The organism is Sediminibacterium sp. C3 (assembly GCF_000508085.1).
In the GTDB taxonomy this organism is placed as follows: domain Bacteria; phylum Bacteroidota; class Bacteroidia; order Chitinophagales; family Chitinophagaceae; genus Sediminibacterium.
On the sequence record NZ_KI669560.1, the window covers coordinates 1,607,168 to 1,707,227 of the forward strand.

The 100,060-nt window shown below is 39.4% G+C and carries 89 protein-coding genes and 2 other RNA genes; 60 read left to right on the forward strand and 31 right to left on the reverse strand.

The window, feature by feature from the left end:
- Positions 1-86 precede the first annotated feature (86 nt).
- Together topA and F777_RS0107440 are read right to left on the reverse strand one after the other, a co-directional pair.
- The gene (gene topA / locus F777_RS0107435) at positions 87-2,723 is read right to left on the reverse strand and encodes a type I DNA topoisomerase (protein ID WP_026751491.1); all 2,637 of its coding nucleotides are present in this window, start codon (positions 2,721-2,723) and stop codon (positions 87-89) included.
- Positions 2,724-2,799: 76 nt separating this feature from the next.
- A complete protein-coding gene (locus F777_RS0107440; protein ID WP_026751492.1) occupies positions 2,800-3,684 on the reverse strand; it encodes an alpha/beta hydrolase in 885 nt (294 codons plus the stop codon).
- 93 nt (positions 3,685-3,777) lie between these two features.
- Here F777_RS0107440 and F777_RS0107445 point away from each other — a divergent pair, with 93 nt between their 5' ends.
- From F777_RS0107445 to F777_RS0107465, 5 genes are read left to right on the forward strand one after another with little or no spacing between them, the layout of a single operon-like run.
- Entirely contained in the window at positions 3,778-4,113 is a 336-nt protein-coding gene (locus F777_RS0107445; protein WP_201767581.1) for a 2Fe-2S iron-sulfur cluster-binding protein, read from the forward strand.
- A gap of 30 nt (positions 4,114-4,143) precedes the next feature.
- Complete coding sequence (iscX, locus tag F777_RS0107450; RefSeq protein WP_026751494.1) at positions 4,144-4,383, forward strand: Fe-S cluster assembly protein IscX; 240 nt, start codon at positions 4,144-4,146, stop codon at positions 4,381-4,383.
- Positions 4,384-4,387: 4 nt separating this feature from the next.
- Entirely contained in the window at positions 4,388-4,900 is a 513-nt protein-coding gene (locus tag F777_RS0107455; RefSeq protein WP_235785904.1) for a KdsC family phosphatase, read from the forward strand.
- A gap of 24 nt (positions 4,901-4,924) precedes the next feature.
- Complete coding sequence (locus F777_RS0107460; RefSeq protein ID WP_026751496.1) at positions 4,925-5,860, forward strand: geranylgeranylglycerol-phosphate geranylgeranyltransferase; 936 nt, start codon at positions 4,925-4,927, stop codon at positions 5,858-5,860.
- 5 nt (positions 5,861-5,865) lie between these two features.
- A complete protein-coding gene (locus tag F777_RS0107465; RefSeq protein ID WP_037369205.1) occupies positions 5,866-6,447 on the forward strand; it encodes a Maf family protein in 582 nt (193 codons plus the stop codon).
- Between the two features lie 28 nt (positions 6,448-6,475).
- Here F777_RS0107465 and F777_RS0107470 read toward each other — a convergent pair whose 3' ends face one another.
- The gene (locus tag F777_RS0107470; protein WP_026751498.1) at positions 6,476-6,886 is read right to left on the reverse strand and encodes an OsmC family protein; all 411 of its coding nucleotides are present in this window, start codon (positions 6,884-6,886) and stop codon (positions 6,476-6,478) included.
- Between the two features lie 45 nt (positions 6,887-6,931).
- Between F777_RS0107470 and F777_RS0107475 the strand changes: the two genes are divergently transcribed.
- From F777_RS0107475 to F777_RS0107485, 3 genes are read left to right on the forward strand one after another with little or no spacing between them, the layout of a single operon-like run.
- Positions 6,932-7,756 carry a hypothetical protein gene (locus F777_RS0107475; RefSeq protein ID WP_152530887.1) on the forward strand — a complete coding sequence of 275 codons (825 nt, stop codon included), beginning with the start codon at positions 6,932-6,934 and terminating at the stop codon, positions 7,754-7,756.
- A 28-nt stretch (positions 7,757-7,784) separates the two neighbouring features.
- Positions 7,785-8,732, forward strand: coding sequence for a lipoyl synthase (gene lipA, locus F777_RS0107480; RefSeq protein ID WP_026751500.1), 948 nt, complete (start codon positions 7,785-7,787; stop codon positions 8,730-8,732).
- A complete protein-coding gene (locus F777_RS0107485; RefSeq protein WP_081720482.1) occupies positions 8,725-9,693 on the forward strand; it encodes a phosphodiester glycosidase family protein in 969 nt (322 codons plus the stop codon). Before lipA ends, F777_RS0107485 begins: the two co-directional genes overlap by 8 nt.
- Here the strand turns inward: F777_RS0107485 and F777_RS0107490 are convergent.
- Together F777_RS0107490 and F777_RS0107495 are read right to left on the reverse strand one after the other, a co-directional pair.
- Positions 9,653-10,648 (reverse strand): ROK family protein, encoded by a 996-nt coding sequence (locus F777_RS0107490; protein WP_051408496.1) that lies wholly within the window; start codon positions 10,646-10,648, stop codon positions 9,653-9,655. The genes F777_RS0107485 and F777_RS0107490 overlap by 41 nt on opposite strands.
- 37 nt (positions 10,649-10,685) lie before the next feature.
- Complete coding sequence (locus F777_RS0107495) at positions 10,686-12,293, reverse strand: MFS transporter (protein WP_026751503.1); 1,608 nt, start codon at positions 12,291-12,293, stop codon at positions 10,686-10,688.
- A 123-nt stretch (positions 12,294-12,416) separates the two neighbouring features.
- Here F777_RS0107495 and F777_RS0107500 point away from each other — a divergent pair, with 123 nt between their 5' ends.
- The 14 genes from F777_RS0107500 (at position 12,417) to F777_RS0107565 (ending at position 28,587) form a co-directional block, all read left to right on the forward strand.
- Entirely contained in the window at positions 12,417-13,832 is a 1,416-nt protein-coding gene (locus F777_RS0107500) for a glycogen synthase (RefSeq protein ID WP_026751504.1), read from the forward strand.
- A gap of 39 nt (positions 13,833-13,871) precedes the next feature.
- Positions 13,872-15,155 (forward strand): glucose-1-phosphate adenylyltransferase, encoded by a 1,284-nt coding sequence (locus F777_RS0107505; RefSeq protein ID WP_037369209.1) that lies wholly within the window; start codon positions 13,872-13,874, stop codon positions 15,153-15,155.
- A 112-nt stretch (positions 15,156-15,267) separates the two neighbouring features.
- Positions 15,268-16,599: an MFS transporter gene (locus F777_RS0107510; protein ID WP_026751506.1), complete on the forward strand. Its 1,332-nt coding sequence runs from the start codon at positions 15,268-15,270 to the stop codon at positions 16,597-16,599.
- Between the two features lie 7 nt (positions 16,600-16,606).
- On the forward strand, positions 16,607-18,478 hold the full coding sequence (locus tag F777_RS0107515) for an alpha-amylase family glycosyl hydrolase (RefSeq protein ID WP_026751507.1): 1,872 nt from the start codon (positions 16,607-16,609) through the stop codon (positions 18,476-18,478).
- 43 nt (positions 18,479-18,521) lie between these two features.
- Positions 18,522-19,235, forward strand: coding sequence for a Crp/Fnr family transcriptional regulator (locus F777_RS0107520; RefSeq protein ID WP_037369211.1), 714 nt, complete (start codon positions 18,522-18,524; stop codon positions 19,233-19,235).
- 93 nt (positions 19,236-19,328) lie between these two features.
- On the forward strand, positions 19,329-19,865 hold the full coding sequence (locus tag F777_RS0107525) for a hypothetical protein (RefSeq protein WP_026751509.1): 537 nt from the start codon (positions 19,329-19,331) through the stop codon (positions 19,863-19,865).
- A 55-nt stretch (positions 19,866-19,920) separates the two neighbouring features.
- Positions 19,921-22,347: a heavy metal translocating P-type ATPase gene (locus tag F777_RS16070; RefSeq protein WP_051408497.1), complete on the forward strand. Its 2,427-nt coding sequence runs from the start codon at positions 19,921-19,923 to the stop codon at positions 22,345-22,347.
- A complete protein-coding gene (gene ccoS / locus F777_RS0107535) occupies positions 22,344-22,505 on the forward strand; it encodes a cbb3-type cytochrome oxidase assembly protein CcoS (protein WP_026751510.1) in 162 nt (53 codons plus the stop codon). Before F777_RS16070 ends, ccoS begins: the two co-directional genes overlap by 4 nt.
- 6 nt (positions 22,506-22,511) lie before the next feature.
- A complete protein-coding gene (ccoN, locus tag F777_RS0107540; RefSeq protein WP_026751511.1) occupies positions 22,512-24,647 on the forward strand; it encodes a cytochrome-c oxidase, cbb3-type subunit I in 2,136 nt (711 codons plus the stop codon).
- Between the two features lie 10 nt (positions 24,648-24,657).
- The gene (locus F777_RS17600) at positions 24,658-24,819 is read left to right on the forward strand and encodes a cbb3-type cytochrome c oxidase subunit 3 (RefSeq protein WP_071790314.1); all 162 of its coding nucleotides are present in this window, start codon (positions 24,658-24,660) and stop codon (positions 24,817-24,819) included.
- Positions 24,812-26,029, forward strand: a complete 1,218-nt coding sequence (locus tag F777_RS17245; RefSeq protein ID WP_051408498.1) for a cbb3-type cytochrome c oxidase N-terminal domain-containing protein — start codon at positions 24,812-24,814, stop codon at positions 26,027-26,029. Before F777_RS17600 ends, F777_RS17245 begins: the two co-directional genes overlap by 8 nt.
- Before the next feature lie 93 nt (positions 26,030-26,122).
- Positions 26,123-27,427 carry a cytochrome c oxidase accessory protein CcoG gene (ccoG, locus tag F777_RS16080; RefSeq protein WP_235785905.1) on the forward strand — a complete coding sequence of 435 codons (1,305 nt, stop codon included), beginning with the start codon at positions 26,123-26,125 and terminating at the stop codon, positions 27,425-27,427.
- A 9-nt stretch (positions 27,428-27,436) separates the two neighbouring features.
- Positions 27,437-27,874, forward strand: a complete 438-nt coding sequence (locus tag F777_RS17250) for a FixH family protein (RefSeq protein ID WP_051408499.1) — start codon at positions 27,437-27,439, stop codon at positions 27,872-27,874.
- A gap of 2 nt (positions 27,875-27,876) precedes the next feature.
- Positions 27,877-28,587 carry a sulfite exporter TauE/SafE family protein gene (locus F777_RS0107565; RefSeq protein WP_037369214.1) on the forward strand — a complete coding sequence of 237 codons (711 nt, stop codon included), beginning with the start codon at positions 27,877-27,879 and terminating at the stop codon, positions 28,585-28,587.
- A gap of 16 nt (positions 28,588-28,603) precedes the next feature.
- Here F777_RS0107565 and F777_RS0107570 read toward each other — a convergent pair whose 3' ends face one another.
- Together F777_RS0107570 and F777_RS0107575 are read right to left on the reverse strand one after the other, a co-directional pair.
- Entirely contained in the window at positions 28,604-29,371 is a 768-nt protein-coding gene (locus F777_RS0107570; RefSeq protein WP_026751513.1) for a GLPGLI family protein, read from the reverse strand.
- A 1-nt stretch (position 29,372) separates the two neighbouring features.
- Entirely contained in the window at positions 29,373-32,147 is a 2,775-nt protein-coding gene (locus F777_RS0107575; RefSeq protein ID WP_037369216.1) for a TonB-dependent receptor, read from the reverse strand.
- Between the two features lie 102 nt (positions 32,148-32,249).
- On the opposite strand from F777_RS0107575, the gene glgB reads away from it, so the two are divergent.
- The 3 genes from glgB to F777_RS16095 all read left to right on the forward strand — a co-directional run bounded on the left by glgB (position 32,250) and on the right by F777_RS16095 (position 35,486).
- Entirely contained in the window at positions 32,250-34,253 is a 2,004-nt protein-coding gene (glgB, locus tag F777_RS0107580; protein WP_037369218.1) for a 1,4-alpha-glucan branching protein GlgB, read from the forward strand.
- A gap of 58 nt (positions 34,254-34,311) precedes the next feature.
- Positions 34,312-34,965 (forward strand): head GIN domain-containing protein, encoded by a 654-nt coding sequence (locus F777_RS17255; RefSeq protein WP_026751516.1) that lies wholly within the window; start codon positions 34,312-34,314, stop codon positions 34,963-34,965.
- 128 nt (positions 34,966-35,093) lie between these two features.
- Positions 35,094-35,486 (forward strand): hypothetical protein, encoded by a 393-nt coding sequence (locus F777_RS16095; RefSeq protein ID WP_037369220.1) that lies wholly within the window; start codon positions 35,094-35,096, stop codon positions 35,484-35,486.
- Between the two features lie 27 nt (positions 35,487-35,513).
- Here the strand turns inward: F777_RS16095 and F777_RS0107595 are convergent, their stop codons facing one another.
- Both F777_RS0107595 and F777_RS16100 read right to left on the reverse strand, forming a co-directional pair.
- A complete protein-coding gene (locus F777_RS0107595; RefSeq protein WP_026751517.1) occupies positions 35,514-36,671 on the reverse strand; it encodes a sensor histidine kinase in 1,158 nt (385 codons plus the stop codon).
- A gap of 126 nt (positions 36,672-36,797) precedes the next feature.
- Positions 36,798-37,763, reverse strand: coding sequence for a hypothetical protein (locus tag F777_RS16100; protein ID WP_037369223.1), 966 nt, complete (start codon positions 37,761-37,763; stop codon positions 36,798-36,800).
- A gap of 140 nt (positions 37,764-37,903) precedes the next feature.
- Here F777_RS16100 and holA point away from each other — a divergent pair, with 140 nt between their 5' ends.
- Positions 37,904-38,905: a DNA polymerase III subunit delta gene (holA, locus tag F777_RS0107610; protein WP_026751518.1), complete on the forward strand. Its 1,002-nt coding sequence runs from the start codon at positions 37,904-37,906 to the stop codon at positions 38,903-38,905.
- 31 nt (positions 38,906-38,936) lie between these two features.
- Here the strand turns inward: holA and F777_RS0107615 are convergent, their stop codons facing one another.
- Positions 38,937-39,869, reverse strand: a complete 933-nt coding sequence (locus F777_RS0107615) for a bifunctional riboflavin kinase/FAD synthetase (RefSeq protein ID WP_026751519.1) — start codon at positions 39,867-39,869, stop codon at positions 38,937-38,939.
- 100 nt (positions 39,870-39,969) lie between these two features.
- Between F777_RS0107615 and F777_RS0107620 the strand changes: the two genes are divergently transcribed.
- Complete coding sequence (locus F777_RS0107620; protein WP_026751520.1) at positions 39,970-41,151, forward strand: AIR synthase related protein; 1,182 nt, start codon at positions 39,970-39,972, stop codon at positions 41,149-41,151.
- Between the two features lie 53 nt (positions 41,152-41,204).
- Positions 41,205-41,891, forward strand: coding sequence for a cell division ATP-binding protein FtsE (locus F777_RS0107625; RefSeq protein WP_026751521.1), 687 nt, complete (start codon positions 41,205-41,207; stop codon positions 41,889-41,891).
- Positions 41,892-41,911: 20 nt separating this feature from the next.
- On the opposite strand, the gene F777_RS0107630 is transcribed toward F777_RS0107625, so the two are convergent.
- Both F777_RS0107630 and F777_RS0107635 read right to left on the reverse strand, forming a co-directional pair.
- Complete coding sequence (locus F777_RS0107630) at positions 41,912-43,039, reverse strand: glycosyltransferase family 4 protein (protein ID WP_026751522.1); 1,128 nt, start codon at positions 43,037-43,039, stop codon at positions 41,912-41,914.
- A gap of 1 nt (position 43,040) precedes the next feature.
- Positions 43,041-44,249, reverse strand: a complete 1,209-nt coding sequence (locus tag F777_RS0107635) for a glycosyltransferase (protein WP_051408500.1) — start codon at positions 44,247-44,249, stop codon at positions 43,041-43,043.
- Positions 44,250-44,548: 299 nt separating this feature from the next.
- Between F777_RS0107635 and smc the strand changes: the two genes are divergently transcribed.
- The 6 genes from smc to rimO all read left to right on the forward strand — a co-directional run bounded on the left by smc (position 44,549) and on the right by rimO (position 53,677).
- Positions 44,549-48,067, forward strand: coding sequence for a chromosome segregation protein SMC (smc, locus tag F777_RS0107640; protein ID WP_026751524.1), 3,519 nt, complete (start codon positions 44,549-44,551; stop codon positions 48,065-48,067).
- A 58-nt stretch (positions 48,068-48,125) separates the two neighbouring features.
- Positions 48,126-49,712 carry a peptide chain release factor 3 gene (locus F777_RS0107645; RefSeq protein ID WP_026751525.1) on the forward strand — a complete coding sequence of 529 codons (1,587 nt, stop codon included), beginning with the start codon at positions 48,126-48,128 and terminating at the stop codon, positions 49,710-49,712.
- A gap of 102 nt (positions 49,713-49,814) precedes the next feature.
- A complete protein-coding gene (locus F777_RS16105; RefSeq protein ID WP_051408501.1) occupies positions 49,815-51,380 on the forward strand; it encodes a M61 family metallopeptidase in 1,566 nt (521 codons plus the stop codon).
- Between the two features lie 67 nt (positions 51,381-51,447).
- Positions 51,448-52,065, forward strand: a complete 618-nt coding sequence (locus tag F777_RS0107655; protein ID WP_026751526.1) for a hypothetical protein — start codon at positions 51,448-51,450, stop codon at positions 52,063-52,065.
- A 1-nt stretch (position 52,066) separates the two neighbouring features.
- Positions 52,067-52,333 (forward strand): hypothetical protein, encoded by a 267-nt coding sequence (locus F777_RS0107660; protein WP_026751527.1) that lies wholly within the window; start codon positions 52,067-52,069, stop codon positions 52,331-52,333.
- 33 nt (positions 52,334-52,366) lie between these two features.
- Positions 52,367-53,677 (forward strand): 30S ribosomal protein S12 methylthiotransferase RimO, encoded by a 1,311-nt coding sequence (gene rimO, locus F777_RS0107665; RefSeq protein ID WP_026751528.1) that lies wholly within the window; start codon positions 52,367-52,369, stop codon positions 53,675-53,677.
- Here the strand turns inward: rimO and F777_RS0107670 are convergent.
- Together F777_RS0107670 and F777_RS0107675 are read right to left on the reverse strand one after the other, a co-directional pair.
- A complete protein-coding gene (locus F777_RS0107670) occupies positions 53,674-55,221 on the reverse strand; it encodes an OmpP1/FadL family transporter (protein WP_026751529.1) in 1,548 nt (515 codons plus the stop codon). The genes rimO and F777_RS0107670 overlap by 4 nt on opposite strands.
- Before the next feature lie 26 nt (positions 55,222-55,247).
- Positions 55,248-56,081 carry a hypothetical protein gene (locus F777_RS0107675; protein WP_026751530.1) on the reverse strand — a complete coding sequence of 278 codons (834 nt, stop codon included), beginning with the start codon at positions 56,079-56,081 and terminating at the stop codon, positions 55,248-55,250.
- A gap of 140 nt (positions 56,082-56,221) precedes the next feature.
- Here F777_RS0107675 and proS point away from each other — a divergent pair, with 140 nt between their 5' ends.
- Genes proS through truB form a run of 5 tightly spaced genes read left to right on the forward strand, consistent with a single transcriptional unit; the run spans position 56,222 to position 60,432 of the window.
- Positions 56,222-57,421: a proline--tRNA ligase gene (gene proS, locus F777_RS16110; protein WP_235785906.1), complete on the forward strand. Its 1,200-nt coding sequence runs from the start codon at positions 56,222-56,224 to the stop codon at positions 57,419-57,421.
- Positions 57,415-57,699: a hypothetical protein gene (locus F777_RS18350; RefSeq protein WP_235785907.1), complete on the forward strand. Its 285-nt coding sequence runs from the start codon at positions 57,415-57,417 to the stop codon at positions 57,697-57,699. Before proS ends, F777_RS18350 begins: the two co-directional genes overlap by 7 nt.
- Before the next feature lie 12 nt (positions 57,700-57,711).
- Complete coding sequence (locus F777_RS0107685; RefSeq protein ID WP_026751531.1) at positions 57,712-58,656, forward strand: YjgN family protein; 945 nt, start codon at positions 57,712-57,714, stop codon at positions 58,654-58,656.
- Positions 58,656-59,729: a M48 family metallopeptidase gene (locus F777_RS0107690; protein WP_026751532.1), complete on the forward strand. Its 1,074-nt coding sequence runs from the start codon at positions 58,656-58,658 to the stop codon at positions 59,727-59,729. Before F777_RS0107685 ends, F777_RS0107690 begins: the two co-directional genes overlap by 1 nt.
- Position 59,730: 1 nt before the next feature.
- Positions 59,731-60,432: a tRNA pseudouridine(55) synthase TruB gene (gene truB / locus F777_RS0107695; RefSeq protein ID WP_026751533.1), complete on the forward strand. Its 702-nt coding sequence runs from the start codon at positions 59,731-59,733 to the stop codon at positions 60,430-60,432.
- Here truB and F777_RS0107700 read toward each other — a convergent pair.
- Positions 60,429-62,816: a BamA/TamA family outer membrane protein gene (locus F777_RS0107700; RefSeq protein WP_026751534.1), complete on the reverse strand. Its 2,388-nt coding sequence runs from the start codon at positions 62,814-62,816 to the stop codon at positions 60,429-60,431. The genes truB and F777_RS0107700 overlap by 4 nt on opposite strands.
- Before the next feature lie 5 nt (positions 62,817-62,821).
- Here F777_RS0107700 and F777_RS0107705 point away from each other — a divergent pair, with 5 nt between their 5' ends.
- Positions 62,822-63,550, forward strand: coding sequence for an RNA methyltransferase (locus F777_RS0107705; protein WP_026751535.1), 729 nt, complete (start codon positions 62,822-62,824; stop codon positions 63,548-63,550).
- A 50-nt stretch (positions 63,551-63,600) separates the two neighbouring features.
- On the opposite strand, the gene F777_RS0107710 is transcribed toward F777_RS0107705, so the two are convergent.
- A complete protein-coding gene (locus tag F777_RS0107710; protein WP_026751536.1) occupies positions 63,601-64,833 on the reverse strand; it encodes an ABC transporter permease in 1,233 nt (410 codons plus the stop codon).
- A 63-nt stretch (positions 64,834-64,896) separates the two neighbouring features.
- Here F777_RS0107710 and F777_RS0107715 point away from each other — a divergent pair, with 63 nt between their 5' ends.
- The 4 genes from F777_RS0107715 to F777_RS16115 all read left to right on the forward strand — a co-directional run bounded on the left by F777_RS0107715 (position 64,897) and on the right by F777_RS16115 (position 69,382).
- Entirely contained in the window at positions 64,897-66,174 is a 1,278-nt protein-coding gene (locus F777_RS0107715; RefSeq protein ID WP_152530889.1) for a type IX secretion system plug protein, read from the forward strand.
- Positions 66,175-66,242: 68 nt separating this feature from the next.
- Positions 66,243-66,446 (forward strand): cold-shock protein, encoded by a 204-nt coding sequence (locus F777_RS0107720; RefSeq protein ID WP_026751538.1) that lies wholly within the window; start codon positions 66,243-66,245, stop codon positions 66,444-66,446.
- Between the two features lie 90 nt (positions 66,447-66,536).
- Complete coding sequence (locus tag F777_RS0107725; RefSeq protein ID WP_026751539.1) at positions 66,537-67,358, forward strand: purine-nucleoside phosphorylase; 822 nt, start codon at positions 66,537-66,539, stop codon at positions 67,356-67,358.
- A gap of 17 nt (positions 67,359-67,375) precedes the next feature.
- Positions 67,376-69,382: a putative porin gene (locus F777_RS16115; RefSeq protein WP_081720486.1), complete on the forward strand. Its 2,007-nt coding sequence runs from the start codon at positions 67,376-67,378 to the stop codon at positions 69,380-69,382.
- Here the strand turns inward: F777_RS16115 and F777_RS0107735 are convergent.
- The 3 genes from F777_RS0107735 to F777_RS0107745 form a co-directional block, all read right to left on the reverse strand.
- Entirely contained in the window at positions 69,379-70,590 is a 1,212-nt protein-coding gene (locus tag F777_RS0107735) for a 4-hydroxy-3-methylbut-2-enyl diphosphate reductase (RefSeq protein ID WP_026751540.1), read from the reverse strand. The two genes, F777_RS16115 and F777_RS0107735, sit on opposite strands and share 4 nt — an antisense overlap.
- 70 nt (positions 70,591-70,660) lie before the next feature.
- On the reverse strand, positions 70,661-71,257 hold the full coding sequence (locus F777_RS16120) for a pseudouridine synthase (RefSeq protein WP_037369231.1): 597 nt from the start codon (positions 71,255-71,257) through the stop codon (positions 70,661-70,663).
- Positions 71,257-73,086 (reverse strand): HAMP domain-containing sensor histidine kinase, encoded by a 1,830-nt coding sequence (locus F777_RS0107745; protein WP_081720487.1) that lies wholly within the window; start codon positions 73,084-73,086, stop codon positions 71,257-71,259. Before F777_RS0107745 ends, F777_RS16120 begins: the two co-directional genes overlap by 1 nt.
- 62 nt (positions 73,087-73,148) lie before the next feature.
- Between F777_RS0107745 and F777_RS0107750 the strand changes: the two genes are divergently transcribed.
- Positions 73,149-75,062 (forward strand): ABC-F family ATP-binding cassette domain-containing protein, encoded by a 1,914-nt coding sequence (locus tag F777_RS0107750; RefSeq protein WP_026751542.1) that lies wholly within the window; start codon positions 73,149-73,151, stop codon positions 75,060-75,062.
- A gap of 4 nt (positions 75,063-75,066) precedes the next feature.
- Here F777_RS0107750 and F777_RS16125 read toward each other — a convergent pair whose 3' ends face one another.
- Positions 75,067-75,501, reverse strand: coding sequence for an FKBP-type peptidyl-prolyl cis-trans isomerase (locus F777_RS16125; RefSeq protein WP_051408504.1), 435 nt, complete (start codon positions 75,499-75,501; stop codon positions 75,067-75,069).
- A 48-nt stretch (positions 75,502-75,549) separates the two neighbouring features.
- Between F777_RS16125 and ffs the strand changes: the two genes are divergently transcribed.
- Both ffs and fsa read left to right on the forward strand, forming a co-directional pair.
- Positions 75,550-75,649: signal recognition particle sRNA small type (ffs, locus tag F777_RS17605), an RNA gene on the forward strand.
- A gap of 17 nt (positions 75,650-75,666) precedes the next feature.
- Positions 75,667-76,317: a fructose-6-phosphate aldolase gene (fsa, locus tag F777_RS0107760; protein WP_026751543.1), complete on the forward strand. Its 651-nt coding sequence runs from the start codon at positions 75,667-75,669 to the stop codon at positions 76,315-76,317.
- Here the strand turns inward: fsa and F777_RS0107765 are convergent, their stop codons facing one another.
- Positions 76,318-76,995 carry a DNA alkylation repair protein gene (locus tag F777_RS0107765; RefSeq protein WP_026751544.1) on the reverse strand — a complete coding sequence of 226 codons (678 nt, stop codon included), beginning with the start codon at positions 76,993-76,995 and terminating at the stop codon, positions 76,318-76,320.
- 39 nt (positions 76,996-77,034) lie between these two features.
- Here F777_RS0107765 and F777_RS0107770 point away from each other — a divergent pair, with 39 nt between their 5' ends.
- From F777_RS0107770 to F777_RS18165, 4 genes are read left to right on the forward strand one after another with little or no spacing between them, the layout of a single operon-like run.
- A complete protein-coding gene (locus F777_RS0107770) occupies positions 77,035-78,198 on the forward strand; it encodes an MFS transporter (protein ID WP_026751545.1) in 1,164 nt (387 codons plus the stop codon).
- Positions 78,199-78,216: 18 nt separating this feature from the next.
- A complete protein-coding gene (locus F777_RS16130) occupies positions 78,217-78,843 on the forward strand; it encodes an NAD(P)H-dependent oxidoreductase (RefSeq protein ID WP_037369234.1) in 627 nt (208 codons plus the stop codon).
- Positions 78,813-80,366, forward strand: coding sequence for a monovalent cation:proton antiporter-2 (CPA2) family protein (locus tag F777_RS16135; RefSeq protein WP_201767582.1), 1,554 nt, complete (start codon positions 78,813-78,815; stop codon positions 80,364-80,366). Before F777_RS16130 ends, F777_RS16135 begins: the two co-directional genes overlap by 31 nt.
- A 57-nt stretch (positions 80,367-80,423) precedes the next feature.
- Entirely contained in the window at positions 80,424-80,675 is a 252-nt protein-coding gene (locus tag F777_RS18165) for a hypothetical protein (protein WP_201767583.1), read from the forward strand.
- On the opposite strand, the gene F777_RS0107785 is transcribed toward F777_RS18165, so the two are convergent.
- Entirely contained in the window at positions 80,665-81,732 is a 1,068-nt protein-coding gene (locus tag F777_RS0107785) for a Gfo/Idh/MocA family oxidoreductase (protein ID WP_235785909.1), read from the reverse strand. The genes F777_RS18165 and F777_RS0107785 overlap by 11 nt on opposite strands.
- A complete protein-coding gene (locus F777_RS0107790; protein ID WP_152530890.1) occupies positions 81,719-82,546 on the reverse strand; it encodes a hypothetical protein in 828 nt (275 codons plus the stop codon). The genes F777_RS0107785 and F777_RS0107790 overlap by 14 nt, the downstream gene beginning before the upstream one ends.
- A gap of 67 nt (positions 82,547-82,613) precedes the next feature.
- Here F777_RS0107790 and F777_RS17905 point away from each other — a divergent pair, with 67 nt between their 5' ends.
- The 4 genes from F777_RS17905 to F777_RS0107810 are packed head-to-tail and all read left to right on the forward strand — an operon-like array spanning position 82,614 to position 88,145.
- A complete protein-coding gene (locus tag F777_RS17905) occupies positions 82,614-82,934 on the forward strand; it encodes a DUF3667 domain-containing protein (protein WP_026751548.1) in 321 nt (106 codons plus the stop codon).
- Complete coding sequence (locus F777_RS0107800) at positions 82,918-83,625, forward strand: hypothetical protein (RefSeq protein ID WP_026751549.1); 708 nt, start codon at positions 82,918-82,920, stop codon at positions 83,623-83,625. Before F777_RS17905 ends, F777_RS0107800 begins: the two co-directional genes overlap by 17 nt.
- A gap of 4 nt (positions 83,626-83,629) precedes the next feature.
- Positions 83,630-84,415 carry a nucleoside triphosphate pyrophosphohydrolase gene (gene mazG, locus F777_RS0107805; protein WP_026751550.1) on the forward strand — a complete coding sequence of 262 codons (786 nt, stop codon included), beginning with the start codon at positions 83,630-83,632 and terminating at the stop codon, positions 84,413-84,415.
- Complete coding sequence (locus tag F777_RS0107810; RefSeq protein ID WP_026751551.1) at positions 84,399-88,145, forward strand: sensor histidine kinase; 3,747 nt, start codon at positions 84,399-84,401, stop codon at positions 88,143-88,145. Before mazG ends, F777_RS0107810 begins: the two co-directional genes overlap by 17 nt.
- Before the next feature lie 17 nt (positions 88,146-88,162).
- Here F777_RS0107810 and F777_RS0107815 read toward each other — a convergent pair whose 3' ends face one another.
- From F777_RS0107815 to rplU, 4 genes are all read right to left on the reverse strand, one after another.
- Positions 88,163-89,836, reverse strand: a complete 1,674-nt coding sequence (locus F777_RS0107815) for a DNA polymerase/3'-5' exonuclease PolX (protein ID WP_051408505.1) — start codon at positions 89,834-89,836, stop codon at positions 88,163-88,165.
- Between the two features lie 99 nt (positions 89,837-89,935).
- Entirely contained in the window at positions 89,936-90,163 is a 228-nt protein-coding gene (locus F777_RS16145; RefSeq protein ID WP_037352355.1) for a hypothetical protein, read from the reverse strand.
- A gap of 74 nt (positions 90,164-90,237) precedes the next feature.
- Entirely contained in the window at positions 90,238-90,504 is a 267-nt protein-coding gene (gene rpmA / locus F777_RS0107825; RefSeq protein ID WP_026751553.1) for a 50S ribosomal protein L27, read from the reverse strand.
- A gap of 47 nt (positions 90,505-90,551) precedes the next feature.
- Positions 90,552-90,857, reverse strand: a complete 306-nt coding sequence (gene rplU / locus F777_RS0107830; protein WP_026751554.1) for a 50S ribosomal protein L21 — start codon at positions 90,855-90,857, stop codon at positions 90,552-90,554.
- A gap of 149 nt (positions 90,858-91,006) precedes the next feature.
- Here rplU and F777_RS0107835 point away from each other — a divergent pair, with 149 nt between their 5' ends.
- The 4 genes from F777_RS0107835 (at position 91,007) to ssrA (ending at position 95,519) form a co-directional block, all read left to right on the forward strand.
- A complete protein-coding gene (locus F777_RS0107835) occupies positions 91,007-92,503 on the forward strand; it encodes a GH3 auxin-responsive promoter family protein (protein WP_026751555.1) in 1,497 nt (498 codons plus the stop codon).
- A gap of 63 nt (positions 92,504-92,566) precedes the next feature.
- Positions 92,567-93,724, forward strand: a complete 1,158-nt coding sequence (locus F777_RS0107840; RefSeq protein WP_037369239.1) for a 1-deoxy-D-xylulose-5-phosphate reductoisomerase — start codon at positions 92,567-92,569, stop codon at positions 93,722-93,724.
- A gap of 33 nt (positions 93,725-93,757) precedes the next feature.
- Positions 93,758-95,107 (forward strand): RIP metalloprotease RseP, encoded by a 1,350-nt coding sequence (gene rseP / locus F777_RS0107845; protein WP_026751557.1) that lies wholly within the window; start codon positions 93,758-93,760, stop codon positions 95,105-95,107.
- Between the two features lie 40 nt (positions 95,108-95,147).
- Positions 95,148-95,519: a transfer-messenger RNA gene (gene ssrA / locus F777_RS17610) on the forward strand.
- Positions 95,520-95,593: 74 nt separating this feature from the next.
- Here ssrA and F777_RS0107850 read toward each other — a convergent pair.
- On the reverse strand, positions 95,594-96,607 hold the full coding sequence (locus F777_RS0107850; protein ID WP_152530891.1) for a hypothetical protein: 1,014 nt from the start codon (positions 96,605-96,607) through the stop codon (positions 95,594-95,596).
- 298 nt (positions 96,608-96,905) lie between these two features.
- Between F777_RS0107850 and F777_RS0107855 the strand changes: the two genes are divergently transcribed.
- Positions 96,906-97,364, forward strand: coding sequence for a DUF2147 domain-containing protein (locus F777_RS0107855; RefSeq protein WP_026751559.1), 459 nt, complete (start codon positions 96,906-96,908; stop codon positions 97,362-97,364).
- 23 nt (positions 97,365-97,387) lie between these two features.
- Here the strand turns inward: F777_RS0107855 and F777_RS0107860 are convergent, their stop codons facing one another.
- The 3 genes from F777_RS0107860 to F777_RS18580 form a co-directional block, all read right to left on the reverse strand.
- Positions 97,388-98,407 carry a DUF6268 family outer membrane beta-barrel protein gene (locus F777_RS0107860; RefSeq protein WP_051408506.1) on the reverse strand — a complete coding sequence of 340 codons (1,020 nt, stop codon included), beginning with the start codon at positions 98,405-98,407 and terminating at the stop codon, positions 97,388-97,390.
- Between the two features lie 93 nt (positions 98,408-98,500).
- Positions 98,501-99,697 (reverse strand): ammonium transporter, encoded by a 1,197-nt coding sequence (locus tag F777_RS16150; protein WP_369791987.1) that lies wholly within the window; start codon positions 99,695-99,697, stop codon positions 98,501-98,503.
- On the reverse strand, positions 99,697-99,834 hold the full coding sequence (locus F777_RS18580; RefSeq protein WP_369791988.1) for a hypothetical protein: 138 nt from the start codon (positions 99,832-99,834) through the stop codon (positions 99,697-99,699). Before F777_RS18580 ends, F777_RS16150 begins: the two co-directional genes overlap by 1 nt.
- Between the last annotated feature and the right edge of the window lie 226 nt (positions 99,835-100,060).

Below are 100,060 nucleotides of genomic sequence, written 5' to 3' on the forward strand. Positions count from 1 at the left end.
GAGTTTTTTTTGCAATAGTATTTGCTATAACTAAAATATGTATTTACTAGAAGCTATTCCAATAGCTGTCGAAAAATTCCGCTGACCTACTTTGTCGTTTTTTTAGGAGCGGCTTTTTTGGTAGCTGCTTTCTTTGATGCCGTTTTCTTAGCAGCTGCCTTTTTGGGTGCAGCCTTCTTCACAGCTGATTTACTTGCCGCTTTTTTGGCAGCAGTCTTTTTGGTGAATGCCCCGGGTAATTGATCTTCAATCATTTTCTTCACTTCTTCCAGACTGATCTGAGAAAGGCTGTCTGCAGTAGGCTTACTTCCGTCTGCCAGTTTTCCCAGTTTCAGCATTTTTTTCTGGAAGCGGATAAATGGACCCCATCGTCCGTTTTCAATAGCAATTTTTTCAGATGGCCATTGTTGTATGAAACGATTGGCTTCTTTTTCCAGCTTCTTTTCAATTAATTCCGCGATGTCTTGCTGACTCAATGAATCAAAATTATAAGCCCTTGGAATATTAATAAACAAGTCGTTCCATTTGATGAATGGCCCGAATCTTCCCTTTCCCTTTGTTACAGGTAGTTCATCATAAAAAGCGATAGGAGCGTCGGCTTCCTGTTTTTCTTTAATTAACTGAACAGCTCTGTTTAAATCCATTTCATGTAAGTCCTCGCCTTTTGGTATAGAAATGAATTGCTCACCCAGTTTAATATATGGACCAAATCGGCCAAGGTTTACTGATAATTCTGCGCCCTCATATTCTCCCAGTGTTTTTGGCAATGAAAATAGTTCCATTGCTTCTTCAAGGGTAATGGTTTCAATGCTTTGGGAAGGTTTTAATTTGGCAAAACGGGCTTTCTCGTTTTCGTCACTGGTATCCCCAATTTGCACCATGGGGCCATATCTTCCCATACGGGCGATTACTCTTTTGCCGGTTGCAGCATCAATACCCAGTTCTCTTTCGCCCTTAGCTCTTTCAGCATTTTCCAGGGTATGTTCAATGGTTTCATGAAAGGGTTTATAAAAACCATCAATCATATTATTCCATTTTAAATTACCCTCTGCAATCTCATCAAATTCGGCTTCTATTTTGGCAGTAAAGCCAAAGTCCATCACTTTGTTAAAGTGTTGTTTTAGAAAATCTGTAACCACCATTCCCAGATCGGTTGGGAATAATTTTCCTTTTTCGGCTCCCGTATTTTCCTGAATAATCTCTTTTTCAATTTCGTTGCTGGCAGTCAGCTTCAATATGGTGGCTGCTCTTCTGATTCCTTCCTTGTCCCTTTTTTCTACGTAGTTCCTTTTCATGATGGTAGAAATAGTAGGGGCGTAGGTAGAGGGGCGTCCAATGCCCAATTCTTCCAGCTTTTTTACCAGAGAAGCTTCCGTGTATCTGGCTGCAGGCTTTGTGAATTTTTCACTTGCATTCATGTACTGAAAATCAAGTACTTCATTCACTTTAATCGGAGGCAACATTCCCTCTGTGCTTTCCTCATCTTCTTCATCCTTGCCTTCCATATATACCTTCAAAAATCCATCGAATTGCATCACTTCACCTGTTGCTGTCAGCATTTCGTGGTTAGTGCTTACTTCAATTTTAGCGGTTGTTTTTTCAAAAGCAGCATCGCTCATTTGAGAAGCAATGGTTCTTTTCCAAATCAGTTCATACAGGCGCTTACATTCTTCGTCTTCTACGGTATGATTGCTCATATAAGTAGGACGGATGGCTTCGTGGGCTTCCTGAGCGCTTTCGTTTTTATTCTTGAACTTACGGGGCTGGTGGTATCTGGCTCCGTAGCTTTTATTGATTTCATTCTGAATATCACCCAGTGCGGTTTCACTTAATGCGATACTATCGGTACGCATATAAGTAATTTTACCACTTTCGTAGAGCTTCTGTGCAATCAGCATGGTTTTACTTACGCTGTATCCCATTTTTCTGGATGCTTCCTGCTGAAGGGTAGAAGTGGTAAAAGGGGCTGCCGGAGTTCTTTTGGCAGGTTTTACCTGAATGTCTTTAACCGTGTATTTTGCATTTTTGCAGCTTTCCAGAAAAGCGCTGGCTTCTTCAGTTGTATGCAACCTGCCGGGGCCTTCTGCTTTAAATTGAACGGGTTTGCCATTGATATCAGTGGCTTTGAATATCGCTTCAATTTTATAGGAACTTTCTGCAATGAACTGATTGATTTCACGCTCTCTCTCAACAATTAATCGTACCGCTACACTTTGAACCCTTCCCGCACTTAGGCTTCTTTGCATGCCAATTTTGCGCCATAAAACCGGACTCAGTTCAAATCCGACCAAACGATCCAACACCCTTCTTGCTTGCTGTGCATTCACCAGGTTCATATTAATCAGGCGTGGATTGTCCACTGCTTTTCTGATAGCCGGTGCGGTAATTTCATGGAATACGATTCTTTTTGTTGAACGAGGGTCCAGACCTAATACCTCAGCCAGGTGCCAGCTGATACTTTCTCCTTCGCGGTCCTCATCCGATGCCAGCCATACTTCATCGGCTTTTTTAGCCATCTGTTTCAGTTCTTTTACTACTTTTTCCTTTTCGTCTGGAACCTTGTAGCGGGGCTGATAATGATTGTTTACATCTATGCCCATATCGTCCTTTTCCAGGTCTCTGATATGACCATAACAGCTTCTCACTTCAAAATCCTTACCCAGAATTTTTTCAATGGTTTTTGCTTTAGCGGGCGACTCAACGATCAGTAAATTTTTTGCCATGTAGAAATTCCGATTCTAAGATTTTACTTCAATGATTAGGGTTAAATGCAATGCAATATTAGGTGAAAGGATTAAATCACAAAAAATTGGACTCAGAAGATGGCTCCAGAAATGCTATTATTTTATTGCGTGTACTCGATTCTTTATAGATTTTATTATGCCCTAATCCGTTTGTTATGTAAAATTCAGTACCAGGAATATGCTGTGACAATAAAGGTTTTACATCTTTAAACGTGCATATAGTATCGGTTTCATCGTGAACCCATAATACACTGGCACTAATTTTTTTTACCACCCTGGGCACTGAAAAATATTCTATAGGTTCACCTGCCAACTGTTGTATATGAGCTTCAAAGGCTTCCTGCACCTGTTTTTTGGCGGGTATCAGGTTAAAAAAGTTCTCAATAGCTCTTTTCGTTTCTGTAGCAGGGGCAATTAATACCAGTTTCCGGTTGCTGTTATTTTCCATTTTTTCTATGGCTAAGCTGGCGGCCAGTCCACCTAAAGAATGTGCTATCATTCCATAAAGGGGGCCAAACTGGTTCTCAATGGCCAATATGCAGTCTCTGTATATAAGCGCATTAATTCTTTTGCCATCACTGATACCATGCCCGGGTGCATCAAATGCCAATACCTCATATCCACTCTTAACTAAAGACAAAACATAAGCTTCGAATTTGTAGGCATAACTGCTGAAACCATGTATAATCAACACTTTTCTTGCCTGTGCCAGTTCTGATTTCCATTGGAATCCGCGAACGGTAATCCCATTCAGTTCTACAGACACGGGTGTGGATTGGTGAAAGATGGCAGGGGCCTTAACTTCCTTTTTAACCCTGAAAGGGGTACAGAACAGGTCAAATGCTGCTGCTGCTGCTTTTTCAGGTGAAACCATTCCCAAAGTTTTTATTTTGGTACGGTAATACTTTAGTAATATCCGCTGACTCCATTTCATCTTCATACTCCAAAGATATTTAATTAATCCCGACTAAACTTTTTAGCATAATAGGGGTTAATAAGAGTTTTAAATACTTTTGCCAACCAAATCGTGATTATGTATACCATTGAAATTGAATTTGAACAAAAAGGACTTGATAAAGTAGTATTGAATAATATTGCCCCTGACCAGAGTTTACTGGAGGTTTGTTTAGACAATGGCATCGAACTGCACCACAACTGCGGGGCGGTTTGTGCTTGCAGCACCTGCCATTTGTATGTGAATAGTGGGTCAGAGCACCTGGAAGAATTAGGTGACAGAGAAGAGGACTTCATAGACAGAGCGGTAAACCCAAGGATTAATTCGAGGCTTGGCTGTCAGTGTATTTTGCAACCTGGTTCAGGAAAAGTTAGTGTTACCTTACCCGACCAGACTCAGTTTTTAGGAGAATAATTATTCATTGAAGCAATTTAAAGAAACCATATGAGCCATTTTGAGCCACCCATTCACTGGAATGACCATGAAGATATTGCCATGAAATTGTACGAGCGTTTCGGAGACGATTTCACAGAAGCAAAAATTTACAGAATCCGTTTTACCGATTTATTGGAATGGATTTTAGAAGTACCCGGTTTTGAAGGAACCCGTGAGCAAAGTACAGAAGGTCATCTGGAGATGATTCAGAGTGCATGGGTTTATGAATGGAGAGACAACCAAAAATAATATTTTGGAAAAATTCAGTTTAATCAACACGTTTGTATTCGACGTTGACGGAGTGTTAACCGATGGTACTTTATTGGTCATGCCAAACGGACTAATGGCCCGTAGGATGAATATAAAGGACGGATATGCGCTTCAGCTGGCTGTAAAAAAGGGGTACCGGGTTATTATTATTTCGGGGGGTAATTCACCGGAAGTAATAGATAGATTAAATAAACTAGGGGTAAAGGAAGTCTATATGCAGGTAACGGACAAATTATCCCTTTTGCAGAAGTTGATTGGAACCGCTGAGCAGCAGCAACAGCATTGTCTGTACATGGGAGACGATATTCCCGACCTGGCTTGTATGAAATGGGCTGGAGTTGCAGTTTGTCCCACCGATGCAGTAACCGAGGTAAAAATGGTCTCTTATTATATTTCGGATAAAAACGGAGGGATGGGCTGCGTTAGGGATGTAATTGAAAAAGTTATGAAACTACGGAATGACTGGAACGAAGATTTTACACTCAGGGCTCAATAAGCGCTGAAAAAATAAGCTAAGCTTTTGAAACTGATTGCTGCATTTTTAAGATTAATCCGATGGCCCAATCTGGTTTTCATTGTTATAACACAATGTTTGTTTGAATGGGCTATTTATGGTCGCGTATATCCAACAGCAGGTTCAGCTTTATTCTCTAATTCCTTTATACAATTGGTACTCGCCTCTGTTTTGATAGCTGCTGCCGGGTACATCATTAACGATTATTTCGATCAGAATATTGACCAGATTAACAAGCCGGAAAAAATGGTGGTGAATGTAATCATCAACCGACGCTGGGTTATTTTCTGGCATATGACATTGAGCCTTGCTGGTTTGTTTTTTACGGCCCTGGCTTTGCCCATTCAACAATACTGGCATCTGGTACTGGGTAACCTGGCAGCGATACTATTGTTGTGGTTATATTCTACCAATTTTAAAAAGCAGTTATTGATAGGAAATGTTCTTATTTCCTTATTAACAGCCTGGGTAATTTTAATTTTATTTTTTGCCAAATACCCTCTGGTGATGCAGGAAATGCTTGGGCTGGATCATGCCAAAGTGAGGTTCTTTCGATTAACTGTATTATATGCTGCATTTGCCTTTATCATATCACTGGTTAGGGAAGTGGTAAAAGATATGGAAGATATAGAAGGCGACCAAAAATATGGTTGTAAAACCATGCCCATCGTCTGGGGGATTCGTGCAACCAAGGTATTTATTGCAGTATGGCTGGTTGTATTAATTGCAGCTTTGCTGATTTTACAATTTTATGTATTAGGCCTGGGTTGGTGGCACAGTGCCTTATATTGTTTGTTGTTTATTATAGTACCCCTTATAGTAATTGCACAAAAGTTATACAAAGCGCATACAACAGTAGATTATCATCGTTTAAGTACCCTGATTAAATGGGTAATGTTTACAGGTATTCTTTCGATGGTATTCTTTCAATTTTATGAATAGTTAATATGCAAAGACCATTGATACTGGCTTCCCAAAGCCCAAGAAGAAAACAATTGCTGGAATGGGCAGAAATTAATTTTACTGTGGAAGTGGTGGAAACAGACGAAAGTTTTTCAACTGAAATGGATCCTGTTGAAATCCCCATTCATATTGCCAGGGCTAAAGCCATTGCTGTAAAAGAAAAGCGGAGAATGGAAGGTCGTGACTTTGATATACCTGTTTACCTGGCTGCTGATACGGTGGTGGTATTAAACAATGAGATCATTAATAAGCCCAAAGAAAGGGCAGATGCCATTGCCATGCTCTCCAGATTATCTGGTCAGCAACACAGGGTTATTACAGGGGTAGTCATTTTAAATAAACAGGAAGAGATTGCTTTTTCTGAAACCACACAGGTTCAGTTCCATTCACTTAGTCAGGCTCAGATAGAACATTATGTAGACCAGTATAAGCCTTACGACAAGGCGGGTGCTTATGCCATACAGGAATGGATTGGGGTGATTGGAATTGCCGCCATTAACGGAGACTTTTACAATGTGATGGGCCTGCCTGTAAGCAGGGTGGTAAAGGCGCTGCCTGTTTTGTAAGCAGCAGCCTTTCCTTTTTCCGTATCTTCTACCAGCTGAATGTAAGATCCAGTTCCAGATCGGGATGTAGTGACCTTTCTACCGGGCAGGTTCTGGCAGTGTTTTCCAATATGGTTTTTTCCTTATCACTCAGGTTTTTTAAGGATTCAGGAAATTGAATATGCACAATGATTTTGCCAATCCGGCGAGGGTCAGGGTACATAACTTTGGTAACATCTGCCTTGGTTCCGTCCAACACAATATTGTCCATGGTCTGGGCTTTGATACCCATGGTGGTTATCATGCAGGAAGCCAATGCTGTAGCCACTAAATCGGTGGGGGAAAACCTTTCCCCTTTTCCCTTGTTATCGGTTGGAGCATCGGTTTCAATTGCTGATCCGCTTTGTAAGTGGGTTGCAGTGGTTCTTAAGTCGCTGGTATAAATAATTTGTGAAGTCATTGCATCAATTTTGCTTTAAATTTACATCTATCAAATTAAATGGAAGTGAAGAAACTATTTTTCGTGATTTGTCTCTTGTCGGGAACAGGATTAATGGCGCAGAAAAAACAACTTTCTGAAGCAGCTATGCAGCGTGCGCAAAAGAAAGAAGAAAGAAGAGAGAAAATAAATCAGTTAATTAAACAGGAAGAAGAAGGTGCATTGATTTTCAATAAACAAAGTGCCTTTAGTTTCAACTTAAACACGGATGGCTGGGGACTTAAATACGAGAAAGGAAAATATAAATCCATTACTTCCACTAATCTCTGGTGGCTTGAATTCGGTGAGAGGAAACATCCAAAGGAAGAACGGATTCCAACGCTTTCGTCTTCCGGTGGTTTTATACTTATCTCCAACTATATCTACGGAAAGAGGAATAATTTCTACTACCTCAATCTGGGTTTTGGACAGCAAAAACTAATAGGAGGTAAGGGGAATAAAAATGGTATTGCCGTTTCTGCCATTTATGGTGCCGGACTAAGTGCCGGTTTATTAAAGCCATATTATTTGGATGTTCAGAACTTGCAGACAGGAGAAAGGACTCAGATTAAATACGACGGAACCAATCAATCAACTTTTCTGGACCCTAATGCCATTTTGGGAAGAGGGGGGCTATTTAAAGGATTTAATGAAATAAAATTCGTTCCCGGGGCCCATGCTAAGTTTGCCCTTCGCTTTGATTACGGTCGCTATAATGAATTGCTTTCAGCGATTGATGTGGGCATCAATGCTTCTTATTATTCCCAGAAAATGCCAATTCTTTTGTTAAACCCCGAAAAGAACTTCTTCTTTAATGCTTACGCAGCATTTACGTTCGGTAGAAGAAAGTAGTTAATTTTGTGCCTTAGAACTGATGCAGATGCAAGAATTACCTGTTGTACCTAAGTTACCCCAAGATACCATAGTATCCAGCGATACCCCTATAAAGAAGCCCAATTGGCTTAGAGTTAAGTTGCCAATTGGAGAGAGTTATAAGCACGTAAGAGGATTGGTGGATACCCATAAATTACACACGATTTGCGAAAGTGGAAATTGCCCGAATATGGGGGAATGCTGGGGAGAAGGAACAGCTACTTTCATGATATTGGGTAATATCTGTACCCGTAGCTGCGGGTTTTGTGCAGTGGCTACCGGAAGACCGCTGGCGGTTGATTTTGACGAGCCTCAGCGAGTTGCTGAAGCCATTCACCTGATGAAAGTGAAACATGCTGTTATTACCAGTGTTGACAGAGATGAATTGAAAGACGGAGGATCTATTATATGGTACAATACCATCAAAGCAGTTAAAGCCTTGAATCCGGATACTACTTTAGAAACCCTGATTCCTGATTTCAGGGGCTTTAAAGACCAGATACAGAGAATCATTGACGCCGCCCCTGAAGTAGTAAGCCACAATATGGAAACCGTGGAAAGAATAACCCGTCAGGTTAGAATTCAAGCTAAATACAGAAGAAGTCTGGAAGTACTGGAGACCTTAAAGAAAGGTGGTATGAGAACCAAGACAGGTATCATGCTTGGATTGGGTGAAACCAAAGAGGAAGTAGTTCAGACCATGAAAGATCTGGTGGAAGTGGGTACTGATGTCATCACACTTGGACAATATCTTCAGCCAACCAAAAAGCATCTACCTGTTCAACGTTTTGTTCACCCCGATGAATTTGCTGAATTACGTGAAATTGGATACAATATTGGCTTTGATTATGTAGAGAGTGGCCCATTGGTTCGATCCTCTTACCACAGTGAAAAGCACGTGATTCCTGGATACGGAAAGAATAAATGGCTAATGGAAAAAGCCGTTCATGCTTAGGGCTTTCCTGCTATTCTTTTTGTTTCCTTTAACGGGATTTGCTCAATATACATGGGTTCAAGCGGATACCGCATTCGGAACTTTGCCGAAGGGAGTTGAATTGTTTTATAGCAATGATTCGCTCAATGGCAAATCCAATAAAGCCTTTTATTGCAAAATACCCTTGAAGAAAAGGAACCTTTTTTTTACCACTCAAGTGGGAAAAGGAAAAAGATTTACCCCTTCTGAATTTTATCAGCAAAATGATCAGCCATTTCTGGTGGTGAATACTACTTTCTTTGAGTTTGTAAATAACAGGAACTTAAATGCAGTTGTACAGGATGGGAAGCTGGTCGCTTACAATGTACATAGTTTACCTGGCAGGGGAAAAGATACCCTTACCTATCGACATGCTTTTGCCAGTGCCATTGGTATTTCCAAGAAGCGGAGAGCAGATATTGCCTGGTTGTATACAGATAGCAGTCAGCAATACCCACTGGCTTCTCAAACTGTGATTCCTTTTTTTAAGGACAGCAATGTATTAGTGAATCCAACAATTTTTCGGTCTGCACATAAACTGAAAAAATGGAAAATGCAAACAGCTGTTGCAGGTGGCCCGGTATTGATTCAGGATGGGCAAATCCGTATCAGCAATAATGAAGAAATTCGTTTTCCAGGTAATCAGATTAACGACAAACATCCCCGAACAGCCATGGGATATACAACGGATGGCTATTTGATAGTTATGGTAGTGGAAGGAAGAAATCCTGGCATAGCAGAAGGTGCTAGTTTAATTCAATTGGCCAGACTTTTACAATCTGTTGGTTGTATAGAAGCCTTGAATTTAGATGGTGGCGGAAGCAGCACCATGCTGATTAACGGAAAAGAAACCATTAAACCCAGCGATAAAACCGGGCAACGCCCGGTTCCCGCCGTATGGATTATTTCATCTCCCAAACAAGGGCGGATGCACCAAGAATAGCGGCATCAGATTCTTTTAAATGACTTACCAGTATTTTTACTTTGTTCTCGAAGACTTTGATCAGGTTTGCTTCCATATGTTCTCTGGTTGGTTTTAAAATATAGTCTCCTGCCTTGGTTAAGCCCCCGAATAATACAATGGCTTCAGGGCTTGAGAACATTACAAAATTAGCCAGTGCCATTCCTAAGATTTTCCCGGTATAGTCAAAAATTTCTTTCGCCAATTCGTCCCCTTCAATGGCTGCATCGTACACTTTTTTGGAATCAATTTCTTCAGGGGGTATTGATCTTAGCAAACTGGGCTTGTTGCTCTTTTCGAGAAATTCAATTGCATTTAACCTTACTCCTGTTGCAGATGCATAGCTTTCCAGAGAACCTCTTTTTTTAGTGCCTTCATGTAATCTGCCATCGGGTATAATAATGGTATGGCCAAGTTCACCTGCAAAACCATCATGGCCATAAACTAGTTTCCCATTGGCAACGATTCCGCTTCCAACCCCTGTGCCTAGTGTAATCATGATAAAGTCTTTCATGCCTTGTGCCGCACCGTACATCATTTCACCTATGGCTGCTGCGTTGGCATCGTTGGTAAGCACTACAGGCAATTTAAATTTGTCTTCTACCATTTTACCAAATGGAATGATACCCTGCCAGGGCAAATTAGCAGCATATTCAATGGTGTTTTTGTAATAGTTTCCATTGGGTGCTCCAATGCCTATACCTTTTATTCTACCAATGCCTCCGGCATGTTCAATTAAAGGCGCAATATTTTCATAAAGATTATCGATATAGGGCATTACTTCCGGATGATTGCGCGTACTCATCTCTCCTGAAAATAATAAGTTTCCAACACGGTCAACGATTCCATATTTGGTTCCTGTTCCACCAATATCAATTCCAATAGCCAAGGGTTCCAGTGCTGCTGATGTATTTCTGTTTTTTTGTTTGGTATTCATATTTCCTGAGTATTATGAATGGAAGATCTATTTGAAATTAATGTCCGCCGCCAACCTGTGCGTCAAAATCCAGTCCCTGTGCTTTTAATACAGATTTCATTTTTAAAGCAAGGTAAGCCAGAAAAGCAAAGCAGGCCGCTGCTAACAGATAAGACTGATGCATGCCGATAGATGCATTGTCTCCAATTGCTCCCTGTAATGGAGGGATGATGGCTCCACCCAGAATCATCATGATTAAAAATGCAGAACCCTGACTGGTGTATTTCCCTAATCCGCCTACACCTAAAGAGAAAATACATGGCCACATCACAGAGCAACATAATCCTCCTGCTATAAAAGAATAAACAGAAATCAGACCATTGGTGAATACGCCAATCAGCATAGCAATCGTTGCTAATGTGGATACTGCAACCAAAGTTTTAACCGGCTTTTCCTGACCATAGAAAAATGCGGCAATAGCCAATACAATATAAACTGAATATCCAAATAAATCAGAAACATCGCTGCCGTATAGGTTATTTACATAAAGTACCACCCCAAAGGCAAAGAAGGGAACTACAATGGTTGCAATTGTTTTAGTAATGCCTTTCAGATTAAATACTCCAATGGCTCCTGTCCATCTCCCAATCATTAAACTACCCCAGTACAAGGATACATATTTGGAAATCTGACTTTCTTCCAATCCTGATTCTGTTAAATAACCTGGTATACGTAAGAGTGCACCAAAATTGTTATCAATGGTAACTTCCACACCTACATAAACAAAAATGCCTATCATACCATAAATTAATTGCTGGTATTTCATGGCACCCCATCCCTCCGGATTTTTTACTGCCTGGCTATTGGAGTAAAATAAAATACCTACTACACTTATTAATGATAGTAACAACAAAGTCATTTTAGGTACTTCTGTAAACTGACCAACAACAATGATCAGTCCAATACATAAAGTCATAATTAAAAGAGAAGAAGCCGCTTTATTGGCTTTCTCAAATTTTTCATCGTTCTTACCTTCCGGCAGTTTAGAAAAAGCAAAGAACAAAGCCACTGCTGCAAATACTGCAGCAACAATTAAATACAGCGTATTGATATTGGTTACAGTAACTTCTGTGTTTGCATTTCCAACTGATCCGAATAAAAAGAAACTAACAATGATTGGTCCTAATGTAGTTCCTAATGAATTAACCCCACCAGCTAAGTTTAATCGATGAGATCCGGTAGAGGGATCCCCCAGAACAATAGCAAAAGGTTGAGCAGATGTTTGTTGTAAGGAGAATCCAAGTGCAACAATAAAAAATGATCCCAGAATAGCCGGGAAAGAATTGGCGTTGGCAGAGGGAATAATCAACAAAGCTCCCACCACTGAAATGGCAAGACCGTAGATAATCCCTTTCTTATATCCGATTTTATTTAAGATATCATACCCTACAAAATTGGATAGAATGAATAGAATTAATGAGCCAATAAAATAAGCTCCATAAAATGCGGAACCAATTAACTGAGATTCAAACTGATTGAGTTCAAAATGTACTTTGGCAAAGGGGATAAAAATGCTATTGGAAGCAGCAATAAAACCCCAGAAAAAAAATACAATCACAAGGGTGGCTAACGCACCGGAATTGGTAGGCTGTTTGGTTTGGCTCATAACAAACGTTCAATTTTACAAACAGGGAAAATAGTAATAAATGCGGGAAGCAAAAATTTTAAATCGGAATTTGAGGGAATCGGTTTATTGGCTATCTTGAAAAAGAAGTTTTAAATCTCTTTTATGGAAATTATACACGTAAGTGCAGAGTGCTATCCGGTGGCAAAAGCAGGTGGGCTGGGAGATGTGGTTGGGGCGCTTCCCAAATACCAGTGCAAATCTGGGGATATTGCCAAAGTAGTCATGCCTATGTACCGAACTAAGTTCCTATATGAAAATGACTGGACTGTTGATTATAAGGGCAGTGCTAATTTGGGTAACTGGAATTTTGATTTTACGGTAATCAAGGAACCGGGCAATAAATTGGGATTCGATTTGTTTTTGATAGATATCAATGGACTGCTCGACCGTCAGAAAATTTATGGATACGATGACGATGCGGAAAGATTCACTGCTTTTCAAATTGCAGTGGTTAGCTGGATTAGTAGTTGGGAACACAAGCCCGACGTGGTACATTGCCATGATCATCATACTGCCCTGATTCCTTTTATGATGAAGTATTGTTATGCTTTTCAGCACCTGGGTTCGGTTCCGACTGTTGTGACCATTCATAATGGACAGTACCAGGGCTGGATGGGCTGGGATAAAAGCATCTATATCCCCAAGTGGGATCTTTGGAAAAGGGGCATGCTCGACTGGGCCGGCAACATAAATCCTCTTGCTTCCGGTGTAAAATGTGCAGATAAAGTAACTACAGTTAGCTGGAGCTATATGGATGAACTCAGGCAGAATGCCAATGGATTGGAAGCTTTATTTGAGTATGAGAAGGGAAAATGCATAGGTATCTTGAATGGAATTGATAACGAAGTCTGGAATCCGGAAACGGATACTTATTTAAAACATCACTATTCTGTTAAGACCGTTAAAAAAGGAAAAGAGCAAAATAAAAAAATACTCTGCGAACAATTTGGACTGGATATTTCTAAACCGCTCTTTGTTTTTATTGGAAGATTGGTGGGAGAAAAAGCAGCCGATATTTTACCAGACGCCATTAGAACTGCCATGCACGAAACACAGGGAAATGCCTGTTTTTTAATATTAGGAAGTGGTGAAACACATATTGAATGGGAATTACAGCAGATGACAAAGCACCATCAGGGCATCTACAATGCTTACATTGGTTACAATGAACAATTGAGTCATATTATTTATGCGGGGGCAGATTTCTTATTGATGCCCAGCAGGGTTGAGCCCTGTGGTCTTAATCAGATGTATGCCATGCGATATGGAACAGTTCCTGTAGTAAGAAGCACAGGAGGCTTGAAAGATACCGTTTCAGATATGGGTGATCCCGATGGCTTTGGCATTCGATTTAACAATGCCACTGTAGAAGACCTTGCCTATTCTATTGGCAGGGGCGTTTCTGTTTATCAGGATCAACAGCAAATGGCAAAAATGCGAACACAAATGATGCAAATAGATCATAGTTGGGAGAGTACAGTTGCTGAATACAGACAAGTTTATCAGAATTTAAAATAAAAAAACTAACTTCAAAGCAGTATAAAAGCAATCCATTTTATGAGTAGTATTTCCAAATCAGTTTTGGCTGTGATATTGGGCGGGGGAGCAGGTACTCGTCTTTTCCCATTAACTGCAAGCAGGTCCAAGCCAGCGGTTCCCATCGCCGGAAAATACCGTTTAGTAGATATTCCCATCAGTAACTGTATCAATAGTGGAATCAATCGTATGTTTGTTTTAACGCAGTTTAACTCTGCTTCGCTAAACAAGCATATTAAGAATACTTACCACTTCAGCGCTTTCAGTACGGGTTTTGTAGACATTCTTGCAGCGGAACAAACGCCTGACAATCCGGGCTGGTTTCAGGGAACAGCCGATGCGGTAAGGCAGTCACTGAGACATATTTCTAATTTAGAGTATGACCATATTCTAATTTTAAGTGGAGACCAGTTGTACCAAATGGATTTTGGCGATATGCTAAAAAACCATATTGACAGTCAGACAGATATTTCTATTGCCACCATACCAGTAGACGACAGGGACGCGCCTGAGTTCGGGATTTTAAAGACCAATGAACAGAATGTGATTACTTCATTTATTGAGAAGCCTAAGAAGGATTTATTACCAGAGTGGGTTAGTGATACGGGGGCAGAGATGCAGAAGCAGGGTAGAAACTATCTGGCATCCATGGGCATCTATATTTTCAATAAGAAAATCCTGGATAAATTATTGAATGAAGCGCATCCCAATGCAACCGACTTCGGTAAAGAAATTATTCCTGATTCTATTGAAAATTATAAAGTATCCAGCTTCCAGTATGATGGTTATTGGACAGATATCGGGAATATTTATTCCTTCTATGAAGCCAACCTGGCTTTGACTCAGGAGATTCCGCCTTTCAATTTATTCGACAATACCAAAACGGTTTATAGTCGTGCGCGTATGTTGCCTCCTGCAAAAATCAGCGGGACCACTTTGGAGAAAACCATTATTGCTGAAGGTTCCATTATTCATGCCAGCCGCATAGAACAAAGTGTGGTAGGTATCCGCTCACGCATTGGGCATGGTACAACTGTAGTAAGTACCTATATCATGGGTAATGATTATTACGAAACCATTGAAGAAATGGAATTGAATACAAGTAAAGGATTACCTAAAATAGGCATTGGGGAGCGCTGCTATATCAAAGACGCCATCATCGATAAAAACTGCCGTATAGGAAACGATGTGCGGATTAACGGGGGAAGTCATTTGCCCAATACTGACCATCCATTATATACCGTTAAAGATGGAATTGTAGTGGTTAAGAAAACGGCCATATTGCCAGATGGCTTTGTGATTTAAGCAATTTAGTTCAACGCAAATTTTCATGAACATCCTCTTTATGGGGATGTTTTTATTTGTATATTGAGATGTGTATTCAATACACAATATCAACCAATAAATATCGATTGCTATGTCAACTACCCCTAAAGCGGTACTGCCAAAACTCGGTTTCTGGCAGATCTGGAATATGTGTTTTGGTTTTTTGGGTATCCAGTTTGGCTGGAGTCTGCAGATGGGCAATATGAGTGCCATTTATGAATACCTGGGTGCAAGTCCTGAACAGATTCCAGGCCTTTGGCTGGCAGCTCCTATGACTGGATTAATTGTTCAGCCAATTATAGGTTATATGAGTGACAGAACCTGGCATCCGCGTCTAGGAAGAAGAAGACCTTATTTTTTAATTGGTGCTATTTTGAGTTCGCTGGCTTTGTTTATCATGCCCAACTCCTCTGCTATCTGGATGGCTGCAGGTGTATTGTGGATTCTGGATTCCTGTATTAATATCAGTATGGAGCCCTTCCGTGCTTTTGTAGCAGATAATCTGGACGAAGAGCAACAACCCATGGGTTTTGCCATGCAAAGTATGTTTATAGGATTGGCTTCATTTATTGCAGGATACTTGCCTCAGAAGCTGGTTCAGTGGTTAGGGGTTTCAAGGGAAAAAACAGCTGGAGGCATTCCTGAAAATATCATGTATTCGTTTTACATAGGTGCTGCAGTTTTTTTACTGGCTGTTGTATATACGGTGGTTAAGAGCAAAGAATATCCACCTGCTGATCCCGAATGGAAAAAGAAACTGGACGAAGAAGGCAAAGGATTCATGGGTGGAGTGAAAGAAATTTTTAGTGCAGTCGCGAATATGCCAGATCAGATGAAGCGGCTGGCGCTGGTTAATTTTTTAACCTGGCCAGGTTTATTTCTCATGTGGTTTTACTACAGCACAGGGGTGGCAACTGATATATTCGGGGGGAACACAACTACCAACAGTGATTTATACACGCAGGGACTGGAATTCGCCAATACCACTTCTGCCATTTTGAATTTGGTCACATTTGGTTTTTCTTTTTCACTTCCTTTCTGGGTAAATAAATTGGGTAAGAAATATACTCATTCTATTTGTTTGGTATTGGGAGGCATAGGCTTAATCTCTGTGAAATATGTTTCGGATCCTTCTTTTCTGTATATATCCATGGGACTGGTAGGTATTGCCTGGGCATCCATTTTGTCGATGCCTTATTCTATGCTGGCAGGCTGTATACCCCCTGCTAAAATGGGCATCTATATGGGTATCTTCAATTTTTTCATTGTATTGCCCGAAATTATCGCTTCGCTGTTTTTTGGAAAAGTAATGGAAAATGTATTGCACAATGATCGTTTGATGGCAGTACAAGTGGGTGGAGGGCTGCTTGTAGCAGCTGCAATCATTTGTGCTTTAGTTGTTAAAGAGAATCAATCAAAATAATTACAGTATGAAAAAAGGAAGCTTGGTTTTTGCGATATTATTTTGGGGGCTGCAACTGATTGCTCAAAAAAATATTGAACTATATCCAACACATTGGTTTACCGGTATGAAGTGGAATAAAGTGCAATTGCTGGTGCGCAACACCAATGCCACATTTGAGAATATTTCTGTTACAACTAATTATCCCGGTGTTACCATTACAAAAGTGCATGCGTTTGAAAATAAAAAATACCTGGCGATTGATTTGACCATTCAGACCATAGCCAAGCCTGGTAAAGTACAAATGCAGTTGAATGGGAATAATACCAAAACCAATCTGACCTGGGAACTCAAAGCCCGCAGAAAGGGAATGGGCACTGCTTATGCCAATGGCGTAACCTCAAAAGATTTTATTTATCTGTTAATGCCAGACAGATTCAGCAATGGCAACCCTGCTAATGATAAGGTAACAGGATATCTGGACACTGTTGTTAATAGAAAGGACCCTATCAAAAGGCATGGAGGAGATCTGGAAGGAGTTATCAATCAATTGGATTATCTGAAAGAACTGGGTGTAACTGCCATCTGGATGACACCAGTTATTGAAAATGATATGCCTTTGCAAAGCGAACAAGCCGGAATGATGGCCGGATATCATGGTTATTGGTTCACCAACCATTATGCAATTGACAAAAGGTTAGGAGGAGAAGTCGCCTATAAGAAGTTGGTGGATGCTGCCCATGCAAAAGGAATGAAGATAATTCAGGACGCAGTTTATAACCATATTGGTAATGAGCATTGGATGTTCAAAGATGCACCTGCTAAAGACTGGATTAATCAGTGGGCATCCTACACCAATACCAATCATCGGGATGAAGCCATTTTTGATCCGATGGGAAACGCAGCAGACAAGAAAGTGATGTTGGACGGATGGTTTGTACCCCATTTACCAGACATTAATCAGAGAAACCCATTTGTATCAAACTATTTAATTCAGCATGCGCTCTGGACAGTGGAAGAGTTTGGTATTGATGGCTGGCGGGTAGATACCTATAAATATTGCGATGAAGCTTTTATGAATAAGGTTAATACAGCATTGGAAAATGATTTCCCTACTATCAGCATATTTGGTGAAGCAGTAGCTAATACAGTGGCAGGCAGTGCCTACTTTACCAAAAACAATATGAATGCTGCCTTTAAACACAATGCTCCGGGGACTACTGATTTCCCGTTGAGTTATTCCATGATGGATGCATTGAATCAACCCTTTGGCTGGACCCAGGGAGTGAATAAATTGTACATGACTTTATCGCAGGATTTCTTGTATCAGACACCGGAGAAGAACTGTATATTCCTGGATAACCACGATATGGAAAGATTTGTTTCTATGATTGGGGAAGACATGAACAAATTCAAAATGGGCATGAATCTTTTGTTCACACTAAGGGGTATTCCGCAATTGTATTATGGTACTGAACTGTGGATGAAAAATTTCAAGGACCCCAATGATGGGATGGTTCGTCTGGATTTTCCTTTTGGGTTCCCGGATGCGATGAGTGATAAACGTCTTGGCGGTGGTCTTAATCCCACCGAAAACACCGCCTATCAATATGTAAAGTCCCTGGCTAATTTCCGAAAGAAAAATACAGCCCTGCAAACGGGTAAAATGATGCAATATTTACCCAAGGACGGGATGTATGTTTATTTTAGATACGATGAAACTTCAACAGTAATGGTAGTATTAAATGCGTCTTCAAAACCAAATACACTGGAGTGGAAACAGTATGCAGAAAGAACCAATGGATTTAAACAGGCATATGATGTAATTACTGGTGAAATATTGGCGGATAAAAAAGTGTTGAACCCTATGGAATCAAGCGTAGTTTTATTGTCAAAATAAAACCAATATGTTTAACTTTGTTTAAAGCAATACAGCGGAAATAATGAAGAATAACGGATCCATTGAAACAGGGTGTTTACATTGTAATGTTCGTTTAAGCTCTGTATTTAATGTTTTGGACCAGGAACAAACACAGGAACTCTGTGCGCACAAATCCTGTGCGGTTTATAAGAAAGGGCAATATGTTTTTACTGAAAATGGTCTACCCAATGGGTTGTTTTGCATTAACAGCGGCAAAATAAAATTAACCACTACTGGTTATGATGGTAAGGAACAAATTCTTCGACTGGTTAAGTCTGGTGATATTTTGGGTTACCGTGCCCTGCTTTCCAATGAACGCTATCACTGTTCTGCCATAACACTGGAAGATGCATCTATTTGTATTATAGATAAAAAATACTTCTTTGACGCACTGGCCGCTTCGCCGAAACTGATGTTTGAAGTGGTAAAGAAAATGAGCCACGACCTTAAGATGGCAGAAGATCATATTGTATCTCTTTCTCAGAAAAATGTAAGAGAGCGCATGGCAGAAGCACTCTTATTCCTCAAAGCTACCTATGGATTTGAGGAGGATAATCAGACCCTGAATGTTAGTTTAAGCAGGGAAGAAATAGCTGATTATGTTGGCACATCCACAGAATCCTGTATACGCTTGTTATCAGAATTTAATACCGATAAGCTAATTCTCTTAAAGGGGAAAAAGATCAGTATACTCAATCTACAAAAGCTAATTCAAACGGCCAATATAGAGGATTAGCCTTTTTTTATGATTTTAATCATGTTTCTGCATTTCAAATCTCATTGAATTCCTGACGTTACGGTGACAATTTTGTAGGGTAAAATTTTACCCATGTGTAAACATGCCGACCAGACTGCTGAATTCATTGCCCACCTTTTAGATAATGTATATCCCTGTCTGGAGTTAAAAATTCAGAACGCCATACACTGTCATTTTCTTTCTGATTATGATGCAGAAGCTACGGCTTATCTGAAGGAGCTGATGCAGCAGATAAAGAATGATTTTAGTTCGCTGGTTACCTGCGAACAAAAACTGGTTTTTCCATCGGTTATGAAGGTGTTCAATGCCAAATCGGCCAAGGAAGTTCCAATGCCCAACTTATTTGATTTGATGCAGTTAACCCGCAGCAAGGAGCACAAGATTATGGCACAGGTGAGTACATTAACCAGCCTGCTCTCTACCAATACCTGGAACAAAGCAGCCATTAAGCAACACGATTTAGCCAATGCTTTTAATGACAGTTTTGTAAAAGAAAAATACAAGTGGAATAAAATGATTGAAGACCGATTGAACGCCTGCAGCTGTTTTCAATCGAATGTCCTGAAAGGACTGGGGGTAAACCCTCATGACAAAACAAAAAATAATTAAAATTTTACTCTTTACAGTTCTAAAAATTAAGTACCTTTTAACAACTTTTTGCAACATGTTGAATAAGACCTTAGAATCCACCAAATGCTTTCACTGCGGTGACGCCTGTGTGGGGGAACCTGTGGTTTTTGATGAGAAGGCTTTCTGTTGTAAAGGTTGTAGTTCTGTTTACCAGATATTAAATAAAAGTAATCTTTGCGAATATTATAATCTGCACGATGCTTCAGGGGTTAAAATGAGTGAAGCCCGTGATCCCCAGAAATTTGCCTTTCTGGATAATTCCCAAATCGCCGCCAATTACATCGTTTTTTCTAAACCTGCTCAAATTGCAGTTCAATTTTATTTGCCTCAGATTCATTGCAGTTCTTGTATCTGGTTATTAGAGAATTTGCAGAAAGTGCACGAGGGTATTTACTTTTCTACCGTTCATTTTCCAACCAAGGAATTAACCGTTTATCTGGATCCTGAAAAAATCAGTATAAGAGCTACAGCAGAATTGCTTAGCTCTCTTGGCTATGAACCCTATATTACCTTAAACGATGGTCAGGAAGCCAAGCGCGAGCAAAAAATAGTGGCTCGTACAGCCATGATTAAAATTGGTATTGCAGGATTCTGTTTTGCCAATATCATGATGTTGAGTTTTCCTGAATACCTGGGTTTGGAAACCATTACAAGGGATGGATTGAATGCCAATCTTTTCCGTTACGTAAATCTTTTACTGGCTTTGCCTGTCTTATTATACAGTGGCGCTGAATTTTTTATCAATTCCGTTTATAGTTTCAAGCAAAGAAGACTGAATATAGATGCTCCTATTGCCCTTGCACTGGCAGTTACTTTTGGCAGAAGTGTTTATGAAATTCTATCCGGAACCGGTGGAGGATATCTGGACAGTATGTCCGGCATTATTTTCTTCATGCTTCTGGGTAGATCATTCCAGACCAAAACCTTTGCCGATCTTTCCTTTAACAGAGATTTTACTTCCTATTTTCCTGTTGCGGTTTGTTTGCTGGACAAAGACGGAAACGAATCATTCGTACCTGTACAAGAAGTGAAAGCAGATGATACTATCCGGATCAGAAGCAACGAAGTAATTCCTGTGGATGGTATGCATATCAAAGGCAGAGCAGAAATTGATTACAGTTTTGTTACAGGGGAAAATGAGCCCGTTTCGCTGGCTATTGGAGATTTAATTTATGCGGGTGGCAAACAATTGAATGGAGCCATCGATTTGCTGGTAGTAAAGCCATTTTCTCAAAACAGCTTTACCAAGCTTTGGAATAATGACGCTTTTAAGAAATCGGACAAAAACGATTATTCTTTTACAACAGTTATCAGCAATTACTTTTCTATTGTTGTATTGACTGTTGCTTTCAGCAGTTTTATTTACTGGTATGGTACCAATATTAATTATGCCTGGCAATCAATGACAGCCGTATTAATTGTTGCCTGTCCCTGTGCATTATTGATTACAGCCACATTTACGGAAGGTTTTGTCCTGAATATTTTCAGTAAGCATGGGTTGTTTTTAAAAAATGCGCTGGTGCTTCAGAATATAGCCAAAATTAACCAGGTTGTTTTTGATAAAACAGGCACCCTCACTTATCCTCACGCTTCTACTGTTCATTATGAAGGCAAGCCTCTCAGTGCAAGTGACAGAGCTATTATTGGTTCAATGGCGGCACAATCGATGCACCCATTAAGCAAAGCGATAGCAAAAGAATTAAAAGTTGCACATAGTCAGATTGCCCATATTAAGGAAGTAGCAGGGGCTGGTATTGAAGCATGGGAAAACGAAACGCATTATAAGTTAGGTTCTGCAGCCTTTATTGGAAAAGCTTCTGACGCTGTTAAGGGATCTGAAGTATGGGTGTCTGTTGATGGAGAAGTATTCGGAAAATTCATTGTACAAAATGTGCTGAGAGCACATGTAGAAAGATTGATACAGGAGCTACCTTATCCCATCACTGTTTTAAGTGGTGATAATAATCGTTCTGAAGAATATTTAAAGCAGAATTTGCAAAGACCTGTTCAGTATTTATTTAATCAGACTCCGCAAGACAAACTTCATTATATAGATAACCTAAGAAAAGAAGGTAAAGAAGTGATGATGGTAGGGGATGGATTAAACGATGCCGGTGCGCTAAGCAAAAGTAATGTAGGTATTGCTGTGGTGGATAATACGATTCAATTTTCACCTGCCAGTGATGCCATTATGTTGTCTGAACAACTGCCATTACTGGATCAATATATCCGCGCAGCAAAATGGTCTAAGAATCTCATTAAAACTACGTTTGTTATATCAACCTTATACAATGTTGTTGGATTGTATTTTTCTGTAACCGCTCAGATGTCGCCTTTAGTGGCAGCTATTTTAATGCCTTCCAGCACATTCACCATTGTAATGACAACCATGTTGGGCTCGGCCCTTATAGAAAAATACTGTTTCAAACCTATTCTGAATCCTAAAAATATACAAGCATGAGCATTATTGTAATGTTATTAATTATCAGTTTACTGGTAGCATCTGGCTTCCTGATTGCTTTTATCTGGGGTTCAAAAACAGGACAATTTGATGATTCCTTTACACCCGCTAATAAAATATTTTTTGATCAAACCCATCAACCAACAGAGAATAAATAAACAACCATGCAGTTAGAAAAATTCACTTACGACAATTCCATCGTCCGGAAATTTGCTTTTGCCACTGTATTGTGGGCATTAGTAGGGATGCTGGTAGGGGTAATCATTGCGTTTCAGCTTGCTTATCCGGCACTCAATCTAGGTATTTCATTAACCAGTTTTGGTAGATTAAGACCGCTCCACACAAATGCTGTGATTTTTGCGTTTGTGGGCAATGGTATTTACACCGGGGTATACTATATGATGCCTCGTTTGTTAAAGACCAGTATGTGGAGCAAGGGGCTTGGAAATCTTCATTTCTGGAGCTGGCAGTTAATCATTGTTGCCGCTGCTATTACTTTACCATTGGGATTAACCCAGGGGAAGGAATATGCAGAATTAATCTGGCCTATTGATATTGCTATCACCCTGGTTTGGGTAATTTTTGGTATCAATATGTTTGCCACCATTTTAACCAGAAGAGAGCGTCATTTATATGTGGCCATTTGGTTCATTATTGGTACCTGGGTTACAGTAGCACTGTTGCATATTGTAAACTCATTTGCATTGCCTACATCCTTAACACATAGTTACAGCTGGTATGCAGGTGTGCAGGATGCATTGGTTCAGTGGTGGTATGGTCACAATGCGGTGGCTTTCTTCCTTACAACCCCAATGTTGGGTATCATGTACTATTTTATTCCTAAAGCAGCCGGAAGACCTGTTTATTCCTATAAATGGAGTATCATTCACTTCTGGGCTTTGATTTTCATTTATATCTGGGCGGGTCCTCACCACTTGTTGTACACAGCTTTACCTGATTGGGCACAGTCTCTGGGTGTGGTGTTCAGTGTAATGCTGATTTTACCCAGCTGGGGTGGTATGCTGAATGGTATTTTCACATTAAGAGGTGCCTGGGATAAGGTAAAAGAAGACCCCATTTTAAAAATGTTTGTAGTGGCACTTACCTGTTATGGTATGAGCACTTTTGAAGGCCCTATGTTGTCTTTGAAAAATGTAAATGGATTTGCACACTACACCGACTGGATAGTAGCACACGTTCACGTTGGTGCATTGGGCTGGAACGGGTTTCTGATTTTTGGTATGTTGTACTGGTTAGTACCCCGTTTATACAATACCAAATTGTATTCTGTTAAAATGGCCAATACCCATTTCTTAATTGGTACTGTAGGTATTTTGTTATACGCCATCCCTATGTACTGGGCTGCCGTTTCTCAGGCCTTAATGTGGAAGCAGTTTACTCCGGAAGGTCAGTTGAAATTCCAGTTCCTTGAAACTGTTACCCGTATTATTCCAATGTATATTGTAAGAGGTATTGGCGGAACCATTTATTTAACCGGAGCCGTATTGCTGGTAATTAATTTAATTAAAACAGCTAAGTCCGGGTCATTCATTGCAGAAGAAACCAGTGAAGCACCTGCATTGTCTGCTCAACCTTTGCCTTCAGGAAAAGCATACTGGCATTCTATTATTGAAAGAAGACCGGTTCAAATGCTGGTTATGAGCCTGATTGTGGTTTCTGTAGGAGGTGCTATTGAAATCATACCAACCTTTATTGTGAAGGAGAATGTACCTACAATCAGTACAGTTAAACCTTATACGCCACTTGAATTACAGGGAAGGGATATTTACATCAGAGAAGGATGTTATACCTGCCACTCTCAAATGGTTCGTCCTTTCAGAGATGAAGTAGCCCGTTATGGTGATTATTCCAAAGCAGGTGAATCTGTATACGATCATCCATTCCAGTGGGGTAGTAAACGTACTGGTCCGGATTTGGCCCGTTTGGCAAATAAGTATCCCAATAGCTGGCATTATCGTCATATGAATGATCCTGAAGAAATTTCACAGGGGTCTATTATGCCTCCTTATCCATGGTTGCTGGACAATGATTTAGATATCAGTACTACTCCTGGAAAAATCAGAGCGATGCAAACTCTGGGAGTTCCTTATCCTGAGGGCTACGATCAGAAAGCAAACAATGATTTGAAAATGCAGGCAGATGAAATTGCGGCAGATTTAAAGGCAAATAATATCAAGGCTCAAAGTGGTAAAGAAATCATTGCATTGATTGCTTATTTGCAAAGACTGGGTGCCGATTTGAAAAAAGCACCAGAGGCAGAAATTAAAAACTTACACTAAAATTTATTGTATGAAGTTTAAAAATTATGTAACCACCATTGATAATGTGAATATCTATCCAATGATTTCATTGGTCATATTTACTGTATTCTTTGCTGTAGTTACCTGGTATGTTTTTTCTGCTAACAAAGAAAAAATGGAAAAGAATAGTCAAATACCCATCAATGACTGATAAAAATAATTTTATGTTTACCACTATCACTTATAAACAAAATTACAAAGCCGCCTTTCAGAGAATGTTGCTGCTTTTGCTGGCCAGTCTGGCTGCGAATATTATCTGGGCTCAGGATGCAGCAGAAGCTGCGGCACCTGCTGCTCCCAAAGATGTTTTTTATGATTCCACAGTTGCCTATGTATTGTTAACCGTTATTGGTTTACTTGCCCTCGTTATTTATATGTTGGGTAATGTATTTGTGCTTGCTATTAAAAATAAGATGGAACAGCAAAAGCAATCAGGAGTAGGAAAAGCTGCTGCATTAACTGCGCTGATGTTATTGGTGTCTGCCAGTTCCTTATTTGCACAAGCCAAGAATGTACCTGCAGGCACACCAACAGTAGTTTCTGAAACCATTGTTCATCTGCTGGCATTTATTGTTGCCATTGAAATGATTATCATTATCTATTTTGCCAATGGTATACGCAGCTTCCTAAAGAAAGATGCGTTGAAGATGGCAGCTGCAAAAGGTGAAGTTGTTGAAGAAAAAGAAAAAATTTCCTGGTTTGATCGTTTGTACAACCGAAATACAGCCGAAGATGTAGCCCGATTAGATCTGGGGCACGATTATGATGGAATTAAGGAGCTGGATAATGAAGTTCCGGTATGGTGGAGATGGGGTTTTGCCATCAGTGTAATCTTTGGCGTGGTATACTTGTACAATTATCACGTTGCAGAAACAAAGCCTTTACAGCAACAGGAACTGGCAATGGACCTGGAAAAAGCTGCTGCAGAACAAGCAGTTTATCTGGAGAAGTCTGCTAACAGCGTAGACGAAAATACAGTGAAAATGATGGGCGCTGATGATATTGCAAAAGGTAAGGAATTGTATATCAAACCTGGCGCATGCGCTACTTGTCATGCGGAAAACGGAAGCGGTATTGTTAATGGAGCTCCTGGTATTGGACCTAACTTAACAGATGAGTATTGGTTACACAAGGGTGATATTAAAGGGATATTCTATTCTATTAAATATGGCTGGCCTGAAAAAGGGATGAAGAGCTGGAAGGACGACTATTCTCCTGTTCAAATTGCTCAAATAGCAAGTTATGTAAAGTCTTTACAGGGAACCAATCCACAACCTGCTAAAGAAAAACAGGGAGAATTATTTGTAGAAGAGGGTGCTGCACCTAAAGCTGATTCCAGCGCTGCGCCAGCAATGAAGTAAAATAAGATTGATTATGAGTGAGCCGAACCAACCAGATTTTCGCAGTTTGCATTCAACTGTAAACAGCAAAGGAAAAGAAACTGGATTTATGCATTGCAACCCAAGGGAAAATTTTACCGATACAGAACTTATTTGAGTTATGTATATGTGATTTTATTTTTCACCATGCCCTTTATTCGCATTGATGGAAACCCTTTATTCCAGTTTAATATTCCTCAGGGAGAATTTACGTTTTTCGGCTCACTTTTTACACCACAGGATTTTATCATGTTTGGCCTGGGAATGATCATCTTCATTCTGTTCGTGGTCATTTTTACCTTGATTTATGGTCGTTTTTTCTGTGGTTGGGTTTGTCCGCAAACCATTTTCATGGAAATGATTTTCCGTAAAATTGAATACCTTATTGAGGGAGACGGGAACAAGCAAAAAATAAATAACAGCAAAAAGTGGACAACTGAAATGTATGTTAGAAAGACGATCAAGCATATTGTCTTTCTCTTGCTGAGTTTCACTATCTCCAATACTTTTCTGGCTTATATTATTGGTACAGATCAGTTGTTCAAAATCATTACAGATCCTGTTTCGGAACATATTGGAGGATTTATTGCCATTGTGTTTTTCACGCTGGTTTTTTATTCTGTGTATGCATTTGTGCGTGAAATTGTTTGTACCGTAATTTGCCCTTACGGCAGATTGCAAGGGGTTTTGCTGGACAAGAATTCCATTGTTGTTGCCTATGACTATTTAAGAGGAGAGCCCCGTAATAAAAAGAAAGCTACTGAAGGGGCAGGGGATTGTATTGATTGTGGCATGTGCGTGAATGTATGTCCTACCAATATTGATATCAGAAATGGCACACAGCTGGAGTGTATCAATTGTACTGCCTGTATAGATGCCTGCAATATGATGATGAAAAAAGTGAACAGACCTGAAAATCTGATTACCTATGCTTCCGAAAACCAGATTGCATCCGGCAAGAAATTTGAATTCACTTATCGTATCAAGGCCTATTCCGGTGTGCTGGCGGTCTTAATTGTTTTACTGGGTGTATTGATTGTTACCCGCACCACATTTGATGCCACTATTTTGCGTGTGCCAGGGCAGGGGATGCAGGAAAACAAAGATGGAACCATCAGTAACCTTTTCCGGATTAAAGTTACCAACAAGAGCAACAGAGATTTACCTTATGCATTGGTTCCGAGTAATCCTGACGTAAAGATTGAAAGAATTGGACATAAGCTGGATACGTTGAAAGGAAGGCAGCTGGCAGAAGAAACTTTCTTTATTAAAGTGGACACCAGCAAGATTGAGAAGCGGAAAGAGGAATATGAAATCAAGCTCATGAGTGGCGATAAACTAATTGCCACAAAAAAAGCTATTTTTATCAGCGACTATTAAACGAATTACATGAATTGGGGCTATAGAATTGTTCTTGCATTTGGAGCTGGCGTGGCATTTATCTTATTTCTTGTATGGAAAACCATGCAGGTAGATATTGAAATGGTAGAGTCCAATTATTATGAAAAGGAAATGGCATTGAATGGAAAGTTACAGGCTACTGCCAATGCCAATGGATTGACCAATAAGATTGAAGTTAGCAAAAAAGAAGGGCAGGTGATTATCACCATTGATTCTACACTCACAGCCTCTATCACGAATGCAGAAGTGCATTTTTATAATCCTGCTTCCGAGAAGGCTGATAAAAAATGGCCCCTGGCTGCATCGGCCAAGGGGGTGTATACTTTCCCAGTTACTGCTTTGAATAAAGGAAAATATATAGCCAAGATCAGCTTCACCAGTGGCAACAAAAATTATTACACGGAAGAAGTGATCTTTATTCCTTAATCATGGAAGTCCTTTTATTTTCCGGATTTGTTTTAGGTTTTGCAGGAAGTGTGCACTGTGTAGGCATGTGTGGACCTTTAGCGCTTTCTTTGCCTTTTCAACAGTTTGTTGGTTGGCAAAAATGGCTGGCGATAGGAGGATATCATTTCGGCAGAATTACCAGTTATATGTTCATAGGGATTATAGCTGGTGTTTTTGGAAGAGGTCTTAACTGGTTTGGACTTACTCAGATTCTTTCTATTGTATTGGGTTCTTTTATTGTGTTATCTGTATTATTACCCAGACTCTTTTCAAAACTGAATTTGCCTTTTCTGAATGGATTCAAACAATGGCAGATTACTACCATGCAAACCATTTTACAAAAAAGGTCAGCACCATCTATGTATTTTTTCGGAATCCTGAATGGATTCCTACCCTGTGGGCTGGTATATACGGCTGTAGCAGCTTCACTGGTAGCTCACACCATTACAGAGTCGGTATTGTTCATGGGTAGCTTTGGCCTGGGCACTGTACCCGCTATGCTCTTATTGGTACTTGTCGCACAATCTTTATCTGGTGGATTCCGTCAACAAATCCGAAAACTGATTCCGGTTCTTTCATTGATTATTGGAATCCTGTTAATATTGCGTGGATTGAACCTGGATATTCCATTTGTAAGTCCCTATCTGCATAAAGCCATACATGGGGCTGATGCCGTTGAATGCGGGCACTAAAGTTTATCAGCAGCCATTACAATTGTGCCATCCAGATTCTGGTAGCTCCTTCTTTGCCCCAGTCTTTTACGCCCTTTAATAACTCTGCAGTTAACTCTGTTCTGTTTACTGTTTTCCCTTTTTGCTTTAGGTTGAAATCATTATTAGTAGGCTCCGTTAATTCTACTTTCGTTGCAAACCAAGTGGTATATAATCTTGGAATGGCTAACCCCAGAATCATTCCTGGAAGCCCGCCAAAACTTTCAGGCCCGGCACTAACAGGAATCTGATCTGTATAAAAAGCAACTACTACCACAGAGTCGCAAATACGGGTAACGGCTTTTCTGCATTCAAAGCCGGCAATCTCTCGTGTTTCATCGGCTATTTTCCATTCCCAGCTTCGGCTGCTGTCTTTGATTAAATAGGTATTTTCAAAAACTTCTTTTTGCGTAACTGATGTTCCTTGCTTTAGATCCTGAATGGTAGCATCTGTATCTACGGGCTTGCCACCCCAAATCATGTAGCGGTTATTGGGGTTGTCTTTGGCCAATTTATAAACTGATTTGTTGTTGTTGAATTTGATTTCATAAGTATCAGAAACAAATTTGGGAAATGCCTTCATTCGCTCTGCATTCCAGATATTATCTGGTTCATCTTGCAGGGGGGCATGTTGATTGGTTTTCTTTTCAAACTCAATTTTTCCAGACTGTATAAATTGTACTTGTGCACAAAGTTTATTGCCGAAAAGGGAAACAGAAAAAATAATAAGCAATCCTATTTTGCTATATAAAGTTGACTTTTTCATATTAAAATCCTTGAGAAGGTTTACCGTTTTTACTAAAATTCCATACCAATGAGAAAAGTGCATAGCGTTGAATGGTCTGATTGGTACTCTCTGTAATAAAGTTGCTGGAAGCATTTCTGTTGATGCCTAAATTCTGATTGAAAATATCATTCACATAGATCTTGGCTTCCCACTGATCGTTTTTGGAAATCACTTTCCTGATAGTGGTATTTACCAGGTATACATTTCGCTGATCGGCAAATACCGCTGTTTTTTGATAGATATTGGCTTCAATACCCATATCAATATAGGTTTTGATTTTCTTGAATTTCAACTGCAAATTACCATAAGCATTGTAAGTCCAGAATTTGGTAGCTATATCGGGGCGGATAGAAGTAACAGAATTATTATAATTGGCACTGCCGTTGAACCAGAAGTTGATGGCTTTGTCTCCCCAATACCCTGCATTGATACTGTATTGCATGGCTTTGTTCTTGGTAATATTATCTATGCCATTTACACGGTTGGCATTCTGACTGATTCTGGGGCTGATATCGAAATTGATATTTAAAGAGGGAATGATCTCAAAACCATAACCTACTCTTGCACTTAAATTATAATTTCCATCCACATTGATGGCCTGATTGATTCTTCTACCTGCGCTGTCAACATAACTGGCATTGGAAATGGCATTGTCCGTTCTGTTGTAGTTAATATTAAAACTAACACTTCTGCTTTTTAGTACTTTATAATCAGAAGCGCCCATGCTGAATCTATGATTAAAAGACTGTCTAAGATTCGGGTTTCCAATGGTCAGGTTCAATGGGTCAATATTGTCAATAATGGGTTGAATCTGCGCAAGCGTTGGATTCTGGGTTGAACCATTGTAATTAAAATAGAATCTTCTTTGTTGTTTGGGATTGTAATTCAAGCTAACGGCAGGAATAAAGTTGTTGAAAATGACATTGCGATCAGAATTCTTAAACAGGTCTTTCAAGCGGTAGTTTACTTGTCCGATTCCAGATCCGAAAGAGAAGTTCAGTTTCTTCACTGCATATCGGAAACTCAGATTTCCAGTATGGCCAGTTGTATTGAATATGAAATGGTTACTGAGTGTATCCACTAAATTCTCGTATTTATTATTCGCTGTGTTTTTGGCAAATGTATTTCTCTCTGCATCATTTCTGCTCACATTCAACCGATAGTTGAAAATCAGGAAGGTGTTCTTCCACAAGGGTTCTGTATAGTTGACCGTTGAATTGATGGTGGTCATCAATTGTTTGTTTATTTTTTGCTGGTCTAACAAATCCCTTCTTACAATATTTCCCAATGGGTCAAAGAACTGGTTGTCTGCAGTTAAAAAACCATTGTCTGCACGATCATTGTAGTTAATATCGTTGTTCCAGGAAAAGCTTCTTCCTGTTTTCTTAAAACGTTTGCGATAAAGAATGGTAGCATTCAGGGTTTTGTTTTCATCTTCAACTGAAGTTCTTCTATTACTCTGGTTTAATAAGATGCTATCGCTGTTAATGGTTCTTCCAAAATAATCGGAAGCGCTACTGCCATTTACAACAGATCCTCTGGCGGTAATTTTTAAAGAACTGGACGAGTCAATCTGCCATTCGTAAATACTAGTGAGTTTGTTTCTTCTTTTACTGCTCACCTGGTCCTGCACACTGGTACTAATTAAATCCGCCCCAGGTAAAATATTCTGTGTTTTATTGGTATTGATGCCTCTTACATCCAGTTGATTAAACTGGTAGGTATTATTGGAATTGTGTTTGTCTTTGTTCCATTTGTTACTAAAGTGTAAACCTCCTGTTGTAGAAGTAGGAAATCCCCGTCCCCAGCTGAATTCATCACCTGAAGAAAAAATCATCATGCCTCCATCGTCTGTAAATTCCGTTGTGGTATTGGCATCGCCACCATAGTTTCGGTTCTCATCCCAGTTCAATGCTTCGTATTTGGTATTGTCTGTTGTTAGGTAACCGGAAATTTTTCTTTTCCCTTTAAAAGCATTGGCCAATGCTTTGCCAGTTGCATATTTATTAAAGTCTCCACCCCCTTCTAGTTTGCCAAAATATCCTTTCTTCTTGTCTTCTTTTAAAGTAAGGTTCAGGGTTTTGATTTTCTGTCCGTCATCAATGCCGGTAAACACTGCCTGATCACTTTTTTTATCAAAGGACTGAACTTTGTCTACTGCATCGGCTCTCAGATTCTTGGTAACTACGGCAGGATCATCGCTGAAAAACTCTTCCCCATCTACCAGCACTTTTTGTACCCTTTCACCCTGAGCTGTAATTTCTCCTTTGCTATTTACCTGTATGCCAGGCAATTTTCGCAGGAGCTCCTGTACATCTGCATTGGGGCTTACTCTAAAGCTATCGGCCCTGTATTCAGTAGTGTCTCCTTTTACCCTAATTGCACTAACGGTTTGTCTTACGATTACTTCCTGCAACAGTGTGGCTTTGGTGATAACAGGCACTTTGCCTAAGTCAGTTGTAGATCCCCCCGTAACTGAAACCATATCTATATAATCTGCGTAAGTAGGATAGGAGACCATGACGATGTATTTACCAGCAGCAAGATTGGGTAAATTAAATTGTCCTTCCTTGGTTGTACGAGTGTACTTCACAAGGACAGAATCCTTGGCCCTAAGTACCGCCACCACAGCATTGGTTAAATTTTGTTTGTTGAGCGTGTCTGTTACAGTTCCCTTCACAGTTCCGGTTTCCTGAGAAAACCCATTTGAGATGGCTGTTATTAATAACAAAGCCATCAGCGTTAGTTTGGTCATAAATGCAGTTAATTCGTCTTTAGATGAATTTTGTCGTAAATTCCATAAATCTTATGATAAATTTTTTCCATTCATCACATATTTCTGTTAAATAAAAGTGGCATGTCTGATTCAATTAAGTCAACAAGAAGAGTGGGTGGCACAAAAAAAGTTGTAAAGGAAGCCCCAAAGAAATTTGAAGAAACGCATTTTGTTGATACTCAGCAAGCTGTCTGGAACTATTCCTTATTTACAGAATCAGATATCCGCAACTTTCAGAACGGGACGCATTATCAGCTTTACAAGTATTTTGGTAACAAGCAATTAGAAGTGCTGGGTGTGCTGGGAACTTATTTTGCCGTATGGGCTCCCAATGCTACTTATATTTCTGTGACGGGTTATTTTAACAACTGGGATAAAACCAGTCATCCATTAAAGGTAAGACTGGATAATTCCGGTATCTGGGAAGGTTTTATTCCAGGTATACAAAGAGGAGAAGCGTATAAATATCATATCCATGGTTTCAATGGTATTAAGTTAGATAAGGGAGATCCCTTTGCGCACTTCTGGGAAAAAAGACCTTTCACGGCATCCATCACCTGGCAAACCAATTATGAATGGAAGGACCAGGAATGGATGAAGCATCGCAAAAAACACAATTCGCTCAAGAGTCCTTACAGTGTATATGAAGTGCACCTGGCCAGCTGGATGCGCCCGGACAAAAACGACGAAGAATCTTACAATACCTACGAGCAGATTGCAGAAAGATTGGTGCCCTATGTAAAAGAAATGGGATTCACGCATGTTGAGTTCATGCCTGTAATGGAGCATCCTTTCGATGGAAGCTGGGGCTATCAGGGCACAGGCTATTTTGCGCCTACTTCGCGATTTGGATCCCCGCAGGGATATGCGCACTTAGTAGATGCATTTCATCAGGCAGGTATTGGTGTGATTTTAGATTGGGTGCCTTCGCACTTTCCTTATGATGCGCACGGCTTGTTCATGTTCGACGGAACGCATACCTATGAGTATGCGGATATGCGCAAAGGCTATCATCCCGATTGGAACTCTTATATATTTAATTATAAGCGCGGTGAAGTAAAATCATTTTTAATTAGTAGTGCCCGATTCTGGTGCGATCAGTTTCATACGGATGGATTAAGAGTAGACGCGGTGAGTTCCATGCTGCGACTGGATTACAGCCGCAGTGAAGGACAATGGGAGCCGAATGAATATGGCGGTAACGGCAATCTGGAGGCGATTGCTTTCATTAAAGATTTGAATGAAACACTTTACAGAGACTTCCCGGATATTCAGACTATTGCCGAAGAAGCAACCGACTGGCCCAAAATCAGTAAGCCTACATTTGAAGGTGGACTTGGCTTTGGCATGAAATGGATGATGGGATGGATGCACGATACCCTGGACTATTTTAAAATGGATCCCATCTTCAGGCAGTTTCATCAGGATAAATTTTCTTTCAGCATGATGTATTTCTATGATGAGAATTTCATGCTACCACTGAGTCATGATGAAGTAGTGCACGGCAAGAGTCCGATGATTTATAAAATGCCTGGTGACGAGTGGCAGAAGTTTGCCAATCTTCGTATTCTCTATACTTATATGTTTACGCATCCGGGTGCCAAGCTCTTGTTTATGGGGAATGAATTTGGGGCTACCAATGAATGGAATTATAAATCGGAATTGCAGTGGGAATTACTGCAACATGTTAGCCATGGCGGTATGAAATATTGTGTGCAACAATTGAATCAATTGTACAAATCAGAACCCGCATTATATGAAAAGCAATTTGAACCAGGAGGTTTTGAATGGGTGGATCTGAACCACCGCAGTGATTCGGTGATGGTATATAAGCGAAAAGGTAAAAAAGAGAAAGACGATGTGCTGGTGATATTGAACGTGACCCCAGTGGTTCGTCACGACTGGGAGATTTATGTTCACGGAAAGGGAAAGTGGACAGAAATCTTCAATAGCGATAGCAAGGAATTCTGGGGAACAGGCGACGTGTTTAATCCCTCTATACAAAGTAAATTGGTAGACAAGCCTTCCAAGTGTTATCAGCTGAAAGTGCATTTGCCGGCATTAGGAGCGGTTGTACTGCGATAAGGAATGATGAACGGTAGTAACTTTTTTTCCAGGCGTTCGTTTCATAGAAAAATCGTTTATGAAAAAAATACTATTCTTATTGTCATTCACTTTTGCGGGCTTGGCTGTAATGGCACAAAAAACTGTGAATGAACCTCATGTTGAAAAAAGAAGCGTAAAGTCTTTTCACGCTGTAGAAGTTTCTTCCGGCATCAAATTGATTTTAACGCAGGGCGATAAAGAAGAGCTGGCGGTTGCGACAGGAGACCCGGCTTACCTTGAATATATTGAAACCACCGTAAAAGACGGAGTTTTGAAAATTACCCGTAACCAGGATTGGCAATTCTGGAAACAGTGGAAGAACTGGAAAGTAACGGTTTATCTTTCTTTCAAAGACCTGAATAAAATCAACGCTAGCAGTGGTGCATTGGTTTCTGGTACCAACCTTGACTTTGATAAATTAACGGTTCGTATGAGCAGTGGTGCGCTGGCTGAACTATCTGGCAAAGCGGATGATATTAGTGTAGATGCCAGTAGTGGCGCCATGTTCAAAGGCTATGAATTGTCTGCTAAAACCTGTGATGCTGAAAGCTCCAGTGGTGGTAGTGTACAGGTGCAAGTGTCCAAAGAAATTATTGCCCGTGCCAGCAGTGGTGGATCTATTCGTTACAAAGGCGAAGGCAATATCAGAGATATTAAAGTAGGTAGTGGGGGAACGGTTAAGCGGATCTAAGTTTATCTATTCAATAATTATGGGGTCTCATGGAGTATTTAGGGGGATTCATGAAGTAATTATGCGGTTTCATGAAATTGCTTAATTATTTAAAAAAGACTTCTTTACATTGGACATAAATCAATTGTATGTCTCATAATAAAATCAAAATAAAACAAGCTCTTCCAGTCGCAATTATTTGTGGAATTTTGGGAGGGCTTCTTTTTATTTATACCAAGGGTTTGCCGATTAAAGGATATTATTCTATTCTGACCTATGTAACTGTTTTGATTGGTTCAACATTGATTGTTAAATATCAAAACAAAATGGAGTTGAATTTTTTAAATATCATTTCCTTTGGTACGGTTGTTTTCATGATTATGAGCTACGTAGAAAGGGCTAATTTTTATTTTGTACAATATCCAGAAAGAGATTTTTTTACATACAATAGTCTTTTTACTTTCTTGATGATTTTAGGTTTTGCAGTATTCTCAAGCCTAATTCTTGCAATTCTTTTTAGAGTTAAGAGAAAATCAATATAATGTAACTGATAAAATTTTTGTCTTAAATCATGAAGGGAGCTGTATGCAGAATATGGTTCCCTTTCCAATTTCACTGGATTGTACAAACAATTGTCCCTTGTGATATTGCTCTATGATGCGTTTACTTAAGGATAAGCCAATGCCCCATCCTCTTTTTTTAGTAGTAAAGCCGGGCTGAAATACTTTTTTCCATTGATTATTAGGTATTCCCTTCCCACTATCTTTTACTAGAATATTGAGTTGATTGCCTTGCTGGGTCATGGTTATATGGATACTGCCTTTTCCATCCATGGCATCTAAGGCATTCTTCAGTAAGTTCTCAACCACCCAGTCAAACAAGGTAGGAGAGAGTAAACATTGTAAATGGCTTGTATTACCTGGATCTAACTGAAAGTCTACTTGCTCACTGCTTCTTTTTTTTATGTAGTCTACAACAGCGTTTACTCGGTCAAAGGGGGAACTCAATTCCGTTTTGGGTGTACTGCCTATTTTCCCGAATCGATCGGTGATGAGCTGTAATCGATTGATGTCTTTGGCTATTTCATGGGCAATTTCTTTACTCTCATCTTTTTCTTTTAAAATTTCTAACCAACCTTCTAGGCTGCTTACAGGAGTGCCCAATTGATGGGCCGTTTCCTTGGCCATGGAAGCCCATAATTGATTCTGTCCGCTTTGGTGTCTGGTTCTTAAAGAATAAATCACAATCCAAACAAACATGAAGACCAGCATCAATTGTACTATGGGATACCATTGAGCTTCTCTATACAATTTGCTTTGACCATAATAATAGCGAATGGGATTGCTATCATCGGCTTTCAGTTTTACTTCAATGGGCTTTTTATTATAGCTCTTGAATGCCATCAATTGTTTTTGTAAATACAGTGAATCTTTTGCTACGGCGGTTGAGTCTAGGTTTACATAATTACCTGTGGGCTGGTCTTTGTCATCGGTTTCAATGATGGGTATGGTAGTGTTCTCGGTGATGATTTTAGCGGCGAGGTTAATGGAAACCGTATCTGTTGCATTAAGGATGGTTCTTTCGGCTTCTACCCAGGCTTCCACTGCCAGTCTTTCTTTACCCGCTATTTGCTGGGCAATGTATTGTGAATATACAATGGTTCCACTTACAATGGCAATGGCCAAAATAAAGAGAACATTGGTAAAGTTGAATCCCTTGTTAAACATGCTACTAAAATAAGCTTTTGGTTGGGTTAAAAATTTCTGACCGGGCCGTACTAAAAAAGAAACCGCCCCATTTTGTGGGACGGCTCTTTCACGATTGCTTGCTAAACTAACTAACTACCTGTATGATTAACTAAATAATCCACCTTTTTTCAAGGTTTTTACGCCCTGACCTATTTTAAATCCGTTGTTATAAATTTCAATTTTGTAGTCTCCCTCTTTGTAAGCGTCTTTTTGTTTCCAATCAAAACTTACAGGGATGGCTTTATTCTGTTCATAATTCACAGAAACCTTACTGGTATAAGGACGGCTTCCTTCTTCTCTAGTATTGAAGTTGGCGCCTTCGGTTATTACTTTACCATCAGGAGCAGTAACCACTACAAAGAATTCTTTGGTGCCAGAAGGAGTGATTCTGTTCTCATCAATTACAAAAGAGATTCTGATTAAATCAGCACGCTTTGCAGTTGTAGTTTCTTTTTCTTTACCAGAGCCTTTGATATTAATTGCGTTGATACCAATTCTTGACGCATGCAGCGTTGACGCCACGTCTACTTTATCTTCTAATTGTTTCTTTTCGGTCTTGGTTGTATTCAAGGTAGACTCTAGGTTTTGCTTGTCTGCAGTCAATTGGTTTTTTTCTGTATTCAGTTGCTCGTTGGCATTGGTTAACTGTAGGTTTTCGCCTTTTAATTTTTCAATTTCTGCAAACAGACCATCAATTTTACCATTGAGTTCGCCAATCAATTGCTTGGCTTCTGCTAATTCCTTTTCAGTTGCATTGCGTTTCTTTAGTATGGAACTGATATTGCCTTTTAATTTCTGGATGTCGGCATTTCTCTCAGCCAAATCACCCTGTAATTCAATGTTATCCTTGGTTAAGGAATCTGCTTTTGCTGATACATTCATGAATTCCTGCTGAATGGCCAATCTTGCACTGTCTACATTACTGATCTTGGTTTCCAATCCCTGAATGGTGTCTTGGGTCTGGCTTTTGTCATAGAAAATATAGCCCCAGGTTAATACCAATGCGGCAATTAATATTCCATAAATGGTCTTTCTGTTATCTGGCGCTGCGCCATTGTTTACTGTACTCATAGTCTCGATTTTTTAATGATTGATTGCTTCTGGACTCCTATTTTCCAAAACCGTGCCAAAATCGAAAAAGCCTTGAAAATTGTGTACAAAAAAGCCAGTTGGGCTATGGAAAATCCTTTGGGGTTCAGCATCTTTGCGCTATGTCTGCGGAGAAAATTTTATCGGATTGGAAGAAGAATAGCTATAAGCCGGTTTATTGGCTGGAAGGGGAAGAAGCTTATTTTATTGATGTGCTGGTAGATTATGCCGAGAAAAAATTGTTGTCTCCGGCTGAAGCGGAGTTTAATCTGACTATTTTTTATGGAAAAGATGCCGACTGGGCGGAGGTAGTCAATGCCTGTAAACGTTATCCCATGTTTGCGGATAAGCAGGTGGTTATTCTGAAGGAAGCTCAACAGATGAAAGACCTGGAAAAGTTACTGGGATATATTGAGCAGCCTCTGGCTTCTACCATTTTTGTGGTGAGTCACAAGGAAAAAAAAGTAGATGGGAGAGGCAAGCTGGCTACTGCCTTAAAAAAGACAAAAGCCGAAGTACTTACCACTAAGAAATTGTATGACAATCAACTCCCGGATTGGGCAGGGCAAATGATAAAAAATCATGGTCACACCATTACTCCTAAAGCATTGGCCATGCTGGTGGATCATATTGGTAACGATTTGAGCAGAATTGAAAATGAAATCGAGAAGCTCATGCTGAATATGGGCACACGAAAATCCATAGCGGAAGAAGACGTGGAGAATTTCATTGGGGTGAGCAAGGAATTCAATGCCTTTGAATTGCAGGCCGCTGTTGCGCAAAAAGATTTGGCAAAATCGATTCGGATTATTCAATATTTTGAATCCAATCCAAAAGCAGGTCCCATTCAATTGATATTGCCTTCCATTTATAATTTCTTTAGTAAACTCTATGTGCTCTTGTCTTTGCCGGATAAGAATGAGACCGCTGCAGCGGCGGCGCTGGGTGTTTCTCCGTTTTTTGTAAAAGATTATTACGCCGCCGCGCGCAAGTACGATTTCGCAGCAGTGGAGAAGGTTCTTTTACTATTACACGAATACAATTTGCGAAGCCTGGGCGTACACAATGGTTCCGCCAATGACGCGGGGCTCATGAAAGAATTGGTAGTAAAAATAATGGCATAAGTCAGAAATCGCGCTCCGCTCGACTTCTCAATTAAGATGCAAAGACCTCTATCGCCTGGTTTCTATCGGCGTTTAATTGGGCTTTTAATTCTTCCAGTCCATTGAATTTGACTTCGCCTCGCAGGAATTTTTCAATTCTTATGGTTAGTGTTCTTCCGTAAATATCACGGTTGAAATCGAAAATATTTACTTCAATCACCCGCTTCTTACCATCTACAGTAGGCCTTACGCCAATATTCATCATGCCCTTGAAAGATTCTGCATCCATATCAATGGAAACCGCATATACCCCATTGGCAGGGATTAATTTTTCTTCACTGCTGATATGCAGATTGGCCGTAGGGAAGCCAATGGTTCTTCCGATTTTATTTCCTTCTACCACTAAGCCTTCAAAGAAATAGGCATAGCCTAAGAAATGATTAGCCGTATTAATATCATTGTTCAACAATGCTTCTCTGATACGAGTAGAGCTAATCACAACCTGGTTCAACATTTCTTCTGAAATCTCTTTCACTTCAAAGCCCAGTTCGCGGCCATATTTTTCCAGCAAGTGATAATCCCCCGTTTTGCCTTTTCCAAAACGATGGTCGTAGCCTATAATAATAACGCTGGGTTTAAAGTATCGATACAAAAAATTTTGCACATAGTCATCCGCAGATTGATTCGAAAACTGATGATCAAATGGAATCACTACCAGGTGGTCAATCCCCGCTTTTTCTAATAAAGCTGTTTTTTCTTCCAGTGTATTAATCAATTTAATATCTCCGGGGACAGAAGAAACAATTTTACGCGGGTGGGGGTGGAAAGTAATGATAACGGTCTCTCCGTTCACACGGGCTGCTTCCGATTTCATTTGCTGCAAAATCTGTTGGTGCCCCTGATGAACCCCATCAAAAGTGCCAATGGTAACCACCGCGTTTCGGAACGCGGGCAACTCGTTTGCCAATTCACGATATACCTTCATAATCGGCGCAAAAGTACGGACTCCACGCCAAAGTTCCTGCCGGTAAGATACCTCGTTTTTGTACCTTTGCCCCCATTCTATACTTTCAAAACATCCATTCATGTCTTTATACGCACAAAGAGGGGTATCTGCACAAAAAGAAGAAGTGCATCAAGCCATTCAGAAATTAGACCAGGGCTTATATCCCCATGCATTCTGTAAGATCTATCCCGACTTTTTGTGCAACAATCCTGAATGGGTAAATATCATGCATGCAGATGGGGCAGGTACCAAGAGTATTCTTGCTTATTTATATTGGAAAGAAACCGGCGATATCAGCGTGTGGAAAGGAATAGCTCAGGATGCAGTAGCCATGAATTTGGACGATTTGCTTTGCGTGGGTGTTACAGACCAATTGTTGTTTTCAAGTACCATTGATCGAAATAAAATGCTGATCAATGGGGATGTACTGGAAGCCATTATCAACGGCACACAGGAGTTTTTTAATACGCTGAAAGAATATGGCGTTAACATTCATTACCTCGGAGGTGAAACGGCAGATGTAGGTGATGTGGTTAGAACGGTTGCTGTAAATGGAACCATGACTTCACGCTGGCCAAAGAATAAACTGATTACCAACGACAAGATTCAGGAAGGAGATGTGATTGTGGGTTTTGCGAGTGCCGGTAAAGCGCATTATGAAACGGAATACAATAGTGGATTGGGAAGCAATGGTTTAACCAGTGCCCGTCATGATGTGCTGGAAAAAATGTATGCCCGCCAATATCCGGAAACATTTGAACCTAAACTACAGGATAAAGTAGTGTACATCGGTAAGAACAAAATGACCGATATCGTGAATATCAAAGGAGTGAAAATACCGGTTGGAAAATTATTATTGTCCCCTACCAGAACCTATGCACCCTTGATGAAAAAAATACTGGATCTGCATTTCGATGATATTCATGGAGCCATTCACTGCAGCGGCGGAGGCCAAACCAAGTGCATGAAATACCTGCCCCAACCTTTCCATATTCTGAAGGACAACCTGTTTGAGGTTCCTCCGATATTTAAGATTATTCAAGAGAACTCTGGTGCGGATTACAAGGAAATGTACCAGGTATTCAATATGGGGCATCGACTGGAAATTTTTACGAAAGAAACAACAGCGGCAGCGTTGATCCAATTAGCGAATGAGCTTGGTATAGATGCACAAGTGGTGGGCAGGGTAGAAGCGGCTCAAAACGGGAAATCTTCCTTAACGCTCAAGGGAGGCTTTGGAGAAGTCTTTTATCAATATTAACCTTTAGATTGAGGAGTCTGCACTTATATTTGTAACACTATTTAATGCATACTATGTCTGAAACTGTTGTCTCTTTAAAGCATGTTAATATTTATCAGGGCAGTAGCCTGATTTTGCAAGATGTTAATTTCACCATTAACAAAGGCGAGTTCGTTTACCTAGTGGGTAAAACAGGCACGGGTAAGAGTAGTTTGTTGAAAACATTGTATGGTGAACTTACTTTAACAGAGGGAGAAGCTTCTGTGGTAGGATTTGATTTAAGAGGAATGGACTGGAAGAAAGTTCCATTCTTAAGAAGAAACCTGGGTGTAGTATTCCAGGATTTTCAATTGCTCACAGACAGAAATGTACACGAGAACTTGAAATTCGTGTTGAAAGCTACAGGCTGGAAAGACGAGCGATTGATTGAAGAAAAAATCAATGATGTGTTAGATAAAGTGGGCTTGAAAAGCAAGGGCTTTAAAATGCCTTTTGAAATGAGTGGTGGTGAACAACAAAGGGTTGAAATTGCCCGCGCCCTGCTTAATTCCCCCAAACTTATTTTAGCGGATGAACCTACCGGTAATTTAGATCCGGAAACCAGCGATGAAATTATGCAGTTGCTGTTCCAAATTGCTAGGGACTACGGTACATCAGTTGTGATGGCTACACACGATTTTATTGTGATCAATCGCTATCCAAGCAGAATGCTAAAAACAGAAAACGGAAGAGTGGCCGACAGTGCCACACATTTAGTGTAGCGCGGGTCCACTTTATAGACTTAGTTTCCCCAGATCCAGCCAACCTGCTTTTGAGCGTTGGCAGTATTATTGAATTTTGGAACCAACCATTTATTTCTAAGTCTGATTTCCTCTTCTGAGAAAGGCTGGTGATAGAGCTGCATAATGATTTCCTTAAAAGCATTGACTGTTGTGCCTGTATGGCAAAGCGGTTCAAGTCCGGAGTCGGCAATCATGGCTTCATTTACCACTACATGTCTGCCATTGAATAGTGCATTCAGCAATTTGAATTTCATGCCTGTACTAATATAAGCAGGTAATACATTGATATGTGCTTTGGCAATCATATCCTGCATTTCCTTTTCTGTTGGGTTGGCAACTAAGCAAGAAAACTTACTAGAGTATGCCAGTTTTTTTAGTCTTTCGGAGGGATTTTTACCGGCTATAACCAACGGAATGGCTAAGTTTTTAAACACTTTTTCCAGTAACCAGGTTGCTGCTTTTTCATTGGCTTCCACACTCAGATCTCCGTGATATAAACAGTAAGAACCAATGCCTTCTGGTGCGGTTAATTCCCAGTTAGGTATATATAAGGATAGTTCCTCAATATTTTTGCAACCAAATTCTTTGCGATACACATCGTTGTCTGCTTCTTTTACTCCCCAGAAAGTAGCCCTTCCGGCAAGGTCTGCTTCATATTTTTTTAAGAGCCTTGATTCGTTCCAATAATATGCTTTCTTAACAAGTGAACTGGCGTTTTTATATAAATCCTGATAATAGCGATACTCTACATTGTGTAAACGCACAAAACAGTTTCTGTTTTTAAAACGTGAATCGTGCAACAGGTAGGTACAATGTACACCCTCCATGAAGATAGGGTAGTTGTCTTTCAAGAGATTCTGGTAGAGATTTTCGTTAATTCGGCTACTCACGATATAAGGTAAACTGCTGGAAAATCCCTTGTGCCCCTGAACCCTTGGGTAATAATTGACGGATTCGCAATAGGCATTTAAAGCAGATTGATGCCCTCTGCCGTAATCAAAACAGTGTAAATGGATTTTAATCCCTTGCTGCTTAAATGCGGGAAGCTTGTAAAATACATCACAGGCTCCACCATAATCGGCTGGATAGGGAACATCAAAGGCAATAATGTGTAAGTGCTTTTCCAATTTATAATCTCCTGTAAAATGCCAATAGTTGCTCCGACTCTTTTTCCCAATTTAGGATTTTGGCGGCTTCGGGGCAGACCAGCTTTAAACTCTTATACAAAACAGTATCAGAGAGCAAATTGTTCATTGCAGTGCTAAGGGTATCCATTTCAATGTCATTGATTAACAAGGCAAAAGGATATTGCCGACCTATTTCGGAATAGGCAGGATAGTTTACGCAGACCTGCGGAATACCAGCAGCCATATAATCGAAGAACCGGTTGGCCAGAGAATAGTATTGATTGACTCCTTCCGGTTCAAAAATGGTAATTCCCATATAGGCCAAGGGAGTCAGTTTTTTGAGTTCAGCTGGGGGTATGGGAGGGTGAATAAATACTTTTTCAGACAGGTTATGCTGTTTGATGAGTCCTTCTGTTTCAGGTAGAAAATTGCCGGCACCTACAATCAACAGGGGAGCATTCACTTTTTTCATAGCTGGAATCAGGGTTTCAAATCCCCTTCCATGGTTCACCGCCCCTTGATATATAATAAATTTGTCTTTGAGTTGATTATTAATAAGTTGATTAAGTTTATATGAAGTAAAAGTATATGCATATTTACGCTTTTCCAGTGCAGCTTCTGCCAAAACGTCTGTCTTTTTTTCATTTAGATGATCAGCTGAAACCGAGGTAGATGCGAGGGATGGGAGATTTCTTATTACTTCATATTTAATTTTAAGTCGATTATAAAACAAGTCAGAAAGGTCCTGGTTTACCGTATAACCCCTTCTGAAATGGGGCAAACTGATTTTCTCAATGGTCCGCCAGATAGCTGCTATGAGGGGTCTGGTTCTTACTTCCTTCATTTCAGTGAAGAATTCATGGGCATCGTATACCCTTTTCTTTTTTCTGATGGTAGTAGCGGTAAGTACAGGTAATACGGTATCAAGATCAATTGCACATGCAATATCATATGATAACCAACATAATAGAACGAATAATTTTATATTAAATTCAATATAAAATAAGGGGCCTTTCCCGAAAAAGCACCGGATTAGTTGCTGCTCATAGGCTTTTCCATAAAGTGGCGGGATTGGAATGGCCTGATTTTTAGACCTCTTCACGCCAATGATGGTTACGGTATATCCATTGGCAGCTAGGGTACTGCAGATTCTCTGCATGCGTTGATCATAGCAAATCTCGTTGGTTACCGTAAATACAATCGATTGCATGTAACAAATATAGGGTCAATACAAAGCCTTTGGCTTCGGTAATCTGTGCCAACTGATTTATTCACGGTTTTTGGTGGATAACTTCTTGTAAAAGGTTCATATTTTTATGCAATATTTTATTACAATAAAATAATATAATTAATTGATTAATAATTATTTAGTTTATTGTAATTAAAGTACTTTTCTTCTATTGGCTTTTCAAGCTGGATTTCTTCTTCACTTATTATTCACAATGGGCTTTTGCCTATATAAATTCTACTGCTTTTAACTTATGTTCGCAGGTACTAAATAGTGATAACGTGAGATTAAAATCATTAGAAATCAAGGGGTTTAAAAGTTTTGCTGATAAAACAGTCGTAAGCTTCGATGAGGGTATTACCGGAATTATCGGGCCGAACGGATGTGGCAAAAGCAATATTATCGATAGCATTCGTTGGGTAATTGGAGAACAAAAGATATCAGCCCTTAGAAGTGAAAATCTGGAAGCCTTGGTTTTCAATGGTAGTAAAACCAGAAGTGCAAGTGGTCTTGCCGAAGTGAGCCTAACTTTTGAAAATACCAAGAATTTATTGCCTACTGAATTCAGTACCGTTACAGTTACCAGAAGATTTTATAAAAACGGAGAGAGTGAATACCGGTTGAACGATGTTACTTGTCGCTTGAAAGATATTCATAATTTATTCTTAGATACGGGGGTGAGTACCGATAGCTATGCCATTATTGAACTGGGCATGGTGGATGATATCATCAAAGACAAGGACAACAGCCGAAGAAGGATGTTGGAGCAGGCTGCAGGTATTACCATTTACAAAACCCGTAAAAAAGAAGCCAAGAACAAGCTGGATGCCACCGAGCAGGATCTGGCCCGCATTGAGGACTTGTTGTTCGAAATCAATAACCAGCTGAAAACTTTGGAAAGCCAAGCAAAAAAGGCAGAGAAGTATTATGAAATAAAAAAGGAATACAAAGAGGTGGCAGTTGAATTGGCCAAAGCCGCTTTGGAAGGGTTCAATATATCTTACCGTGAGTTAACCGAACAGCAGGAGCTGGAGCTCGACAAAAAAATGCAGCTGGAGGCAGAAATTGCAACCGATGAAGCTGCCATTGAGCAGGAGAAAGTTGCCTTTATTACCCAGGAGCGTGCCCTACAAAGCATGCAACAGGGGTTCAATGAATTACAGCAAAACCTTCGTTCTACTGAAAACGATAAGAACCTTGCCAGCCAGAAATTGCAATACCTGAAAGAAAAGGAAAATAACCTCAAAGACTTTTTGGAAAAAGCGGAAGGTCAATTGAAAACCATTGGGGACTCTATTGAATACTCTCAGATGCAGGTTGGAGAAGAAGAAGCTAATTTAAAGGGTTTACAGGAAAGAGTGGAAGAAGCCAAGATGGAAGTGGAGAGCAAGCGTCAGATTTTTGACGAGAAGCGTTCCGGAGTAGATGCTGTTAGAAATCAGTACCAGCAATTTCAGCGTAATCAGTTTGATGCCGAGAAAAAAGTGGCCGTTGCTGATACCTCTATTCAGAACCTTCAGCGGATGCAGTTGCAGTTAAATGAAGAGAAGAACAATCGTTTGCAGCAATTGTCTCAGTTGCAGGCAGAATGTGCGGAGAAGGAAGAAGCCTTGGAAATGAAAAGGGTAGACCTGGTTCAGTTGCAAGAGCAACACGAAAAAACCAAGGAACAGATTTTTGAAACCCAACAACAATTGGAAGTATTGCGTTCTGAACTGGCCGATGAAAACAGAAAACTAGATGCCAAGCGCAATGAATATAATTTATTGAAGAGCCTGATTGATTCCATGGAAGGATATCCGGAGAGCATCAAGTTCCTTCATAAAAACAACGACTGGAACCATAATGCTCCTATCTTGTCCGATATCATTTATGTAAAAGAAGAATATCGTGCTGCGGTTGAGAATGTGTTGGAGCCCTACCTGAACTACTACGTGGTAAATAACCTGGAAGAAGGCTTGAAAGCCGTTCACTTACTGGATGATAACAAGAAGGGTAAAGCCAATTTCTTCCTACTGGATCAGTTTGCCAATTTCCAGCAACAAACCCATCAGCCAGCACAGACCATTAAGGCATTGGAGGTTATAGAAGTAGATGATCAATATTATAAACTGGCTGAATACCTTTTAGGTAATGTTTACATTGGTGAAAACGACGAAGCCATCCGTAATTCCAACGGGGCTGTGGTGTTGGAGAAAACAGGTAAATATGTAAAAGGTAAATTCACCCTTACTGGTGGAAGTGTGGGATTGTTTGAGGGTAAAAAAATCGGGCGTGCCAAGAACCTCGAAAAACTAGCCGAAGAAATTCAGGACCAGGAATCGGTGGTAAGTTTATTGAAAGCCGATATTCAGGCCAAGCACAATGAAGTAATTACTTTCAGCGATCAGCTAAAAGAGCACGCCATTAAAGCAACTGAACAAGAAATAAATCAGTTGAATAACCAGGTTTTCGCGGCAAAAAATAAAATGGAAAACCTGCAGGCTGCTCAGCAAAACGGGGAGCAAAGACTGGTGGATATTGACAACCGCTTACAAGACGAGCAGGATGCTATTGCTGAAACCAGAGAACTATTGGCAGAATTGAACATACAGTTGCAGGATACGGCAGAACAAATGCGGAATCTGGAGCTGGACTATCAGGAATCTGAACAGGCATATCATTTTGCATCGGGTCAGTTCAACGAAACCAATCTTCAATTAACCCGTCAGCAAAGTAAATTGACGACCATTAAACAGGAATTACTCTTCAAGGAAAATCAATTGAACGATTTACATGTTCAAATCAAAAACAATACGGCTCAGTTAGCAGAAGCAGAGCAGGCCATTGTGGATGGGGTGGCGTCTTTACAAGAGGTGGAAGCACTATTGCTTGAATTGATGCGCAAGAAAGAAGAAGAAGAATTGAAGCTGAACGAAGCAGACCAGGCGTATTACAACTTCAGAAATGCCCTACAGGAGAAAGAAAGTGAGTTGCGTTTGAAAGTGAAGAGCAAGGAAATGATTGATCACCTGGTGAACGAATTAAAGGATAAGCTGAATGAATTGAAATTGCAGCTAGCTGGAATGAAGGAGCGCTTGCATGTTGAGTTCAAGATTGAACTGGACGAGATCCTTGATCAACCCAGAACATCCGATACACCACTGGAAGAATTACAAGCTGCCTCGGACAGAATGCGCAAACGAATGGACAATATGGGTGAAGTAAACCCTACTGCCATTGAAGCCTATACGGAGATGAAGAAGCGTTACGATTTCATTTTGGAACAGAAAAATGACTTGGTTACTGCAAAGGAAAGTTTGTTGCAAACTATTCTTGAAGTAGAAGAAACAGCCAATCAGTTGTTCCTGGATACCTTTAATAAAGTAAGAGAAAATTTCCAGAAGGTCTTCAAAGCATTGTTTACAGAAGAAGATACCGCTGATATGTTGATGGTGAATCCAGAGAACCTGGCGGATACAGGTATTGAAATTGTGGCAAAGCCTAAGGGCAAACGTCCAAGTTCCATTACCCAATTAAGTGGGGGAGAGAAAACCCTGACCGCTACAGCGCTGTTGTTTGCGATTTATCTGATTAAACCCGCTCCGTTCTGTATTCTGGATGAGGTGGATGCTCCTTTGGATGATGCCAACGTGGGTAAGTTTACGCAGATGATCAAGAAGTTCAGCGATAATTCCCAGTTCATTATTGTAACCCACAATAAACAAACCATGGGGGCCGTAGACGTGATTTACGGGGTAACCATGCAAGAACCTGGGGTAAGTAAGCTGGTCCCAGTAGATTTCAGGAGCCTGAACTAAGTTTTAATCAATTACCTTTGCGCCTCCATTTTATTTTGGGGGCGTTTTTATTATCAATATGAAGTACGAAAAAGAGATCAACAGAAGGAAAACATTTGCGATTATTTCCCACCCGGATGCTGGTAAAACCACGCTGACCGAAAAACTATTGTTATTCGGAGGTGCCATTCAGGTGGCGGGTGCGGTTAAGAGCAATAAAATTAAAAAAGGGGCTACTTCCGATTTCATGGAAATTGAAAGACAGAGAGGTATTTCGGTGGCTACTTCTGTAATGACTTTTGAGTACCAGAATATCTTAATCAATTTATTGGATACCCCCGGCCACAAAGACTTTGCAGAAGATACTTATAGAACCCTGACTGCGGTGGACAGTGTAATCCTAGTGATTGACAGTGTGAACGGGGTGGAAGCCCAGACCCGCAGATTAATGGAAGTCTGCAGAATGCGCGATACACCTGTAATTGTATTCATTAATAAAATGGACCGCGATGGTAAGAACCGGTTTGATTTGTTAGAAGAAATTGAAAAAGAGTTAGGCATATCACTACACCCAATGACCTGGCCCATCAACAGTGGTAAGGAATTCAAGGGTGTATATAATTTAGACAATAAGAGTCTTCGCCTGTTTACCGCTAGTACCAAGGCTGACGATGAAGATGTGATTGCTATTACCGATTTGGCGGACCCTGTTTTAGATGCTAAAGTGGGTGCCAGGGATGCCAATCAGTTAAGAGAAGATGTGGAATTGATTGATGGGGTGTATGGAGAATTGGATCCGGCTGATTATTTGAGTGGCTCTATTGCACCGGTATTTTTTGGATCTGCGGTGAATAATTTCGGAGTGAAAGAAATGCTGGATACATTTATCAGAATAGCGCCTGTACCTCGTTCCAGAGAAACAACTGTTCGCACCATTGAAGTGGGAGAAGAAAAATTCAGTGGATTTATCTTTAAAATTCATGCGAACCTAGACCCCAAGCACCGCGACCGTATTGCATTTATGCGGGTTTGTAGTGGTAAGTTTGAGCGCAATAAATATTACCATCATGTGCGTTTAGATAAGGATATGCGTTTCAGTAATCCATACAGCTTCATGGCGCGTTCCAAAGAAGTAGTGGAAGATGCTTATGCAGGGGACGTGGTAGGTTTATTTGATACCGGCAATTTTAAAATAGGAGACACCCTTACCGAAGGAGAAAATTTTTACTTCAGCGGCATTCCAACTTTCTCACCTGAAATCTTTAAAGAATTGGTGAACAAGGATCCAATGAAAACCAAACAATTGGAAAAAGGAATCAGTCAGTTGACCGATGAAGGAGTTGCTCAGTTGTTTACGCAGCATGGTGGGAATAAAAAAATCATTGGTTGTGTGGGTGATCTTCAGTTTGAAGTAATTCAATATCGTCTATTACAGGAATACGGTGCGGCCTGTGAATTCAGAACCTTGCCGTTTTACAAAGCCTGTTGGTTAACCAGCAAGGATCCCAAGAAGCTGGATGATTTTCTTCGCTTTAAACAGCAGAACGCTGCTGAAGACAAGGACGGACAGCCAGTTTACTTAGCACAGAGTGAATGGTTCTTAAACACTGAAATCACGAATAATCCGGACATCACTTTCCATTTTACCAGTGAAGTGCATAAGTAAATTGCTTCTTTCGAAGGCTTGTTCCGTCTGAGTATAAGTTATTGAGTTTTGTTCTAGAAAATCTACCTTTAATTCGATTGTTTGTTCAACAAATTATTGTTTATGAAGAAGATTTTTTTTGGCTTGCTTTTAGGTATGCTCTTGACTACTTGTGTATATGCGCAAACTGTTAGCGCTCAGCCTAATCTCAAATACACGGTCAGCATGCCACAGGCAGCACAGGGAAAGTTTCACATAATGCTGGAAGCAAAAGGTTTTGCAACAGATACACTGGTTTTTAAAATGCCCAACTGGATGCCAGGTTATTATCAGCTCATGAACTATGCAAAGGGGGTGGATTCTTTGCAGGCCAGGAATCAACAGGGGAAAGCATTAACAGTGAACAGGTTGGCTGAAAACACCTGGCAGGTGATTGCTCCCAAGAAGTCTGCTTTTACGCTTACTTATCAGGTTAAGACCAATCGAAAGTTTGTGGCCAATAGTTTCATAGACAGCGCACATGCCTATATAGTACCTGCGAATAATTTTCTTTATGTAGAGGGTATGCTGCAACTCCCTGTGCAAATTCAGGTGAATAATTCCGATCAACCTGGCTTTAAAACAATAGCTACCGGATTGGAAAAAGTAGCCGGGAAAGCCAATGTTTTTACTGCACCGGATTTTGATATTTTATATGATTGTCCCATCCTTGTAGGCGATTTAAAAGAGTTGCCAGCTTTTACTGTACGAGGAGTGCCTCACCGTTTTATCGGGTATACAATGGGGAGCTTTGACGAACAACTATTTATGAATACTTTGCAAAAAGCCATTGAACAGGGGGTGAATATTATAGATGATATCCCTTTTAAAGAATATACATTTATTGGAATTGGTCCGGGCAAAGGTGGAATAGAACACCTGAACAATACCACGGTTAGTTTTAGTGGCAATGAGTTAAAAACACAGGCTGATATCAATCGCATCATGAATTTTTTAAGCCATGAATATTTTCATCACTACAATGTAAAACGAATCCGTCCGGTAGAGCTGGGGCCTTTTGATTATGATAAGGGAAGCAGAACCACACAGTTATGGATCAGTGAAGGACTTTCTGTTTACTTTGAATACCTCATGGTAAAGCGGGCTAAAATTGTAGACCGGAATATGTTTTTCAACAATCTTGCAAATAATATTACGGCACATGAAAACAATCCTGGTAAGGCTTACCAAAGTTTAATTCAATCCAGCTATAATACCTGGTCAGATGGTCCTTTCGGTACCAGCGGAGTCGATAAAAACAAAGCCATTTCTTATTATGATAAAGGTCCGGTTGTAGGCATGCTACTCGATTTAGCCATCCGGCAGGCTTCTCAAAATAAAAAATCCCTCGACGATGTAATGCGCTTGATGTACAGGGAGTATTATCAGAAAAGGAAACGTGGATTTACGGACGCTGAATTTCAATCTGCCTGCGAACAAATGGCGGGAAAGTCATTGGCTGCTGAGTTTGATTATGTGTATACTACTCAGGCACTCAATTATAATCAATACCTGGGGTATGCTGGACTTGAGTTGGTAAGTAGCGTTGAGGAAAAAGGAAACGAAAAAAAAACGCTGTATCGTATTCAGGCACTACCCAATATTAATCCTGCACAAAACGCCATATTGAATTCCTGGCTGGGGGATTAAAAACACCGTGAAAACACGGTTTCTTTTCTTTCGGCAAAACCCTATTTTACCACAATAAAATGGGATTATGCGTAAGTTATTGCTAGGGTCTTATACCTGGGGATTATTGCTTTGTTTGTTTCTTAGCCAAATCGGTTGTACCCGAATACCTTTGCAAAGTATTACCCTTTCCGAAAAAATTCAGGAAGAGGGCGAGAGAATGCATCGCTTGAATATATTGTTGGTGCATCAGGTTTTTGCAGAGAAAAAAAACAGGGTGAACGATTTTATTCAAAAAGAATACACAGCAAAAATCGTGGCTAAGATGACGGATGATCTAGACGATGAAACAGATCCCAAATCAGTTTTGCCTGAAATGATGGCGGCGGCTTTACCCCTGATTACCGAAAGGCAATATGCTATGCAGCTGGCGCTGGATTCTGCCAAAATAAAATTGCTGGATCAGTTGAATGCCGATTTTAAGCAGTATCAGCTGGCTACTACAGAGATGAAAAAATTATTGGAATCAGCGGTAAAATTGAATGAAAGCAAGAAACAGTTGTTAAATCAATCCCAATGGTTGAATAAGAAGGGCATCAACTACGATCAGCTTGCTGAATTGCTCGACCGTTTTATTCAGTCTTCCGGAAATATTGGTGGGATGGTAGGTAATCTAAACAAAGACCTCAGTAAAATATTGAACTGATATGGATAACAAATGGAAAAAGAGAGCCGCTCAGGCACAGAAAGAGACCGATGCCGAATTGGCTCAGGAAATTGGGGAGCTCAGTAGCTTTAATCCCCCTGGATTAAATGAATTGCTGGCAGAATACAACATGGATAAAAAGGAATTTTCTCAACTTATAAAAATTGTGAAAGACCATACCAAAAGCAACAATGACAAAGTCAAAGCCATCGGGAATATCCAGAATGGTGCTGAAATACTGATAGGCCTACTCGGGAAGCTACTCTAGTGTTCCCCTCAAAATCCTTAATTTTGCCCTCTCATGAAGGCAAAAACTCTAAAAAAAGACAAGGTTAATATCATTACACTGGGTTGCAGCAAGAACCTGGTAGATTCAGAAGTACTGAGTGGTCAGCTGGCTGCGAATGAAATTGATGTGGTGCATGAAAATACCAAACTTGATCATAATATCGTGGTGGTGAATACCTGTGGTTTTATTGATAAGGCCAAAGAAGAAAGCATCAATACCATTTTAGATCAGGTGGAATTGAAACGAAGAGGAAAACTTGACAAAGTATATGTTACCGGCTGTTTAAGTGAGCGATACAGAGGTGATCTGGAAGCTGAAATGCCCGAAGTGGACGCCTGGTTCGGAACTTTGGAACTGCCATTAATTTTAAAACAATTTGAAGCCGATTATAAAGCAGAACTATTAGGGGAAAGAATGCTGAGTACCCCCAAGCACTATGCTTATTTAAAAATTTCTGAAGGATGTAACAGAACCTGTTCTTTCTGTGCTATTCCATTGATGCGCGGAAAGCATATAAGCCGTTCAATAGAAGATCTGGTTAAGGAAGCGGAAGCGCTGGTGCAAAAGGGCGTGAAGGAAATCATGCTGATTGCACAAGAACTAACTTATTACGGACTGGACATTTACAAAGAAAGAGCCTTACCAAAGTTACTGGACGCATTGGCTGATGTAAAAGGACTGGAGTGGATTCGCTTACACTATGCTTACCCAAGCAAGTTTCCATTAGAAATACTGGAAGTGATGCAGAGACGCGACAATATTTGTAAGTACCTGGATATGCCTTTGCAACATGCCAGCAACAGCATGTTGAAAGCCATGCGCAGGAATATTACCCGTGAAGAAATGTCTGAGTTGATTCATGAGATCAGATCCCGTGTACCGGGTATTTGTTTACGAACTACTTTGATTGCTGGTTTCCCCGGAGAAACGGAGGAAGACGTGGAAGAGTTAAAAGCTTTCTTACAAGAACATCGTTTTGACAGAGTGGGTATCTTCAGTTATAGTCATGAGGAAAATACCAGTGCTTATGACCTTGAAGACAATGTGCCTGCAGAAGTAAAAGCTGCCCGTGCTCAGGAAATCATGGAAGTACAGCAAGAGATTTCTTACGAGAAAAATCAAGAGAAAGTAGGGCAGATTTTTAAAGTATTAATTGATAAAAAAGAAGCCGGGCGATACTTGGGAAGAACAGAATTTGATAGTGTGGAAGTTGACAATGAAGTAGTAATTCATAGCAAGAAAAAACTCGCCATTGGCGAGTTCGTTCAGGTTAAAATAACCAAAGCTTATGATTATGATTTAGAGGGAGAAGTATTGGGTTAAAATTTAAACCCGAATGTTAACATCATATTCCCTCTATTACCGGTTTGATTAGCAAAAGTATTGGGTTTGTCATTCAATCTGTAGGCAAATACAGACTCCTTATTCATGATATGAGAGTAAGAGAGGTCAATGAAAATACCTTTGTTTCTGTACCCAATACCACCAGATCCAATTACCCGGCTGGCCTGAATTGCTTCATCCTGATAAGGGCTTCCATAATAGGCTGCACCCAATCTGAACATGATGGTATGAAACTTTAGTTCACCCCCGATTCTTGCATTGATATTCCCTTTTAAATTGTCAATTACAGCTTCATTTAATGCGGAATAATAATTTCTGAATCCGGCATCAAATGCGTTTTCAGAAGCAACGGCAAATCTTGCCCCCTTATAATGAACATATTCCAGATCGGCACTAATAAATCCTTTTTGTAAACGGGTATCACTTACTTCTCTAAGTACAATGCTAAAGCTACCAATTGCTCTCCAGGGAGTAGTAATGGTATATTTGCTTCTGCCTGCCTGACCATTGTTTAAATTATCGCTGCTCTCTGAACGTCTGCCAGCGTATCCTTCAGTATCGGCAATTAAGGAAGCTCTAATTCTATCTGTCATTGAAATAATCTGTGGGCTATGGAAGGCAAAACCAACCCTGACATAGTCGGAAGGCTTATACATGGTCCCCAGTTTTAATCCTATACCCGCTCCCTGAGAAGTATAGGTTTCCCTGAATTCAAAAAAGCTGAACTGATTGCCCGGATCATTTGTGGCATCTCTTTCACTGTAAAATAGTTCTCTTGAATATTTAATAATGGGGATTACTAAACTACCTCCAACATAAAGTTTGTCTGCCATATTCCCTGCCAATCCCAATGCTATTTCGTTATAGCCCCCACTGGTTCTGGCGTTGTGTAATTGGTTAATACCTGATGAAATTGGCACCAGACTCTGATAACCTTCTACTCTCCCCCCCGGGCCGCTTAAGGTATCCACCAGAAAGGTTCTGAAGGCAAGAGATGATCCAAAAATATAATTGCTTAGTGCTGCATTGGTATCTGCGCGGTCACGGGTTAACTCTTCCAGATATTTCTCGGTAAACGAACTGAAATTATTCAATCCCCTGAAACTAACCTGATTATTGTAGTTGGCCAGTTGATTCACCGAAATAGCAAAAGCAGAGCTGGTCCATTTACTGTAACCATTTCTATTGCTGCCAGCCAGTATTAATCCACTTGTTCCCAACCCAAATCCAGATCTGGTAGAACTGGTATCGTTTCCACGGTAATTGAATTTATTGTTATTCATCACCATTCCAGGTGATAATACCAACTCTCTGGTTTTGTATAATCCAATGCCTGCAGGGTTTACGTGGTTGGCGGTAATATCACCACCCAGTGATCCCATTACTCCACCCACTGCCATGTTTCTGGCAGTTCCATTCGGCGTGAACCAGGAGAGCCTAATGGCTTCATCAATCGTTTGGGATTTTGCGGTAAGGGCAAAGAATGACAGGCCGCTTATAAATAAGCCGAAATATTTTTTCATACTTGTTTTGTTAAATGCTGGCAATATTAGTTTCTACCACCTCTGCCTGTACTTGCGCTTGATCCGGTACTCTTAAATCCACCACTTGCACCACCAGCATTGCTGTTTGTCATTGGTACAGATCCATTATTGCTAAAGGTTCTGATAGAACGGTCAAAGCTATTGGATTGTCCACCAGGTGTGCTAGGTGTTGAAAATACTCTTTTCACCAAATTACCAAAGTTATTGCTGCTTCCGTTAGAGCCTGGTGCATACCAGTCACCCCCTTTTGCTGAATTGCTATTGTTATACATTCTGTTTCTTAATGCACTCAAATTGGATCCTGAACCGGAAGTCATGATATTTGCTTTTGGATTTGCATAAGTGATTACGGAGAAGAATGGGTTGTTCCAGCCTATGGGATTCATAAAACCACCACCAATGAATCCACCTCTGTAAAATCCACCACCATAAAATCCACCACCAAAGTAATTATTCCATGCATTAAATCCGGGGCTGAAACCAAAACCAATATTCCATGGATTCAACACTGGATTCAACATCCAGGGATTCATTAAATTGGCATAGCCTAAACTATAGGGTGAAAAATCATAACGCATATCATTCCAGTAGCTGAAATTATCTATTGAACCCCAACGGTCTCTGTTGCCTACTTTCATTCTTAAATAACGATCGTCCATGGTACTTACGTATTCCTGGTAACGATCATCACTGTTTTTACCACTTGCATAAGCATAAGTCTCTCTATCCTCACCGGGAGAGAAATATACATCATCCGGTGTTTGACCTGATTGATAGGCCGTGCTGCAGCCACTTAAGATGGTAACAAGTGTTAGCGCACTGAATACAAGCTTTTTCATGATTTTCCTTTTTAGGTGCATCAATTTGGTTGAGTGAAGTTACATACATTTGCGAATGGTAACTACAAACAATTAAAGGCAAATTACATGCCAACTAACAAATGTTAGTGTTGTTTAGGTTAAAAAAAATAAAAATATTTATGGGAAAGGAGCTAACCTCAAGATCGCAGGATTATTCACAATGGTATAACGACTTAATTATCAAGGGCCAGCTGGCGGATTATTCTGCTGTAAGGGGCTGTATGGTCATCAAACCCTATGGGTTTGCATTGTGGGAAAATATGAGGGATGTGTTAGATAAAATGTTTAAGGAGACTGGACATCAGAATGCCTATTTCCCGCTTTTCGTACCCAAGAGCTTATTTGAAGCTGAGGAGAAGAATGCTGAAGGGTTTGCTAAAGAATGTGCAGTGGTTACCCATTATCGTTTAAAAACAGATCCGAATAATGCAGGTAAGCTAATGGTTGATCCGGAAGCAAAACTTGAAGAAGAGCTGGTGGTGCGTCCAACCAGTGAAGCCATTATCTGGAATACCTATAAAGGATGGATTCAAAGTTATCGTGACCTGCCCCTGCTGATTAATCAATGGGCAAATGTAGTGCGATGGGAAATGCGTACGCGTTTATTCCTGCGTACGGCAGAATTTCTTTGGCAGGAAGGTCATACTGCACATGCAACTGCTGAAGAAGCCATTGAAGAAACCAGACGCATGCTGGATGTTTACGCTGATTTTGCTGAGAACTGGATGGCCTTGCCGGTTATAAAGGGAGTAAAGTCGCCCAATGAGCGTTTTGCCGGAGCAGAAGATACCTTTTGCATTGAGGCGCTCATGCAGGATGGTAAAGCATTACAGGCAGGCACCTCCCATTTTCTGGGTCAGAATTTTGCAAAAGCATTCGATGTAAAGTTCAGCGACAAGAATAATAAACTTGATTATGTATGGGCAACCAGCTGGGGAGTGAGTACCCGATTAATTGGTGGATTGGTAATGGCGCATAGTGATGATGACGGATTGATAATACCTCCACGGATTGCGCCGATTCAGGTGGTTATTGTGCCTATCTATAAAGGAGAGGATCAGAAGGCTCAGATTGACGAAGTAGTAAGTGTAATGATGAAGGAGATGAAAGCCCTAGGTATTACCGTTAAGTACGATGACGCTGACAATAGCAGACCGGGATGGAAATTTGCAGAATATGAATTGAAGGGGGTGCCTGTTAGAATAGCAGTTGGCGCAAGAGACCTGGCCAATCAGGTGGTAGAAGTTGCCAGAAGGGATACCAAAGAAAACAAAACATCTCTATTTCAGGTATCGCTGCATATACTAAGGAATTGCTGAATGAGATTCAGATAGCCATGTTTAATAAGGCAAAAGCTTTCCAACAGGAACATATTACTACAGCAAATACCTGGGAGGAATTCGTAAACATACTGGATACCAAGGCAGGATTTGTATCTGCCCATTGGGATGGAACACCTGAGACAGAGGAAAAAATTAAGGAACTGTCAAAAGCAACCATTCGCTGTATTCCACTGGATAATCCTCAGGAAGAAGGCATTTGCATTTTATCCGGAAAAAAATCTACCCAAAGAGTGCTGTTTGCGAGGGCATATTGATATATTTATTATATGGAATATAATAAATACAGCCTTAGCTTTAAAGGGAGTGGCGCATCCTATTTTAAGATATTGCTAGTCAATATCATCCTGGTAACCATTACCCTGGGATTGTATTATCCGTGGGCAAGGGCTCGTTCTCTGCAGTATTTCTACAGTAATACGCTGTTCAATGGTCAGGCTTTTGTATTTACCGGAACTGGGTCAGAAATGTTTAAGGGTTTCATCAAAGCTTTTATTTTATTAATTGGCATATATGGATTGGTGACCTATCTGGTATTGAACGAACAGGAACTGGTAGGCCTCGCACTTTTTTATATCTTCTTTCTACTACTGCTCCCGCTTGCTATCCATGGTTCCTACAGATATCGGTTTGCCAAAACTGCTTGGAGTGGAATTCGTTTTGGGTATACAGGAGACAAATGGGAATTATTTGCACTTTTTATTAAAGGGACACTGTTAACACTGATAACATTTGGAATTTATGGTGCCTGGTTCATGATGAATCTGAGAAGATATCTGTTGTGTAATGTAAAAATCGGGGATGCCAGATTTTCTTACAAAGGGGTTGGCGGAGAATATTTTTGGTTGAACCTGAAAGGATATTTCTTAAGCATTTTTACGCTGGGACTCTATTTTTTCTGGTGGCAAAAAGATTTATATGCTTATTTTATTAATAACCTAAGATTGACCAGGGGAGAACAGACGATGCTGTTACGATCAACCGCTACAGGAGGAGATTTTCTTGCGTTGATTTTGGTGAATCTTTTGCTTTTTGTGTTTACGCTGGGACTGGCTACTCCATGGATTGCTGTCAGAACTATGCGATTTTTATTTTCGAATATGGTGTTGGATGGCACCATTGCTTTTGATGAATTGCAACAGACCCAGCCAAATTATGATGATGCAACGGGAGAAGATATTGCCGACTTTTTAGACTTTGGATTTATTATATAATGGAAGTACTTAATTCAGTTCAATATTTTGATGGATTGCAGGCTGGCCCTCAATCGGCATTGTTACATATTTCTGAAGCAGGTTTCTCTCTTCAGGTGGGTCCTATCTGGAATGCAGGTGCGCCGGTTTTATATTTCCCCAAAGTAGAATGTTCCTATCAAAAAGCAGATCATCAGCTCATCGTTTTTTTGAATAAAAAAACGGGAGCCTACTTTACGGTTGATACACATGACCCAACAGCAGTGGCCATTATTCAATTACTTCAACCAGTTGAGAAGTCTTTCGCAACAAGCTTGTTTAAACTGAATGCCTTTTCGTTGTTGTTGATTGTTCTGTTATTATTTTCCGGAGTATACTGGGGGATTGCAACCGTTGTTCCATGGGCGGGTCTTAAAATCATCAAACCTGAAACAGAAACAGAATTGGGAGAAAAAATGCATGAGGCGATGATGGGGGATGCCAGCGTTGACAGAAGGAAAACAGCTCTGGTTCAGTCATTTGCCAACTCTTTGGAATTGAGCAAGGTCTATCCGATAAAAATTACGGTGGTAAAAAACCAGGAAGTAAATGCCTATGCGATACCAGGAGGGAATATAGTAGTATATACAGGCATATTGCGTACCATGCAATCGCCTGATGAACTGGCAGCATTGCTGGGGCATGAAGCGGCTCATATTACTGAGCGACATAGTTTGCGATCGGTCCTGCGTTCTGCGGCAACAGGTTTAATGATATCTGTCATTTTCAATGATGTTTCCGGAATCTTATCCATATTGGTAGAAAATGCAGAAGGATTGCGATCGATGCAGTTCTCCAGAAGTATGGAAGAGAATGCAGATGAAGTGGGTATGAAAGTGCTGGTGAAAAATAAAATAAATCCTCTGGCAATGAAACAGCTGATGCAAACTTTAAAAGAGAATGCACCTGAAATGCCTTCTGTTCTAAGTTTTATGTCCACACACCCTGCAACGGATGACAGAATTAAACATGCGGAGACTTTTGCTATTCCTTATAAAAACAGTTCCTTTGCAGCGAATCCACTCAGGGATTCAATCTGGAGAGAACTAAAGTAAAATGAAGCAGAAAGAAATTCATCCCGCATTGCAACCTTATTTGGAAGGACAGGCTATTTTAATAGATAAACCCGTTCACTGGACTTCATTTGATGTTGTCAGGAAAATTAGAAATATTACCCGCATTGTAAAAGTAGGACATGCCGGAACCCTTGATCCATTGGCAACTGGTTTGTTGATTGTGTGTACCGGAAAGTATACAAAGAAAATTAATGAGTACATGGGAATGGAAAAAGAGTATACGGGTACTTTTACTTTGGGATCAACCACACCTACATATGATTTAGAATCTGAACCGGTTAATTTTTGTGATACCGACCATTTGAGCGAATCACAAATAAAAGCTGCAACGCAGGAATTCACCGGACTGATTATGCAGGTTCCGCCTATTCATTCTGCTATAAAGCAGGAAGGTAAGCCAGTTTATTTAGCGGCAAGAAAGGGATTAGATGTGGTGCTGGAGCCAAGACCGGTAACCATCCACGCATTTGAGATTGAAAAAATAGAAATGCCTGTGGTTTATTTCAGGGTAGTGTGTTCAACAGGAACCTATATCAGAAGCCTTGCCCATGATTTCGGAAAAGCATTGGGAGTAGGGGCATATATGAGTTCACTAAGAAGAACCAGGATTGGCCATTTCCAGGTATCTGATGCCGAAACCATGGAATCCTTTGAATCAAAGATTGAACAATTGAAAGCTTAGAATGGAAGTCCTATTCCAAGCTGTAATGCGAAATTGGGAACCTTAATGCCATTAGGTCTGGTATCGTTCCATGTAAAGTCTTTAATGCTCATCCAACCATTGTTTGTCGCTCGAAGGGGATCTTTTAATTTATAGGCAAAATCTAATCTGATCAGAAAATAAGACATGTCGAAGCGTAGGCCGGTTCCAATACCAATGGCCATATCTCTTGTAAAATTGCTGAGAGAAAATCGGGTGTCAATATCTGTTGAAGCTGCTCGTTTAATATTCCATACGTTACCAATATCCGCATACAGTGCAGACCCAATTTTAAAACTACCAATGCTGGCTAATTGAAATCGGTACTCAACATTAAACTCCAGTTGCATATCTCCAAAACGATCCCTGAATGCATTGGCAGCGGTGTCTCTTTCACTCTGGTTAGAGCTACCCAATCCCAGTTGTCTCAATCTCCAGGCTCGCATACTGTTGGGACCACCTGCAGAGAACTGTTTGTAGAAGGGTAGAGTAGGTCCAATAATGGTATCCCCGCCATAATTGTACCCCATACCGGCAAACGCCCGATAGGCCAATTCAGATTTCGGAAACTTTACCGACTGTTTGTATTCTGTTTCCAGTTTTAAATAGCGGTAGATATTGCCCTTTAATCCAGGGATAAATCCAAATAGGCCTCCGGCTTCTTCAACTGCAATCCGATAAAACTTGTCTTTTGCCGGATTTCTGCTTCCCTTAGTTGTTTTTACAAAAGAAAAACTCTGACTCACAATACTTCCTTCATTAAAAGAAGCCTTCAGGAATGGGTTTTTAATGATTAACTGATCCAATGAATCCAGTTTTTCAATTGAGTATAATTCTACATTGATAGGTTTGTACAAAAAGGAACTGTTTCCCTTTTTCCACTCAAAGCCATAGCTGGTAGTGAAATTTCTGATATTATAAAAGTTTCTCCTGTCCACATAACCCAGATTCACAGACCAAAGGGTTCTTTTGTTATCCAGCAGGTCCAATCCCTTCCAAGGTTTAAAGGGTTGAATGATTCCCGGGAAAATATAAGTGTGTCCGACATTAAAAAGGAAGGTTTGAAATAACTGGTCTGGCTGATTAGTGCTGTTCAGGATATTTAATTCAACTCCCGTTCTTACAGTTGCCACTGATTGAATGGCATTTTTCCAGACATTTCTGTTGTTATAGGAAAAGTTGGTTGTAATACCCAGCAGATTGGTAACACCAATATCGGCAATATTTCTACTGGCTTCCAGATCAACCGTAAAACTTTGTTTAACGGCAGGTGTCATAAAAAAATACATGTCCAGCGTGTCTTTATCCCTGATTTCCGGGCGGATATCTACGTTTTGCCAGGCGGGTAATTGACCTAATGCATTTGCAGTTTTAAAAAAACGTTGCTCGTTGTAAACATCTCCTTTTGAAAAATAAGTGTCTTCTTTCATGGGCCTGTAATTGAACAAGCCCTTTTTGTAGCGTATGCTTCCATTCGGAATTTTCTTCTCAAAAAAAGATTTGTCTTTCAACAAACTATCAGGTACATCCGAGATTTTCGTTTCAGGATAATAATGCAGATTGCCAATATGGTATTTGATTAAGCGGGAACTATCTTCCAGTTCTCTTTGTTTGATGGTAATATCCCAGTTTGGATTTTCTTTTTTTGCTTTGGCTATTTCAGATAAGAGCTTTGCCTGCTCAAAAGGGTCAGTGGTTAAAGAAAAGAGTTTGGTATTATTGGAATCAACGTAAGCGTAAACATCTTCACGGGTAATTTTATAATAGCCACTTTTTCTGAATAATCCTACCAGTCGATCCAGTTCGTTACTGATGATTTCCTTAGAGTAGGGTTTATTCTTTTTTAGAAGACTTTTACCAGATTCTGTACTGGCTAAATGCTGCAGGGATGAATCATTCATTTCAATGGTTACTTCGTCAATGCTGATGTTTTTTCCTGCATTGATATTCATAAACACACTGGTTCTTATTTGGTCTTTCACCGTGTCGATAGTGTAAGAATTGGTTAAATCTGCATAGTAATATCCCTGTGCATTCAGGTATGAATTCATGAAAAGAGCAGAACGGAGAATATTACTGGTATCGAAAACAGGCGGGTTTTTAATTTTATAAAATAATCCAAATTGCTGTTGTTTGGGTACTTTTAAACTGTCGTCCCAGTAATTTTGCAAATTGGTTAATAAACGTTTTTTCTCATCTTTGGTAAAATTGCCATTCAGATTAATCTGATTGTCATAAACAAAGGGCTGGTTTTTAGGATAGTTTCTAACCCAGGTTCTTTTTTGTTCAGCACAGGATACCAGGAATAATAATGTGAAAATGAATCCAATTGTGCTGTAGAATCGGGTATTTACTTTAAAATGCATAGACAATGTTAAGCAAGAATGAAGCCAAATATATTCAAAGTTTGTTCCATAAAAAACAAAGGGATGCTTTAAACTTGTTTATTGTAGAGGGAGTAAAGGGAGTAGATGAGCTTTTGAAGAGTCCCATACAGGTGCAGAAAATTTATGCACTGGACAATTGGGAACATCCCAACATGAATAAAGCTCCCCTTGTCAGAATAAGCGAATCGGCCTTACATCAAATAAGCTTACTTCAAACACCCAACAAAGTGCTGGCTATAGCATCTCAGCCGGAAATGGTTCTACAAGCGCCAGTAAAAGGTCAATGGACCCTGGCATTGGATGGAATAAAAGATCCGGGCAATATGGGTACATTAATAAGAATAGCGGATTGGTTTGGAATTAGGCAAATTGTAGCTTCAAAGGATTCTGTTGAAGTTTTCAATCCTAAAGTGATTCAAAGTACGATGGGAAGCTTCGCTAGGGTTTCTGTTGGGTATACTTCGTTGGTAGAATATCTGAGTAAATCAGCACTACCTGTTCTGGGAGCTTTGTTAAACGGGAATTCAGTTTATCAGCAATCTGCATTGAGCGAAGGGGTACTGTTGATTGGTAATGAATCCAATGGAATCAGCGAAAATTTACTACCATTGGTTAATATACCCGTTAGTATTCCAAGAATAGGGGGAGCAGAATCACTGAACGCTGGAGTGGCCGGAGGAATCTTACTCTCTCATCTTTTAAAGCCGTCCTGATTATTTTGATGCATGATTTCATCAGGAATATTAAACTGCACGCCTTTATATTATCTGAACTGTATAGCTTGTATAGGCTTGATTTTTTTTACCAGAAGTGCCGGCAAAAGCAGAATGGTAAAAGACAAAATCCAAGTAGCAAAACAAACCAATATTATCTGCCACCAAATAATTAAAACAGGGGCTTCCTTTACGTAGTAAGCTGATTCGTCCAGTTTGATGAAGCCAGTGCGCTGTTGTAATAGCACCGTACCCATGCCCACAATGAATCCCCATATAACGCCTTTAAAGGCAATATTGCCGGCATGGTATAAAAAGATTTCTATGATTTGCCTGTCTCTGGCACCCAGTGCTTTCAGGATGCCAATCATGGGGGTTCTTTCTAAAATTAAAATCAGCAGGCAGGTAACCAGATTGATGATGGCAACAATTGCCATGATAATGAAAATTACATCCCTGTTCATATTCTGAATCTGCAGCCAGTCAAATATATTGGGATAAATAGAAGCAACTGTTCTGCTCATCCATTCAGTAGGTAATTCATTTTGTAAAACCTGATTTACCGAATCTGGCTGAACCCCTTCTTTTATAAATATTTCATATCCGCCAATCTGATCCGGTTCCCACAGATTCAGTCTGGCTATCAACCGAAGATCCGTAAGCATGAATAGCTTATCGTATTCTTCAATTCCTGTTTTATAAAGTCCTATTACTTTTAATTTTCTATAGGTAGTCTGGGCAGTTTCATTGCCCACAAAATAAAGAGTTACGGTATCGTTGAGGCGAATATTCAGCAAACGGGCTATCTGTTCAGAAATGATGATTTCCCTGCTGTAAATGCTGTCTGAAAATCCCAGCCATTTCCCCTCCGTAATAAAAGGTTTGATTAATGAGCTGTCATAAGTTGATTCAACTCCTTTCAGTAATATGCCTTCTATATTTTGTTGATAAGAAAGTACGGCCGACTTGGTGGCAAAAGCCTGGTGTCTTAGTACCCCAGGCTGTTTATCCAGCAAATCTTCTATTTGCTGGTTTTTACTGATGGGCAATTCCTCTGCCATTAGTGATTTGTCCGGTTCAAAATGCTGTACGCGAATATGCCCCCAGAAGTTAAATACTTTTTGTGCAACCGTCTGTTGAAATCCATTCACAAAACAAATAGTTATAATCATAGCTGCAACACCTACTGCAGTTGCTCCAACAGACAACCGGATAATAAAACGGGAAAAGGTTTGCTTGTGATTAGCAGCTAATTTCTGAGCGATATAGGCTGGAAAATTCAAACGGTATAATTTTTGAAGTATTCAAAGCTACTAATAATACAATTGTTTCTGTAAGTTTAATCTATGATGAAATTCATTTACACAATGCTACTGCTTTTGATGTGCAGTTTTGTGATGGCCCAAATTAAGCCCGATTATATTTATAATCCCAGTATAAAAACCCCAAAATTGTTCCCGCTAAACAATCAATTGGGACTTCCTATTATTCAATTGAATTCATCCGACCAATTGGAGCTTCATTTTGACGATCTGGGCAATTATCCTAAAAACTATTTTTATACTTTTCAATTGTGCAATGCAGATTGGTCGGAAGCACAATGGAGCCCTTTCGATTATATCAGAGGGTTTCAGCAAAGCAGAATTAGCCAGTATCGTATTTCATCAATTGCACAGGTGCAATATGTACATTATCAGGTTAATTTACCCGAACGATCCTGTGTGCCAACCAGAAGCGGTAATTATATCTTAAAAGTTTTTCAGGATGCGGATACCTCTAAGTTATTGTTTACTAAGCGTTTTTATGTGGTAGACAATAAAGTGGGTATTGCGGCACAAATGCAGCAGCCATTCAATGCATCTCAACATAGGACGCATCAGAAAATTCAATTGTCGGTAAATACATCTACGCTTCAGGCAATTCAACCCCAGCAGATTCAGACAACCATATTGCAGAATGGAAGGTGGGACAATGCCTCGCAGAAATTGGTTCCTTCTTTTATTCGCGGGAATATACTTGAATACAATGCAGAACAGGATTGTTTATTTCCAGCAGGTAAAGAGTATCGTTGGATTGATTTAAGAAGTTTGCGTTTCGAAAGTGATCGCATAGAGAGAATCAGCAGAACCCATATTCCTGTAACAGTGTATGCTAAAACAGATGCAATCAGAACCGGGGTTCGATATTTATGGTATAGGGATTTGAATGGTTTTTTTGACATTTCCACAACAGAGTCTATCAATCCATGGTGGCAGTCTGATTATGCTGAAGTTGAATTTACACTGGCTACCGAAAATCGTCAGCCACTTAAACAGCCAGTATATTTAATGGGAGAGTTAACCGGAAATCAATTGAGCGATAGTTCGCTGATGGAATTTGATGAGCGTAAAATGGTCTATTACAAGCGATTAACTTTAAAGCAAGGGTTTTATAGTTATCAATATGTTGTTAAGGATGGTAACAACCAGCATCCGGTTGCAACCTATGATTTTACAGAGGGGAATTATTGGGAAACAGAGAATAACTATACTATTCTGGTGTATTACCGCCCCTTTGGTGGAAGACACGATGAATTAGTTGGATTAAGGCAAATCAGCAGTATTCAGCCTAATTTGAGACTTTAACAATTAAGTTTAGGCAGGGCAGGTATTAAAGTGTACCTTTGCAGTATTATTTATTTACAATTTTTACAATGGACACACAAATTCAAGGAACTGTAAAGTTCTTTAACGAAGAAAAAGGTTTTGGTTTTATTAAGCATGATGATTCCAACAAAGAAACTTTTGTACATGCAAATGGTTTAATCGACCAGATTGAAGCTAACGATAAAGTTATCTTTGATGTGCAGGAAGGAAGAAAAGGTTTGAATGCAGTAAATGTAAAACGTTTAAGCTAGTCTTAAATTACATACCTTATCAGAGGCCATCAACTTTCCGTTGATGGCCTTATTTTTTATCAGCGTATATTTGTCGCCTAATTTCTTATTATGTCAGTTTTAATGAATCAACTGAAAGAAGCAGCCGCTTTTATAGGTTCAAAAGTCAATCAAAAGGCCAATATTGGAATTGTTCTAGGTAGTGGTTTAGGTAATCTTTCCAAGGAAATTAAAGTGGAGATTTCTATTCCTTATTCAGAAATACCTCATTTCCCGGTAAGTACCGTAGAAGGGCATGGGGGGAGTTTATTATTTGGAGAACTAAGTGGAAAAAAAGTGTGGGTGATGAGTGGAAGGTTTCATTTTTATGAAGGGTATACACCTCACCAGGTTACCTTTCCGGTTAGAGTCATGCATTTATTAGGGGTAAAAACCTTGTTTCTTTCAAATGCAGCAGGGGGGGTGAATACTGACTTTAACGTAGGTGATTTAATGGTGATTACCGATCATATCAGCCTTTTTGTGGTAAATCCATTATTGGGTAAAAACGAGGAGGAGCTGGGTACCCGTTTCCCCGATATGAGTGAGCCTTATAGTAAGGCATTAATTGCAAAAGCAATGCAAATTGCTGCTGAGAATCAGATTGAATTAAAAAAAGGAGTTTATACAGGTGTAACCGGACCCACATTTGAAACAAGAGCAGAGTATAAAATGATACATGCTTTAGGAGGAGATGCAGTAGGAATGAGCACTGTTCAAGAAAATATTGTTGCGGTGCATTGTGGTATGAAAGTATTTGCTACCAGTGTGATTACCGATTTAGGCATCAGAGAAGAGGAAAATGTAATTACGCATGAGGAAGTATTGGAAGCAGCAACAGCAGCAGAACCGAAACTTACTTTATTGTTCAAGGAATTGATCCGTAGTTTATAAGTTATTACCCCTTTTGCATGATGAAGCGCAGAACCATTCTTGGATTACTATTGCTGCTATTCGTTCTTACGGATGCAGAATGGGGATGGGCGCAGGGATTCAGACCGGGTATGGGCTCTTTTCCAGCTGGAGGCAATATGATGCAGCAAATGGGTACCCGAAAATCGAAAATGGATTCTTTGCAGAAAAGAGACTTGTTGGCAGACTCCATAACCATTTTTTATAAATCATTTGATTCAACAAGAAACCGAGGAATGGATTCCTCCATCAATGATTTTACTACCCGGTTTCCTTTGCCCTATACCCATTATCATATGGGTAATTTGGGATCAGCAGCCAGGTCTATGTTGTTCAGCCCTTTAATGAAAACGGGCTTTGATGCTGGTTTTCATGCATTTGATATTTATAAGTTCACCCTAGAAAATACAAGGTTTTATCAAACAACCCGACCCTACACAGAATTAGGGTATTTATTAGGAGCCAAAGCTGAACAGCTGATAGATTTAAAGCATACACAGAACCGGAAGTCAAATTTTAATTTTGGATTTGAATACCGATTCAGTAACTCACCCGGGGCTTTAAAAAACCAAAATGCAAGTCATAATAATTTCAGATTTACTTCTCATTATCAGTCTAATAACAGGCAATACGAGATCTTCTTTCTTTATATTTCCAATAAGTCATCTGTTTCTGAAAACGGTGGTTTGGTAGATGTTAAAAAACTGGATAGCCTGGCACTAAACGATCCCTATGAATTAGAGACAAGATTGGGAAGATCCGGTGCTGCTATCCGAAATCCCTTTAATACCAATGTTAGCACAGGGCATTTACAAAGGGACAATATGCTCTTGATCCGTCATCATTATGATTTAGGTAAAAAAGATTCACTGGTAACTGATACAGCTACTTATAAAATATTTTACCCTCGTTTCAGAATAGAACACACATTAAAATATCAGCAACAACTTGGTCATTTTTTTGACAACAATGTAGATTCCTTACGTTATCTCAATTACTTTAATTACAGAACCCGGAATGGTCAGTATTTTCAATTTAAGGATAGCTGGAAGATACTTACGAATGAATTTGCCCTGATCAGCTTCCCGGATAAAACCAATCAAAGTCAATTTTTAAAAGCAGCAATTGCAGTTCAGCAAATCAGCGGCAATTTTGATACGATTAGTTCTATAAAACTAAATAATATATACGCCATAGGTGAATACCGCAACAGAACCAAGAATCAGGTATGGGATCTGGAGGCAAAAGGGGAGTTGTATCTGAATGGATATAATTCGGGAGATTACAGCGCACTGGTGAGTATGAAAAGATTGTTGGGTAAAAAAATCGGGTACCTGAATATTGGGTTACACAATATAAATAGAACCCCTTCCTTTATTTTTAATGACCAGAGTAGGTTCCCGGTTCAAAACAGAACTGGTTTCAATAAGGAAAATATTGTAAAGTTTTTTGGGGTGTATGAGAATCCGGCAAAAGCCATAAGGGTATCGGCAGAGTATAGTCTGGTAAGCAATTACCTGTACTTTGATAGTTTTTTTGCAGCCAAACAGGAAGCTACGCTGTTTAATGTATTGCAGCTGGGCATATTTAAGAAATTTAAGTTGGCCAGAAATTGGAATTGGTATACGGAAATACATGCGCAGAAAACAGTGGGTACGGCACCTGTTAATTTACCTTTGATTCTAACAAGAAACAGATTGGCATTTGAAGGTAATTTTTACACTAATTTATTCCTGTCTACAGGTTTAGAAATCAGGTATAATACTCCTTTTAAAGCGGATGGGTACAGCCCGCTTTTAGGTCAGTTTTTCTATCAGAACAGTCAGACTTTTAATAACAGGCCAGATATGCACGCTTTTCTTCATTTCAGAATCAAAAGCTTTAAAGGGTTTATTCGTTTTGAAAACCTGAACACCTTGTTTTCCAAAGTAAATCTGCTTTCCGATCAATATCCAGCACAAGGGGTTTGGAATAGAATTGGTATCTGGTGGAATTTTGTAAACTAATCTACTGAGTCTTTTAGTTCAACTCCGTAAAACATTCCCAGTTTTCTGATTACTGCTTCTACAACGGCATCAGGGCAGCTTGCTCCGCTGGTCATAACGATATTGACGGGTTCCTTTTTTGGAAGATAATTTTCAATTTGGGTAAATTCCTTTGTTTGCCAATTGCAATGAAGTATATTTTCCTTGTTAATCAGTTTGTCGGGGCCATCAATAAAGTAAGTTGGATATCTGGCTTCACAAAGTTCTACCAGATGAGAACTATTACTGCTATTGTGCCCTCCGATTACAATGGCAAGATCTGCTTCGGTATCCAGCATTCCTTTTACTGCAGACTGGTTGTCATTGGTAGCATAACACAATGTATCTCGGGTATCTGCAAAATGATTAGCAATTGTGTCGCTGTTTAATTGGTAGTGCTTTATAAGTATTGATTTCAAATAATCAGAAATGGCCTGGGTATCAGTAGCCAGTTGGGTAGTCTGGTTAACCACTCCAATTTTCTGCAGGTCTTTTTCTACATTAAATCCTTCGGAATATTTTCCTTTAAACGCCGTATAGAAATCTTCCGGATTATTTTCACCTGTAATAAATTTGGCCAATTCTATGGTTTCGGCCATGTCGTTTACAATTACAGTTGGTGTATTGGCAGATGCATGCGAAAAAGTAGCCCTTGTTTCTTCGTGCTTGGGTTTTCCATGAACTACAATGCTGTATCCTTTGGCTGCAATTTGTTCACTCCTGTTCCAGACTTTTTCTACAAACGGGCAGGTAGTATTGTATTTTTCAATGGCAATGCCCTTTGCTTTTAATAAAGCTTCTATTTCCAGCGTGGTACCGAAAGCCGGTATGATGACTACATCATCTGCCTGCAGGGAATCGAATGGTATAATTTGTTTGCCATAAGTGTCCTGAAGAAATTGTACCCCACGTTCTATTAAATCCTTGTTCACCTGTGGATTGTGAATCATTTCACTAAGTAGAAAGATTCTTTTTCCCGGGTTTTGTTCGATCGTATTGAAGGCAATTTCAATGGCATTTTCAACCCCGTAACAGAAGCCAAAATGTCTTGCAAGAAATATATTTACAGATCCCATTTTAACAAGGGTGGGGCTGAAATCTTTTTTCAGTTTATCGGCGGCTTTCCTGCTTTCCTTAATTCGGCTGATAAAGTTACTTCGGTATATATTCGGTATGGTGAATTGCTTCATGGTATATAAACCGCAAAAATACGAAATAGTTCGTTGATGGGCTTAGCCTGACCCGCCTATTCGTCCCGACTCAGTAATCGATGATATTCAATCCTCCAAAGAATTCCTGCTCTGTAAGCTCATTTATGCAACCCGGAGCCAGGTTTCCCAAATGCAGGTTTTCAATACGGACCCTCACCAATCTCTTGCATTTTAGTCCAACCGCGGTAAGCATTTTTCTTACCTGATGAAACTTGCCTTCTGAAAGGCTTATGCTTATCCAGTTATGAGGAACCCTTTCTGAAGGAATATAATCACTGTTAAACTGAATTAATGGCGGATCGACCAGTCTGACCGAACAAGGGCGGGTTGTATAAAAAACTTCGTTCCCGGTTCGAATAGGAACTCCCTGACTTAACTGAGTTAATTGGTTCTGACTAACCTTGCTATTAACCAATACATGATATTCTCTCAAATGTGGAGTTGCTCCTTGAAAAAGAAGTCTTGTTACTTTCTTGTTGGTAGTTAACAGTAAAAGTCCTTCTGAATGCTGGTCTAGTCTTCCAATGGCATGGATCCCTTCCGGAAAATTGAAATGCAAATTTCCCAGTAAAGGAACAGCGTGACTGCTTTTAAATTGAGAAACCATATTACATGGTTTGTTCAATATGTAGTAGTAGTGCTGCATCAATCTCCTCTTCCAACTAATGGAAATAATAAATTCACGGTAGTGCCTTCTCCCTGCAAGCTTTCAATTTCAATATTGCCATTCATTTTATTCATGAAATCCTTGCACAATACAAGCCCTAAGCCAATTCCCTTTTCATTGGCAGTGCCAAATGTAGAATAACTTACATTATCCTGGAACAAACGGGATAAAGCTTCCGGAGACAGGCCAACCCCTGAATCTTTAATGATAACAAATGCATTGTATTTGTTGCGCTTGGTATTGATATCAATAATGCCGCCTTCATTCGTGAATTTAATGGCATTGCTGATAATATTCCTGATAATAAAGGCTGTCATGTTTTTATCGGCCCAGATGAGCTGACTATGAATGTAGGGTCTGATTCTGATTTTTTTGTTAAGGGCGCTTTGGTTCAGAATTGATATAGTATCCGTAATAATCTGAGCCAGATCAATAGGTTGAAGATTCATTTGAATTTCTCCGGTTTGAGACCTAGACCACATTAGCAGCCCATCCAGCATCTCAACCACTTTTTTCACATGTGTATTTAAATTACTGGATACGAATTCAATTTCTGCTTCACTGAAGTTTTTAAAGTTGTCTTTGTAATAGTCCAGGAAACTGATAATGCTGCTAAGTGGCGCACGCATATCATGCGAAATGATTGATAAGAATTTATCTTTCTGTGCACTGATCATTTTCAATGTTTCCTCATTTTCCAGCAACTGATGATTTTTAGCCTGTAAACTTTCCGATTTGTCTTGAATAATTTTAATAGATCTTCTGATTTTCCGGATAGCCAGGTTAAAATTAATTGCCAGCTGACCAATCTCATCCATTCGCATTTCATCTATAAAATCAGGATTGATATCATCTTTGAATTTCGTGGCCACCACTTCTTTTGTGGCCTTATTCAGTTCAATAATTGGCCGGGTAATTTCCATTGAAATAAGGTAGCTCAACAATAAACCAGCAATTAGCGTTACGCCTATCAGGCCATAAAAAATAAGTTCAATACGACTTAGATCTTCTTCATACAACTGGTTAATAGATTGTAAGGCAGCTTCTATTTGTTCATCATTACTTCTGCTCTGTTTAATTAATTCATTTTGCAGGCCTTCTTCATCAGAGCCTCCAATACTTCTCTCCAGTTTAACTATTCTAACGAATGTTTTACGATACTCATCCAGAATAATTTCAGTAGTTGGATTGTTTTCGTAAACAAATATGAGTTTACGTGCCAAAGAATCAAAAGAAATAGCAGCAGTCTGGCTTTTTTTGGTAAAGTAATCATTGGAAAGTTGTTCGAGCCTGCTCAAATCTGCTTCTGAAATCAGCCGGTTATCCTTAAGTTCTTTTTTGTGTTTCAATAGCGCCCCCATTAAACCCTGTTCACCAATGCCCAATTGTTTTACTGAATCTACCATTCTTTCAAAAAACACTTCCTGGGCATGAATATTTCTGGTAATGGATAAGAGCTTTTCAGCGATATGAGGTTTGGTGGCAATTTTGTTTTCATTAATAGCAATCAGGCTACTGTCTATTTGCTTAACCAATTGCTGATAATGGATAACCGCATTGGAAGATCCGGTAATATGAAAACTTTCAGAGAAGCGATCGGTGGTTAAAAAAATCTGTCTGGCTGCTGCCTGCTTTCCTATATGAGTTCTTATTTTGTCTAACTGAGCTATCATTTGGTGAATGATCAGTCTTTTGTCATTTATTTTTACTGATATCACAATGATTAAAAGGGTAATCAATAGGATCAGAAAATGAGACAGAAAAAGCTTATTTCGTATGCTTAAGTTCCTTAAATGGGTTTTGATCATTTCTTTTTAAACTAGGTTCAGTGTTTCTCGGAATTAGCGTCTAAGATACTTAGTTTTGCAAGATGCACTATGTTTCAGTTGAAGGTTTAACCAAAAGCTACGGTATAAACCCCCTTTTCAAGAATATTTCTTTTCATATTAACGAAGGTGATAAAATTGCCCTGATTGCCAGAAATGGAATTGGGAAATCTACTATGCTGCGCATTCTGGCTGGTCTGGAAACACCCGATGCCGGAAAAGTATGGATTCACAAGGATGTAACCGTTGCTCTGTTTGAGCAAGATCCCCAGTTTGAAGAATCCTGGTCGGTGCTGGAAAATATCTTCCACTTGAATCACCCTATAATCAATGCAATTAAAAAATACGAAGCTGCTATAGAAGCGGAAGATGCCATTGGGATAACGGAAGGCATTGAAGCGATGGACAATTTAAGTGCCTGGGATTTTGAAGCCAAAGTGAAGCAAATCCTTGAAAAGCTGAATATTCATCACCTGACCAATCCAGTAAAAGACCTTAGCGGCGGTCAACGAAAAAGAGTGGCCCTGGCGAAAACCCTTATCGACATTGGATTTGCCCACCAGCATACTTTGTTGATTATGGATGAACCCACGAATCACCTGGATGTTGAAATGATTGAATGGCTGGAACATTATCTCTCACAGGAAAAGGTGACACTGCTGCTGGTAAGCCACGATCGGTATTTCCTGGATGCAACCTGTGAGGAAATCTGGGAGCTGGAAAGGGAAAATCTATATGTTTATAAGGGAGATTACGAACAATATATGGAGCAGAAAGCTGCCCGAATTGAAAGTGAACAGGCCAGTATTGATAAAGCCAGAAATACCTATAGAAAGGAACTGGAATGGATGCGAAAGCAACCCAAGGCCAGAACTACCAAGAGTAAAAGCAGGCAAGACAATTTTTATGAAGTAGAAGCCAAAGCCAAGCAAAAGATTGAAGATGCTCAACTGCAGTTACAGGTTAAAATGAGCAGACTGGGAGGGAAAGTTGTAGAGTTGAAGAAAGTGTATAAGAGCTATGGCGACTTATCTATTCTGAAAGGCTTTGATTATCAGTTCAGTAAAGGAGAAAGAATTGGGATAGTCGGGAAAAATGGCGTTGGGAAATCTACTTTTTTGAACATACTACAGGGAATTGAGCCGGTAGACAGTGGCAAAATAAATATTGGCGATACTGTTGTATTTGGAAATTTTTCTCAGCAGGGGTTGGTGTTTAAGGAAAATATCAGAGTGATTGAATACGTGAAAAGTTTTGCAGAGAATTTTCCATTGGCGGACGGAACTACTTTAAGTGCAGCCCAGTTTCTGGAGTTATTTTTATTTACGCCTGATAAGCAATACACTTTTTTGAATTCATTAAGTGGGGGGGAGAAAAAACGCCTACAGTTGCTGGTTGTTTTATTCCGAAATCCCAACTTCCTGATATTGGATGAACCTACCAATGACCTGGATTTACCTACGTTGGCGGTACTTGAGAATTTTTTAATAGACTATCCTGGTTGTATATTGATTGTATCTCACGACCGCTATTTCATGGATAGGCTGGTAGATCACTTATTTGTATTTGAAGGCAATGCAGAAGTAAGGGATTTTCCTGGCAACTATACACAGTACAGACTTTGGCTAAAGGAAAATGAGAAGAAAGAGCAGAAATGGGATGATCTAGAAGCTAACAAACGTAAAGGGGCTAGTACCGAAGAAATTGTAACCAAACAAACCACTACAACGGCTGCTCCTGTAAAAAAGGTTTTAAGTTATAAGGAGAAAAGAGAACTGGAAACCCTGGAAAAGGAAATGCCTTTATTGGAAAAAGAAAAAGAAGAAATAACGGCGAAGATGAGTGCTGGTGATGCAGATTATGCTAGCATGCAAAAAATGGGAGAGCGTTTGTTACAAATTGAAAAAGAGCTGGAAGCAAAAGAAACCCGCTGGCTGGAGCTCAGCGAGTTTCAGTAAGATGCTAGATAAAACTAATTAATTCTACTTCAAAAATCAATGTGCTGTTGGGGCCTATTTGTGCACTAACCTGACGATCCCCATATCCCAAATGCGGAGGGATGAAAAAGCGCCACTTGCTACCTGTTGGCATCAGTTGTAATCCCTCTGTCCAGCCTTTAATAACCATATTAAGCGGGAAGGATGCGGGACGGCCCCTTTGTACAGAACTATCGAAAATTGTTCCATTAATTAATGTGCCATGATAATGACAGGTAACTTCATTACTGGCAGTTGGCTTGGGGCCTGTACCTTGCGTTATAATCTCATATTGCAAACCACTGGGTAGTTCTACAACCCCTTCCTTCACTTTATTGGCTGCTAAAAAAGCCTGCCCTTCTTTTAAATTTGCCGCTGCTTTTTCGGCTTTTAATTGTGCTAACTGATCTGCTACACCCATAAATAATTTTTTTTCAAAGGTAAGCAATCAATCCTTACTTTTGCGCCGTGGCAGGTCTTGCACGACCAGCTCCTGCTGAACCTCCCCAGGGCAGGAATGCAGCAAGGATAAGCGGTTGTAGCGGTGCGATGCGAGTAGCCTGCCATATTTTTTAACTCCACTTTTATGAAGTTTTTCATTGACACAGGTAACCTTGCACAAATTAAAGAAGCCAACGATTTAGGAATTCTGGATGGGGTAACTACCAATCCTTCCCTGATGGCGAAAGAAGGCGTTAAAGGCGAAGAAGCCATTGCGCAACATTACAAAACCATCTGTGAACTGGTAGACGGGGATGTGAGTGCGGAAGTTCTTTCCACAGATTTTGCCACGATGGTGGAAGAAGGGAAAAAACTGGCTGCCATTCATCCGAATATTGTGGTGAAAGTTCCTGTAATCAAAGACGGAATTAAAGCCATCAAGTGGTTTGCAGATAATGGAATCCGCACCAACTGTACCTTAATTTTCTCTGCTGGCCAGGCAATTTTGGCAGCTAAAGCAGGTGCAACCTATGTATCTCCTTTCATAGGCCGTGTGGATGACAGTGGTTGGGATGGCATGGAGTTGATTGGACAGTTAAGACATATTTTTGATGTACAACAATACAAAACTGAAATACTAGCTGCTTCTATCAGAAGTCCATTACATATTATTAAAGCAGCTGAATTAGGAGCTGATATCTGCACTTGCCCATTGGATTCTATCGTAGGTCTGTTGAAGCATCCTTTAACTGATATTGGTCTTGCTAAGTTTTTGGAAGACGCAAAGAAAATGTAATCAGTTATTTGCAATAATTCTTTTGATAGCCTCTCTTTTACTAAGAGGGGCTATTTTATTTTTGGCAACAAAATTAATAACCCAATCAGGATCGGTTTTGCTGTATTCCCGTAGTGCCCAACCAATGGCTTTTTGAACAAAGAACTCTTTGGCATCTTTATGGTTCAGAATGTATTTTTTTAATAATCGGGTATCGGTTTTGCTTTTGTAGGATCGCTGAAATAAAATACTGCTTCTCTGTAACCAGATATTGTCTGATTGATTCCATTTCTCTGTAACAGAAATAATTTGGTCGGGATACAATGAAAAATAGTGGGGTATCCAGTCGCTTCCAATCCCATCAACAGTATCCCACCAGCTTTTCTTTGTTAAGCAGGATTCAATCACATCAATTGATTTTAATTCCCATAGGGAGTGATGATGCCTGAATACATCAATGGCAGCATATTGCCATTCTCTTTCTTTGAATGACCACATTTTAAAAATAATTTCCGAAAGTTCCTTATGGGAACTGAGGGTTTTTGTTTTTAAAAAGGATTTAACTATAGCATCTCTTTCAGGTGTTTTGATTCCAAAAAAATCAAATTGATTGAGCATATATGCTTTCATGCCAAAGCTATTCTGCGGTTTGGCTGCCTTTATAAATAATCCTTCTAATTCTTTTAAATATTTTGACATAGTATGTGTATCAACTAAATTAATGGTTTATTTTACTGCATGAGATTAAAATTACTGGTTATAGTAATCGCTCAATTTTTCTGTACTTCAGTCTGGTTTGCAGGAAACGCGGTATTGAATGATATTGGAACCGTAAAAGGACTGTCAGCAGATTTTCTACTTTATCTGGTGAGCGCTGTGCAGGTTGGATTTATTTCCGGAACCTTAATTTTTGCTTTATCGGGAATTACAGATCGTTTTTCACCTGCCAGGATTTTCTTTTTTTCGTCCTTTATTGCAGCAGTATCAAATCTTTGTTTATCTGTTCATTCAATAGGGGAGAATGGGATTTTAATTTCCCGATTCTTTGTGGGTTTTTTTCTTTCAGGAGTATATCCGGTCGGTATGAAAATTGCAGCTGATCATTTCGAAGAAGGATTGGGAAAATCTCTGGGCTTTTTAGTTGGAGGGCTAGTGCTTGGTACTGCATTTCCACATTTTATCAAAAGCCTGTCCATTAGCCTGCAATGGGAATTCGTAGTTTATGTAAGTTCGGGCTTATGTGTATTGGGTGGATTAGCCCTTTATCTCATCGTTAATGATGGTCCTTTCAGAAAGCCTGCGGGAAAACTTCAGCTCCCCGATTTTAAAAAGATATTCCAGATTAGTTCCTTGCGAAAAGCCATTTTGGGATATTGGGGGCATATGTGGGAACTCTATACTTTCTGGACTTTTGTGCCACTGCTGATTCTGAAGAAAACCTCCTGGTCTTTCAACTCCATCTCCCTTTATTCTTTCTGGGTAATAGCAACTGGTGCTTTGTCCTGTGCAGTGTTCGGTTTACTATCCAGAAAGATTCCATTGGAAAAGCTTGCAAGCCTGGCTTTGCTGATTTCTTGTTGTTGCTGTTTGTTATTTCCCGTTTTATTTGTTTTTGCTTCCAATGAATTATTCATTTGTTATTTAGTTGTATGGGGCTTTTTCGTTGTGGCAGATTCTCCTATGTTTTCAGGTCTTGTTGCTATGTCGGCACCTGCCAGCTCCAGAGGCAGTACCATTATATTCGTTAACAGTATTGGTTTTCTCATTACTGTAATCAGCATTCAGTTTACAGGGTATTTACTTACACAATTACCTTTTATATGGGTATGGCCAATTCTGGTAATTGGTCCTGTTATTGGTTTGGGGCAGTTTGTAAAGCGCCTAAATCTGCGTAAATTGTAATATCAGCTAAAATTCTTTATGGCCAGCAGGAAACTATTGTTGTTGTTTTTCCATCCCAGATTCGAAGACAGCAGGGTAAATGTAAAATTAACAGAAGGGGTTAAGCATCTCTCGGGAATCACATTTCGGGATATGTACGAATTGTATCCTGACTTTAATATTGATGTAGAAAAAGAACAGTCCTTATTGCGGGAGCATGATATAATTGTTTGGCATCATCCTTTTTACTGGTACAATTGCCCTCCTTTAATGAAGCAATGGCTAGATCTGGTATTGGAATACGGTTGGGCGTATGGAACGGGGGGAAATCAATTACAAGGTAAGTGGGTGATGAATGTAATTACCTCCGGAGGCGATTTTCATGTTTATCAGAAAGAAGGTAGAAACAGGTTTACACACAGAGAATTTTTAAATTCTTTTGATCAGACAGCCAATCTCTGCAAAATGGAATACCTGCCTCCTTTTGTGGTAGCAGGAGCCAATAAGCTAAGTGAAGAAGACATTGAAGAAAACATGATCTGGTATCAGCAAATTCTTCATTTTTTAATGAAAGAGCCAATAGATCTTGACAAACTCAAGCAAGTAGATAATTTTAATCAAATAAAATCAGCAGAATGGGAGCATCCGTTTTACAAAACGCCATGATTTTTTTGGGAGCCGCATTGGTGTTTGTCCCCATTGCAAAGCGACTAGGCATTGGTAGTGTGCTGGGCTACATTATCGGAGGTGTAGTTATTGGCCCCTTTGTACTGGCATTTATTGGAACAGAGGGAGAAGATATTATGCATGCGGCGGAGTTTGGCGTGGTTATGATGTTGTTTTTAATTGGATTGGAATTAAACCCGCAATCTTTCTGGAGAATGCGGAGACGAATTGTTGGGATGGGGGGCTTGCAGATGCTTTTAACCAGTATCTTATTTTTTCTTTTCTTCTATTTTGGGTCAGGAATGGAACTAAACACTTCCATTGCATTAGCCCTTACATTCTCAATGTCTTCAACTGCAATTGTTTTACAAACATTGAAAGAAAAGAATCTCGATAAATCTCGGGCCGGGAAATCCTCATTTGCAGTTTTATTGTTTCAGGATATTGCTGTTATCCCAATCTTGGCTGCACTGCCTTTGCTAGCATTGGGAGAGGTTCAAACAAAGGTTGCCAGAACCGGAGTGCTTGGCTGGATGGATGAAAACAGAACCATTACCATTTTAGTAGCCGTATCTAGCATTATTTTATTAGGAAGATTTGTATTTAGTCCTCTCTTACATTTAATTGCTAGGGTTCATATGCGGGAGTTGTTTACAGCTTCAGCTTTATTTCTGGTGATTGCGGTTTCCTGGCTAATGGATCTGGCAGGTGTAAGTGCGGCATTGGGGGCTTTCCTGGCAGGGGTCTTAATGGCAAACAGTGAATTCAGACACGAATTAGAAAGTAATCTTGAGCCATTTAAAGGGCTTTTATTGGGTTTGTTTTTTACTGCAGTTGGTTCTACCATTAATTTTGGATTGATCGTACATCAGCCATTAGCCATTTTTAAGGCCGTTCTGCTTTTCATGTTATTAAAGTCATTTGTTTTATTTATTGTAGGTAAGATTTTCCATAAAGTGTTAATGCAAAATATTTTATTCACCCTCTTGCTTTCTCAAATAGGAGAATTTGCATTTATCCTTATGGGATCCATTGGTATGCTTGGACTACTGGAAAAAGAAATGCTTGATTTTTACATGGCGGTAATTACTATCAGTATGATTATGTCCCCCATTTTACTGTTTGTCAATGAAAAATTTATTGCCAGTAAGATTATTTCTAATAAAACAGAGGAGAAAGAATATACAGTGGATCCAAAGGAACACAATGATATCATAATTGCCGGATTTGGTCATTTTGGAAGTACATTGGGTAGGTTTTTACGGGCAAATGGGGTAGAAGCTACCATACTTGATAATAATAGTGAGCAGGTAGTATTGCTACGTAAAATGGGATTTAAAGTATTTTACGGGGATGCTACACGTACTGCAATTTTAGATGCGGCAGGTGCAGCTCACGCAAAAATCCTGGTATCAGCATTGGATATACCAGAAAAGAATATTGAACTGTCTGCGCTGGTTTCTAAACACTATCCTCATTTAAAACTTTTTTTTAGGGCAAAAAACAGATTAAATGCCTATTAGCTAATAGATAATGGTATAAATAATATCTATAGAGAATCCATTCATGCTTCTGTTTATATGGGCGTAGATATTCTATCAGAATTGGGTTTCAGAAAATATACTTCGCTAAGGAAAGCCAATGATTTTATACTTCATGATAATAATGCGCTTAAAAAACTCTCTGAACACAGACACGATTACGACAGCTATCTTAAATCTGTAAAAGAAGAGATAGAACAGCAGGAAAGATTGCTGGCAGAAGACAGAAAATTCATTGAGCACAAACCGGATAATGCCTGGGATAAGTCGAAGCTGGTTGCTAATGATTAATACAAATCTGCCTTTTTTCTGCCTGACTTTCTTTGGCTGCCTCAATGATTTTCATCACGTTTTTTCCATCCGTTCCTGAAATGCTAAGGGGTTCATGGTGGCGAATAGCAGAATAAATATTTTCGTAGTAAAGACCATAGTTTCCAGGCAAACTGGCGATATTTTCTACTTTTTCAACACCGTTATGTATTGAAATTAGTTTTCCGGCGAATTCTTCTGGCTCAACTCCCCAGTAATCAGTGAAGGGTTGCTCTTGTTTCAGTAAGGCACTCTCCTGAATATCTGCCCGCTGCTTAATCAAACTTCCTTTACTACCATGTATCAGATAGGCCTCCACTGGATAGGGAACCAGTAAACTGCTGATCAGGGTTACGCGTAAATTATTATACAATAAATGAATCAGAAAGTCATCGTCAACCATTGATTGCGTTCTGAGCGTTCTGATATGAGCTTCTACAGCGTTGGGCATTCCAAAGAGTACCAGGGCCTGATCAATGATATGGGGGCCTAAATCCATTAGCAATCCCGCACCCGGTCCAGGCTGTTCCTTGTGAAGTTTGGCACTTAAAATGTCCTTGAATCTTTCAAATCTTATAGTAGCAGTATGAATTGTACCGAGTAATTGCTGACTTACAATTTTTTGGACGGTCTGAAAATCACTATCCCATCTTCTGTTCTGATAAACAGACAGTATTCTTTCCTGTTTTTCGGCCAATTCAATCAGTATATCTGCCTCCTTTACCGAGGTTGTAAAAGCCTTTTCCACAACAACATGCTTACCTGCCAGTAATGCTTTTTGCGCATATTCAAAGTGGGTTGCAGTGGGCGTATTCACTATTACCAGTTCAATTTCATCGTTATCCAATATTTCTTCTAGTTGTTGAACTACCTGAATAGAAGGATAGTCTTCTGAAGCGGTTTTTTTGTTACGTTCCCAAACAGCTGCTAACTCAAAACCAGCATGGTTATGAATAAACGGGGCATGAAATACTTTTCCGGACATTCCATAGGAAAGCAGTGCTGTTTTAATAACTGGGGATTGTTTAGTGCTTTTCAAATTGATATTGTGTGCTGATGATTAAACTTTTGTTTCTGTCTTTTGCAATTTCCTTTTCCCTTAAACCATTGGGGTAATAGGAATAGTTCCAGTGGGTAATATTTCTTCCATTCAATCCTATCTGAATCATTTTGATCAATTGCCCGTTCTCATTGTATTCAAAAACAAAATCAGGCAGTAGTTTTTGGGCTGTTGTGTTATACCTTACGATATCACTTATTCGGTTTTCGGAATTGTAATAGAAGTAATAGGTTTCAATTTTCTTGTCTTTTTTAATCCATGTTTCCTCTAGCACCAAGCCGGCTGAGTCGGTCTGAAATTCAATTGTTACAGAATCCATTCCGCTTGTTTTCTTAATCATTTTTTTGGGAGTTCCTCCTGAACTATATTCCCATTGATGCAATTCAGAAATGCTACTACCGCTGGCGCTGTCTTTGGTGATAGATATAAGCGTAGTTAAAAGTCCATTGGGATTGTACTGGTATTCTATAATTGTCTCTGTTCCCGGCTTTTTAATTGTTGTTTTTTTTAGCCGCCCCAGTTCATAAAATTGGTAAACCAATTCTTTGATGCTGTTATTTTCAGAAAGGGTTCTGGTTATTTTTTTGCCATCCGTTGGTATTTCTGTTCGGCTTAATATGGTTACATTACCTTCTGCATCTATACCAGTACCTGAAATTAGTTTAATCCTGTTTTTTCTAATAATCTCGTAATTCTTTTGTGTTTGCTGTAAACCAATCAGATCTGTATAATAATACTGTCCGGATACCAGAGAATACTGGGTGATAAATAAAAACAGCATTAAGCCCCTCATAATTACACTTTATTCAAATTTACTACCTTCGGCCTTATCTTATAATATGTATTTTTAAAGAAAAAAATTGTCTGGCTTAACTGAAAGAAAAGAAAAGAACTGTTTGAACTGTAATGCTACAGTTCATGGGAGGTACTGTCATGTCTGCGGACAGGAGAACACGGAGCCCCGCGAAAAGTTTGGTCATATGCTTACCCATTTTGTTTTTGACCTATTTCATTTTGATGGGAAGTTCTTCAGAACCATGAAGTACCTGTTGCTTAAGCCAGGTTTCATGGCGCAGGAACATTTAAGGGGGGCGCAGGATGGATTATCTTCATCCTATAAGACTTTACATATTTACATCGGCCTTTTTCTTTTTATTCTTTTTTATGGTGAGCCCTGGTAAAGTTGATGTGAATATTGAGAGAAATGTAAATGATACTTCATCAAAGCAAATGAGTGACAGTGCAATCATTGCCCAAAGCGATTCTGTTAGCGCAGAAATATTAAAGCTTGACAAGGATTTTTCAAGTATAAAGGAGTATGATTCTATTCAGCAAAGATTACCCACTGAAAAGCGGGATGGCTATATTGTTCAAAAGCTACAGCGGCAATACCTGATTTTGAAAGAGAAATACCCCTCCCGAAAGAATATGATGAATAAGGTTTTTGAGGTGTTTACACATCAATTTCCAAAAATGTTATTTGTTTCTCTACCCTTGTTTTCATTTATATTGTTTCTATTGTATGCAAGAAATAGAAGCTATTATTATGTTGATCATGTAGTTTTTACGCTGCATTTTTATTCTACGGTCTTCATTCTTATTTTTCTTGCAATCTGTTTGAATATATTTTTGGATTGGTCTGAAGTATATTTAATCCAAAGTGCAGAAGGTAAAAATTATTTGAATGGCGCTATAGGTTCTGAATATCTATCTCTTGTAGCTGGATATTACTGGTACCGCTCTTTAAGAAATTTTTATGGACAATCCAGGCGAAAAACTATTGTAAAATTCGGATTACAATTGTTTATCAATATGTTTTTATTTTCTCTTTTATTCCTCTTATTCTTTCTTTTTTCTTTCATGATAATCTAATGCCATGAATAATACTTCTGCAGCTTTTTTAAGACTGGTTACCATAATGGACGAATTAAGGGAACAGTGTCCCTGGGACAAAAAACAAACGATTCACACCCTTCGTTCCATGACCATTGAAGAATTGTATGAATTGGTGGATGCCATTGATGCAAATGATTGGAAAGGCATTAAAGAGGAGTTGGGAGATTTATTTCTTCACTTATTGTTTTATGCCCGCATCGGTAGGGAAGAATCAAAATTTCTGCTGGAAGATGTATTAAACGGGATTGCAGAAAAATTAATAAGACGCCATCCCCATATTTATGGTGATGTGAAAGTCAAGGACGAAGAAGAAGTAAAAAAGAATTGGCAAAAAATTAAAGCAGCTGAAGGGAAAGTAGCTCAGTCGGTTCTGGAAGGGGTACCCAAATCGTTGCCAGCTATTGTAAAAGCCCTTAGAGTTCAGGAAAAAGCAAAACAAATTGGTTTTGAATGGGAGAATAAACAAGATGTTTGGACCAAGGTAGAAGAGGAAATGAACGAGTTTTCTACGGCCGTTCAGATGGGAGATTTGGCCGAAATGGAAGGTGAATTTGGAGATATTCTTTTTAGTTTGGTTAATTATGCACGGTTTTTGCAGATAGACCCAGAAGCAGCACTGGAAAAGACCAACCAGAAATTTATCCGCAGGTTCATGTTCATGGAAAAAAAAGCAAGTGAAAAAGGCCTTACACTCGATAAAATGAATCTGTCTGAAATGGATGAATTATGGAATGCGGCCAAACAAAACCATGAATCGGATAATTAATCATATTCAACAGGCAGCGTACAAAAATGGTTATTTAATTATAACTGCAGCCTGGTTATATACTTTATCTTTTATTTTCTCTAACTATTTTAGTTATAATTCCAGCCCAAATAAAGTTAGTGAGAATATTGCAGCCAGGATACATAAGCTGGAGACCCGATTTGATAAACTTTCAGAAGATACCACGCTAATTGCAGGATTAATTTATGATACTGTACATGCAGATGTTCCTTTAGAGCTGCAAAAAGAACAGGCCGGTTATTTTGTATATGAATTAAATGCCAGTCAGCCATCCAGGCTGGCCTATTGGAGCACTAATAAAATTTCAGTACCCGAAAAGGAACTTGTTAGTTTTAACCCAGTAAAGTTTGTAAACACTTCAAATGGGCAGTTCATTTTGCTTAAAAAGAAAATGACCCTGAAAGGGAAGAGTTTCTGGCTGGTAAATATGATTCCTGTAAAATGGGCTTACTTTATTCAGAATAAATACTTTGTTTCTGATTTTGCTGATTTTCCAGGGTTGGATGAACAATACACAATTGCGGATGTCATCACTGAGAATCCTGTTTACAGTAAAAATGGGGAGTATCTTTTCAGCCTTCAATTGAAAGAGGGCAAAAGGTTTATTGCTTATGATATAGTAACCATCTTATTCAGATTAATCTCTGTTTTTCTTCTGTTTACCTTTATTCATGGCATAACCCTTGAACTCATTAGAACAATTAATTTTAAGACAGGAATTGTATTTCTGATTATCAATGTTTTCTTTTTAAGGTTAGTCGCTTATCTTTTTCCCTTCCCATTTGATTATTCCAAACTTCCTTTGTTCGACCCAACCATTTATGCTTCCAATTGGGTGAATTCCTCTTTAGGGGCATTGTTAATTAATGCCATTTTATTTTACTGGGTACTGAGATTTGTGAAGATTCATTACGTAAATACAACAGAAGAAAAGCCAGTAATGAGCAGCTTTAGTGTTGTTTTAAGACTATTTGTTTTAACTACTGCTGCTTTTATAGTAGTTAGTGTTATTCAAAGTTTAGTAAGAGATGCCAAAATCTCATTTGATGTAACCAATTTTTTCAGTTTAACAATTTACAGTACTATAAGTATTGTTATTCTTTGTTTTCTGGCACTGGGCTATTTTTATTTGTCACAAGTGCTAACCATTAAAATGATTATGAGCGGATCGGGTAAGTTTTTCCCGATATTGGTAATTGTGCTGAGTGGATTTTGTAATATACTGCTGATAAACAATTTTAGTCAGGGTATATTTTACCTGCTTCTGATAGTCTGGGTAATTGTTTATTTTCTCATTCTTCATATCAGGCGTTCAGATATGAAAATTCAGATTATTAAATCTCCTTTTTTTATATTCTGGGTAATGTTTTTTGCTCTTTCGATTGCTTCCCTGGTAATATACCAGAAAAGAAATGTTGAGTTTGAACAAAGGAAAAGAATAGCTGAAAAGCTTGCAATACAATCTGATCCTTCCGGAGAAAGCCTGCTAAAAATAGCTGCATCCAATTTTAACAATAGTTTCTTAAGTGATAATTTTCAGCGTTTTAGTGAAAGTGAATACACTAATAAATTCATTAAAGACAGTTTGATTAACCAGAATTTTTCAGGTTATCTCAATAAGTATGATACCAGAATATACACGTTTGACAGTTTGTTCCATCCATTGTTTAACGAAGATTCTCTTAACTATTCATCAATTAAGACGATTGTGCTGAATCAGGCAATTGCAACGGATGTTTCAGATTTGTTTACTTACTACAATAACGCAAATGGGTTCAATTATATTTATCAGGTAGATGTAGAACGAAACAATACTACCATTGGTCATTTGTTTGTTTTAATGAAATCGAAGAGATACAAGAGCGAAGCCTTGTATCCGGAATTATTTAACCAGTCTCAGGATGTAATTGCGAATATTAATAGTGATTACGCATATGCAATTTATAGTAAGGGTAGACTGATTAATCATTTTAACAACTATAATTTTCCAACAGTTTTAACTGCTAACGAGAACCCTGTTTTTGAGTTTACTTACCGAAAAACCAAAAATCATATAGAGCTATGGTATAATGCAGGAAATGAAAGACAGGTTGCTGTGGTTAAGCAGAATGCATGGTTTATTGAATCAATTACCTTATTTGCTTATTTGTTTTGTTCGTTTCTGTTGATCATTTTTATTTTTCATATTGGGTCTCTTTTGGTGGATGCAAAATTTAATTGGCACCAAATGGTTGCTTTATTAAGATTAAATATCCGATCGCAGATTCAAGCCACTATTATTTTTGTGAGTGTATTCTCATTCCTTGTAATTGGGGTAGCAACCATTTCTTTTTTTATTTATCGGTATAATTCTACCAATGAAGAACGACTGACCAAATCTATACAGGTCATGGCGAATGAAATGAACGCCAAAATTATTAGTATTCTGGCCACAGATGACGAACCCAATAATCCCGGTATAAAGAATGAACTGGAGAATATTATTGCAGAAATTTCTGATTTGCATAATGTAGATATTAATTATTACAGTGCTTCAGGTGATCTGATTATTTCTACGCAGCCCTATATCTATAATAAGAACTTGCTGAGCCGGAAAATGGATCCAATTGCTTTTTATGAAATGCAACGAAATAACCGTATTCGGTTTATTCAGTCTGAATCAATAGGTGGATTCAAATACACGAGTATATATACGCCCTTATTATCCGAAACTGGAAATACATATGGCTATTTAAATATTCCTTATTTAAATTCTCAGCTGGAACTTAATCAGGAAATTTCAGGGTTTCTTGCTACACTCATTAATTTAAATGCGTTTATATTTTTATTGGCAGGAGCTATTGCTTTTTTCATTACCAACAGAATTACTTCGTCGCTCAGGTTAATTGGCGCAACTATGCAGAAAATGAGTCTGGAAGCAAAGAATCAGCCTATTGAATGGTATAGAAACGATGAAATTGGCGCCCTGGTGAACGAATATAACAGCATGGTTAAAAAGTTGGAAATAAGCGCTGAATCTCTTGCCAAGACCGAACGAGAGGGCGCATGGAGAGAGATGGCCAGACAGGTTGCCCATGAGATTAAAAATCCACTCACTCCCATGAAGCTAAGTATTCAATATTTGCAGAATGCGGTGGAAAGAGGGGCTCCCAATGTACAGGAATTAAGCCTTAAGCTGGCTAAAACACTGATTGAACAAATAGATCAGCTGGCCAAAATTGCCGGCGATTTTTCACAGTTTGCCAATATAGGAAACGTAAAGCTTGAAAAATTTTCTATCGTTCCCATACTGGAATCTTTTCAGCATTTGTACGAGGGAGATGATACTGTTAGCATTGATTTAGATAATCAAGCCAGGATTGTTACAATAGAATCCGACAAAGTGCAAATCAATCGCTTGTTCATGAATTTAATTCAGAATGCCATAGAAGCAGGAAAAGAGTTCTCTGGGAAAGCCCGGATTCAGATACTTCTGAAAAATGAGGGGAATTTTCTTATGATTCTATTACAGGATTATTCAGGTGGAATTCCTGCCTCAATGAAACCCAATATGTTCAGACCTAATTTTACTACCAAGTCTGCAGGAACCGGTTTGGGACTGGCTATCTGTAAAGGCATTGTAGAGCAGGCCAATGGACAAATCAGCTATCTGTCAACAGATGGGGTTGGAACGCTTTTTACCATTCAATTTCCTATTGCTAGCGTGTAATTTTTCTTTGCTTACGTTTAATGTTTCTGCTTTTGGTTTAGTATAAATGTTTCTAGTTGCAAAAGCGTAAAGCTGCTTAAGTTTTGTAAAGGAGTTAATCCGGCTTTTTGTGCTACTAGTACCCCATATTTACAATCTTTGAATCCATCAATGGTATGTGCATCGGGATTAATGGATATTAGTACATTTTTCTGAAGCGCCCTCCTGATCCATCGCCAATCCAGATCCAGTCTTCTTGGGTGTGCGTTCAATTCAATAACTACTCCATTGGCTGCACAGGCATCAATGATTCTCTCGTGATCAATTGGATAACCCGCTCTGCTCAATAGTAATCTTCCGGTAGGATGGCCCAGAATATTGGTATATTTATTCTCAATAGCTTTGATTACTCTGGCATTTGCCTTCTCTTCATTCATTTTCAAATTAGAATGTACCGATGCAATCACTAAGTCGAACTGAGTAAGAATTTCATTTGGATAGTCTAAACCTCCGTCATTTAAAATATCACTTTCAATGCTCTTGAATATTTTAAATGGTGCCAGTTGTTGATTCAGTTTTTCAATTTCCTGGTGTTGCTGCAAAACTCTTTCAATACTTAAACCATTTGCATAAAATGCAGATTTAGAGTGATCAGAAATAACCAGGTATTCCAGGCCTTCTTTTATGGCAGCTTCTGCCATTTGCTGAATGGTGTTACCTCCGTCACTCCAGGTACTATGGGAATGAATAATCCCTTTGATGTCCGATTCGGTAATGGTTGGCTTAATCTTGTTTTCCTTTGCCAGGTTTATGATTTCCGAATCTTCTCTCATACAAGCAGGAATGAATGGACAAGCAGCTTGTTCAAAAATGCTCTTTTCTTCAGCATAATTTTTGGTATCGTCCCAGCCATTTATTTTTGACCATTCTTTAAAAAACAATTCACTGCAGCTGGTTTTAAATAGGACAGTGGGGAGGGTTTGCTCATCTGCCAACCAGAACTGAAGTCGAATATTTTTTTCATTTCTGAAATTGATTGAATGGTTGTTTTGCTTAACTACACTGAATCCAATATCCTGCAAAAAGGAACTAAGCGTTTCTGCTTTGGCATTGGTAACCCAATCAATGCTGTCAATGATTTCCAATTGTCTTCTGAATTCTCCGGTAAGGATAAATTGGTAGGGAAGTGAAACAGAAAGCAATTTTTCTAATTCCATTTGAAATTCTTCTACCTGCTGGTATAAATAACGTCCCATGGAACCCATGTAAAATTCAATGGCTTCCTTGATATTTTGCTGTGTTTTTTCACCAAATCCCTTATACAAAGTCAGCCTGTTTTCATTACAGGCGTATAGTAATTCACCTAAGGTTTCTATTTCAAGTTCTTTCCAGATGGTGGCAATTTTTTTTGGTCCGATACCTTTAATGCTTAACATTTCAAGTATACCCGGTGGCGTTTTCTGAACCATTTCATTCAAGGTAGCCAACTGTCCGGTATCTAAAATTTCCAGAATTCTTTTACCTGCGCTTTCACCAATGCCTTTAATAGAAAAAATAGAATTGCGATCCATTTCTGCCAGTTGGGTTGGTAATTTATCTACGCTAAAAGCCGCTGCTGCATAGGATTTGGCTTTGAATGCATTCTCACCATGTATGTCCATTAATTTAGCTAGTAAACTAAATTGAGCGGCTATTTCATCATTTGTTATCATGCTTGGAAATTAGGAACAAGTAGGGGTTTATACAAAAAAACCCGTTCCAAAATTGGAACGGGCCTTAAATCTATTTCTGCTTGAGAAATAAGAAGAAAATTACTTCTTCTTAGCAGCTTTCTTAGGAGCAGCTTTCTTAGCAGCTTTCTTAGGAGCAGCTTTCTTAGCAGCAGCTTTTTTAGGAGCGGCTTTCTTTGCAGCAGCTTTCTTAGGAGCGGCTTTTTTAGCAGCAGCTTTTTTAGGAGCGGCTTTTTTTGCAGCGGCTTTTTTAGGAGCAGCTTTTTTTGCAGCGGCTTTTTTAGGAGCGGCTTTTTTTGCAGTTGCCATGTTTTTTAGATTTAATGGTTAGTAAATAATACATTAAAAATAAAATTTGTATTTGGAACTACAAAAAAAATTTTTTATGCGGTTGCTTCCGCAGGTAAAACAGATACGGTTGTCTTGTCTGCTTTGCCCTTTTTGAATTCTACAATTCCATCAGTTAATGCAAATAAAGTGAAGTCTGTTCCAACTCCAACATTCTTACCAGGATGGTATTGAGTTCCTCTTTGACGAATAATAATGTTACCGGATAGTGCAGGCTGACCACCATAGATTTTTACACCCAGGCGTTTGCTTTGTGAATCACGACCGTTCTTAACACTACCTTCCCCTTTTTTGTGTGCCATAATTGTATGTTTTATAATATCGGTATTAACCGATAAAATGTTAATTACTAAGCGATGCTTTCAATTTTAATTCTGGTATAGTGCGTTCTATGACCATGCTTTTTACGAAATCCTTTTCTTCTTTTCATTTTAAAAGCAATGACTTTGTCGCCTTGAACCAGGTCGCTAACGATTTCAGCTTTAACGGTTGCTTTAACAGCAGCACCTACTGAAATATTACCACCATTGTCAACGAACAGTACGTCGTTAAACTCTACTTTGTCACCGGATTTACCCTGCAGGTGGGGAACATACAAGCTTTGACCTTCTTGTACTTTAAACTGTTGACCTGCGATTTTTACTATTGCTAACATAGCTGTCCAAAATTAGGACGGCAAAGGTAAGGTTTCCGCCCGATATAACACAAAGATTTTAGAAATAAATTATTGCAAAAATACGCCTTCTGCACTTGAAACGGACTTGGATAAGCCTATTTTTGTTGCTTTGGGATCAATTTTAGCCTATGAACTATAAGTCGCTGCTGGCAAAGCCCTTTGCCAATGTTATACATAATAGTATCCGTAAAGGGATGATGCACGCGGTACAGCACCAGGAGCTTATTTTAAAAAACCTGGTTAAACAGGGGGCTAAAACCCAGTTTGGAAAGGATCACCACCTTTCCGCAGGTATGGATCACAAGGCTTTTTCTCAGGCTGTTCCCGTTCGGGATTACGAATTGATGAAACCTTATATAGAGCAAATTAAAGCCGGGAAGCCTAATATACTCTGGAAGGGGAAACCTATTTATTTTGCCAAAACCAGTGGAACTACCAGTGGGGTAAAATATATACCCATTACCAAGGATTCCATTCCCAACCATATCCAAACAGCCAGAAATGCTTTGTTTTGTTATATGGCCGAAACCGGTAATACCGCTTTTGCCAATGGGAAAATGATTTTTTTAAGCGGGTCTCCGGTATTGGAAAGAACAGGGGATATACCCACTGGCAGGTTAAGTGGGATTGTAAATCACCATATTCCAGCCTATTTACGCTCTAATCAGTTGCCCAGTTTCGAGACCAATTGTATAGAAGACTGGGAAACCAAGCTGGATAAAATTGTGCAGGAAACCCTGAACAAGGACATGACATTGATCAGCGGTATACCTCCGTGGATGCAAATGTATTTTGACAGATTGATTGAGCGCACTGGCAAAAGAATTTCAGAGATATTCCCAAATTTCAGTGTTATGGTGCAGGGAGGAGTGAATTTTCAACCTTACCGAGCCCGACTGATGGAGAGTATTGGGAAACAGGTGGATGCCATTGAATTGTTCCCAGCTAGCGAAGGTTTTTTTGCATTTCAGGATACCATGGATCAGGAGGGGATGTTATTAAACACCAACAGTGGTATTTTCTTTGAATTTATACCGGCTGCAGAAATTTTTAATGAATCACCCACCCGCCTCAGTCTGAACGACGTGAAACTGGGCGAGAACTATGCCTTAATTATTAACAGCAACGCAGGGTTGTGGGGTTATAATATAGGCGACACTATAAAATTCGTCAGTTTAAATCCCTACAGAATATTGGTTACCGGTAGAATAAAGCATTTTATATCAGCTTTTGGTGAACACGTAATTGGAGAAGAAGTGGAGGCTGCTTTGCAAATGGCATTGGAAAAGCATCCGGCAAAAATTACAGAGTTCACCGTAGCTCCTATGATTCAGCAAGGGGCGGGAAAGAGCTACCATGAATGGTATATTGAATTTGAAACCCCTCCTTCGGATATGGCTGCATTTGCTGCCTCTTTAAATGAAGGATTGAGCAATAAAAATGTGTATTACCAGGATTTGATGCAGGGTAATATTCTGTTGCCTCTGCAAATTAGACCTGTTCAAAAAAATGGGTTTATCCAATACATGAAACTCGAGGGCAAATTGGGAGGACAGAATAAAGTCCCCAGATTAAGTAATGACCGGAAAATTGCAGAGGGGCTGCAGCAATTTCTGCATGCATAATCCAAGGGAGGAAAATTTTGCTATATATTGTGTAACTATGCCCATTCTTAAAGTTCAACTATCATGAGTCAAAAACGTATTGCCATATTTGGTTCTACCGGTTCAATTGGAACACAGGCGTTGGATGTAATAAAAGCGAATCCTGATTTGTTCAGTGCCGAAATTCTGACTGCTCAGAGCAACGATGAGCTTTTGATTAAACAGGCACTATTGTTTAATCCAAATATTGTTGTTATTGGAGATGAGAAAAAATACCAGAACGTTAAAGCGGCATTGGCTGCAACGGATATAAAAGTTTTTGCCGGAGAAGATGCATTGGCTGAAGCTGCATCGGTAGATTGTTACGATATGATGCTGGCTGCTATCGTTGGATATGCAGGACTAAAGCCTACCTTAAATGCCATTGAGTTGGGTAAGCCAATTGCTTTGGCCAACAAGGAAACGCTGGTAGTGGCCGGAGATCTGGTGATGCAGAAAGCAGCGGAGAAAAGAGTTGCAGTAATTCCGGTCGATAGCGAACACTCTGCTATATTTCAATGTCTGGTTGGTGAGGGAAGAAATAAAATTGAAAAAATTATTCTTACAGCAAGTGGCGGACCTTTCCTTGGTAAAAAGCCCAACTTTCTGGTGAATGTAAAAAGAGACCATGCGCTGCAACATCCCAATTGGAGTATGGGGGCTAAAATTACTATTGACTCTGCAACCCTTATGAACAAGGGGCTGGAAATGATTGAGGCCAAATGGTTGTTCAACCTGGAAGCTCATCAGATTCAGGTGGTGATTCATCCACAGAGCATTATTCATAGCATGGTTCAATTTGAAGACGGAAGCATTAAATCGCAAATGGGTTTGCCCGATATGAAATTGCCCATTCAATATGCACTGGCTTTTCCCCAGCGCATTCCAAATAATTTTCCGAGATACGATTTTAAAAAGCCATCTACGCTAACTTTTGAGGAGCCGGATATGAAAACTTTTCGGAATCTTGCGTTGGCCACAGATGCTTTGTATAAAGGGGGAAATACCGCTTGCGTAATGAATGCGGCCAATGAAATGGCGGTCTTTGCTTTTTTAAGGAACCGGATTGGATTTTTGGATATCACAGAAGTGGTTGAGCAAACCATGAATAAAATTCCATTCATTGAAAAGCCAAGTTTAACAGACTATTTTGACAGCGACGCAGAGGCACGTAACTTCGCCGCTTCCTTGTTACATATGTAATTAAATGATTTAAATTAATAAAGAGGGGATTGTATGAGTTTATTAGCTATTGACTGGGGTAGTGTAGGAGTAAAAGCCGGACAGTTTATTTTATCTTTTTCCATATTAGTGGTATTGCACGAATTAGGGCATTTTTTGCCTGCTAAATGGTTTGGCTGCCGGGTTGAAAAATTTTATTTATTCTTTGATCCTTGGTTCAGTTTGTTCAAGAAGAAGAAGGGTGAAACAGAATATGGCTTAGGCTGGATACCATTTGGTGGTTATGTGAAAATTGCCGGTATGATTGACGAGAGTATGGACAAGGAGCAAATGAAAAAGCCAGCTGAATCCTGGGAGTTCAGGTCCAAGCCAGCCTGGCAACGTTTGATTATTATGATTGGTGGAGTATTTGTAAATGTGGTATTGGCCATTGTTATTTTCATTGGTATTACCTGGTATTGGGGGGATGAGCAATTGCCCACAAAGAATTTGACTTATGGTGTTCATGTGGATTCATTGGGTAAGAGCCTTGGATTGCAGGATGGCGATAATGTAATAGCCATGGACGGTAAATCCATTGAAAATTTTGGTACCATTGAATCAGAGCTGGTACTTACCGAAGCAAAGTCTCTTACGGTAATGCGAAACGGAGAAAAACTGGAAATCAAGGTTCCGGAGCAGTTCATGCAAAAAATAATCAAGGAGAAAAAGTTCAGCGGGATGTTGATTCCTCAGTACCCTGTAATTGTAGATTCTGTAAGCAATACCGCTGTATTTAATGCCGGCGAATTGAAAAAAGGAGATACCCTGATTGCAATTAATAACCAGGCTTTCAGGTATTACCATGAATTTGACGGTCTTAAGAAAAAAGCATCCAATCAGGTAGCGGTATTAACTGCTATTCGCGGAAAAGATACGGTACAAATTAAGGCATTGGTTAATGAAAAAGGGGCTATTGGCTTTTTTCAGAAAAGTCCGTTGGCGATATTAGGTACCGAGCATATACAATACGATTTGTGGGCATCTATTCCTATTGGTTTTAACCGTTGCTGGGAAACCCTGGATCGTTATGTAACCGGTCTGAAGCAGCTATTTACAGGGAAGGTAAATGCAAGCGATTCTTTGGGCAGTGTGATTAGTATCGGTAATACATTCCCTGGTGTTTGGGATTGGGAACGATTCTGGTCTCTAACCGGTATTTTCTCTATTGTACTGGCGTTTATGAATATTCTGCCCATTCCGGCATTGGACGGAGGGCATGCATTATTTACCCTGTATGAAATGATTTCCGGCAGAAAACCTGGCGATAAGTTCATGGAATATGCCCAAATGGCAGGTATGATCCTGTTGATGGGATTAATGGCATACGCTTTGGGGTTAGACTTCTGGCGTTTGTTCAAGTAATATTTGAATTTGCGCTTACCTTTGTAAACTTAACTTTCACGGGGCCGTTTTGGTTTTGACAGCATATGTAACGGTTGGTGTAAGCATGCAGTGCGTTGGATAATTAGCACTTTAATCTGAATATTCAACCATTAATTGGCAATACACAGTATGCCATGGCTGCTTAATCAGTGATTAAGTAACCATTTGGGCCGCCGCACAGGTTCGCTTCTTTCCAGGTGCCGCCGCCGACTCAAAACAAAAGAAGATGCTGCAACAGTAGGCTGTGCCTGTTGAATAAGATGATCCAGCTAAGTAATGTATTGGTTTGTTCTTTTCCTGTGCATTGCCGACAATGAATAAAGAAATAAGCATGTAGAAAGCTAATGGTCGCGATGTTTGGACACCGGTTCGAGTCCGGTCGGCTCCACAAAAAACCCCGAAGGAATTCGGGGTTTTTTATTGGAATAAAATTAGTATCATTCCCAGTATTATTAATTTTGCCGGTTAGTTCAATTGGCTCATTCTTTTTTGCCAGATTAAGTTTTCTAAAACGAGTAAATTGTTATAAGCAGGGCTGTAATAATAAAATGTACCCAGTTTAGATCTGGTTAAAAATTTCTTTACCTGATCCGGATAAATAGAACCCATATTGGCTATGAAAAATGAAAAAGTTTCGTCTTCTATTAGTTGGGTTAAATCCTGATCCGGGCCTATTGAAATTTCTGGAGGCTCAGCACCCCATTTTAGCAAGGAAGTACTCAATAATATCTGTTCCATAAATGAATTGGATTGATTAAAAAGAGTAGTAGCCTGCTTAATCAGTTGGGGTTTTAATGATTCCAATGAAGGAATGGGCTTTACAGACATTAATCTTGCAAGATGGTATAGAACAATGGATGTTTTTGCATAATGATGAGAAATATAATTCGCATAGTCAATATGTTTATGGGTTTGAATAGCATTTTCTATCAAACCTAAACTGGCTGAATCTGCAGCAGTCCAATCCAGATTATATTTCTGAACAAAGTAAAGCACATTCATCAATACACTTATGTCGAACTCCGTAGGCATTTTTTTGCCAAACCAGGTAGAATAGGCCCCCAGTTTCCTGTAATCTTTAAATGTATTTTTTACGGGATTGGAATGGTTGTTAACATGTTTTTGCATGAGCTCATGCACTAATCGGGCAATGGAATCATTGGCCTGCATTGCCATTAAAATGATTACCGTATCATCCATGTCATCGGGCAAGGACCTGCTTTTATCAAGATGATTCAGCCAGCCTGCATTGGGGAAAATCTGTGGTGTATCTGTTGGCCAGAAATTATAAGTGGGATAATTGTTTTTTCTGTTTTTGAATTTTTCATAAACAGAAAAGCTATTGCCTATAATCTGACTAGAAATTTTCTTTTGCTCTGCTGTTAAATCAGAATGAATGTCTTGTAAAGTAAATGAAACCAGGCCTGTAAAGAAAGGGTTGATATCTGCTTTAAATCTGTCTTTATTATGCGCATACATTCGATAGGATGGAATGGAACCTTTAGGGAAAATTATATCTTCTTTTGTTTGAAGAAAAGCAATTCTGTTAAGAAGTTGCAATATTGTCAGACTATCAGATGCAAAAGCAGATCGGGTTAAAAAAATAAAAATTAAGGTTATGATTGATTTCATGAAGGATTCAAAAACCAAATGTATTAAAATGCCTGCATTTAATGATTTTACAACTCTCTTGTTTAAAAAAGTTCTCTATGAAGACCAAAACTTAAGGATATTTATTTCAGATTTTATACTGATTAAACTTAAATTCTTTTGTTTTATGAGGCGCATTAGTAAGATTTTCTTTGCAATCATTTCATTCTTTGTTGTTCAGGGGTATACTTTAATACAGGAAGATCCCAATGCAATCGTTGGAGTTTGGAAAACCGGAGATGGGAATGCAATGGTTCGCATTTACAAAAACGGTGAGAAGTTTCAGGGTAAAATAGTCTGGCTAAAAGAACCCAACGATCCGGAGACGGGTAAGCCCAAGTTAGATAAAAATCATTCGGATGAAGCCAACCGCAGCAGACCAATCATTGGATTGGTTAATGTTTGGGGATTTTCTCATAAAGAGAAAAATATCTGGGATGAGGGAAATATTTATGATCCAAAGAATGGGAATACCTATTCATGCACAATGAAACTCGTGAATGCCAATACATTGGAAGTACGCGGTTTCATTGGGGTTTCTTTAATTGGAAGAACCGATACCTGGACCAGACAGGTTGCCAAATAAAATTCGTATTACTGATTGCTGTTTTAAGGTGATACTAAATTAATGCTGATATTAAAGTACAATGGATTGCCAAGATTGCTGCTGAAATAACGTTGGTTATCTCTTTTTCCGTTGTACTCATTCATTACATCGAATCGCCAATTATATCTCAGCCCTGCCTGTGCACTTAGCCACACAAATTCAGAAATTTTTCTTTCCCACATGATTCTCGGTTTTAACTCGCCGCGTTGAATAAATACCGCTCCATTCTGGCTATTGGGTAAATTCATCCAATATTGATTCCCTTCCAGTTCAAATCCCAGTTGAAGCATATTGGTTGTTGAGAAATTGTATCTTAAATTACCTCTTGCAGGGAGTAATAATTCCATTCCCCATTTATCATTAAAGGTCTTATTCCATAATAGTACAGGTATATGTAAAACACTTCCTGCCCTATAAGTTCTAGAAATTCCTAAGCCTACCATATTTTTTTCCGACGTCTTCCATCCATAGATAGCGGTTCCGCTAATGGTTAATGATTGGTGGTTGATGGTTTTCAGAGAAGAAAAAACACCATTAAAATCTGCACTGGATTGTAGAATCAGATAGTTTTTTTCATTTAGTGGTTTAAATAGAATTGTGTTGATTCCAGCACTGGTCATTGCATTTGCATTGATGCCACTGGTAAATGAATTGATGGAGGCATTGGCAATATTAAATTTACTAGACGAATAATTTAAACCCATTTGCCAAATGATTTTATTAGTTGAAATAACAGGTATATTGGCCTGGGCTTTAATGGTGCTAATCTGTTCAACCTGAAAATCCTGAAACGCTGGAAGAAGGGGACCCAGCTTTACACCAGGCATTGTAAAACCACCCTGGTATTCATATCCAAGACTAAATATGCGTTGCGGGCTCTGATTCGCCACTTTTTGAGTTGCATATCTTTTTACTCCTTCTGCATCTCCGAACTTACTATAGTCAAAGTTGTCTGTACTGTCTGTTTGTGCAATTGCATTCAGAGAAAGCGAAGCCAAGCAAATGGTTATATATTTTCTCATTTGGATATATTAAAGGAAGCAACAAATATACCCTGCAGAAATGAAGGTTGTTTTACAAGCTTTATTCTAATTTACAACCAATGGTTATATAGGTTAGGCTTTTTCTGAAAGAATTAATGTTCCTTGTAAATATTTCTCGTTGTGCTGTGTTGCATCTAGTCCTAGTTCTTCTTCTTCTGAGCTTACCCGTAAAGGCAACATGATACTGATAATTTTAAATATGCCGATCGACATTGTAAAGCTGAAGGTTACAACAATCAGTAAAGCTTTTAGCTGGGTAACAAAAAAGCTGGAATTGCCATATAGCAAACCGTCAACCCCCAGACTATTTACTGATTTATTAGCAAATACTCCAGTGAGTAACATTCCAACCATTCCTCCAATACCATGACAGGGAAATACATCAAGTGTGTCGTCAAGTGAAGACTTCGATTTGTAATAAACAGCAAGATTTGAAATGATAGCAGTAATAAATCCAATAAATATACTTTGAGGCACAGCAACAAATCCAGCAGAAGGTGTAATAGCCACCAGTCCAACAACAGCGCCAATGCAGAATCCAAGGACAGATGGTTTCTTCCCCCTTAATACATCAAAAAACATCCATGATAAGCCAGCTGATGCTGCAGCTGTATTGGTAGTTGTAATTGCGGATACGGCCAAAGAATTGGCCCCTAAGGCAGAGCCGCCGTTAAATCCAAACCAACCAAACCAAAGCAAGCCTGTCCCAATTAAAACATACGGAATATTAGCAGGTGGAATTTCAATTTGTTCAATATGCGATTTTCTTCGTTTTAAAACCAAAGCGCCGGCAAGTGCTGCGCAACCAGCAGATATATGTACTACTGTTCCTCCCGCAAAATCCAAGGCGCCCATTTTGAAAAGGAATCCATCGGGATGCCATGTCCAGTGTGCAATAGGAGCATAAACCAAAATGCTGAATAGAACAATGAACAAAATGTAACTGGTGAATTTGATTCTTTCGGCTACTGCGCCAACCACCAATCCTGGTGTAATGATGGCAAACATCAATTGAAACATGGCAAAAAGTCCAAGTGGAATAGTAGGTGCAAGGCTCCATGGAGCTCCGCTATTCACTCCCTTCATAAATAAATAGGTAGAAGGGTTGCCTATAAAGCCATTTAATGAATGGCCGAAGCAAAGACTAAAACCAACTGTTACCCAAAAAACAGTAACTACGCCACTGGCAACCACACTTTTTATCATTGTTGAAATAACATTTTTTCTATGCACCATGCCGCCATAAAAAAAGGCCAGTCCTGGCGTCATTAAAAAACCAAAGCAGTGGCTGTTAGTATCCAGGCAATATCTGCTGAATTGTAATTTCCATTTTTATCAACAAAACTGATATCGGCGGGAGCAAATACGCCGAGTAAGGCAACCGCTAATAAAACCAGAAAGGGCATGACGTTGTAAAAGTTGAGTTTCTTTTGGTACATGATTGAATTAAATAAAATCTATATTTAAATTAAAACAGATACAATTTAGTATATTTTTTGAATTTGATATAAAATATTAATATATTAATTTAATTAATTTAAAAATTTGTCCTTTAGTTTTAGTTTTTTCGTTCATAATAGGCATTATTTAGTGTATTTCATTTATTTAAAGGACATTAGGGCTGCAACTTTA

Coding starts and splice junctions, on each gene's coding strand:
- topA (WP_026751491.1), bottom strand. CDS start 2,723: ATGGCAAAAAATTTACTGATCGTTGAGTCGCCCGCTAAAGCAAAAACC.
- F777_RS0107440 (WP_026751492.1), bottom strand. CDS start 3,684: ATGAAGATGAAATGGAGTCAGCGGATATTACTAAAGTATTACCGTACC.
- F777_RS0107445 (WP_201767581.1), top strand. CDS start 3,778: ATGTATACCATTGAAATTGAATTTGAACAAAAAGGACTTGATAAAGTA.
- iscX (WP_026751494.1), top strand. CDS start 4,144: ATGAGCCATTTTGAGCCACCCATTCACTGGAATGACCATGAAGATATT.
- F777_RS0107465 (WP_037369205.1), top strand. CDS start 5,866: ATGCAAAGACCATTGATACTGGCTTCCCAAAGCCCAAGAAGAAAACAA.
- F777_RS0107470 (WP_026751498.1), bottom strand. CDS start 6,886: ATGACTTCACAAATTATTTATACCAGCGACTTAAGAACCACTGCAACC.
- lipA (WP_026751500.1), top strand. CDS start 7,785: ATGCAAGAATTACCTGTTGTACCTAAGTTACCCCAAGATACCATAGTA.
- F777_RS0107485 (WP_081720482.1), top strand. CDS start 8,725: ATGCTTAGGGCTTTCCTGCTATTCTTTTTGTTTCCTTTAACGGGATTT.
- F777_RS0107490 (WP_051408496.1), bottom strand. CDS start 10,648: ATGAATACCAAACAAAAAAACAGAAATACATCAGCAGCACTGGAACCC.
- F777_RS0107495 (WP_026751503.1), bottom strand. CDS start 12,293: ATGAGCCAAACCAAACAGCCTACCAATTCCGGTGCGTTAGCCACCCTT.
- F777_RS0107500 (WP_026751504.1), top strand. CDS start 12,417: ATGGAAATTATACACGTAAGTGCAGAGTGCTATCCGGTGGCAAAAGCA.
- F777_RS0107505 (WP_037369209.1), top strand. CDS start 13,872: ATGAGTAGTATTTCCAAATCAGTTTTGGCTGTGATATTGGGCGGGGGA.
- F777_RS0107510 (WP_026751506.1), top strand. CDS start 15,268: ATGTCAACTACCCCTAAAGCGGTACTGCCAAAACTCGGTTTCTGGCAG.
- F777_RS0107515 (WP_026751507.1), top strand. CDS start 16,607: ATGAAAAAAGGAAGCTTGGTTTTTGCGATATTATTTTGGGGGCTGCAA.
- F777_RS0107520 (WP_037369211.1), top strand. CDS start 18,522: ATGAAGAATAACGGATCCATTGAAACAGGGTGTTTACATTGTAATGTT.
- F777_RS0107525 (WP_026751509.1), top strand. CDS start 19,329: ATGTGTAAACATGCCGACCAGACTGCTGAATTCATTGCCCACCTTTTA.
- F777_RS16070 (WP_051408497.1), top strand. CDS start 19,921: ATGTTGAATAAGACCTTAGAATCCACCAAATGCTTTCACTGCGGTGAC.
- ccoS (WP_026751510.1), top strand. CDS start 22,344: ATGAGCATTATTGTAATGTTATTAATTATCAGTTTACTGGTAGCATCT.
- ccoN (WP_026751511.1), top strand. CDS start 22,512: ATGCAGTTAGAAAAATTCACTTACGACAATTCCATCGTCCGGAAATTT.
- F777_RS17600 (WP_071790314.1), top strand. CDS start 24,658: ATGAAGTTTAAAAATTATGTAACCACCATTGATAATGTGAATATCTAT.
- F777_RS17245 (WP_051408498.1), top strand. CDS start 24,812: ATGACTGATAAAAATAATTTTATGTTTACCACTATCACTTATAAACAA.
- F777_RS17250 (WP_051408499.1), top strand. CDS start 27,437: ATGAATTGGGGCTATAGAATTGTTCTTGCATTTGGAGCTGGCGTGGCA.
- F777_RS0107565 (WP_037369214.1), top strand. CDS start 27,877: ATGGAAGTCCTTTTATTTTCCGGATTTGTTTTAGGTTTTGCAGGAAGT.
- F777_RS0107570 (WP_026751513.1), bottom strand. CDS start 29,371: ATGAAAAAGTCAACTTTATATAGCAAAATAGGATTGCTTATTATTTTT.
- F777_RS0107575 (WP_037369216.1), bottom strand. CDS start 32,147: ATGACCAAACTAACGCTGATGGCTTTGTTATTAATAACAGCCATCTCA.
- glgB (WP_037369218.1), top strand. CDS start 32,250: ATGTCTGATTCAATTAAGTCAACAAGAAGAGTGGGTGGCACAAAAAAA.
- F777_RS17255 (WP_026751516.1), top strand. CDS start 34,312: ATGAAAAAAATACTATTCTTATTGTCATTCACTTTTGCGGGCTTGGCT.
- F777_RS16095 (WP_037369220.1), top strand. CDS start 35,094: ATGTCTCATAATAAAATCAAAATAAAACAAGCTCTTCCAGTCGCAATT.
- F777_RS0107595 (WP_026751517.1), bottom strand. CDS start 36,671: ATGTTTAACAAGGGATTCAACTTTACCAATGTTCTCTTTATTTTGGCC.
- F777_RS16100 (WP_037369223.1), bottom strand. CDS start 37,763: ATGAGTACAGTAAACAATGGCGCAGCGCCAGATAACAGAAAGACCATT.
- holA (WP_026751518.1), top strand. CDS start 37,904: ATGTCTGCGGAGAAAATTTTATCGGATTGGAAGAAGAATAGCTATAAG.
- F777_RS0107615 (WP_026751519.1), bottom strand. CDS start 39,869: ATGAAGGTATATCGTGAATTGGCAAACGAGTTGCCCGCGTTCCGAAAC.
- F777_RS0107620 (WP_026751520.1), top strand. CDS start 39,970: ATGTCTTTATACGCACAAAGAGGGGTATCTGCACAAAAAGAAGAAGTG.
- F777_RS0107625 (WP_026751521.1), top strand. CDS start 41,205: ATGTCTGAAACTGTTGTCTCTTTAAAGCATGTTAATATTTATCAGGGC.
- F777_RS0107635 (WP_051408500.1), bottom strand. CDS start 44,249: ATGCAATCGATTGTATTTACGGTAACCAACGAGATTTGCTATGATCAA.
- F777_RS0107645 (WP_026751525.1), top strand. CDS start 48,126: ATGAAGTACGAAAAAGAGATCAACAGAAGGAAAACATTTGCGATTATT.
- F777_RS16105 (WP_051408501.1), top strand. CDS start 49,815: ATGAAGAAGATTTTTTTTGGCTTGCTTTTAGGTATGCTCTTGACTACT.
- F777_RS0107655 (WP_026751526.1), top strand. CDS start 51,448: ATGCGTAAGTTATTGCTAGGGTCTTATACCTGGGGATTATTGCTTTGT.
- F777_RS0107660 (WP_026751527.1), top strand. CDS start 52,067: ATGGATAACAAATGGAAAAAGAGAGCCGCTCAGGCACAGAAAGAGACC.
- rimO (WP_026751528.1), top strand. CDS start 52,367: ATGAAGGCAAAAACTCTAAAAAAAGACAAGGTTAATATCATTACACTG.
- F777_RS0107670 (WP_026751529.1), bottom strand. CDS start 55,221: ATGAAAAAATATTTCGGCTTATTTATAAGCGGCCTGTCATTCTTTGCC.
- F777_RS0107675 (WP_026751530.1), bottom strand. CDS start 56,081: ATGAAAAAGCTTGTATTCAGTGCGCTAACACTTGTTACCATCTTAAGT.
- proS (WP_235785906.1), top strand. CDS start 56,222: ATGGGAAAGGAGCTAACCTCAAGATCGCAGGATTATTCACAATGGTAT.
- F777_RS0107685 (WP_026751531.1), top strand. CDS start 57,712: ATGGAATATAATAAATACAGCCTTAGCTTTAAAGGGAGTGGCGCATCC.
- F777_RS0107690 (WP_026751532.1), top strand. CDS start 58,656: ATGGAAGTACTTAATTCAGTTCAATATTTTGATGGATTGCAGGCTGGC.
- truB (WP_026751533.1), top strand. CDS start 59,731: ATGAAGCAGAAAGAAATTCATCCCGCATTGCAACCTTATTTGGAAGGA.
- F777_RS0107700 (WP_026751534.1), bottom strand. CDS start 62,816: ATGCATTTTAAAGTAAATACCCGATTCTACAGCACAATTGGATTCATT.
- F777_RS0107705 (WP_026751535.1), top strand. CDS start 62,822: ATGTTAAGCAAGAATGAAGCCAAATATATTCAAAGTTTGTTCCATAAA.
- F777_RS0107715 (WP_152530889.1), top strand. CDS start 64,897: ATGATGAAATTCATTTACACAATGCTACTGCTTTTGATGTGCAGTTTT.
- F777_RS0107720 (WP_026751538.1), top strand. CDS start 66,243: ATGGACACACAAATTCAAGGAACTGTAAAGTTCTTTAACGAAGAAAAA.
- F777_RS0107725 (WP_026751539.1), top strand. CDS start 66,537: ATGTCAGTTTTAATGAATCAACTGAAAGAAGCAGCCGCTTTTATAGGT.
- F777_RS16115 (WP_081720486.1), top strand. CDS start 67,376: ATGATGAAGCGCAGAACCATTCTTGGATTACTATTGCTGCTATTCGTT.
- F777_RS0107735 (WP_026751540.1), bottom strand. CDS start 70,590: ATGAAGCAATTCACCATACCGAATATATACCGAAGTAACTTTATCAGC.
- F777_RS16120 (WP_037369231.1), bottom strand. CDS start 71,257: ATGCAGCACTACTACTACATATTGAACAAACCATGTAATATGGTTTCT.
- F777_RS0107745 (WP_081720487.1), bottom strand. CDS start 73,086: ATGATCAAAACCCATTTAAGGAACTTAAGCATACGAAATAAGCTTTTT.
- F777_RS0107750 (WP_026751542.1), top strand. CDS start 73,149: ATGCACTATGTTTCAGTTGAAGGTTTAACCAAAAGCTACGGTATAAAC.
- F777_RS16125 (WP_051408504.1), bottom strand. CDS start 75,501: ATGGGTGTAGCAGATCAGTTAGCACAATTAAAAGCCGAAAAAGCAGCG.
- fsa (WP_026751543.1), top strand. CDS start 75,667: ATGAAGTTTTTCATTGACACAGGTAACCTTGCACAAATTAAAGAAGCC.
- F777_RS0107765 (WP_026751544.1), bottom strand. CDS start 76,995: ATGTCAAAATATTTAAAAGAATTAGAAGGATTATTTATAAAGGCAGCC.
- F777_RS0107770 (WP_026751545.1), top strand. CDS start 77,035: ATGAGATTAAAATTACTGGTTATAGTAATCGCTCAATTTTTCTGTACT.
- F777_RS16130 (WP_037369234.1), top strand. CDS start 78,217: ATGGCCAGCAGGAAACTATTGTTGTTGTTTTTCCATCCCAGATTCGAA.
- F777_RS16135 (WP_201767582.1), top strand. CDS start 78,813: ATGGGAGCATCCGTTTTACAAAACGCCATGATTTTTTTGGGAGCCGCA.
- F777_RS18165 (WP_201767583.1), top strand. CDS start 80,424: ATGGGCGTAGATATTCTATCAGAATTGGGTTTCAGAAAATATACTTCG.
- F777_RS0107790 (WP_152530890.1), bottom strand. CDS start 82,546: ATGAGGGGCTTAATGCTGTTTTTATTTATCACCCAGTATTCTCTGGTA.
- F777_RS0107800 (WP_026751549.1), top strand. CDS start 82,918: ATGGTGAGCCCTGGTAAAGTTGATGTGAATATTGAGAGAAATGTAAAT.
- mazG (WP_026751550.1), top strand. CDS start 83,630: ATGAATAATACTTCTGCAGCTTTTTTAAGACTGGTTACCATAATGGAC.
- F777_RS0107810 (WP_026751551.1), top strand. CDS start 84,399: ATGAATCGGATAATTAATCATATTCAACAGGCAGCGTACAAAAATGGT.
- F777_RS0107815 (WP_051408505.1), bottom strand. CDS start 89,836: ATGATAACAAATGATGAAATAGCCGCTCAATTTAGTTTACTAGCTAAA.
- F777_RS16145 (WP_037352355.1), bottom strand. CDS start 90,163: ATGGCAACTGCAAAAAAAGCCGCTCCTAAAAAAGCCGCTGCAAAAAAA.
- rpmA (WP_026751553.1), bottom strand. CDS start 90,504: ATGGCACACAAAAAAGGGGAAGGTAGTGTTAAGAACGGTCGTGATTCA.
- rplU (WP_026751554.1), bottom strand. CDS start 90,857: ATGTTAGCAATAGTAAAAATCGCAGGTCAACAGTTTAAAGTACAAGAA.
- F777_RS0107835 (WP_026751555.1), top strand. CDS start 91,007: ATGAACTATAAGTCGCTGCTGGCAAAGCCCTTTGCCAATGTTATACAT.
- F777_RS0107840 (WP_037369239.1), top strand. CDS start 92,567: ATGAGTCAAAAACGTATTGCCATATTTGGTTCTACCGGTTCAATTGGA.
- rseP (WP_026751557.1), top strand. CDS start 93,758: ATGAGTTTATTAGCTATTGACTGGGGTAGTGTAGGAGTAAAAGCCGGA.
- F777_RS0107850 (WP_152530891.1), bottom strand. CDS start 96,607: ATGTATGCGCATAATAAAGACAGATTTAAAGCAGATATCAACCCTTTC.
- F777_RS0107855 (WP_026751559.1), top strand. CDS start 96,906: ATGAGGCGCATTAGTAAGATTTTCTTTGCAATCATTTCATTCTTTGTT.
- F777_RS0107860 (WP_051408506.1), bottom strand. CDS start 98,407: ATGAGAAAATATATAACCATTTGCTTGGCTTCGCTTTCTCTGAATGCA.
- F777_RS16150 (WP_369791987.1), bottom strand. CDS start 99,697: ATGACGCCAGGACTGGCCTTTTTTTATGGCGGCATGGTGCATAGAAAA.
- F777_RS18580 (WP_369791988.1), bottom strand. CDS start 99,834: ATGCCCTTTCTGGTTTTATTAGCGGTTGCCTTACTCGGCGTATTTGCT.